At 53.4% G+C, this 115,343-nt stretch carries 113 protein-coding genes and 1 tRNA gene; 100 read left to right on the top strand and 14 right to left on the bottom strand.

Annotation, left to right across the window (positions count from 1 at the left end):
• Positions 1 to 74 precede the first annotated feature (74 nt).
• Complete coding sequence (locus K6V98_RS07655) at positions 75 to 524, bottom strand: LytTR family DNA-binding domain-containing protein (protein WP_222199934.1); 450 nt, start codon at positions 522 to 524, stop codon at positions 75 to 77.
• 235 nt (positions 525 to 759) lie between these two features.
• Here K6V98_RS07655 and K6V98_RS07650 point away from each other — a divergent pair, with 235 nt between their 5' ends.
• The 3 genes from K6V98_RS07650 (at position 760) to K6V98_RS07640 (ending at position 2,290) form a co-directional block, all read left to right on the top strand.
• Positions 760 to 1,395 (top strand): GNAT family N-acetyltransferase, encoded by a 636-nt coding sequence (locus tag K6V98_RS07650; protein WP_222199933.1) that lies wholly within the window; start codon positions 760 to 762, stop codon positions 1,393 to 1,395.
• Between the two features lie 211 nt (positions 1,396 to 1,606).
• Positions 1,607 to 2,077, top strand: coding sequence for a deoxycytidylate deaminase (locus K6V98_RS07645; RefSeq protein ID WP_222199932.1), 471 nt, complete (start codon positions 1,607 to 1,609; stop codon positions 2,075 to 2,077).
• Positions 2,078 to 2,086: 9 nt separating this feature from the next.
• Entirely contained in the window at positions 2,087 to 2,290 is a 204-nt protein-coding gene (locus K6V98_RS07640; protein WP_222199931.1) for a hypothetical protein, read from the top strand.
• A gap of 3 nt (positions 2,291 to 2,293) precedes the next feature.
• Here the strand turns inward: K6V98_RS07640 and K6V98_RS07635 are convergent, their stop codons facing one another.
• A complete protein-coding gene (locus K6V98_RS07635) occupies positions 2,294 to 3,280 on the bottom strand; it encodes a diacylglycerol/lipid kinase family protein (protein ID WP_222199930.1) in 987 nt (328 codons plus the stop codon).
• A gap of 552 nt (positions 3,281 to 3,832) precedes the next feature.
• On the opposite strand from K6V98_RS07635, the gene K6V98_RS07630 reads away from it, so the two are divergent.
• From K6V98_RS07630 to rpsJ, 38 genes are all read left to right on the top strand, one after another.
• Positions 3,833 to 4,687, top strand: a complete 855-nt coding sequence (locus tag K6V98_RS07630; protein ID WP_222199929.1) for a DegV family protein — start codon at positions 3,833 to 3,835, stop codon at positions 4,685 to 4,687.
• Between the two features lie 9 nt (positions 4,688 to 4,696).
• Positions 4,697 to 5,266 (top strand): HD domain-containing protein, encoded by a 570-nt coding sequence (locus tag K6V98_RS07625; protein WP_222199928.1) that lies wholly within the window; start codon positions 4,697 to 4,699, stop codon positions 5,264 to 5,266.
• Positions 5,263 to 6,246, top strand: coding sequence for a putative ABC transporter permease (locus K6V98_RS07620; protein ID WP_306792837.1), 984 nt, complete (start codon positions 5,263 to 5,265; stop codon positions 6,244 to 6,246). The genes K6V98_RS07625 and K6V98_RS07620 overlap by 4 nt, the downstream gene beginning before the upstream one ends.
• A 411-nt stretch (positions 6,247 to 6,657) precedes the next feature.
• The gene (locus tag K6V98_RS07615) at positions 6,658 to 7,569 is read left to right on the top strand and encodes a TetR-like C-terminal domain-containing protein (protein WP_306792836.1); all 912 of its coding nucleotides are present in this window, start codon (positions 6,658 to 6,660) and stop codon (positions 7,567 to 7,569) included.
• Positions 7,569 to 12,179, top strand: coding sequence for a 2-hydroxyacyl-CoA dehydratase (locus tag K6V98_RS07610; RefSeq protein WP_222199927.1), 4,611 nt, complete (start codon positions 7,569 to 7,571; stop codon positions 12,177 to 12,179). The genes K6V98_RS07615 and K6V98_RS07610 overlap by 1 nt, the downstream gene beginning before the upstream one ends.
• 85 nt (positions 12,180 to 12,264) lie before the next feature.
• Positions 12,265 to 12,540 (top strand): NifU family protein, encoded by a 276-nt coding sequence (locus K6V98_RS07605; RefSeq protein WP_222199926.1) that lies wholly within the window; start codon positions 12,265 to 12,267, stop codon positions 12,538 to 12,540.
• A 45-nt stretch (positions 12,541 to 12,585) separates the two neighbouring features.
• On the top strand, positions 12,586 to 13,413 hold the full coding sequence (gene lgt, locus K6V98_RS07600) for a prolipoprotein diacylglyceryl transferase (RefSeq protein ID WP_222199925.1): 828 nt from the start codon (positions 12,586 to 12,588) through the stop codon (positions 13,411 to 13,413).
• 248 nt (positions 13,414 to 13,661) lie between these two features.
• Positions 13,662 to 14,468, top strand: a complete 807-nt coding sequence (locus K6V98_RS07595; protein ID WP_222199924.1) for a YebC/PmpR family DNA-binding transcriptional regulator — start codon at positions 13,662 to 13,664, stop codon at positions 14,466 to 14,468.
• Between the two features lie 109 nt (positions 14,469 to 14,577).
• On the top strand, positions 14,578 to 15,123 hold the full coding sequence (locus K6V98_RS07590; protein ID WP_222199923.1) for an Asp23/Gls24 family envelope stress response protein: 546 nt from the start codon (positions 14,578 to 14,580) through the stop codon (positions 15,121 to 15,123).
• Positions 15,116 to 15,487 carry a DUF2273 domain-containing protein gene (locus tag K6V98_RS07585; protein WP_371734545.1) on the top strand — a complete coding sequence of 124 codons (372 nt, stop codon included), beginning with the start codon at positions 15,116 to 15,118 and terminating at the stop codon, positions 15,485 to 15,487. Before K6V98_RS07590 ends, K6V98_RS07585 begins: the two co-directional genes overlap by 8 nt.
• A gap of 112 nt (positions 15,488 to 15,599) precedes the next feature.
• Positions 15,600 to 16,001, top strand: a complete 402-nt coding sequence (locus K6V98_RS07580) for an Asp23/Gls24 family envelope stress response protein (RefSeq protein ID WP_371734546.1) — start codon at positions 15,600 to 15,602, stop codon at positions 15,999 to 16,001.
• Between the two features lie 268 nt (positions 16,002 to 16,269).
• Positions 16,270 to 17,034 (top strand): methionine ABC transporter ATP-binding protein, encoded by a 765-nt coding sequence (locus tag K6V98_RS07575; protein WP_222199921.1) that lies wholly within the window; start codon positions 16,270 to 16,272, stop codon positions 17,032 to 17,034.
• On the top strand, positions 17,027 to 17,698 hold the full coding sequence (locus K6V98_RS07570; RefSeq protein ID WP_222199920.1) for a methionine ABC transporter permease: 672 nt from the start codon (positions 17,027 to 17,029) through the stop codon (positions 17,696 to 17,698). Before K6V98_RS07575 ends, K6V98_RS07570 begins: the two co-directional genes overlap by 8 nt.
• Positions 17,699 to 17,832: 134 nt before the next feature.
• On the top strand, positions 17,833 to 18,699 hold the full coding sequence (locus tag K6V98_RS07565; protein WP_222199919.1) for a MetQ/NlpA family ABC transporter substrate-binding protein: 867 nt from the start codon (positions 17,833 to 17,835) through the stop codon (positions 18,697 to 18,699).
• 386 nt (positions 18,700 to 19,085) lie between these two features.
• Entirely contained in the window at positions 19,086 to 19,643 is a 558-nt protein-coding gene (rplE, locus tag K6V98_RS07560; protein ID WP_306792835.1) for a 50S ribosomal protein L5, read from the top strand.
• Positions 19,644 to 19,728: 85 nt separating this feature from the next.
• Positions 19,729 to 19,914 (top strand): type Z 30S ribosomal protein S14, encoded by a 186-nt coding sequence (locus tag K6V98_RS07555; RefSeq protein WP_222199918.1) that lies wholly within the window; start codon positions 19,729 to 19,731, stop codon positions 19,912 to 19,914.
• Positions 19,915 to 20,042: 128 nt separating this feature from the next.
• Positions 20,043 to 20,441 carry a 30S ribosomal protein S8 gene (gene rpsH, locus K6V98_RS07550; protein WP_222199917.1) on the top strand — a complete coding sequence of 133 codons (399 nt, stop codon included), beginning with the start codon at positions 20,043 to 20,045 and terminating at the stop codon, positions 20,439 to 20,441.
• A 33-nt stretch (positions 20,442 to 20,474) separates the two neighbouring features.
• Entirely contained in the window at positions 20,475 to 21,011 is a 537-nt protein-coding gene (gene rplF, locus K6V98_RS07545) for a 50S ribosomal protein L6 (RefSeq protein WP_222199916.1), read from the top strand.
• A gap of 70 nt (positions 21,012 to 21,081) precedes the next feature.
• On the top strand, positions 21,082 to 21,444 hold the full coding sequence (gene rplR / locus K6V98_RS07540; protein ID WP_222199915.1) for a 50S ribosomal protein L18: 363 nt from the start codon (positions 21,082 to 21,084) through the stop codon (positions 21,442 to 21,444).
• 13 nt (positions 21,445 to 21,457) lie between these two features.
• Positions 21,458 to 21,982 (top strand): 30S ribosomal protein S5, encoded by a 525-nt coding sequence (rpsE, locus tag K6V98_RS07535; protein ID WP_222199914.1) that lies wholly within the window; start codon positions 21,458 to 21,460, stop codon positions 21,980 to 21,982.
• 6 nt (positions 21,983 to 21,988) lie between these two features.
• A complete protein-coding gene (gene rpmD, locus K6V98_RS07530) occupies positions 21,989 to 22,171 on the top strand; it encodes a 50S ribosomal protein L30 (RefSeq protein WP_222199913.1) in 183 nt (60 codons plus the stop codon).
• A 2-nt stretch (positions 22,172 to 22,173) separates the two neighbouring features.
• Positions 22,174 to 22,623 (top strand): 50S ribosomal protein L15, encoded by a 450-nt coding sequence (gene rplO / locus K6V98_RS07525; protein ID WP_222199912.1) that lies wholly within the window; start codon positions 22,174 to 22,176, stop codon positions 22,621 to 22,623.
• The gene (gene secY, locus K6V98_RS07520) at positions 22,617 to 23,903 is read left to right on the top strand and encodes a preprotein translocase subunit SecY (RefSeq protein WP_222199911.1); all 1,287 of its coding nucleotides are present in this window, start codon (positions 22,617 to 22,619) and stop codon (positions 23,901 to 23,903) included. Before rplO ends, secY begins: the two co-directional genes overlap by 7 nt.
• 51 nt (positions 23,904 to 23,954) lie before the next feature.
• On the top strand, positions 23,955 to 24,581 hold the full coding sequence (locus K6V98_RS07515) for an adenylate kinase (protein WP_222199910.1): 627 nt from the start codon (positions 23,955 to 23,957) through the stop codon (positions 24,579 to 24,581).
• A complete protein-coding gene (gene map / locus K6V98_RS07510) occupies positions 24,578 to 25,366 on the top strand; it encodes a type I methionyl aminopeptidase (RefSeq protein WP_222199909.1) in 789 nt (262 codons plus the stop codon). Before K6V98_RS07515 ends, map begins: the two co-directional genes overlap by 4 nt.
• Positions 25,367 to 25,612: 246 nt before the next feature.
• Entirely contained in the window at positions 25,613 to 25,831 is a 219-nt protein-coding gene (infA, locus tag K6V98_RS07505) for a translation initiation factor IF-1 (protein ID WP_041738678.1), read from the top strand.
• A 152-nt stretch (positions 25,832 to 25,983) separates the two neighbouring features.
• Positions 25,984 to 26,097 carry a 50S ribosomal protein L36 gene (gene rpmJ / locus K6V98_RS07500; RefSeq protein WP_006363204.1) on the top strand — a complete coding sequence of 38 codons (114 nt, stop codon included), beginning with the start codon at positions 25,984 to 25,986 and terminating at the stop codon, positions 26,095 to 26,097.
• Between the two features lie 15 nt (positions 26,098 to 26,112).
• Positions 26,113 to 26,487 (top strand): 30S ribosomal protein S13, encoded by a 375-nt coding sequence (gene rpsM / locus K6V98_RS07495; protein ID WP_222199908.1) that lies wholly within the window; start codon positions 26,113 to 26,115, stop codon positions 26,485 to 26,487.
• 12 nt (positions 26,488 to 26,499) lie between these two features.
• Positions 26,500 to 26,904 (top strand): 30S ribosomal protein S11, encoded by a 405-nt coding sequence (rpsK, locus tag K6V98_RS07490; protein WP_222199907.1) that lies wholly within the window; start codon positions 26,500 to 26,502, stop codon positions 26,902 to 26,904.
• 17 nt (positions 26,905 to 26,921) lie between these two features.
• Positions 26,922 to 27,518, top strand: a complete 597-nt coding sequence (gene rpsD, locus K6V98_RS07485; protein WP_222199906.1) for a 30S ribosomal protein S4 — start codon at positions 26,922 to 26,924, stop codon at positions 27,516 to 27,518.
• Positions 27,519 to 27,551: 33 nt separating this feature from the next.
• Positions 27,552 to 28,493: a DNA-directed RNA polymerase subunit alpha gene (locus K6V98_RS07480; protein ID WP_222199905.1), complete on the top strand. Its 942-nt coding sequence runs from the start codon at positions 27,552 to 27,554 to the stop codon at positions 28,491 to 28,493.
• A 25-nt stretch (positions 28,494 to 28,518) separates the two neighbouring features.
• Complete coding sequence (rplQ, locus tag K6V98_RS07475; protein WP_222199904.1) at positions 28,519 to 29,085, top strand: 50S ribosomal protein L17; 567 nt, start codon at positions 28,519 to 28,521, stop codon at positions 29,083 to 29,085.
• Positions 29,086 to 29,807: 722 nt separating this feature from the next.
• Positions 29,808 to 30,560: a family 20 glycosylhydrolase gene (locus K6V98_RS07470; protein WP_222199903.1), complete on the top strand. Its 753-nt coding sequence runs from the start codon at positions 29,808 to 29,810 to the stop codon at positions 30,558 to 30,560.
• A 163-nt stretch (positions 30,561 to 30,723) separates the two neighbouring features.
• The gene (locus K6V98_RS07465) at positions 30,724 to 31,548 is read left to right on the top strand and encodes a glycoside hydrolase family 20 protein (protein WP_222199902.1); all 825 of its coding nucleotides are present in this window, start codon (positions 30,724 to 30,726) and stop codon (positions 31,546 to 31,548) included.
• Positions 31,549 to 31,959: 411 nt separating this feature from the next.
• On the top strand, positions 31,960 to 32,331 hold the full coding sequence (rpsL, locus tag K6V98_RS07460) for a 30S ribosomal protein S12 (protein WP_222199901.1): 372 nt from the start codon (positions 31,960 to 31,962) through the stop codon (positions 32,329 to 32,331).
• A 44-nt stretch (positions 32,332 to 32,375) separates the two neighbouring features.
• A complete protein-coding gene (gene rpsG / locus K6V98_RS07455) occupies positions 32,376 to 32,846 on the top strand; it encodes a 30S ribosomal protein S7 (protein WP_222199900.1) in 471 nt (156 codons plus the stop codon).
• A gap of 18 nt (positions 32,847 to 32,864) precedes the next feature.
• Positions 32,865 to 34,973, top strand: a complete 2,109-nt coding sequence (gene fusA, locus K6V98_RS07450; protein ID WP_222199899.1) for an elongation factor G — start codon at positions 32,865 to 32,867, stop codon at positions 34,971 to 34,973.
• A gap of 43 nt (positions 34,974 to 35,016) precedes the next feature.
• Positions 35,017 to 35,325 (top strand): 30S ribosomal protein S10, encoded by a 309-nt coding sequence (rpsJ, locus tag K6V98_RS07445; RefSeq protein WP_222199898.1) that lies wholly within the window; start codon positions 35,017 to 35,019, stop codon positions 35,323 to 35,325.
• A 243-nt stretch (positions 35,326 to 35,568) separates the two neighbouring features.
• On the opposite strand, the gene K6V98_RS07440 is transcribed toward rpsJ, so the two are convergent.
• Positions 35,569 to 36,015 (bottom strand): helix-turn-helix transcriptional regulator, encoded by a 447-nt coding sequence (locus tag K6V98_RS07440; protein ID WP_222199897.1) that lies wholly within the window; start codon positions 36,013 to 36,015, stop codon positions 35,569 to 35,571.
• 14 nt (positions 36,016 to 36,029) lie between these two features.
• The gene (locus K6V98_RS07435) at positions 36,030 to 36,566 is read right to left on the bottom strand and encodes a hypothetical protein (protein WP_222199896.1); all 537 of its coding nucleotides are present in this window, start codon (positions 36,564 to 36,566) and stop codon (positions 36,030 to 36,032) included.
• 229 nt (positions 36,567 to 36,795) lie between these two features.
• Between K6V98_RS07435 and K6V98_RS07430 the strand changes: the two genes are divergently transcribed.
• From K6V98_RS07430 to K6V98_RS07350, 17 genes are all read left to right on the top strand, one after another.
• The gene (locus tag K6V98_RS07430) at positions 36,796 to 38,628 is read left to right on the top strand and encodes an ABC transporter ATP-binding protein (RefSeq protein WP_222199895.1); all 1,833 of its coding nucleotides are present in this window, start codon (positions 36,796 to 36,798) and stop codon (positions 38,626 to 38,628) included.
• Positions 38,629 to 40,452: an ABC transporter ATP-binding protein gene (locus K6V98_RS07425; protein WP_222199894.1), complete on the top strand. Its 1,824-nt coding sequence runs from the start codon at positions 38,629 to 38,631 to the stop codon at positions 40,450 to 40,452. It begins immediately after the preceding gene.
• A 143-nt stretch (positions 40,453 to 40,595) separates the two neighbouring features.
• Entirely contained in the window at positions 40,596 to 40,856 is a 261-nt protein-coding gene (locus K6V98_RS07420) for a DUF1490 domain-containing protein (RefSeq protein WP_222199893.1), read from the top strand.
• Between the two features lie 102 nt (positions 40,857 to 40,958).
• Positions 40,959 to 43,079 carry a heavy metal translocating P-type ATPase gene (locus K6V98_RS07415; protein ID WP_222199892.1) on the top strand — a complete coding sequence of 707 codons (2,121 nt, stop codon included), beginning with the start codon at positions 40,959 to 40,961 and terminating at the stop codon, positions 43,077 to 43,079.
• Positions 43,080 to 43,353: 274 nt separating this feature from the next.
• Positions 43,354 to 43,974, top strand: a complete 621-nt coding sequence (gene rplC, locus K6V98_RS07410) for a 50S ribosomal protein L3 (RefSeq protein ID WP_222199891.1) — start codon at positions 43,354 to 43,356, stop codon at positions 43,972 to 43,974.
• A 20-nt stretch (positions 43,975 to 43,994) separates the two neighbouring features.
• A complete protein-coding gene (rplD, locus tag K6V98_RS07405) occupies positions 43,995 to 44,621 on the top strand; it encodes a 50S ribosomal protein L4 (RefSeq protein WP_222199890.1) in 627 nt (208 codons plus the stop codon).
• Entirely contained in the window at positions 44,621 to 44,908 is a 288-nt protein-coding gene (gene rplW, locus K6V98_RS07400; protein WP_222199889.1) for a 50S ribosomal protein L23, read from the top strand. The genes rplD and rplW overlap by 1 nt, the downstream gene beginning before the upstream one ends.
• 147 nt (positions 44,909 to 45,055) lie before the next feature.
• A complete protein-coding gene (gene rplB, locus K6V98_RS07395) occupies positions 45,056 to 45,889 on the top strand; it encodes a 50S ribosomal protein L2 (RefSeq protein ID WP_222199888.1) in 834 nt (277 codons plus the stop codon).
• 24 nt (positions 45,890 to 45,913) lie between these two features.
• Positions 45,914 to 46,174, top strand: a complete 261-nt coding sequence (rpsS, locus tag K6V98_RS07390; protein ID WP_222199887.1) for a 30S ribosomal protein S19 — start codon at positions 45,914 to 45,916, stop codon at positions 46,172 to 46,174.
• A 14-nt stretch (positions 46,175 to 46,188) separates the two neighbouring features.
• Positions 46,189 to 46,560: a 50S ribosomal protein L22 gene (rplV, locus tag K6V98_RS07385; protein ID WP_222199886.1), complete on the top strand. Its 372-nt coding sequence runs from the start codon at positions 46,189 to 46,191 to the stop codon at positions 46,558 to 46,560.
• A gap of 7 nt (positions 46,561 to 46,567) precedes the next feature.
• Positions 46,568 to 47,278, top strand: coding sequence for a 30S ribosomal protein S3 (gene rpsC, locus K6V98_RS07380; RefSeq protein ID WP_222199885.1), 711 nt, complete (start codon positions 46,568 to 46,570; stop codon positions 47,276 to 47,278).
• Entirely contained in the window at positions 47,278 to 47,709 is a 432-nt protein-coding gene (rplP, locus tag K6V98_RS07375) for a 50S ribosomal protein L16 (RefSeq protein WP_222199884.1), read from the top strand. Before rpsC ends, rplP begins: the two co-directional genes overlap by 1 nt.
• The gene (gene rpmC, locus K6V98_RS07370; RefSeq protein WP_222199883.1) at positions 47,709 to 47,924 is read left to right on the top strand and encodes a 50S ribosomal protein L29; all 216 of its coding nucleotides are present in this window, start codon (positions 47,709 to 47,711) and stop codon (positions 47,922 to 47,924) included. Before rplP ends, rpmC begins: the two co-directional genes overlap by 1 nt.
• A gap of 18 nt (positions 47,925 to 47,942) precedes the next feature.
• Positions 47,943 to 48,215: a 30S ribosomal protein S17 gene (gene rpsQ, locus K6V98_RS07365; RefSeq protein WP_222199882.1), complete on the top strand. Its 273-nt coding sequence runs from the start codon at positions 47,943 to 47,945 to the stop codon at positions 48,213 to 48,215.
• A gap of 82 nt (positions 48,216 to 48,297) precedes the next feature.
• On the top strand, positions 48,298 to 48,666 hold the full coding sequence (gene rplN / locus K6V98_RS07360; protein WP_222199881.1) for a 50S ribosomal protein L14: 369 nt from the start codon (positions 48,298 to 48,300) through the stop codon (positions 48,664 to 48,666).
• A gap of 16 nt (positions 48,667 to 48,682) precedes the next feature.
• Positions 48,683 to 48,994 carry a 50S ribosomal protein L24 gene (gene rplX, locus K6V98_RS07355; RefSeq protein ID WP_222199880.1) on the top strand — a complete coding sequence of 104 codons (312 nt, stop codon included), beginning with the start codon at positions 48,683 to 48,685 and terminating at the stop codon, positions 48,992 to 48,994.
• A 409-nt stretch (positions 48,995 to 49,403) separates the two neighbouring features.
• A complete protein-coding gene (locus K6V98_RS07350) occupies positions 49,404 to 50,198 on the top strand; it encodes a class I SAM-dependent methyltransferase (protein ID WP_222199879.1) in 795 nt (264 codons plus the stop codon).
• A gap of 83 nt (positions 50,199 to 50,281) precedes the next feature.
• Here K6V98_RS07350 and K6V98_RS07345 read toward each other — a convergent pair whose 3' ends face one another.
• Positions 50,282 to 50,647, bottom strand: a complete 366-nt coding sequence (locus K6V98_RS07345; protein WP_222199878.1) for a phage holin family protein — start codon at positions 50,645 to 50,647, stop codon at positions 50,282 to 50,284.
• 302 nt (positions 50,648 to 50,949) lie between these two features.
• Between K6V98_RS07345 and K6V98_RS07340 the strand changes: the two genes are divergently transcribed.
• The 9 genes from K6V98_RS07340 (at position 50,950) to dltD (ending at position 64,685) form a co-directional block, all read left to right on the top strand.
• Positions 50,950 to 52,029 carry an FAD:protein FMN transferase gene (locus tag K6V98_RS07340; protein ID WP_222199877.1) on the top strand — a complete coding sequence of 360 codons (1,080 nt, stop codon included), beginning with the start codon at positions 50,950 to 50,952 and terminating at the stop codon, positions 52,027 to 52,029.
• Between the two features lie 199 nt (positions 52,030 to 52,228).
• Complete coding sequence (locus K6V98_RS07335; protein WP_222199876.1) at positions 52,229 to 52,531, top strand: YerC/YecD family TrpR-related protein; 303 nt, start codon at positions 52,229 to 52,231, stop codon at positions 52,529 to 52,531.
• A 569-nt stretch (positions 52,532 to 53,100) separates the two neighbouring features.
• A complete protein-coding gene (locus tag K6V98_RS07330) occupies positions 53,101 to 56,091 on the top strand; it encodes a PD-(D/E)XK nuclease family protein (protein WP_222199875.1) in 2,991 nt (996 codons plus the stop codon).
• Entirely contained in the window at positions 56,088 to 59,933 is a 3,846-nt protein-coding gene (locus tag K6V98_RS07325) for a UvrD-helicase domain-containing protein (RefSeq protein WP_306792834.1), read from the top strand. The genes K6V98_RS07330 and K6V98_RS07325 overlap by 4 nt, the downstream gene beginning before the upstream one ends.
• A gap of 285 nt (positions 59,934 to 60,218) precedes the next feature.
• Positions 60,219 to 61,757 (top strand): D-alanine--poly(phosphoribitol) ligase subunit DltA, encoded by a 1,539-nt coding sequence (gene dltA / locus K6V98_RS07315; RefSeq protein WP_222199874.1) that lies wholly within the window; start codon positions 60,219 to 60,221, stop codon positions 61,755 to 61,757.
• Positions 61,758 to 61,760: 3 nt separating this feature from the next.
• Positions 61,761 to 62,975 (top strand): D-alanyl-lipoteichoic acid biosynthesis protein DltB, encoded by a 1,215-nt coding sequence (dltB, locus tag K6V98_RS07310; RefSeq protein WP_222199873.1) that lies wholly within the window; start codon positions 61,761 to 61,763, stop codon positions 62,973 to 62,975.
• Positions 62,968 to 63,213, top strand: coding sequence for a D-alanine--poly(phosphoribitol) ligase subunit DltC (gene dltC / locus K6V98_RS07305; RefSeq protein ID WP_222199872.1), 246 nt, complete (start codon positions 62,968 to 62,970; stop codon positions 63,211 to 63,213). Before dltB ends, dltC begins: the two co-directional genes overlap by 8 nt.
• On the top strand, positions 63,210 to 63,410 hold the full coding sequence (locus K6V98_RS07300) for a hypothetical protein (protein WP_222199871.1): 201 nt from the start codon (positions 63,210 to 63,212) through the stop codon (positions 63,408 to 63,410). The genes dltC and K6V98_RS07300 overlap by 4 nt, the downstream gene beginning before the upstream one ends.
• Before the next feature lie 9 nt (positions 63,411 to 63,419).
• On the top strand, positions 63,420 to 64,685 hold the full coding sequence (dltD, locus tag K6V98_RS07295) for a D-alanyl-lipoteichoic acid biosynthesis protein DltD (RefSeq protein ID WP_222199870.1): 1,266 nt from the start codon (positions 63,420 to 63,422) through the stop codon (positions 64,683 to 64,685).
• Here the strand turns inward: dltD and K6V98_RS07290 are convergent.
• From K6V98_RS07290 to K6V98_RS07270, 5 genes are all read right to left on the bottom strand, one after another.
• Positions 64,634 to 66,709, bottom strand: coding sequence for a hypothetical protein (locus tag K6V98_RS07290; RefSeq protein ID WP_222199869.1), 2,076 nt, complete (start codon positions 66,707 to 66,709; stop codon positions 64,634 to 64,636). The two genes, dltD and K6V98_RS07290, sit on opposite strands and share 52 nt — an antisense overlap.
• Positions 66,710 to 66,736: 27 nt before the next feature.
• Positions 66,737 to 67,531 (bottom strand): metal ABC transporter permease, encoded by a 795-nt coding sequence (locus tag K6V98_RS07285; protein WP_222199868.1) that lies wholly within the window; start codon positions 67,529 to 67,531, stop codon positions 66,737 to 66,739.
• Positions 67,532 to 68,254: a metal ABC transporter ATP-binding protein gene (locus tag K6V98_RS07280; RefSeq protein WP_222199867.1), complete on the bottom strand. Its 723-nt coding sequence runs from the start codon at positions 68,252 to 68,254 to the stop codon at positions 67,532 to 67,534. It abuts the gene before it with no gap.
• Entirely contained in the window at positions 68,244 to 69,269 is a 1,026-nt protein-coding gene (locus K6V98_RS07275; RefSeq protein WP_222199866.1) for a metal ABC transporter solute-binding protein, Zn/Mn family, read from the bottom strand. The genes K6V98_RS07280 and K6V98_RS07275 overlap by 11 nt, the downstream gene beginning before the upstream one ends.
• Before the next feature lie 274 nt (positions 69,270 to 69,543).
• On the bottom strand, positions 69,544 to 70,881 hold the full coding sequence (locus K6V98_RS07270; protein WP_222199865.1) for a homoserine dehydrogenase: 1,338 nt from the start codon (positions 70,879 to 70,881) through the stop codon (positions 69,544 to 69,546).
• A gap of 329 nt (positions 70,882 to 71,210) precedes the next feature.
• Here K6V98_RS07270 and K6V98_RS07265 point away from each other — a divergent pair, with 329 nt between their 5' ends.
• The 6 genes from K6V98_RS07265 (at position 71,211) to K6V98_RS07240 (ending at position 76,582) form a co-directional block, all read left to right on the top strand.
• A complete protein-coding gene (locus K6V98_RS07265) occupies positions 71,211 to 72,404 on the top strand; it encodes an ABC transporter substrate-binding protein (protein WP_222199864.1) in 1,194 nt (397 codons plus the stop codon).
• 103 nt (positions 72,405 to 72,507) lie between these two features.
• Positions 72,508 to 73,389 carry a branched-chain amino acid ABC transporter permease gene (locus tag K6V98_RS07260; protein WP_222199863.1) on the top strand — a complete coding sequence of 294 codons (882 nt, stop codon included), beginning with the start codon at positions 72,508 to 72,510 and terminating at the stop codon, positions 73,387 to 73,389.
• Between the two features lie 9 nt (positions 73,390 to 73,398).
• Positions 73,399 to 74,469: a branched-chain amino acid ABC transporter permease gene (locus K6V98_RS07255; protein WP_222199862.1), complete on the top strand. Its 1,071-nt coding sequence runs from the start codon at positions 73,399 to 73,401 to the stop codon at positions 74,467 to 74,469.
• Entirely contained in the window at positions 74,459 to 75,325 is an 867-nt protein-coding gene (locus K6V98_RS07250) for an ABC transporter ATP-binding protein (protein WP_222199861.1), read from the top strand. The genes K6V98_RS07255 and K6V98_RS07250 overlap by 11 nt, the downstream gene beginning before the upstream one ends.
• Positions 75,315 to 76,037, top strand: a complete 723-nt coding sequence (locus K6V98_RS07245; protein ID WP_371734544.1) for an ABC transporter ATP-binding protein — start codon at positions 75,315 to 75,317, stop codon at positions 76,035 to 76,037. Before K6V98_RS07250 ends, K6V98_RS07245 begins: the two co-directional genes overlap by 11 nt.
• Positions 76,038 to 76,330: 293 nt before the next feature.
• Entirely contained in the window at positions 76,331 to 76,582 is a 252-nt protein-coding gene (locus tag K6V98_RS07240) for a hypothetical protein (RefSeq protein ID WP_222199860.1), read from the top strand.
• A gap of 90 nt (positions 76,583 to 76,672) precedes the next feature.
• On the opposite strand, the gene K6V98_RS07235 is transcribed toward K6V98_RS07240, so the two are convergent.
• Both K6V98_RS07235 and K6V98_RS07230 read right to left on the bottom strand, forming a co-directional pair.
• Entirely contained in the window at positions 76,673 to 77,407 is a 735-nt protein-coding gene (locus tag K6V98_RS07235; protein ID WP_222199859.1) for a response regulator, read from the bottom strand.
• A gap of 93 nt (positions 77,408 to 77,500) precedes the next feature.
• Positions 77,501 to 80,248 (bottom strand): ATP-binding protein, encoded by a 2,748-nt coding sequence (locus tag K6V98_RS07230; protein WP_222199858.1) that lies wholly within the window; start codon positions 80,246 to 80,248, stop codon positions 77,501 to 77,503.
• A 325-nt stretch (positions 80,249 to 80,573) separates the two neighbouring features.
• On the opposite strand from K6V98_RS07230, the gene kdpA reads away from it, so the two are divergent.
• Genes kdpA through K6V98_RS07215 form a run of 3 tightly spaced genes read left to right on the top strand, consistent with a single transcriptional unit; the run spans position 80,574 to position 85,141 of the window.
• Positions 80,574 to 82,400, top strand: a complete 1,827-nt coding sequence (gene kdpA / locus K6V98_RS07225; protein ID WP_222199857.1) for a potassium-transporting ATPase subunit KdpA — start codon at positions 80,574 to 80,576, stop codon at positions 82,398 to 82,400.
• 8 nt (positions 82,401 to 82,408) lie between these two features.
• Positions 82,409 to 84,496 (top strand): potassium-transporting ATPase subunit KdpB, encoded by a 2,088-nt coding sequence (gene kdpB / locus K6V98_RS07220; protein ID WP_222199856.1) that lies wholly within the window; start codon positions 82,409 to 82,411, stop codon positions 84,494 to 84,496.
• 12 nt (positions 84,497 to 84,508) lie between these two features.
• Positions 84,509 to 85,141, top strand: coding sequence for a potassium-transporting ATPase subunit C (locus K6V98_RS07215; RefSeq protein WP_222199855.1), 633 nt, complete (start codon positions 84,509 to 84,511; stop codon positions 85,139 to 85,141).
• 10 nt (positions 85,142 to 85,151) lie between these two features.
• On the opposite strand, the gene K6V98_RS07210 is transcribed toward K6V98_RS07215, so the two are convergent.
• Positions 85,152 to 86,198, bottom strand: coding sequence for a bile acid:sodium symporter family protein (locus K6V98_RS07210; RefSeq protein ID WP_306792833.1), 1,047 nt, complete (start codon positions 86,196 to 86,198; stop codon positions 85,152 to 85,154).
• Between the two features lie 163 nt (positions 86,199 to 86,361).
• On the opposite strand from K6V98_RS07210, the gene recJ reads away from it, so the two are divergent.
• The 14 genes from recJ to fba all read left to right on the top strand — a co-directional run bounded on the left by recJ (position 86,362) and on the right by fba (position 106,833).
• Entirely contained in the window at positions 86,362 to 89,643 is a 3,282-nt protein-coding gene (gene recJ, locus K6V98_RS07205) for a single-stranded-DNA-specific exonuclease RecJ (protein ID WP_222199854.1), read from the top strand.
• A gap of 80 nt (positions 89,644 to 89,723) precedes the next feature.
• Positions 89,724 to 92,018 (top strand): RelA/SpoT family protein, encoded by a 2,295-nt coding sequence (locus tag K6V98_RS07200; RefSeq protein WP_222199962.1) that lies wholly within the window; start codon positions 89,724 to 89,726, stop codon positions 92,016 to 92,018.
• A 225-nt stretch (positions 92,019 to 92,243) separates the two neighbouring features.
• Positions 92,244 to 93,716, top strand: a complete 1,473-nt coding sequence (locus K6V98_RS07195; protein WP_222199853.1) for an APC family permease — start codon at positions 92,244 to 92,246, stop codon at positions 93,714 to 93,716.
• A 121-nt stretch (positions 93,717 to 93,837) separates the two neighbouring features.
• Positions 93,838 to 95,124 carry a metal-dependent hydrolase family protein gene (locus tag K6V98_RS07190; protein WP_222199852.1) on the top strand — a complete coding sequence of 429 codons (1,287 nt, stop codon included), beginning with the start codon at positions 93,838 to 93,840 and terminating at the stop codon, positions 95,122 to 95,124.
• 474 nt (positions 95,125 to 95,598) lie between these two features.
• Positions 95,599 to 96,858 (top strand): metal-dependent hydrolase family protein, encoded by a 1,260-nt coding sequence (locus tag K6V98_RS07185; RefSeq protein ID WP_222199851.1) that lies wholly within the window; start codon positions 95,599 to 95,601, stop codon positions 96,856 to 96,858.
• Between the two features lie 163 nt (positions 96,859 to 97,021).
• Entirely contained in the window at positions 97,022 to 98,158 is a 1,137-nt protein-coding gene (locus tag K6V98_RS07180) for a CobW family GTP-binding protein (protein WP_222199850.1), read from the top strand.
• A gap of 125 nt (positions 98,159 to 98,283) precedes the next feature.
• Complete coding sequence (locus K6V98_RS07175; RefSeq protein ID WP_222199849.1) at positions 98,284 to 99,693, top strand: GAF domain-containing sensor histidine kinase; 1,410 nt, start codon at positions 98,284 to 98,286, stop codon at positions 99,691 to 99,693.
• 82 nt (positions 99,694 to 99,775) lie between these two features.
• Positions 99,776 to 100,513: a LytR/AlgR family response regulator transcription factor gene (locus K6V98_RS07170; protein WP_222199848.1), complete on the top strand. Its 738-nt coding sequence runs from the start codon at positions 99,776 to 99,778 to the stop codon at positions 100,511 to 100,513.
• 145 nt (positions 100,514 to 100,658) lie between these two features.
• Positions 100,659 to 101,207 (top strand): hypothetical protein, encoded by a 549-nt coding sequence (locus K6V98_RS07165; protein WP_222199847.1) that lies wholly within the window; start codon positions 100,659 to 100,661, stop codon positions 101,205 to 101,207.
• Positions 101,208 to 101,303: 96 nt separating this feature from the next.
• Complete coding sequence (locus K6V98_RS07160) at positions 101,304 to 102,107, top strand: hypothetical protein (RefSeq protein WP_222199846.1); 804 nt, start codon at positions 101,304 to 101,306, stop codon at positions 102,105 to 102,107.
• A complete protein-coding gene (locus tag K6V98_RS07155; protein ID WP_222199845.1) occupies positions 102,035 to 103,321 on the top strand; it encodes a hypothetical protein in 1,287 nt (428 codons plus the stop codon). The genes K6V98_RS07160 and K6V98_RS07155 overlap by 73 nt, the downstream gene beginning before the upstream one ends.
• A 36-nt stretch (positions 103,322 to 103,357) precedes the next feature.
• A complete protein-coding gene (locus tag K6V98_RS07150; protein ID WP_222199844.1) occupies positions 103,358 to 104,809 on the top strand; it encodes a Cna B-type domain-containing protein in 1,452 nt (483 codons plus the stop codon).
• 119 nt (positions 104,810 to 104,928) lie between these two features.
• A complete protein-coding gene (locus K6V98_RS07145; RefSeq protein ID WP_222199843.1) occupies positions 104,929 to 105,621 on the top strand; it encodes an MBL fold metallo-hydrolase in 693 nt (230 codons plus the stop codon).
• Positions 105,622 to 105,966: 345 nt separating this feature from the next.
• Entirely contained in the window at positions 105,967 to 106,833 is an 867-nt protein-coding gene (gene fba / locus K6V98_RS07140) for a class II fructose-1,6-bisphosphate aldolase (RefSeq protein WP_222199842.1), read from the top strand.
• Positions 106,834 to 106,933: 100 nt separating this feature from the next.
• Here fba and K6V98_RS07135 read toward each other — a convergent pair.
• Positions 106,934 to 107,019: transfer RNA gene (locus K6V98_RS07135), tRNA-Leu, on the bottom strand.
• A 288-nt stretch (positions 107,020 to 107,307) separates the two neighbouring features.
• Here K6V98_RS07135 and infC point away from each other — a divergent pair.
• From infC to K6V98_RS07085, 10 genes are all read left to right on the top strand, one after another.
• Positions 107,308 to 107,874, top strand: a complete 567-nt coding sequence (gene infC, locus K6V98_RS07130) for a translation initiation factor IF-3 (protein WP_222199841.1) — start codon at positions 107,308 to 107,310, stop codon at positions 107,872 to 107,874.
• 25 nt (positions 107,875 to 107,899) lie between these two features.
• Positions 107,900 to 108,097 carry a 50S ribosomal protein L35 gene (rpmI, locus tag K6V98_RS07125; protein WP_222199840.1) on the top strand — a complete coding sequence of 66 codons (198 nt, stop codon included), beginning with the start codon at positions 107,900 to 107,902 and terminating at the stop codon, positions 108,095 to 108,097.
• Positions 108,098 to 108,143: 46 nt separating this feature from the next.
• Positions 108,144 to 108,503: a 50S ribosomal protein L20 gene (gene rplT, locus K6V98_RS07120; protein WP_222199839.1), complete on the top strand. Its 360-nt coding sequence runs from the start codon at positions 108,144 to 108,146 to the stop codon at positions 108,501 to 108,503.
• Between the two features lie 262 nt (positions 108,504 to 108,765).
• Positions 108,766 to 109,557: a GntR family transcriptional regulator gene (locus tag K6V98_RS07115; protein WP_085830658.1), complete on the top strand. Its 792-nt coding sequence runs from the start codon at positions 108,766 to 108,768 to the stop codon at positions 109,555 to 109,557.
• 30 nt (positions 109,558 to 109,587) lie between these two features.
• Positions 109,588 to 110,289, top strand: a complete 702-nt coding sequence (locus K6V98_RS07110) for a GntR family transcriptional regulator (RefSeq protein ID WP_222199838.1) — start codon at positions 109,588 to 109,590, stop codon at positions 110,287 to 110,289.
• A gap of 192 nt (positions 110,290 to 110,481) precedes the next feature.
• Positions 110,482 to 110,898 (top strand): PTS sugar transporter subunit IIA, encoded by a 417-nt coding sequence (locus K6V98_RS07105; RefSeq protein WP_222199837.1) that lies wholly within the window; start codon positions 110,482 to 110,484, stop codon positions 110,896 to 110,898.
• 67 nt (positions 110,899 to 110,965) lie between these two features.
• Positions 110,966 to 111,439 (top strand): PTS sugar transporter subunit IIB, encoded by a 474-nt coding sequence (locus K6V98_RS07100; RefSeq protein WP_222199836.1) that lies wholly within the window; start codon positions 110,966 to 110,968, stop codon positions 111,437 to 111,439.
• A 342-nt stretch (positions 111,440 to 111,781) separates the two neighbouring features.
• Positions 111,782 to 112,816 (top strand): SIS domain-containing protein, encoded by a 1,035-nt coding sequence (locus tag K6V98_RS07095; RefSeq protein ID WP_222199835.1) that lies wholly within the window; start codon positions 111,782 to 111,784, stop codon positions 112,814 to 112,816.
• 75 nt (positions 112,817 to 112,891) lie between these two features.
• Positions 112,892 to 113,662, top strand: coding sequence for a PTS mannose/fructose/sorbose/N-acetylgalactosamine transporter subunit IIC (locus K6V98_RS07090; RefSeq protein WP_085830663.1), 771 nt, complete (start codon positions 112,892 to 112,894; stop codon positions 113,660 to 113,662).
• Complete coding sequence (locus tag K6V98_RS07085; RefSeq protein WP_222199834.1) at positions 113,662 to 114,525, top strand: PTS system mannose/fructose/sorbose family transporter subunit IID; 864 nt, start codon at positions 113,662 to 113,664, stop codon at positions 114,523 to 114,525. Before K6V98_RS07090 ends, K6V98_RS07085 begins: the two co-directional genes overlap by 1 nt.
• Positions 114,526 to 115,343: the final 818 nt, after the last annotated feature.

The following is a 115,343-nucleotide window of genomic DNA, read 5'->3' as shown; positions in this document are numbered from 1 at the left end:
TTTATCTAAAACCTTGAGATATACCGTGAGAAACACGCTCGATTTGAGGTGCTTTGGGCGCTTTGTGGTGCGCCTTACAGGGAGAGTGCTTGCCGGAAGGCTCCAAGCGAGCGGCGAGATACAAAGCAATCGGTGCCATCGGCAAGGCGCAGACGGATCGTTCCTGATAAGGAGAGATCCATCTTGGATACGTAGTTCAAGTTCACAATTTCGCCTTGGTTGATCTGTACAAAGTCTGCCGGATCAAGAGAGCTTGCAAGATCTTTTATGCGTGTTCGCACGCGCCATGATCCCGAGCGCGTTTGGGCAATAACGGCACGCCCTTCTGTATGAAAGCGCATGATGGTATCAACATCGAGGATCCGTGCTTCAGATTCCGCCTCGCCAACAATGCGCTTGAGCACATCATTTGCCGCGAGAGACACCAAGCGGTGAATGCGCTCAACTTCCTCATCAATTTCGCGCGCATGTATGGTGACGCTAGTTTCGGTCACGCTCGGATCGGTTTTGATGGTGATCTTCATCCCTCCTCCTTTCGCTCATCTTTGGCTATACCTATTGAACGGCATGGCAAGAATCGGAGCAATAGATTTGGAATATCCGGTAGAGAAGCGTGCCTATGCGGTTATGGCTGGCCATGTGAGGTGCGTTCATAGCTCGTATGCGCCGCCTTCCCTGCGATCACAGGGGCTGCATACCCGTATTCTTTGCATGAGGTAGGCTAGAAGCTCAGAATAGATGCAAGGAGTGAGGAAATATATGCGCAGTGGTAGCACAGTTGTGTATCGGACATTTCAGGACACGGATTTTCATGCGATTGCCCTCATTATGGAGCGGCTCTGGCATGCAGATAGTCCCAATCCTGACTTTAATCGGCTTGAGAGCCACCACGATTGTGCCTATATGCTTGCAAAAGCTACCTATTCTCAAGTTGCAGTTCTTAGAGGTGAGCCAGTCGGCATTGTGCTTGCTCGTGCTGGTGCGCCGAATGACGCCTGGAGCGCTCGGTGGAACAAGGTAGAAGAGCAAGCTTTGAGGCAGATGAAAGCCTTCGATGATGAGCTGATGAGCAGCTACGATGCCTTTATGGAAGGGGAACGCAGGGTAAATCGCCAGCTTGCGCGCGAAGCAGAGGTAACAAAAGACGCAGGTGAGCTTGTGTTGTTAGCGGTCGACGCTGCTGCTCGCGGCCATGGGGTTGGCAAGCATTTGTTGGCATACGGAAAAAGCTATTTGGCAGAGCGCCAAGCACTTCCGGGTTATCTGTTTACTGATACCAGTTGTGATTGGCGGTTCTACGAATACCTTGGCCTAACGCGCGTTGCTCAGCATAGTGCTGAGCCTCATGAGGTAGCTATTCCGCCTGAGATGTATCTATATCGCTTGGATGCGTAGCAACCCAGTGCAGCATGCGACTCTGGGGGCGCAAGATGTGCGAGGGAAGTAGCGTACATCGTAGGGGGCTGTAGGGTTCGGCGTGTGATACGCACGATGACATAAGTGTCGCAAAAGACGGACTCACGAAGAATTAACGCCTCGCAGAAACGAGGCTGCCCTAGGGGGCGTTTGCCGATACAATGAGCCAAGTGAGACCCAAGGAGGCCCAATGTCGAGCAAGCGCACAGACGTTATTAGCTGGGACGAGTTTTTTATGCGAGTAGCTATTGCCGCCCAGCTTCGTAGTAAAGATCCAAATACGCAGGTGGGAGCCTGTATTGCAAGTACCAATAACCGTATTCTTTCGGTAGGGTATAACGGTACGCCTTCCGCCCTTGATGATGATGATTTTCCCTGGGGAACCTCAGAGGATCCGCTTGAAGACAAGCACAATTATGTGGTGCATGCCGAAGCAAATGCAGTGCTCAACTATCGTGGTTCCTTAAATGATCTAGCAGATGCCACAGTCTATGTAACTCTGTTCCCCTGCCATGATTGCGCCAAGATCTTGGCACAGGTGGGCATTGGCTCAGTCGTCTATTTAGATGATAAGTACGCCGATACCGATGACGGGCGTATCTCTCGCCGCATTTTGGATTCATGCGGGATCAATTATCGTCAGGTATCACTTGAGGTCTAAGAGGTTGTTATGAGCTTAGGTACCTTGGTTCTGGCCTTGCTGGCTGTTGTCATTATCGGGTCGATCATCTTAAAAATTATTGGCTTTGCTCTTGCCTTTATTGTCAAGATGGTCATTTTGGTAGGCATCGTAGGCGTTGCCGCCATCTTTATTCAGAAGCAGTTGAAGCGCTTGCAACATCCAAGCGATGACCACCATCGCTTGGATTCGTAAAAGCTACTCTTTTGCGTGTGGCGCATCCCAGGTAACACGGTTGGTTCGTGTGGCTGGCGTGGGGCAGATGACCCGAAGCGCCTGAGGAATTACCTGTATGTCAAAGTGCTGACCCTCGAGTTCTTCCCCATCAACTTGAGCAGGCACAGGAGTTTCAAAGGCAAGCTCAATGGTTTTGGCTTGGCGAAGGCGGAGTACTCGAGAGCGAGTATGGGTTCCAGCACGTACCATGCCTAATAATGCGGCCAAGTGAGGCAAGGCTGGCCGTGAGATGTTGTAGCAAAGATCAAAGACTCCGTCACACGGGTTGGCAGCTGGGCATACCTGAAAACCCCCGCCATAGGTGGGGCCAATCTGTACCGTAAAGATAATTGTTGGCAAAATGAGTTCGTGCCCACCATCAATATGCGCTCGGCATGGCCAGCCACGCCGTGCATGAGGGAAGAGCTTTAAGGCAGAGGTGACATAGAGGCTTTCTCCACGCAAGGAGGTATTCTTTTCACGTCGGCGAATTGTGTCGATCGCCACGGCAGCGTCAAGTCCAAATGAAAGCGTCTGCATAAAGTAGACGTCGTTGACCTGCCCGACTTCAAAATTCACGATTTGGCCTTGTACGAGTTGAGCTAGGGCATCCTCGGCATGGTTTTTTGCCATACCAATGGTGCGGGCATAGTCGTTGCCCGATCCCATGGGAATGATCCCCAAAGCTGGCCTTATGGACTGACGTAGCGCCATAAGGCCATTGACGACCTCGTGAATAACTCCGTCTCCGCCTAAGGCAATAACGCTTGAAAAGCCTGCTTCTCCGGCCATTCGCGCAAGCCCGCGTGCGTCTCCTGGTCCTTCGGTAGAAAGAATTTCATAACCTTCAGTAGCTGAGCTAAAACTTGCAAGAAAGCGTTCGGCAAAGACCCGCGCTCGCTCACCTTCTCCGCAGCCAGCGGCAGGGTTTGCAATGACGAGGGTGCGTCCAAGTGGAGAGTTGGTCATAAGGCACCTTTCCAAGGTAGCAGACGGGTGCAACATACTGATATGTGCCCATCGTGTACTACGCAGGCTTTGCTTCAGCATATTGTAGAGCAAGGGCGTATAGCGTGATGGGTACGTGTATTGCTTGGTGCGGGTAGACGTTGCGTGCGTAAGGGGCTGACCGCCGCTTGGTGCTCTTGATCGCTCCTGCGTGTGATATGGGCGCTGATGGGGGAGTGGGTGCTGCTTGGTGGGGCAAGCGCTGTTTGTTGCTGGCGGACGTTGCGCGCGTAGGGAGGGCTGACCGCTGCTTGGCTAGGGGGCAAGCGCTGCTTGGTACTGCGAGTGCACGGGTTTGACGCGTCTCAATGCCCAGCATTAAGTTCTTAGCCTCTCCAGTGCACAGGGGAGCGCCCAGGCGTGAGGCGCGCAAATGCCCGACGGATCAAGGTTTTCATACGGATTGCTCGTTTTATCCCCTCAACGCGTCGGTTCTGTTCTAGGCTAGTTCTATCGGTGTTGCTTGAACGCCACTTCCCTCAAACGCCGTCCCCTCGAGCGAATGGAGACCTCATGGCGCGGATTATTATCACGGCAGAGACAGGCTGCGACCTCCCTTTGGATGTTGCGCGCGAGCTTGGCGTTGAGCTGGTACCGATGCACGTGTCTATCGGAGAAAAAACCGTTGATGACGGTGAGATTTCTGCCGCTGAGATGCTTGAGGAGTGTCGTGGCTTAGGGGTGCTGCCGCGCACCAGTGGATGCACGCCGAGAGATTTTGCCAAGGTCTTCTCGCGTATTCGTGAGCGCGAGCCCGAGGCTTCGATCCTCCATCTTGCTTATTCTGCCGTAACAACGTGCTCCTATGAGTCTGCCTGTGTGGCTGCTGAAGGCTTGGATAACATTGAGCTTTTTGATACCGAGCAGGTTACGATCGGCCAGGGTTTTGTGGTGAGCGGTGTTGCTGCGTGGCTTCGCGAGCACCCTGAGGCTCGTTTAAGCGAGGCGCTGAGCTTTGCCCGCGATTTGGCAAGGCGCACCAAGATGTCCTTTATCCCCGGAGATCTTGGCTACTTGCGCGCTGGTGGCAGGCTTTCAAATGCTGCTTTTGTGGGTGCTACTCTGTTGCGCATTAAGCCGGTGGTCGAGATTGTTGACGGTCGGCTGGTTGCTACGAAAAAGCTGCGTGGCAAAATGGACAAGGCTGCTATCAATCTGGTGGATATGATGCTTGCGGGTGAGGATCCCGATTATTCGCGAGCCTTTCTCGTGCGTGCAACCGGTTTGCCTGATCCCGTTCAGCGTGTGGCAGAAGCGCGGGTACGCGAGCATGGTTTTCAAGAGGTGACATGGTACAACACAGGCAACGTCATTACCGCCCATGGAGGTCCGGGAGCCTTTGGTTTGGCCTTTGCTCGGAAAGCCTAGGATGCTCATATGCAGAATACCTCGCTCAAACACCCAAAAGCCCGCTGTCGAATAGATGCTCGTCGCCAATCAGCGCATGCACGTGCTCGAGAGGTGCACGTAGCTGCGGCAGAGCTTGAGCGCACCGGCAGATTTGGGCTGACGCGCACCTTTATTCAGCATGGCACGGTAAGCGTTTATGCACATGTCTGTGCGGTGGCTCAGGCCTCGCTTGCTGTTGCCGATGCGTTAGCGCGTATAGGAATTCAGGTAGATAGATCATCGCTTCTTCGAGGTGCTCTGTTGCACGATTATTTCTTGTATGACTGGCATGATCCCGATCCAGCTCACCGTCTGCATGGCTTTACTCATCCATTTACCGCCCGCGCTCGGGCAGAAGAGGATTATGAATTGACGGCTTGCGAGCGCATCATTATTGAGCGGCATATGTTTCCCTTGGTGCCTATTCCGCCAACTTGTCGGGAGGCGTGGATTGTGTGCTTGGCAGATAAGGCGTGTGCGCTTAGTGAGACGCTCCGAGGCATGGTTGCGAAGTGGCAGCGCAAGAGGTGCTCGCGCCGTAAGGGAGCGTGCGCATGAGTGAGCTTGGTGCACTCCTTGGCATGGAGGCAATCCGAGAAGCTCCGGTTTCAGCCTTTGTCCTCTCGTTTTTTGTACTTTCCTTTGCTGGATGGCTCTGGGAGTCTACGGTGTGTGCCCTGGCACACCGAGGCTCGTTTGCAAATAGCGGCTTTCTTTTAGGTCCAATTTGTCCCATCTATGGTGTGGGCTCGTTGGCGTGCTGGCTGCTCTTGCGAAATATTGAGGGCAATCTTGCGCTCTTTTTAGCCTCAGCTGTGCTTTGCTGCTCAATTGAGTATGCGGTGGGTGTTGTTCTGGAGCGGGCAACACATGCGCGCTTTTGGGACTATTCTGGCTTTCCACTCAATATCAACGGTCGCGTCTGCCTCTATGGAGCTCTTTTATTTGGTGCCGCCTCATGGCTTATCTGTCGGTTGATCGAACCGGCACTCCTGTCTGGATTGAGTTCTTTGCCTACGGGTGCCATTCGTGTTCTTGCAGTCGTGCTTACCGGCATTGCCATCTGTGACGCAGCAGCTTCGCTTGCAAGCTGGAGGAGGCTTTCTGCGAGTCTTGAGCGGTTGCGTACCGATGTTGCTGAGCGCATTGATGCAGAGCTACAAGAGGTATCCCATGGCATTATTGGGCGTATTCCCGATTCGGTGCGTGATCGCGCGGCAACTGCGAGTGTGCGCGGACGCGCGGTGAATGGCTGGCTGCTCACACTGACCGATGCGGTGATGGATGCCTTGCGTGAGCGCATCTCGCTTCCTGCTTTTGTAGCCGATGGCACCTTTGGCCTGCGTACGGCTGCGAAAAAGCTTACCGGGAATGCTCAGTCTGTACCGGCAACTTCCGCGGTCCCAAAGCTCAGTCTCAATAAACGAGAGCTTCGTTTCTTCAATGCCTTTACCCATCTCAAAATGTTGCCCTATGAGGGCGTGATTCGCCTCACTGGCCTTAAAGATCGTGCACTTGAACTCTTTGGTCGCCGATAGCGATTGCTCGTTTGAGGCAAGTGATGTGAACGCACGTGTGACACGTGCGCTCAGTGGTTGGTGCTAGCGACGCTGTGTGCGTGAGCGCGTGATGGCTGTGGCAGCAGCAAGCAGCGTAAGCGCTGATCCAAGCGTGGCAATCGTGAACACAGGTGCATGAGTACTTCGTTTCTAGAGAGGACGCATGTGCACTTGCGATTTTTATTTTTACAAGAGGACTATATCCCGGAGTGAACACGATGCAGCTCAAGTGTGCTTGATAACGGATGGTACAGAGAGGGAGATCTGTGAATCTCCCTTGTGTGTATAGGTTTTTACACAGAGTGTGTAACAATACTCATGCTGTACAAGATATGAGTACGGTTCAAGGACTGCTTCGAGCCCAACCGGCTTGAGCTTCAACTCCAGTCGTTGGCGTTTGCCTTCGGTGTTGCGGCTACAGCTCTGGTTCCGGCAGCAGCTTCTGCTCCGGCTTCTCAGCTCTGGCTAGAGCCTTTGGCTTCGGCTCCGGTCGCAGCTTCTGCTTCAGTCTTTCGGCTGCAGCCTGTTGCCTGGGTATTTGAAGCCTCGTCATCTGACCGTATGACCTTGCGGCGCTTTCAAAACGCCGCGAAAGAGAGTGAGCTTGGTATGCGTGAGACCGACTTTTCCTGCCGTGATCGTAGGTCGCGCCGCTCGCAGTGCGCCCTGGCAGATGCATTGGCGGACTTGCTTGCTGAGGGCAAGGAGCTCTCTCGTTTAACGGTGAGCGATCTAACAAATTGTGCAGACCTGACACGCCGTACCTTCTATAGCCACTATCGCGATATCCCCGATTTTGTTGACGCAGTAGAGACCATCTTGGCTGAAGAAATTGGCCAGCTCATTCACGCAATTTCAGAAGCTAGTTTGCCTCAGGTTTATAGCGCCATTAAGATGCTTGAGCCAGCGCCAGGATCGGTTGAGCTCGTGGAGTATCTGGCGAAAAACAAAAGGCTCGTGGGAGGCTTATTAGGTCCTGGTGGGGATCCTGGGTTTATCAAACGCTTAACTGATATGGCTTGCCTTGCGGTTTCTGAGCGTATGCAGACTGGCATACCTGAGGAGGCTCGGGGTGTCTTTTTTGATTACTACCTGTCCTATGTGGTTGCTGCAGAGGCTGGTGTGGTGCAGCGCTGGTTTGAGACTGGCCTTGCTGAAACTCCGGAGACGATCGCTCGCATTATGACGGTCATCGCCTTTGTGCGTCCGGGAGATTTGTATGGAATGCCCATCGACATTGACGTTCCTGCATATGGCATGAGGCTTATGGGTCTTGCCACTGCAGGGAAGGGGGATCTCTGATGGCAGAAAATAATCTTCACGTTCCTGCAGGAGCACTGTGGTTTGCTGAGCGTGCAATAGGGCCGCTTCAGTTGGGAATTGATGTTGGCTCCACAACCGTTAAGCTTGCCGTGCTCAATGAGGCGCACGAGATCGTGTATGCCATGTATCAGCGTCATCATACCGATGTTCGCGCCTGTGCTCGGGATCTTTTTGAAGGCGCTGCTGCCGTGCTGCCTGATGCCAAGATGACCTGTGCCATTACCGGCTCCGGTGGCATGCTGCTTTCTCAGTGGTTAGGTCTTGAGTTTGTGCAAGAGGTTATTGCCTCAAAACGCGCGGTCGAGACCATGATTCCCAAAACCGATGTTGCCATAGAGCTTGGTGGCGAAGATGCCAAGATCATCTACTTTGACTCCGGCATTGAACAGCGCATGAATGGCACCTGTGCCGGGGGTACCGGCGCTTTTATTGACCAAATGGCAGTTCTGCTGAAAACCGATGCTGCTGGCCTCAATGAGCTCGCCCGGGGTGCCTCAACGATTTATCCCATTGCAAGCCGCTGTGGCGTTTTTGCTAAAACCGACGTGCAACCCCTCTTGAACGAGGGCGCTCATCCAGAAGATATTGCGGCAAGCATCTTTCAGGCGGTAGTAACGCAGACCATTTCAGGGCTTGCATGCGGCCGACCCATTCGAGGTCACATCGCATTTTTGGGAGGGCCGCTCCAATATCTTTCTGAGTTGCGTCGTCGCTTTTATCTCACACTTGAGCTGGATGAAGAGCACCGGATCGTTCCAGAGAACGCCCATCTCTTCGTAGCTTCAGGCGCTGCGATGGCTCATGAGTCAGAAGCAACAACCACCTTTGCTGGTCTCATTGCAGCTATTGATGAGCTGGGAGATACCCAGGGCTCAGAAGTGGCTCGTCTGGAGCCGCTCTTTGAGCATGAAGAGGCATACCGGCGTTTTAAGGATCGCCATGACCGGGAAGTGGTGCCAACCGAGGCCTTGAGTGCATATACCGGCAGCCGAGTGTTTATTGGTCTTGATGCAGGATCGACCACCATGAAAGCCGCCATGGTGGGCGAGGATGGCCAGCTTTTGCATACCTGGTATGGCAGTAACCACGGGGATATTTTAGGAACTGCCAAGACCATCATGGCTGATTTTTATGAGCACCTGCCCCAGGGTGCTACTATCGGGCACGTCACTACAACAGGCTATGGAGAGGCACTCTTAATTGAGGCGCTTAAAGCAGACTCAGGAGAAATTGAAACCGTAGCGCACCTGCGAGGAGCGAAGGCGTTTTTGCCCGGCGTTGAGTTCATCTTGGATATTGGCGGCCAAGATATGAAATGCTTGCGCGTCCGCGATGGCGTGATCGAGCACATCATGCTAAACGAAGCATGTTCGTCGGGTTGCGGCAGCTTTATTGAGAGCTTTGCCGTCTCAATGAATATGGATGTTGAAGCCTTTGCAGAGGCAGCAATTGGCGCAGAAGCTCCGGTGGATTTGGGCAGTCGCTGCACCGTTTTTATGAACTCCCGCGTTAAACAGGCGCAAAAAGAGGGCGCTACGGTGGGAGATATTGCTGCCGGTCTTTCGTATTCGGTCATTAAAAACGCCTTATTCAAGGTGATTAAGCTCCGTGATCCCAAAGAAATTGGTACGCAGGTCATTGTGCAAGGCGGAACCTTTATGAGTGATGCCACTCTGCGCGCCTTTGAGCTTCTTACGGGTGTTGATGCAGTGCGGCCAGATATTGCGGGATGCATGGGTGCATATGGTGCGGCTTTGTTGGCGCGTGATCGCGCGGGCAAAGATGGTATATCGGGTGTGCTTGCGGCTGAAGAAATTGCTGAGTTAACGGTGAGGCAGCGCCATGCTCGCTGTGGACTGTGCTCAAATAACTGTCAGCTCACCATTAATGACTTTGGTGGAGGTCGGCGCTTTATTACGGGGAACCGCTGTGAGCGCGGAGCGGGTGGTAAAAGAAAGAAAACAGCGGCTCCAAACCTCTTTTCTCAGAAGAACCGCCTGCTTTTTGATCGGCCTTCACTTACGCAAGAAGAGGCCATTCGTGGCTCGGTGGGTATTCCACGCGCCCTCAATATCTATGAGAACTATCCGTTTTGGCATACCTTCTTCACGCGTCTGGGCTTTCGGGTGATTCTGTCAGACGATTCAAATAAGAAGATCTACAATGCTGGCATTGAATCGATGCCCAGCGAATCGGCGTGTTATCCGGCGAAGCTCTCGCATGGCCACATCATGAACCTCATCGAAAAGGATCCCGATTTTATTTGGATGCCGTGCGTGCGCTGGGAGCGCAAAGAAGATGAGACGGCGGGTAACTGCTATAACTGCCCGATTGTGATGAGCTATCCCACAGCTCTTGCCTTAAATATTGATGAGCTTGCAGAAGATGGCGTGGAGTTCCTCTATCCCTTTATTCCGTATCACGACAAGATTGCTTTGAAGCGCCGCCTCTATGAGATCCTCGTGCTTGATCGTGAACGCGATGCAGAGGCTGGTCGAGGTCGTGTTGCAGGACCTCGCATTACGCGCTCTGAGATCGATGCCGCTGTGAATGCCGCATATGAGGAGGATGCGGCATTTCATGCGCGCGTTCAGATCATGGGCGAGCAAGCAATGACCTGGATCGAAGATAATGGTGGGCATGGGATTGTTTTAGCAGGCAGACCCTATCATAACGACCCTGAGATCAACCACGCCTTGCCAGAGCTCATCAGCTCGTTTGGCTTTGCGGTATTAACCGAAGACTCGGTGGCTCATTTGGTCAAGCCTGAGCGGCCAATTCGAGTGGTAGATCAGTGGATGTATCACTCGCGGCTCTATGCAGCTGCGCGCCTGGTTACGATGCGCAACGATCTGGATCTGATTCAGATGAATTCTTTTGGCTGTGGCCTTGATGCACTCACCACCGATCAGGTGCAAGAGATTCTCGAGGTTTCGGGCAAGATTTATACGGTCTTAAAGATTGATGAAGTGTCAAATTTAGGTGCGGCTCGTATTCGTGTGCGCTCCTTAATGGCAGCCTTGCAAGACCGTGAAGCTGAGCGCGCCCGTGAGGCAGCAAAGCGCGGAGAGACCTATGCTTCTGGAGCCGCCTTGCCGGTTGAGGCCTCTGCCGATGCCCCTGCCTTTTCTACGCGTGTCTTTAATTTGGAGCCGCAACGTGCAGGAAAAAGCGCTGAGTGGCCTAAGGTGCCCTTTACTGAGAAGATGCGTGACGAGGGCTATACCATTCTCTGTCCGCAGATGGCACCCATTCATTTTGACCTCATCAAAGAGGTGATGATTGCCGCTGGATACAATTTTGAGCTGCTGCCCTCAACCGATCGTGGCGCGGTCGAGGCGGGGCTGCGCTATGTGAACAACGATATTTGCTATCCCTCGATTTTGGTTACTGGCCAGATCATGGAGGCGATTGAGAGTGGCCGCTACGATCTTTCGCGCACGGCAGTTATCATTTCTCAAACAGGCGGTGGATGCCGTGCAACCAACTATATTGCCCTCATCCGCAAAGCGCTACGCGAAGCAGGACACCCCGAGATTCCAGTCATATCGCTTGCGGCAGTCAAGCTCGATGAAGAAAATCCTGGCTTTAAGCTCAAGCCTTCTATGCTAAAAGCAGCCGTGTATTGTGTGATCTTTGGCGATCTCATGATGCAGATGCTCTATCGTTGCCGCCCCTATGAAAAAACGCCAGGTGCGGCCAACGCCTTGTTCGAATCGTTTATGGCACGTGCTCGCGCACTGGCTCCACAGTTTACGCGGAGGAGTTTTACCAAGCTTGCTCGTGAGGCGATCGCGGCGTTTGACACCATGCCTTTGGTTGGCGAGGGCACAAAGCCCCGGGTCGGCGTGGTTGGCGAGATCTTGGTGAAGTTCCACCCTACGGCTAATAACCATGTGGTTGAGGTCATTGAAGATGAGGGTTGCGAGGCTGTGGTTCCAGGCTTGCTTGACTTCTTCTTGTACTCAATGAGCAATGCTCGCCTTCAGCAAGATGAGCTTGGATCTTCAGCGGTTTCAAGAACGCTTATGGATGGCGTGATTGGGTTGGTGGATTGGATGCGCCGCCCGGTTGATGAGCTCCTAGAGAAAAGCGCTCGTTTTGAGCGACCAAAGCCCATTTCGGTTCTGGCAGAAAAGGCTTCCCAGGTGCTTTCGCTTTGCAACAATATGGGTGAGGGCTGGCTCTTAACAGCAGAAATGCTTGATCTGATTGATCATGGGGCTCCAAATATTATCTGTACACAACCCTTTGCCTGTCTTCCGAATCATGTGGTTGGAAAAGCTGTGATCAAGCAACTGCGCCGTATGCATCCTGAGAGCAATATTGTTGCAGTTGACTATGATCCGGGCGCTTCTGAGGCCAATCAGCTCAATCGCATCAAGCTTATGATTTCGGTTGCAAAAGAAAACTTGCGTGCTGGGAAGGGCTTTCATATGGAGGGAATCCGCCCCCTTGCTCTCGATGAGGTGGATGCTCATTTTCGTCCCGATACTGGATCCGGCGGCTGTGGGGGAGGCTGTGCTGCCTTTAGTGAGGAGGCAATAGCGGCTACTGCTCAGCGCTTATCGCGCGGTATAAAGCGATAGATGAGCAATGCAAGATAGCGGTCTCGATCTGTCTTGAGCCGGCATGTAGTACCATGCACGGAGATCCAAGTGGAAAGGAGCCTTGGTGGCTGTAAATGAGAAACTGTTGGTAGAAGTTCTTGACGAGATTCGTCCTAATCTGCAGGCAGATGGCGGCGATATGACCTATATCGGCGTAGATGATGAGGGTGTGGTCCAGCTTGAGCTCACAGGAGCCTGCGCTGGCTGCCCCATGAGCTCACTCACGTTGTCGATGGGTATTGAGCGCATCTTGAAAGAGCATGTCCCTGGCGTTACGCGGGTTGAGGCAGTCAATGACGAGGGATCGTCTGATCTCTATGATGAATACGCGCCGTTCTAAGCATGTCTACTCGTTTGCGAAAGCTCGCTGAGCCAAGGAGATAGCATGCTCAATGACTTGTATCATGCCTTAGATCCAGTTGCTTTTTCTGCAGGTCCCATCACGATCTATTGGTACGGCTTAGCCTATATTGTTGGTGCGGTACTTACCGGTATCGTTATGTATCGTACGCAGCGCCGTTGGGGTCTTGGCCTTACGATTGATGATATCTGGACTGTGGTAAGTGCGGTGGTCTTTGGTCTGATCATCGGTGCCCGCCTGTTCTACGTAGTCTTTTACGGGGAAGGGCTCGATTTTTATCTGCAGCATCCGCTTGAGATTATTGCGGTAAACCACGGTGGTATGAGCTTTCATGGCGGCCTGGTGGGAGGCGTTCTAGCGGGTATAGTGGCCTGCCGGTCTTTAGGTATTGCTCCAGGAACCATGGCAGACTTGACCGTGATCGGCGTTCCGATTGCCCTCATGCTTGGCCGTTGCGCTAACTTTGTTAATGGTGAGCTCTGGGGTAAACCAACCGATCTGCCCTGGGGCGTCGTCTTTGGTGGGGCGGCAGGCTCTATGCCTCGCCATCCGAGCCAGCTCTATGAGGCGTTTCTAGAGGGGCTTGTACTCTTTTTACTTCTGCAGGTATTAAGCCGTCGCCGTCCACTTCCGCCACAGGGAACCTTTATGGGTACCTTTGTGTTGGGCTATGGCATTGCTCGCATACTGGTTGAGTTTGTGCGGGTGCCCGATGCTCAGCTGGGCTACCTCATAGGCGGCGTTATAACGATGGGTCAGATCTTGAGTCTGCCCTTGGTGATTGTAGGGATCGTGCTGATTGTCGTTGCTGCTCGTGCAAAGCGGCCGCAAGTAGGCAGTGTGGCTGGCTAATCGTTCTGGCGTGGTACGTATTGTGCCTATTCGCGTCTGAGTGTAGGCCAGCTCCAGTGTTTTGGCGGCAGGTTGGCATCAGTCTTGGATGATATGTGCACACAATGCCTGCGTTGACCTGTGAGATCACGGGCGCGCCGTTGCACAGTTAAGACGATCGGTATAATATTTGCGAACGTATGTTTATCAGAAGCGGGGAAGCATCCCGGGTTGTAAGGGTACCTCGTGTATGTGAGAAGGAGCATTGCATGTCTGGACACTCAAAATGGGCAACAACCAAGCACCGCAAGGGTGCACAAGACGCCAAGCGCTCCGCCCTCTTTTCTAAGCTGAGCCGCAATATTACGGTTGCAGCTCGTTTGGGTAATGACCCCAGCCCTGAGAATAATGCAAGCCTTGCTGCTGCGGTTGCTAAAGCCAAGGCTCAGTCTATGCCAAAAGACAAGATTGATTCTGCAATTAAGAAGGCCTTTGGTGCTGGTGCAGATGCGGCTGCTTACGAGAATATTGTGTATGAGGGCTACGGTCCTGCTGGCGTTGCTGTGTATTGCGAGTGCTTAACCGATAACCGCAATCGTACTGCCGCAGATGTGCGCTCGGCTTTCTCCCATGCGGGCGGCAATCTCGGCACGGCTGGTTCGGTTTCGTTCCAGTTTGAGCGCAAGGGTCAGGTCGTGGTAGCGAAAGAGATTGTTGACCCAAACGATAAGAAAGAAAACCTGATGGCCAACGGTGCTGCTGGCGATGAGGAAGAGTTTATGATGGCCGTGGCAGAGGCTGGCGGAGAAGATTATGAGGACGGCGAGGATGAGTGGATTGTTTGGACCAATCCGTCTGAGCTTATGGCCGTTTCTAAGGGTCTTGAAAGCCAGGGCATTGAGGTAAAGGGTGCCGAGCTCATTATGGTTCCTACCACACCAACTGAGGTTTCTGTTGCAGATGCCAAAAAGGTGCAGCGCTTGATTGACCGCCTTGAGGATCTTGATGATGTTCAGGATGTGTATCACACGATGGAAATGACCGAGGAGATCGCAGCTGCCTTAGATGAGGATTAAGCTGGGCTTTGTCTACCTGCGTGTCTGAGTGATGCTTGCCGGGTCCGTTTCTTGCGGATCCGGCTTTTCTTAATTGGGTAGGATGGTGGCGGTATATGAGAGGAGTGGCATGAGGCCGATCGCAAAAATTGCAGCAGTGATCTACGTACTTGCAGCCGCTGCAGTTATAGGGCTTGCAGTGGCTCAGCTCGACACTGATCTCTCACGGCGTGCTGCTATTTTGCTCCTGCAGCTCCCGGTGCGTATTTCTTTGATGGTGTGTGGAGCCATCGTTGGCATCCATGCTCTTTATATGCTCTTGCGTGTATGTTTTGATCACCCTGAACCGGCGGCGATACGCCTTGCAGAAGCTCCAGAGATTGAGGTCTCACTCGCTGCCCTTGAAGGTGTATCACGCCTTGCAGCAGAAGATGAGTCGGGAATTCTTGTTGATCGAGTGCTCGTGAGTGTGCGTGGCCGCGCTCGTGATCGAGTATGTGTGCGCCTTGACGCAATCTCACTCGTTGGATCTAACCTTGCAGCTCAGGGCAAGCGTATGGAAGAGCGGGTCACAAAAGCTGTGGCTCGTATGCTTGGCACATCGGTTGCAGAGGTGCACGTCCGTTTCTTGCCCACCAAGACCACAATTCAGACCAAGGAGGTCTCCGGTGCGTGATACCGCAGACAACATGCCACGTCAGGTAATTGAGACAAGCCCCGAGAAAGGGCTTGAAGACCAGAATGCACGCTGGATGCCAGAGGCTCAAGACTTAGGTGAGCATGCGGATATTCCACATGGTACCTGGGGCTTTATTGAAGGTATGGGCAAGCGCGCCTGGATCTATGCAGATCGGCATCCGCATACGGTGGTCTACGGTCTGCTCGGTCTTCTGGCAGCTGTGTTGATTTTAACCCTCGGACTTTGGCGTACCATCGTCATAGCTGTCTTCGCGCTGGTAGGAGCCGCAATCGGCCAGGTTCGAGATGGGCGCGGGGGCATGTACGAGTTCTTTAATCGGCTGTTCAGTGGCCGTCGCTAGAAAGGAGGCCGTCATGGTCGAGGAAAAGATGGATGTCCACACTGAGGAGCCGAACAGCGAGCTTGGCAGGGCAGCGCTCGATCACGGAGCAGACGCTGAGTCTTCACATGAGATGCCAGAGACAGCTGAGGTTGTTCAGGATCGCGAGACGGATGATACTCTTACCTATTCCAATGGCGTGATTGAAAAGATTGTAGCCATGGCTACCCTGGAGGCAGAGCATGTCTTGGGTATGAAGGGCAATCTCATGCACTTCGTTCAAGAGCAGTTCGGCGCAGAGAGCCTCGGTAAGGGTGTATCGGTTGAAGTGGCCGATGATAACGGCGTGATCGTGAATATCTCAATCATTATTGAGTACGGTTCGTTTGCGCCCGATATTTTTGAAGATGTAAAGACGCGCGTAACTGAGCGCTTAGCTGCTATGACCGGGCTTGAGGTAACAGGCATCAACCTCAGAATCGAAGACGTGCTTACTCCTGAAGAGTTTGCTGCCCATCGTAAGCGCGACGAATAGGAATAATCTGCGTACGAAAAAATGTTTCCCGAGTATTTCTCGTAAGATCTCCTCTTGCACCTGCCGGGTAGCCAAGGTATCTTCAACTCCATGAAGACACACGCCGCACATATTACGATGATGATGGTCATGGAGATGCCCTCGCCCGGGCACTTTGCCATGCCGCGACAGGTTCGCGGCCAGGTAGAGACCGGGCGCCCTCTGTAGGCTTTTCTCCGGCGGGAGTAAAGCCCGCCTTCTCTGACATCGCATCGAGCGGAGTAAACCTGTGATCACGATTAACCATGTTTCCAAGGTCTTTGGAGATTCGAAACAGAGCTCAGCCTCTTCAGAGGTACATGCTCTGAGCGATATTAATCTCACGATTGCTGATGGCGATCGTTTTGGCATCATCGGTATGAGTGGTGCAGGTAAGTCCACCTTAGTGAGAATCATTAATCTGCTTGAGCGTCCCACATCCGGAAAGATTTTTGCAGACGGAAAAGATGTGACGGATCTTCAAGGTGCAAAGCTTCGAGCGTATCGGCGTCGCACTGCCATGATCTTTCAGAATTTTGGGCTCTTGGCTCAAAAGACCGTCCTCGATAATGTTTGTTTTCCTTTTCTTGCAGCAACGGGCAAGGTGAGCGATCAGGATCGCGAGCGCGCACTGAATTTGCTCAAGCGCGTGGGGCTTTCCGAGAAGGCACATGCATATCCAGCACAGCTCTCTGGAGGCCAGCAGCAGCGTGTTGCTATTGCGCGCGCTCTTGCTTGTGAGCCTGAGGTCATCTTATGTGATGAGGCCACCTCGGCGCTCGACCCTAAGAGCACGAATACGATTTTGAAACTTTTGCGCGACATCAATGAAGAAACGGGTGTAACGCTTGTGGTCATTACGCACTCCATGGATGTCGTAGAAAAGATTTGCACGCAGGTTGCTGTTCTCGACGCTGGCCGCGTGGTTGAACAAGGACCGGTTGAGCATGTGTTTGCTCAACCTCAAGCTGAGCCAACCCGTGTCTTATTGGGAAAGGTGGACTGGGATGCCTGAGATCCAGAGCTTCTTTGATGAGTTTGGTGCCCTGCTTTTTCAAGGGTCGCTCGATACGTGCATCATGGTCTTTGGGTCATGTGCCATCGCGTATGTACTCGGCATTGCGCTTGGTGTGATCTTGCACCTCACAGCTCCCGGTGGGCTTCGGCCAGCAACGCTTGTTCATGCAGTGTTGGGCTGGATTGTAAATATTGGCCGATCTATGCCATTCATCATTTTGATGATCGCTTTGATACCGGTAACGACTCGTCTCGTAGGAACCTCAACGGGCGTGCGCGGTGTTGTGCCTCCTTTGGTAGTAGCCTGTGCTCCTTTTGTTGCTCGCATGGTTGAGCAGTCTTTAGCTGAGATTCCGCGCGATGTGGTTGAGGCGGCAGAGTCTTGCGGTGCCTCGGTGCCTCGCATTGTGTTTTCGGCCCTGTTGCCCGAGGCTGCTCCGTCAATTGTGCGTGGCGTTGCCGTTACCCTCATTGCAGTTTTGGGCTATACCGCAATTGCGGGAGCCTTAGGTGCTGGTGGCTTAGGCGATATTGCAGTTCGCTATGGCTACTATCGCTTCGAAAACGGTGTAATGATTGCCACCATTATTTTGCTTATTGTCTTTGTTCAGCTTATTCAGAGTATCTGTAACCTCATTGCACGTGCAGTTGATCATCGTTAGGCGCTTGCTTGGCCACCGTTAACTACTGGCCTTGCTTGGCTGGGAACATGCGATGTGGCTGAGCAGACGGTTCTTTGCTTGCTTCGTTTTGCATGCTCGTTGATGCTCACTCGTGCACCTTGAAAGGACATATCATGAACTTCTCTCAGACTTCTTTTTCTCGCCGCTCCTTTGTTCGCGCTGCTCTGGCAGGGTTGGGCGTAGTTGGTACGGCCTCGCTCGTAGGATGTGGTGGCTCCGGGGCTTCTGCAGGATCTCAAAAGGCGGCGTCCAAGACGCTGACCGTTGCAGCAAGCCCGGCACCTCATGCCAGCATTCTGAGTGATTTTGCTGCTCCTAAGCTCAAAGAGAAGGGGATTGAGCTTAAGGTGCGCGAGTATACCGACTATATCCAGCCGAATAAAGACACAAGCTCAGGTGAGGTAGATGCAAACTACTTCCAGCACATTAATTACCTGAATAACTATAACGAGAAGAACGGAACCGATCTGGTCTCAGTAGGGGCAATTCACTTTGAGCCAATGGCTCTCTTTGCCGGAAAATCGAAGAGCCTTGACCGGATTGAATACGGATCGGTAATTGCAATTCCAAATGATCCAACCAACGAAGGTCGTGCCTTACTGCTTTTGGCGGATCAGGGATTTATTACACTCAAGGATCCAAAGAATCTTGAGGCAACGCCGAAAGATGTTGCCGATAACCCGCATAATTTTACATTCCAAGAGATTGAAGCTGCAGCTCTGCCACGTACTTTGGATTCGGTAGACTTTGCCGTCATTAATGGCAACTATGCCATTGAGGCGGGCTACCACGTAAAGGATGCGCTCTTGCATGAAGAGGCCGGTTCGGTTGCTGTTGAGCAGTATGCCAATATCATCTGCACCACGCCTGCTCATGAGCATGATGAGGCAATTACTGCTTTGGTTTCAGTCCTTCAGTCGGAGGATTTTAAGACCTATCTTTCTCAGCAGTTTGGCCAAGATGTCTTGCCGGCCTTTTAAAGCTATTGCGTAAGGTCAGCTCCGCTGCGTGAAGGGTCAGCTCAGTTGCATGTAAGGCCTTTTGAGCTGATCTTGAAAGCGGCAGGGGCAAGTGCTCGGTATGATCTTTGGCGAAACCTTGGATTCACGCGGGCTCAAGCGGGCTGCGGAATTCTCTGAATTGTGGAGTTCCGCAGCTGAGCGGGGAGTGTGGATAGATTTTCCTAGCAATCCTTTCGGCTCGCGCGTATCATAGCGACGTATTGCCCGGCTCCTGTCGGTCAATCGTCCTGCCGGTATAAGCCATTCCGACAGGTCGCGACAGGAGGTGCGAGGACAGCCAGAGCTCAAGGATATCCCAGCTCATACGGCCACTGCCCCGCACTTAAAACCCCAAAGGAGTGTATATGGCTGACGAGAAGTACATCCCCCGCCTCAAGACCAAGTATCAAGACGAGGTCAAAAAGGCTATGCAGGAGAAGTTTGGCTATAAGAACGTCATGCAGGTTCCCAAGATCGAGAAGATCGTGGTGAACATGGGCGTTGGCGAGGCCGCAACTGATTCCAAGGCAATCGATGGCGCTGTTCGCGATCTTCGCACCATTACTGGTCAGCAGCCCATGGTCACTCGTGCCCGTAAGTCAATTGCATCCTTCCGTCTGCGTGCTGGTATGCCCATTGGTGCTAAGGTCACCTTGCGCGGCAACCGCATGTGGGAGTTCTTCGACCGCCTGACCTCCATTGCAATCCCTCGTATTCGTGACTTCCGGGGCATTTCGCCCAAGAGCTTTGACGGGCGCGGTAACTTCTCCATGGGCGTTACCGAGCAGCTCATCTTCCCCGAGGTTGATTTCGATTCCGTGGATCACACACGCGGTATGGATATCACCATCGTGACCACCGCTCATACCGACGATGAGGCTCGTGCTTTGCTCGACTTCTTCGGTTTCCCGTTCAAGAAATAGGTTCCTAGCCCCGGTGCCGTCGGCTTGTACGAAGGTGTATAAGCCGACTCGGGGTGCATATATACAGCATGTGAGGAGGAAATACGTGGCTAAGACATCGATGATCGTCAAGTGCTCTCGCAAGCCGAAGTTCTCGACCCGCAAGTATTCGCGCTGCCAGCGCTGTGGGCGTCCGCATTCGGTTTATCGCAAATTCGGCCTGTGCCGAGTCTGCTTCCGTGAGCTGGCACTCAAAGGCGAGCTTCCCGGCATTAAGAAGGCCAGCTGGTAAGTCACTGCCAGCGCGTCGGTAAGGATCGCATCCACCGATGCATGGAAGTACGTGCCTGGCTCTGGCTTTCTCGCCATGGGTGAGAAAGAACCGGGGCACGTGTTCATCAAGAACGAAGGAGAATCCGCATGAATCTCACAGACCCGATCGCGGACATGCTCACGCGTATCCGCAACGGTAACTCTGCGAACAAGACGGAGGTCTCGATGCCGAGCAGCAAAAAGCTCGTCGAGATCGCTCGCGTCATCTTTGAGGAGGGCTATATTGAGGGCTATTCCGTAGAGGATACCGCCCCTGCCAAGACCCTTCACATTACGCTTAAGTACGGACCGAAGAAGACCAAGGTCATCAATGGTATTAAGCGCATTTCTAAGCCAGGTTTGCGCAAGTACTCGGGTGCCAAGAACCTCCCGCGTGTTCGCGGTGGCTTGGGTACCGCAATTGTTTCCACGAGCCAAGGTGTTATGGCCGACCGCGATGCCCGTAGCCGTGGCATCGGCGGCGAGGTCGTCGCCTTTGTTTGGTAATCGATTCGGCGAGTAGAAGGAAGGGAGATCACCGTGTCTCGTATCGGTAAGAAGCCTGTCCAGATTCCCGCCGGGGTCGAGGTGACAGTCAAGGGTTCTACGGTCACTGTGAAAGGACCGAAGGGCACCCTTGAACAGGATATTTATGAGAAGCTTTCCGTTTCAGTTGAGGACGGCGTACTGACCGTAAGCCGTTCTGACGAGGAGCGTGAAACCCGCGCCCGCCACGGACTGAACCGTTCACTCATTCAAAACATGGTGACTGGTGTGTCTGAGGGCTATGTCAAGCGTCTTGAGCTTGCCGGCGTTGGCTATCGTGTGCAGCAAAAGGGCAAGAACCTCGAGTTCTCTCTTGGCTTTTCACACCCAGTTATTATTGAGCAGCCCGAAGGCATTACCTTTGAGGTGCCTGATAACACGCACGTAAACATTATGGGTATCAACAAGCAGCAGGTCGGGCAGGTTGCCGCTGAAATTCGCGCCAAGCGTCCGCCTGAGCCTTATAAGGGCAAGGGTATCCACTACGTCGGTGAGTACATCCGTCGTAAGCTTGGTAAGGCTGCCAAGTAAGGTTTCCTTACACACCCATACGTAAGACCGGTACCCCGTTAGGTGCCGGCGGAACTCAAAGGAGTTTGTAATGAACAAGCATAAGGCGAAGCAGGCGGGTCTGAAGCGTCGCCAGCGTCGCGTTCGCGGCAAGATCTTCGGTACCCCCGAGCGTCCGCGTTTGCGTGTTGTCCGCTCTAACGCCAATATCTATGCCATGATCGTGGACGATACGGATGGGAAAACCCTCGTATCTGCCTCTACCTTGGAGTCCGATCTTAAGTCTGAAAACGGTGGCAACCAAGAGGCTGCCCGCAAGATCGGTGAGCTCGTTGGTAAGCGCGCCATCGAGGCTGGCATCAAGGCTGTTCGCTTTGATCGTGGCGGACGTATCTACCATGGTCGCGTTAAGGCACTTGCTGAGGGTGCCCGCGCTGCCGGTCTCGAATTCTAGGAGGTATTGACCAATGGCTCGTAATCAGCGTCAGCAGCGCGAGGCCTCCGAGTTCGAGGAGCGCGTCGTCTTTATTAACCGCGTAGCCAAGACTGTTAAGGGTGGACGTCGCATGTCCCTCGTCGCCCTGGTAGTTGTTGGCGATGGCAAGGGAAGGGTCGGCATCGGCATGGGTAAGTCCGCCGAGGTGCCCACCGCCATTTCCAAGGCCAGTATCGATGCGAAAAAGCATCTCTTCCGCGTGCCGCTAACTGAGGACGGCTCTTTGCCGCACGAGGTTCTTGGCCGCTTTGGTGCTGCCCGCATCCTCATTAAGCCCGCTGTAGAGGGTACCGGCGTGATCGCCGGCGGTGCGGTGCGCCCCCTCTTTGAGCTTGCGGGTGTTAAGAATGTTCTTGCTAAGTCACTCGGTTCAGATAATGGCTTGAATATCATCAAGGCCGCTGCCGAGGGCTTAAAAGAGCTCACCAGCCCCGAGGACATCGCTGAGCGTCGCGGTCTGACCGTGGCTCAGATGCTCATCGGTAAGGAGGAGTAGCGAATCATGGCTAAGACCATCACGATTAAGCAGGTCAGGAGCACCATTGGGTGCAAAGAAGATCAGGTGCGCACCGTTGCTGCTCTTGGTCTTCGCAAGATCAACCACACCCGCGAGATCGCCGATAACGAGGGCGTCCGTGGCATGATCTTCAAGGTCAAGCACCTTGTCGAGATTGTAGAGGAGTAAGTATGCAGCTTCACGATCTCACCCCCGCATTGGGGTCCAATAAGCGCCGCAAGCGCGTTGGTCGCGGCAATTCCTCGGGTAAGGGAACTTATTCGGGTCGCGGCATGAATGGTCAGGGTTCTCGCTCTGGTGGCACCAAGGGTGCTGGCTTTGAGGGTGGCCAGACGCCTTTGGCTATGCGCCTGCCCAAGCTTCCTGGCTTTAGGAGCCCCCGCCGCATTGAGTACACGCCCATTAACGTCTCAGATCTTGAGGCTCGTTTTGAGGCAGATGCCGTTGTAGACGGTGCTGCTCTCAAGGCTTGCCGCCTCATTAAAAATGAGCATGAGCCGGTAAAGATCCTCGGTGGTGGCGAGCTTTCTAAGAAGCTTACCGTTAAGGCCGATAAGGTCTCGGCGAGCGCCAAGGCCAAGATCGAGGCTCAGGGCGGGACGGTTGAGTTACCGTGCTAACCGGGCTCAAAAACACCTTCCGTATTGAGGAGCTGCGCGGGAAGATTCTCTTCACCGTTGCCATGCTTTTGCTCTACCGTTTAGGTGCTCACGTGCCAGTGCCTGGCATCCCCTTCCAAGGGATGCTCGGCCTGTCCTTGAACTCGGGAAATGCCGTCGCTGGCGGGGCAATGGCTCTCTTGAATCTCTTTTCTGGTGGAGCCCTGTCCTATGTCTCAGTCTTTTCACTTGGCATCATGCCCTATATTACGAGCTCGATTATTCTCCAGCTCTTCCAGGGCATTATTCCAAGCCTGCATGAGCTTGCTCGCGAAGGCGAGGTTGGCCAAACCAAGATCACCCAGTACACGCGCTATTTAACGCTTGCTCTGGCAATTCTTAATTCGGTGGGCTACCTCTTCTTGTTCAAGAGCTTTGGGATCAACTTTAACGGAGCCGGCGCTCCTGAGTGGATCTTCGACATCATGATCGTCGGCACCCTTGTTGCAGGTGCCATGCTCATTATGTGGATCGGTGAGCTCATTACTCAGCGCGGTATTGGCAATGGCATGAGTCTTATCATCTTTGCCAATATTATGGCGGGTCTGCCCAAGGCAATCTTCCGCTCCTCTGAGGGTGGTACCACCGATCTCATTATGACGGTAGTGGTCTTTGCGGTAATTCTTTGCGTGATTCCGCTCATTGTTTTTCTTGAGCGTGGCCAGCGCAGGATCCCGGTTCAGTATGCCAAGCGTGTTGTTGGCCGCCGCATTATGGGAGGCCAGTCTACCTACCTGCCTATTAAGGTAAACACGGCCGGCGTTATCCCCATCATCTTTGCGAGTGCGCTTCTGTACTTCCCGGCTCAAATTGCAGTCTTTTTCCCCAATGTGGGATGGGTGCAGGCTATGGCGGGAGCCCTTTCGGGCGGCTGGATCAACTGGGTCTTAAACGTCGTGCTCATCGTGTTTTTCGCCTACTTCTACACCTCCATGGTGTTCAATCCAGATGATACAGCGGATAACCTGAAGAAGCAGGGCGGCTTTATTCCGGGCGTGCGTCCGGGTAAGGCCACGGCGACCTATATTAAGAATGCGCTGAACAAGATTACGCTGCCCTCAGCAATCTTTTTGGCACTGATCGCCATTGTTCCATCCATTGTGTTCTCCTTTACGGGCAACCAGCTCATTCAGGCCTTTGGTGGCACTTCGGTGCTTATTATGGTCGGCGTGGTGTTGGACACCCTTGCCAAGGTTGAGAGCCAGCTCAAGATGTACGATTACGACGGGTTCTTTAAGTAACAATCAGGATCGCACTCATGGGTGAGATCCGAAAGGGGAGAGGAGCCGCTTATGAACATCGTGCTGCTTGGAGCTCCAGGTGCCGGTAAGGGTACCCAAGCTCAGCGTCTGGTACGCGATTTTGGCCTGGCGCATATTTCTACTGGAGACTTACTGCGCGCTGCTGTAAAAGGTGGTACGGAGTTAGGCATTCAGGCAAAGCAGTATATGGATGCTGGCGAGCTTGTCCCCGATCAGTTGGTAATTGACTTGGTAAAAGAGCGTCTCTCCTTGGATGATGCGGCATCTGGCTTTATGCTTGATGGCTTTCCGCGCAATACCATCCAGGCAGTGACGCTCGATTCCGAGCTGTCTGAGCTTGGTCGTGAGCTTGACTGTGCACTTCTGGTCGATGTGCCCTTTGATGTGATTGTTCAGCGCCTCTCTTCACGTCGTACCTGCCGCGATTGCGGGCATACGGGTACTGCCACTGAAGAGACGTGCCCTAACTGTGGTGGAGAGATGTATCAGCGCGATGATGATCGCCCTGAGACGATTCAAAATCGCTTGGACGTGTACGAGAAATCAACGAGTCCGCTTGTTGAGTACTATCGTGGCCAGTCCATCTTGAAAACCATTGATGGCAACCGTGATCCGGATGCTGTCTATGAGGATGTTAAGAAGGCTCTCGGTTTATGATCAAGATCAAGTCTTCAGACGAGATTGAGCAGATGAAGGTTGCTGGAGCGCTGTCTAAGACGGCGCTCCGCCGCGTTGGAGCCTTGGTGCGCCCGGGCGTTTCTACCTTTGAGCTCGATCAGCTGGCTGAGCAGATCATTCGCCGCCATGGGGGAATTCCTGCCTTTAAGGGCTACGGAGGCTTTCCGGGTACGGTTTGCGCCTCAGTAAACGATGAGGTTGTGCACGGCATTCCCAACCCAGAGACCATTTTGCGCGATGGAGACATCATATCAATCGATACCGGTGCCATTGTGGATGGCTGGGTAGGGGATAACGCTTGGACGTTTTATTGTGGCAGGCCTTCGGCGGAGCGTCGTGCACTTTGTGAGGTAACGCGTGATTGCTTAAAGGCTGGTATTGCGCAGGCTCTGCCGGGAAACCGGATCGGAGATATTGGGCATGCTGTTCAAAGTCTTGCTGAAAGCCATGGGTACGGTGTGCTTCGAGACTATGTTGGCCACGGAATTGGCCGAGCCATGCACGAGGATCCCAATGTTCCCAACTATGGCAAGCCGGGTCGGGGTGTTAAGCTCGAGGTTGGCATGGTTATCGCTATCGAGCCTATGATTACGCTTGCCAGTCCGCGCACCCTTGTTGGCTCTGATGGTTGGGTTGTTCGTACGCGCGATGGCAAGGCTGCTGCTCACTATGAGAACACCGTCGCCATTACTGCCGACGGGCCGGTCATCCTCACCGCAGATGACCAAGGTTCATGGTGTTCTATGGAAGGTGGCGTCCTGTAACGGGTGCCGCTTCAGAGGGTGTCTGTCCTGTAGCTTTGGGATGACCGCTCAGTGTTTGATTGCATGAGGTTGGGTGAGGCGCACATGCGCAGTAGCTGGATTGGCCTTTCCCATTGTTGATACCTCGCCTTGTATCGGGTGCGCATGCGCAGCAGATATGGAGGCTCGGGGGCGATTTGCTCCAACCGGGTCGATGAGGTATCATTCCGCGATGCTGTCGTTTCATCAAGAGAAAGATGATTGCCTGTGAAGAAGGAAGATGCTATCGAGCTCGAGGGTACGGTAACTGAGCCGCTGCCCAACGCTATGTTTCGCGTAGAACTCGAGAACGGTCATACGGTACTCTGCTCCATTTCGGGCAAGATTCGTATGAACTATATCCGCATCCTCCCCGGAGATAAGGTTGTAGTGGAGCTTTCGCCCTACGATCTTACCCGTGGGCGCATCACCTATCGCTATAAGTAAGCGTCAGCTTTTTAGTATGCACGTCGACTGCGGGGACCGCTCATCCCTTCGGTCGTATTTGCATGCATATACTCGTACGGGTATTCACGCCTGCGGCTGGGCGAGTAGATATTCATTCCATTGTCGTTTGAGCACTATCGAGAGGAAGAGCGATGAAGGTACGTCCTTCTGTCAAAAAGATGTGCGACAAGTGCAAGATCATCCGGCGTCATGGCAAGGTTCTTGTAATTTGTGAGAACCCGCGCCATAAGCAGCGCCAGGGCTAAGAGAGGAGATCCACGTTGGCCCGTATCAATGGTGTCGACCTTCCGCGTGAGAAGCGCGTTGAGATTGGTCTGACCTACATCTACGGCATCGGCCGCACTACCGCCTCCAAGATTTGTGAAGAGGCCGGTATTAATCCTGATACTCGTGTGAAGGATCTCACCGAGGACGAGGTAAATGCCATCCGCGCCAGCATCGACCGCAACGAGATTATGGTCGAGGGCGATCTGCGCCGCGAGCGCAATCAAAACGTCAAGCGCCTTATGGACATCGGCTGCAATCGTGGCCTGCGTCACCGCAAGGGTCTTCCTGTTCGCGGTCAGCGCACGCATACCAACGCTCGTACCCGCAAAGGTCCGAAGCGCCAGATCGGTGCCAAGAAGAAGAAATAAGGAGAGCGCTCGATGGCTACTGCTAAGAAGAACGTCCGCGCCAGCCGACTGAAGCGCGCGGATCGCAAGAACATTTCTGTGGGTCAGGCTCATATTCGGTCCACCTTTAACAACACGATCGTTTCGATCACCGATGCCCGTGGCAACGTCTTGGCATGGAAGTCTGCCGGTACCGTTGGTTTTAAGGGATCGCGTAAGTCCACCCCCTTCGCTGCGCAGATGGCTGCTGAGGCCTGTGCCAAGATTGCGATGGAGCATGGCATGCACAAGGTTTCCGTTTTCGTGAAAGGCCCTGGTTCGGGTCGCGAGACGGCCATCCGCTCCCTCCAGGCTGCTGGTCTTGAGGTTGCAAGCATCCAGGACAAAACTCCCATCCCGCACAACGGCTGCCGCCCCAAGAAGCGTCGCCGCGTGTAACTGAAAGGATCGAAACAATGGCAATCGACAGGACTCCTGTTCTTAAGCGCTGCCGCCAGCTCGGGATCGATCCCGCAGAGCTTGGGTATAGCAGCAAAAAGGAATCTATCCGCCAGCCTCGCCGCCGCCGTAAGGAATCTGAGTACGGCCTGCAGCTTCGCGAGAAGCAGAAGGTCAAGTTCATCTACGGCGTATTAGAGAAGCAGTTCCATGGCTACTTCCTGCGTGCCCGTAAGATGAAGGGCATTACGGGTGAGAATTTGCTCACCATTTTGGAGAGCCGTCTGGATAACGTTGTATTCCGCCTCGGCTTTGCCCGCACCCGCAAGGAGGCACGTCAGTCTGTACGTCACGGTCACTTCACCGTGAACGGCAAGCGTGTAGATATTCCCTCTTACCAGGTGCGCGCCGGAGACGTCATCGCTGTAGGCGAGAAGTTCCGCGACCTTTTGCCCATCAAGGAGGCTCTCATCTCCTCTGAGCGCTTTGAGGTGCCCGGTTGGCTTGAGGTCGATATCGAGAAGCTCTCCGGTAACGTTATCTCGCTCCCAACGCGTGAGCAGATTAGCGGTGACATCAAGGAGCAGCTCATCGTCGAGCTCTACTCTAAGTAGTCTATCCCGGACTGCTGAGGCTGGAGGTAATACATGTCAGAATTCATTAGGCCCCAGGTCCAGGTCGAGGAGATCAATGACACCTGCTCTCGTGTCTCCGTCGAGCCGCTTGAGCGCGGCTACGGCGATACGCTGGGTAACTCATTGCGCCGCGTCCTGCTGAGCTCTCTTGAGGGTGCAGCAGTTGAGGCCATCCAGATTGATGGTGCGCAGCACGAGTTCATGGCCATCGATAATATGGTCGAGGATGTTACCGATATCGTCCTGAACGTTAAGGGTCTGGTGTTCCGTTCGCTCGGTACTGCCAATGAGGCTACCGCAACCATCTCGGTTGATGGTCCTTGTGAGGTTACCGGCGCGGACTTCTTTATTCCCGCAGAGTTTGAGCTCGTCAATCCCGAGCAGCATATTGCTACCCTCACCGAGGGTGGCCATCTTACGATGAGCATGCGTATCGGCTATGGTCGCGGTTATGTCTCGGCTGAGGCTAACAAGCATGACAGCGATCCTATCGGGCTCATCCACGTTGACTCCCTCTACTCGCCGGTGCATCGTTGCGCCAAGCTCGTTGAGGCAACTCGCGTGGGCCAGCATACGGACTATGACCGTCTGGTCCTTGAGATTGAAACGAATGGCGCTGTGACTCCTCGTGAGGCTGTTGTTCAGGCTGCCAATATTGTGAACCAGCACATGGCTGCTTTCATGAACCTCGCCGACGATCCTGAGGAAGAGGAAGAGGTCTCAATTTTTGCTCCCGAGCAGACGAGCGATAACGCTGAGCTCGATAAGCAGATTGAGGATCTTGATCTCTCGGTTCGCTCCTATAACTGCTTAAAGCGCGCAAGCATCCACTCTGTGCGTCAGTTGGTGGAGTTCTCTGAGAACGATCTGCTCAACATCCGCAACTTCGGGGTGAAGTCGATCGAGGAAGTCAAGGACAAGCTTGAATCCATGGGTCTTGGGCTTAAGGCCTAGATTCGTGTTCTAGAGGAGATAGACCATGCGTCATAACAAGAAGAAAGGCCTGAAGCTCGGGGTGTCCTCCGCGCACACCAAGGCCATTAAGAGGGGTCTTGCTAAGGCTCTCTTTGAGAACGATCGCATTAAGACGACCGTCACGCGTGCAAAGGCATTGCGCGGTTTTGCTGAGCCGATTATCACCTGGGCAAAGAAGGGCGACCTGCATTCTCGTCGTCTTGCCATTGCTCGCCTGGGCGATAAGCATCTCGTTGCTGAGATCTTTGATAAGGCTGCTCAGGGTATGTGGGCAGACCGCAATGGTGGCTATACCCGCATCATGCGCTTAGGAACGCGCAAGGGCGATAACGCTGAGATGGTTATCATCGAGCTTGTGACCGAGCCGGTACAGAAGAAGGTTAAGAAGGCTACTTCTGTAAAGAAGGTTGACGCCCCGAGGAAGGCTCTTGAGGTCGAGGAGGCCCCCGAGGTAAAATCCGTTACGGAGTCCGAGACTTCTGCGGAGGCCGCTGAGGCTGAGGTTGCTGAGACTGAAGCTTCCGAGGTTGAGGCTCCCGCAGCTGAGTCTGCTGAGGAGTCTGCCGAGTAGCTCGTGCTGTATACGACACTCTTAGATGTTGGGCGACCGGCTCTGTGAGTTTTCGTATCTCGCGTGCTCGCTTTGCACTGAGGCAGTTTTGCACCTGCTCAACTTCATGCTTTATTGCTGTGATAAACCCCGTAGTGCGTAGGCGCTACGGGGTTTTGCTTTGCTCTCTGCCCTCTACCCCCAACAATGAATACACGATTGAGTTATGCGCTGCGGAGTTAGCTTTGCTCTCAGCCCGCCTTTGGATGTCTACACCAACATTTGTAACACTGCCTTCAGTCCGAGTAAAAATGAGTTATGCAAGGGAGTAGGGGGTTACTGTTAGTACATTTATTGCCCTCGAGGCAACGATTTGACGCTAAGTGCGGGCAAAAATGGTCGCAACGACACCAAAATGCATGCCTGCCCTGTTTAGAGAATCAGCGAGAAAGAGATTTGCGGCATCAATCCCCCTCGTGCGACCCACCTTGTGAGTTTTAACCGGGTATGTGACTTCGACCTACCTTGCGAGTTCCGCCAGGGTAGGCGGCATCCATCCATCTAGCTCGTTTCACTCTCTTGTGCTGTTGGCGCAATCCGCCTTGTTTCATTTTTACGTGAACCATGCCGTCAAGCGGCTCCAAATGACCGTTTCCCGATCGATAGCCCTTGCGCGTGTTAGGAATCTCCCAAACATTTATCATCGAGCAGTCCGGTTAATATATTGAGTTGAAGGTTCTTGTATGACATGTAGCTTGCTTCGATCGCGCTATGCATTTGCAATCACATGGATGATCGCCTTACTTGCCTGCTTTTGTCTGGGTGTACCATCTGCTCGAGCAGCAGAGGTGCAACCAAAAAGCGTCTTTTCTATTGATGCAGGCCGCAAGTTTTTCTCGGCAGATCAGTTGTTTGAAATCATTGATCATGCGGCTGATCGCGGATATACCGATATTCAGCTTATCTTGGGAAATGATGGCCTTCGTTTTGTGCTTGATGATATGACGGTGAGCCTTGAGGGAGGTAGGTCGTGGACGAGCGATGCGGTGAAGGCGGCAATTCAAGCAGGTAATAAAAGCTACTATGATGATCCAAATGACAATGTGCTCACTCAAGCTGAGATGGATCGCGTGCTTGCTCGGGCAATCAAGCGAGGCCTCCATGTTACTCCCCTCATAAATAGTCCGGGGCATATGGACGCTCTGCTCGTTGCCATGAAAGAGCTGGGCATTCAAAACCCTGCGTTTTCAGATCGAAATAAGACGTCAGTGCGTACCGTGGATTTGGATAATGCTGAGGCCCTCAGTTTTACAAAGGCATTAATTCAGAAATACGCAACCTATTTTGGTGCTTCTGGAGCCTCTGAGATCTTTAATTTTGGAGCAGGTGGATACGCGAACGATGTTTTCCGCGATCCAGGCTGGAGTGCTATTCAGCGCAATGGTAAGTACTCCCACTTCGTACGCTATGCAAATGATCTATCAGGCATCATTTGAAAGCTGGCATGAAGCCGATGTGCTTCAACGATGGTGTGTATTACGATGAGCGCACCGATATGGCACGTTTAGACCGGAGCTCATTGTTTCGTATTGGACGAATGGCTGGTGGGGCTTTTTTGTTGCAAAGCCCAATTTCATTGCCGCTCAGGGGCACGCCATCTTGAACACCAATGATGCTTGGTATTGGGTACTTGGACGCACTACAGGTGGATACGGCTATGACAAGGCGCTCGCCAATCCGGCCAAGCGAGCCTTTACAGATGTTCCGGGTGCGCAAGGCAGTGTTGCATCAATTAGCAGCATGCAATGCGTATGGTGTGATGAGTCAGCTGCTGTGTATGATCAAGGTGCGACCTTTAAGCTCATGGACACATTCTCTGATGCCTATGCCCAGGTGATGCCTCGACCGGCAGACTACATGGCCGTGGACGCCGCTTTGGCAACCGTGCCTGCCGAGCTCGGGGTCTACACCGACGCCAGCGTCCAGGCACTCAAGGACGCCCAGGCCACCGTCGTGCGCAATCTTCGCGCCTCGGAGCAGGCAAAGGTGGATGCGATGGCCGCTGCCATCAAAGACGCTGTTGCGAACCTCAAGGTGAAGCCAGCTGACTATGCTGCTGTGGATGCTGCCTTGGCCAAGGTACCGGCTGATCTTACTCGCTACGAGGCATCTGGGGTGGCTGCCCTTGAGCGTGCTCGTGCAGCTGTTGTTCGCGACCTGGATATCACGCACCAGACTGAACTTGATAAGATGGCTGCTGCCATCAAAGACGCTGTTGCGAGTCTGAAACCCCGGCCGCAGCACCGCCAAGGGTTCGAAACCGAGGACTTGCGGAAGCGGAGTGAAGACACGAGCTGCACGCGCGAATGCATGCTGCCGCGTACGGGGGACAGTGCCCGTGTGGCAGTCGCGTTCGCGGCGGTTGCCGGTGCCCTTGTGATCGGGGCTGCGTCGTTTCTGCGACGGGTACACCGCCGCAACTGATCTCGTTAACTGAACCGTCTACGTAGGTGGGATAGAGAGCCCCTTTGCTGATCTTCGGAGTCACGGTGAAGGGGTTCTCTCCGTCTGTAGGCTGCTTACTGCCTTTTTTTGCCAGGGATGGGGATTGGACGACGGGATGCCATTGAGGATCCACCGTGCTTTTGCCGTCGCGTTGTCAGCACCGGTACTATCTCATGGTGCCTTCGGTTCGTCCTTATTCGCCGTCCTCATTATGGAAATTCCGTGCTATCGCATAAAATATAGGATACGCCCGGGTGCGTGGTCTGTTGACACCGCAGGCTCGCGGGCGTACAGTTGCAAACCGCATGATCCGAGGACGGATGCTGACGTTCTCCTATCAGGCCGTTGCACACAAGTATCAGGCTGGAGCAAATCGAAAAGGAGAACGCTTTGCCTACTATTAACCAGCTCGTCCGTCAGGGCCGCAAGTCGTCCGCTAAAAAGTCCAAGAACGCGGCACTGCAGCACAACTCTCAGAAGCGCGGCGTGTGCACCCGTGTGTTCACCACCTCTCCCAAGAAGCCGAACTCGGCTCTGCGCAAGGTTGCCCGTGTGCGCCTCGTAAATGGCATTGAGGTTACCGCTTACATCCCCGGTGAGGGTCACAACCTGCAGGAGCACTCCATTGTGCTCGTACGTGGTGGCCGTGTGCGCGACCTTCCTGGTGTGCGCTACAAGATCGTTCGTGGTGCGTATGACTGCGCTCCGGTTAACAACCGCATGCAGGCTCGTTCCCGCTACGGTGTAAAGCGCCCTAAGTAATTAGGCAGATAAACCGCACACCTGTTATATAGAGGAGATATTCCATGCCGCGTCGTGCATCAGCAAATCGTCGCGAGGTCCAGCCGGACTCCGTCTACAACAACCGCCTCGTGACTCAACTCATTAACAAGATCCTGCTTGACGGCAAGAAGGCCACTGCTGAGCGCGTGGTCTACGGTGCGTTTGACATCGTTGCTGCCAAGTCCGAGGGCGATGCCTTAGCCGTCTTCAAGAAGGCTATGGACAACGTCCGCCCCACCCTTGAGGTTAAGCCCAAGCGTGTTGGTGGTGCCACCTATCAGGTGCCGATGGAGGTTAACTCGCATCGCGCCACCCAGCTGGCTCTCCGCTGGATCGTTACCTACAGCCGTTCTCGCAAGGAGAACACGATGGCCGAGCGTCTGGCCAATGAGATCCTCGACGCCTCCAATGGCGTTGGTGCTTCTGTTAAGAAGCGCGAGGATGTCTTCAAAATGGCCGAGGCTAACCGCGCCTTCTCGCACTACCGCTGGTAAGCCAGGAAGGATCACACCATGGCCAAAAGCAAGTACAATTTGAAGGACACTCGCAATATCGGCATTATGGCTCACATCGATGCCGGTAAAACCACCACAACCGAGCGTATCCTGTACTACACAGGTAAGACGCACAAGATCGGTGAGGTGCACGAGGGTGCCGCCACCATGGACTTCATGGTGCAGGAGCAGGAGCGCGGCGTTACCATTCAGTCCGCTGCTACCACCTGCTTCTGGAATAAGGACAATCGTTCGTACCGCATCCAGATCATCGATACCCCGGGTCACGTAGACTTTACGGCCGAGGTTGAGCGTTCCTTGCGCGTCCTCGACGGTGCTGTGGCAGTCTTTGATGCCGTTGCTGGCGTGCAGCCTCAGTCTGAGACGGTCTGGCGTCAGGCGCGCAACTTTGGCGTACCTCGCATTGCCTTCATCAATAAGTTTGACCGCGTAGGCGCAGACTTCTTCCATGCGATCGATACCATGAAGGAGCGTCTGAACGCCAAGGCAGTTGCTATCCAGGTGCCCATGGGTGCTGAGGATAACTTCTGGGGCATTGTTGACTTGGTCACCATGGAGGCATGGGACTTCAAGGCAGACGACAAGGGCATGACCTACCCCGAGCGTATGGATGAGATTCCGGCCGAGTTTGCCGAGATCGTTGAAGAGAAGCGTGCCGAGCTGCTCGACGCTGCTGCTGAGTTTGACGATGAGCTCATGATGATGGTTCTCGAGGACGAAGAGGTCACTGAGGACGTCTTGAAGGCAGCGATTCGCAAGGGTGTTTTGGCAAACGAGCTGAACCCAGTGCTTGTAGGTTCTGCCTACAAGAACAAGGGTGTTCAGGAGCTGCTCGACGCCGTTGTTGACTACCTTCCAAGCCCGCTTGACGTGACCGCCATTGAGGGTACCGATCCCAAGACCGGCGAGCCTGCTCAGCGCGAGCCGTCCAACGACGAGCCGTTCTCTGCGCTGGCATTCAAGGTTTCTACGGATCCCTTCGTCGGTAAGCTCACCTTCTTCCGTGTCTATTCGGGCAAGGCAGAGGCTGGTTCTTATGTGGTAAACGCCACGACGGGTCAGCGTGAGCGCTTGGGTCGAATTCTTGAGATGAACGCAAGCGAGCGTATTGACCAGGATACCTGCGAGACGGGCGACATCTTGGCAGCCGTTGGTTTCAAGAACACCACCACGGGCGATACCCTTTGCGCTGAGGGCGAAGAGATCATTCTGGAGTCCATGGACTTCCCTGATCCGGTTATCGACATTGCCATTGAGCCCAAGACCAAGGCCGAGCAGGACAAGATGAGCCTCGCGCTCACCAAGCTCGCCGAGGAGGATCCCACCTTCCAGGTGTCCACCAACCATGAGACCGGCCAGACCATCATCGCTGGCATGGGTGAGCTGCACCTCGAGATCATTGTTGACCGTCTCCTGCGCGAGTTTAAGGTTGACGCCAACGTTGGTAAACCCCAGGTTGCCTATCGTGAGGCCCCGGGCCACGATGTCGAGAAGGCTGAGGGCAAGTTCGTGCGCCAGTCTGGTGGTCGCGGCCAGTATGGTCATGCGGTCATCAAGCTCGAGAAGATGGAAGAGGGCTTTGGCTACGAGTTTGTCAACGGCATCGTGGGTGGTGTGGTTCCCAAGGAGTACATCCCCTCGATCGATAAGGGCATTCAAGAGGCGCTCAACTCCGGCGTTATCGCTGGCTATCCGGTGATCGACGTCAAGGTGACGCTGTACGACGGCTCCTACCACGAGGTTGACTCCTCAGAGGCAGCCTTCAAGATCGCTGGCTCTATGGCCATTAAGGACGCACTGAAGAAGTCCGATCCTATTCTGCTTGAGCCGGTTATGGCTGTCGAGGTTGAAACGCCTGAGCAGTACATGGGCGACGTGATGGGCAACCTCTCAGGGCGTCGCGGCAAGATTGAGGGTATGGATGACCGCTCCGGCAACAAGGTCATTCGTGCCAAGGTGCCCCTGGGCGAGATGTTCGGCTACGCAACCGACCTTCGCTCGCAGACGCAGGGTCGCGCATCTTACACCATGCAGTTTGATGCGTATGAGCCCGCGCCGAAGTCGGTGACCGAAGAGGTTACCAGCAAGGCCGGCGGTAACGCTTAGAGCCTCTGATACATGCCACGTCTCTTCTTCATGGAGGTAGAAGTTGTCTAGCCAAAAGATTCGCATTCGCCTGAAGGGCTACGATCACGAGGTCGTTGATCAGTCCGCTAAGCTTATCGTCGAGACCGCCCAGAAAACCGGTGCCCGCGTCTCTGGTCCCATTCCGCTGCCCACCGAGCGCAACCTCTATACGGTTATCCGCTCACCGCATATGAACAAGGACTCGCGTGAGCAGTTTGAGATGCGCACGCACAAGCGCCTGATCGACATTCTCGATCCCACCTCTGGTACGGTTGATTCGCTCATGCGTCTTGATCTTCCTGCTGGCGTGGATATTGAGATCAAGCTCTAAAACTGCGTCTTAGGTAGTTTGTAAGCGCAGGGCTTTCTCGGCTTCGTATTGCTTTGAACATGATTGTCCGGGAGCCTTGCGCTTCTTGCTTTTGAGCGGGAAGTGAACGCATCCCTTTCTGCTCAACGTGTATCTGCTTTGCGGTTACGCGGGTAGAACGATTACAGGAGCGGTCACGGCATCTGGTCCGTGGCCGCTTTTACTTTAGCCCTTAGGTAACGCTTCAACCGCTTGCCCAGATGCTTACGCGTGTTGCCTTCTCCAGGCGGTTGGGGAGAGGCCAAACATCTGTGTGAAGGCTTGGGTAAAGGCGGTGGGACTTGGGTACCCGAGGCTCGCTGCAATATCGACTATTCTCAGATTCATATCGAGGAGCAGCTCAGAGCCTCGCTCAAGGCGTTGCTTGCGCATATAGGCTCCAAGGCCTACGCCCATCTCTTCACTAAAGATCGCGCACAGCCGTGTTCTGCTGACATAGAGCATGGTGGCAAGTCTTGCGATAGATACGATCTCCCCCTTGTCTATGAGGCGATCTACCAACTGAATTGCTTCTGCTATCAATCGTTTTTGGTCTGAATCCCCAAGATGCTCCTGAGCTGTTTTTGTTGCATGAAGAGCCTCTGTGAGGTCGGCTATGAGGGCGTTCACGATGCCTTCAGCGCGAAGACCGGCTCCTGGTTTGGAAAGCATAGAAGCTGTGCTGCTTACGAGGGCATTACGTATGGCACGCTCACCCTCTTCTCCCCACCTACCGTGCTGAAACGCGTCAAATATCTCATCAAATTCTTCGCCATAGTTTCGTGTAGGTTCTCAAAAAATGATTGCGTAATAACAATGCTGCGGGAGCAATAGAATTTGCCAGCCTGTAAGGGGCCGCGCTGGGATCCGATTTCCGTTTGTTGAAATGCGTAGGTTGTTCGATTCTGACTCGCCTCGGCTCGGTGTGAAAACTCATGCGTTGAGATGTGAAAACCATCGAGGGCAGTAAGGGACGCTTCACTTGACTCACAAATACACACATACGGTTCCGGAATGAGCTCTGTGAGCTCAAGGTCGTGAAGCGGTGTAAAGCTATGTTCGGTAATACAGCAGTATGGTCCCGCCAGCACCGCTTGCGCCCGCCCGAGTCCAATGGCGGGATCCATTTCACATTGGTGCACAGTATGAGTCGAGGTGATATTACGACCGAGCTGCTCAAACTGAGGCAGATAGATAAGTTGCGTGTTGGATACGTCTCTCATTCCCGCCTCCTTAATGCTCTTCGGTCAAGACCTTCGGATTCGTCCAGAGATACTGCGGGGGCGTACCGATCTTGCGTGTTGAAACCAAGACTCTGTACTCACCATGATAAGTTCGACACGAGTTACTTACAAGCGGATAGGGTGGCAAAGAAGGGATGAGTTTGTGCGCGGAACCTTGCATGCGTCCGCGTCCGCAAGCTGTTCGTACGGATGATCGAAAGGGGATTGTATGAAAGGGAAAAAGGAGCGCGGTTCCATTTCCCAGCTTCTTGATTATGCAGGAGAGCGACGACCCTTCGCCTATCTGGGGTGCGCTCTTTCTGCCATCTCGATGCTGTTAGGCATGGGGCCATATATCTGTATCTGGTTTGTGGCAAAAGAGCTGCTTGCAGTTGCACCGCAGTGGGAGATGGCTGCTGGGTGTACGCAGTATGGCTGGCTCGCATTACTCTTTTCTGCAGCCTCGCTCATCGTCTACCTCATTGCTCTTCTATGTACGCATCTTGCAGCCTTTAAAACGGCTTCGAATATGCGACGGCGATCTGCCGAGCATCTCTTAGAGGTGCCGCTGGGTTATTTTGAATCACATGCTTCAGGAGCGCTTCGCCGCACGATTGATGGATGTGCCGGAGAAACCGAGACGCTTCTGGCGCACAATCTGCCCGATGCAGCGGGTTCGATCACACTCATTTTGGGCATGTTTGTGACCTTTGCCATCTTTGATTGGCGGCTTGGCCTTGCTTGCTTCGTGAGTATCGTCATTTCACTGATTGGCATCTCGATGATGATGGGCGGCACGGGCGCAGCATTCATGCAGCGCTATGAAGATAGCCTGGTTGCTATGAACAAAACCGGTACCGAGTATGTTCGTGGCATCCCGGTGCTCAAAGTGTTTCAGCAAACGGTCTTTTCCTTCCGCGTCTTTCATGAATCGATCAATGCGTATTCTGAGATAGCGCGTGAGTATGCCGTGGACTATTGCCGCGTTCCTCAATCGGTGGCAGTGACGGCAATTAATGGTGTTGTGATCTTTTTGATCCCGACAGTTTTGTTCCTCGCTCCGGATGAACAAGACCTCGGTCTCTTTCTTGCGAACCTGACATTTTATGCAGTCTTTTCTGCCATCATTCCAACAAGCATGCTGCGCCTCATGTTCTTAGGCAAAATGACGCAGATGGCTGGGGTTTCTTTGGAGCGCGTCTCGGCGGTTGTGCATGCTCCTGTATTGTCGCAGGCAGCTCATACAGAGACCATGCAAGACAATGGCATCGTTTTTGACCATGTGAGCTATACCTACGAAGGCGCTACCAATCCTGCCTTGAGCGATTTGAGCTTTGAGATCGAGCCCGCCTCAACCGTGGCGCTCGTAGGGCCTTCTGGTGGAGGAAAAACAACCTGCGCGAGCCTAGTTCCAAGATTTTGGGATCCCGACGAAGGCAGGGTATTGGTTGGAGGTGCGGATGTGCGCAATCTCGACCAGTCACAGCTTATGGATAGCGTGGCCTTTGTCTTTCAAGGTAATCGACTATTTCGCACGAGCTTGCTTGAGAACGTGCGCGCAGCAAAACCGGGAGCAACTCGCGAAGAGGTTGTTCAGGCTTTGTCAGCGGCGCGCTGTGAGGATATCGTAGCGAAGTTGCCCGATGGCCTTGATACACCGCTGGGAGCAGGGGGAGCTCATTTATCTGGTGGTGAGATTCAGCGTGTGTTGCTGGCTCGTGCCATCCTAAAAGATGCACCTATCGTGGTGCTTGATGAGGCAACTGCCTTTGCCGATCCAGAAAATGAACTCTTAATTCAAGAGGCTATGAGCAAGTTGGCGGCTGGTCGTACCGTGCTCATGATTGCACATCGCCTCTCTACGGTGGTTCGAGCAGACAAGATTATTGTCATTGATCAGGGTCGCGTGCGAGAGTCGGGCTCACACCATGAACTGCTTGCTCAAGATGGTCTCTATGCCCGGATGTGGGCTGATTACGAGCGTGCGGCTACCTGGAGAATTGCCCGTAGCTCAAAGCAAGCAACTACGCAGCCCGTACAACCTGCAGGAGGTGTAGCGTAGATGATTGGCGCACATCTGAAAAAGACCTATGCCATGACGGATCATGGCGTGAAAAATGTCATGATGGGAACACTGACGACGACCATCACCAATTTGGTCATTATGGCGGGCATGTCACTGGTATACCTGCTTATGCAAGGCTTTATTGCCCACCTGACACAAGGGGAGAGTCTCCCTGCTCCGACTCAATTCTTGATCGCGCTCGTCGTGTTTGCGCTTGCTCTGTTTGTTGCTCAGCTTTTTGCCTATACCTATACCTATGGCGTGGTCTATGAAGAGTCGGGCGCGCAACGCATTCATCTGGCTGAGCGCCTGCGTAAGCTCCCCTTGTCGTTTTTTGGCCATCGCGATTTGGCAGATCTTACCGAGACGATTATGGGCGATGTTGCCATTATGGAGCATGCGTATAGCCATGTACTCGGTCAGCTCTTTGGTGCCCTCATTGCAAGTGCGGTCGTAGCGGTAGGGCTTGCGTTTTATAACTTCGAGCTCATGGTTGCGGCCTTGTGGAGTATTCCAATCGCACTTGGCATCTTATTTGGCCTGCGCAAGCTCTTGGCACCCGCTCAAAATCGTGCACGGGCAATGAAGGTGGCAGCTGCTGAAGAGATTCAAGAGACAATTGATTGCATACGTGAAATTCGAGCAACAAACCAGGGCGCTCGGTATATGAAGGCTCTGTCTCAAACCATTGACACTTCCGAGCGTGAAGGCTTTGCACTTGAGGTGATCAGCGGCATTGTGGTGACATCGGCCATGATTATTCTGCGCCTAAGTCTTCCGACAACCATTCTGGTAGCCTTGAGCCTCATCGCAGAGGGCAAGATTGATTTCATGGTGCTCTTTGGATTTCTGCTCGTGGTTTCTCGTATCTATGCCCCCTTTGATCAGTGTCTCATGCTTATTACTGAGCTCTTTGCATCACGAAGCTCTGCTGCGCGTATGCTGGCAATTCAAGAGGAGCCGCTGGCAGGTGGAGCTTTGAGCTTCACTCCTCAAAACCATGATGTGTGCTTTGAGCATGTTTCTTTCTCCTATGGCGAAACTGGGTCTGGAATTGCCGATAGCCAGATGCTTGAGCGGAGCACTCAGCTGGAGCCCGCCGGTGCATCTGTGGCGGCAGCTGGCCAGCAGGTGCTCAAAGATATTTCCTTTACTGCAAAAGAAGGTGAGGTTACTGCGCTTGTTGGACCTTCTGGTTCAGGTAAGTCAACGTGCGCTCGCTTAGCGGCGCGTTTCTGGGATCCCGAGGACGGTCGAGTGCTTGTGGGCGGTGTAGATATCGCTCAGGTAGATCCAGAGGTTTTGCTTGGCCACTATGCCGTGGTCTTCCAAGACGTTGTGCTCTTTGACGATACCGTGATGGGCAATATTCGCCTGGGCAGACGCGATGCAACTGATGAAGAGGTGCGAGCTGCAGCAGCTGCAGCCAACTGCGATGAGTTTGTTGAGCGCTTGCCCGAAGGATATGACACCTTCATTGGTGAGAATGGATCGAAGCTCTCAGGAGGTGAGCGTCAGCGTATCTCAATCGCTCGAGCCTTGCTCAAAGATGCCCCCATTGTGCTTTTGGATGAGGCGACTGCCAGCTTGGACGTTGAGAGTGAGACTAAGGTACAAGAGGCGTTATCGTGCTTGCTCGCAAACAAGACGGTGATTGTTATTGCACATCGCATGCGCACGGTGGCCGATGCTGATCATGTGGTGGTACTTGATGGCGGTCGCGTGCTTGAAGAGGGGAGTCCCTGCGAGCTGCGCGCGCAAGGCGGGCTCTTTGCTCGTATGGTTGAGCTGCAGCGCGAAAGTGCAACCTGGACACTCTAAGGGTCGCTGTATTCGTTTGTGTGAACTGAGGATTTTGTGCAGGGTGTGCTAAAAATGTTGGGTCGCCCGTAGCATTCCGGTGAGAAGAGGTATGTTCGAATAGGGATACAAACGGGCGCGAGCCCTTCGAGAAAGGCGCGATCATGAATCCATTCACCAAGGTACATCTTTCCCTCGTGGGTGTTGGTGTGTTGCTGGGAACCCTTGGTGCTCAGGCACTCAAGACCGATGCAGCCAAGGAGCTTGCGGTAAAGGCCGTTGTATCTGGCATGCGTGCCAAGAAGCAGTACGAAAAGATTGTTGAGCAAGCCAAGGCTGAGCTTGATGATGTAGTGGCAGAGGCAGGGTATCTCGCTGCTGAGGAAGAAGCTATTTCGGTTGTCGATGGTGGCAAGGCCGAGTAGGCACACCCTTCCGTCGCCTGAAGTACTGTGTAGATCTGTGCTCACCTATAGCCGCGACACCGCCCGTGTGGTGTCGCGGTTGTTGTTTAGACGGGGGTTCCCGTGTTTTACTCCATCATTCATGAGGTTCCAGGGCGCATTCGCGTCAAGCTTGCCGGTTCGGTACCGGAGGGCGATATCGATGCGCTTGAGCGTGTGCTTATGGCAGATCCGCTCATTGAGCAGGTGCAGGTGTATCCGCGCACTGCCTCACTTGCGGTTTGCTATCGGTCTGAACAGGCCTTCGCTGATCGCGAGTGCGTGCTTGCATGCATCGCAGCGGTGGATGCTGCATCCATTGAGGCAGCTCGTGCAGACTTTTCGGTTGCTCTTGCCCCGCGTACGAATAATCTCATGATTGATATTGCCAATTTAGTTGGTGGCTATGTGGCACGCCGATGGTTTTTGCCCGCGCCTCTGGGAGTCCTTTTTGCGCTTTGGAACTATCGAGCGTATGTGGCAGAGGCTCTGCGATCACTTGTTGCCGGCAGGCTCGATGTGCCGGTTTTGGACGCAGCAGCGATTGGTATTTCATTCATCAAGGGAGATCCTGCAACTGCTGGTAGCACCATGTTGTTGTTAGGCTTAGGTGAGTTGCTTGAAGACTATGCACGGGCAACTTCAGAACATGAGCTCATCTACTCGCTGCTTGATATTCCAGATTACGCCACGCGTATCCCTGTCGGAGACCCTGATTTGAGAGGTGCAGCAGAAGAGCGTGTTGCTGCCAAAGATTTGGTCCCGGGTGATTTGATTGTCGTGCGCACCGGCATGCCCGTTCCGGTTGACGGGGTGATTGAGCGCGGTCTTGCCATGGTGAACCAGGCATCGCTCACCGGCGAGCCGCTGGCGGTTGAGCGAAGTGTTGGCGATGATGTGTTTGCTGGCACAGCCGTTGAGGATGGCGAGGCCTATGTGCGCGTGCGTTCGGCCGCAGCTGATACGAAGGTGCGCTCGATTGTGAATCTCGTTGAGCGATCTGAAGCGCTAAAGGCCGAGGCGCTGCTGCGCCGCGAAAGCTTGGCAGACCAGATTGTTCCATGGAACTTTTTGTTGGCAGGCGTTGTAGCGCTGACGACCCGCTCACTTGAGCGTACGTCGGCAGCACTGATGGTTGACTACTCATGTGCCCTCAAGCTTGTGGGTGGAATTTCGGTGCTTTCAGCTATGAGTCAGAGTGCGCGCGAGGGCTTTACGGTTAAGGGATCTAAGCATTTTGAGGCGATGGCTACGGCGGATACCATTGTATTTGATAAGACCGGTACCTTAACGGAGGCCACACCAAAGGTGGTTGAGGTCTTAGCGTTTGGCGGTTGGACGCGCACAGAGGTTTTGCGCTTTGCCGCCTGTCTTGAGGAGCACTTCCCTCATCCTGCAGCTCGTGCAGTTGTGAATGCTGCTGCTCGTGCAGGCTTAAAGCACCGGGAGCGCCATGCTGAGGTGGAATACCTGGTCGCACACGGCATTGCGAGCTCGCTCGATGGTAAGCGCGCCGTTATTGGGTCTGAGCACTTTGTTATCGAAGACGAAGCGGTCGTGATCCCTCAAGAGGCACGCACGGCTATTGCTCGAGATTTGCACGGCCTTTCGGTACTGTACCTTGCAGTTGATGGTGAGCTCTGCGGTGCCATTGGTATTGATGACCCGATTAAGGCAGGTGCTGCCCAGGCTCTGCGTGAGCTGAGAGATGCTGGCATCGAGCACATTGTTATGCTCACCGGGGATAGTGAGCAGGCGGCCGCGCGCGTCGCAGCGGCGGTTGGTATTGATGACTGCCGGGCAGATCTCATGCCCGAGGATAAGCACGAGATTGTTGAGCGGCTGTGCGCAGCGGGACGCCGCGTCATCATGGTGGGCGATGGTATTAACGATTCCCCCGCGCTTTCAGCCGCCCACGTTGGCATCGCGATGGGGTCGGGTACGGCTATTGCCAAAGAGGTTGCCGATATTACGCTTACCGGGGGAGATCTGGAGTCTCTCGTGCGCCTGAGAAAGCTCTCTTCTGAGCTTACTCGCCGCATGGATGCCTCATTTGTTCAGGTCATTGCCTTAAACTCAGCGCTTTTAGCCGGAGGTGTCACAGGAGTGCTCTCTCCTCAGGCAAGCTCGATTATTCATAACGGGTCAACGGTGGCCTTCTCGCTCAGAAATGCTCGTCCGTATACGCTTCGAGCTGAGGCGTAATCGCCCGGCATCGTCGTTTGCTTGCTCGAGCAGCCATCCCTTGCATGGTGGGATTGTGGAGATGGAGCTAAACGCCCGGCTGCGTGTATACTTGTCAGGCTGTGCCTCGATTGGGGAGGATTCTTCCTGTAGCTCGCGTGTGCTCAAGGGTTGCGCCGCGCACAATTCAGGTTATCTTTCGCCTACGGGCACGCACGTCAACAGTGGTCCGCTGGGGGCGAGCGCTAAGGGGCGCTCACATTGTCCTAAGACCACCGAAGGTTAGGATCAGCGCATGATCAGCATGATTCTCGGCCGCAAGATCGGTATGACCCAGGTTTGGGATGAGAACGACAATATCGTTCCCGTCACGGTCATCCAGGCTGGCCCCTGCACCGTCTCGCAGGTTAAAACTGAGGCAACGGACGGTTATGACGCCGTTCAGATTGGTTTTGGTGGCATGAAGCCCAAGCATGTGAACAAGCCTATGGCCGGTCACTTTGCAAAGGCTGGCACCGAGCCCGTTCGCTATCTCCGTGAGGTTCGTGTGGCCTCCGGCGAGGAGCACAAGGTAGGCGATGTCGTCACCGTTGCGGACTTCCAAGATACCGCCAAGGTAGATGTTATCGGCACCTCCAAGGGTAAGGGCTTCCAGGGTCGCATTAAGCGCTGGGGTCAGCGTCGCGGTCCTATGACCCACGGCTCTCACTTCAAGCGTCACTCCGGCTCCATTGGTCAGTGCGCCTATCCTGCTCGCGTTCTTAAGGGCGTGAAGATGGCTGGCCACATGGGTAATGAGCGCGTGACCGTGAAGAACCTTTCCGTTGTCCGCATCGATACCGAGCAGAACCTCATCCTTGTTAAGGGTGCGGTCCCCGGTGCCAAGAACGGCCTTGTTGCCGTCCGTATGGCCTAAGGGCAAAGGAGATACACCACATGTCTAAGTTCGAAGTAAAGAACAGCGAGGGCAAGAAGGCCTCTGAGGTCGAGCTCGCTGAGGGCGTCTTTGGTATTAAGCCGAATGCCCAGATCATGCACCATATCGTTACCCTGCAGCAGGCTTGCTGGCGTCAGGGTACGCAGTCTGCCAAGACCCGGGGCGAGGTCTCCGGTGGTGGCAAGAAGCCGTGGCGGCAGAAGGGAACCGGTCGTGCTCGCCAGGGCTCGATTCGCTCTCCGCAGTGGCGCCATGGTGGTGTGGTCTTCGCTCCGAAGCCCCGCTCCTATGCCAAGCAGATGAACAATAAGGAGGTCAAGCTTGCTATGCGCTCCGCCCTTTCTGCAAAGGTGCGCGACGCTGAGCTTGTACTCGTGGATGATTATGGCTTTGAGAAGCCTTCCACAAAGGCAGCCGTTGCCCTGCTCAAGGCTCTTGGTCTTGAGGGCAAGCGCCTCACCATTATTGTGCGTGAGGACGATATGAACGCCTATCTCTCCTTCCGCAATATCCCCCGTACGTTCATCATTACGCCGGATGAGGCAAACACCTACGACCTCGTGAACAATGCAGCTCTTCTGATGCCTGCAGACGTCGCGATGCACTTCGGGGAGGTGCTTGCATAATGAACGCACACAACGTGATCATTCGTCCGATTATTTCTGAGAACACCTACGCTTTGATGGAGAACAATCGCTACACCTTTGAGGTGGCTAAGGATGCGAACAAGTTCCAGATCAAAGATGCCGTTGAGGAGATCTTCAACGTCAAGGTCGTACGTGTTAACACGCTGCGTGTTAAGCCCAAGATTAAGCGCGTGCGCTATGTTGCTGGCAAAACCCGCTCCTGGAAGAAGGCCATTGTCACCCTCCGTGAGGGCGACACGATTGAGATCTTTGGTACGCAGGCCTAAGGCGTACCGCTAACCGGTTTCGGCGTATGTCCGAAGCCGGTTTCCCGGGCGATTCTGATAGAGCCGCCCGGTACCGTGGTAGTTCGGTGTCATTGCATCCGCATCCCAGCTTGCAATGGCCAACGAACAGAGATGAAGGGATAAGGAATGGCTGTAAAGCACCTTAAGCCGACCAGCGCGGGCAGGCGCTGGCAGACGATCTCGGATTTTGCTGAGATTACCTGCACGACGCCCGAGAAGAGCCTTCTCGAGCCGCTGCCCAAGAAGGCTGGCCGCAACAACACTGGTCGCATCACCGTTCGCCATCAGGGCGGCGGCGTGAAGCGTCAGTATCGTCGCATCGATTTCAAGCGCAACAAAGACGGCGTGCCCGCCAAGGTTGCAACCATTGAGTACGATCCAAACCGTTCTGCTCGTATTGCCTTGCTTCACTATGCAGACGGTGAGAAGTGCTACATCTTGGCTCCTCGTGGCCTGTCTGTGGGAGACACGGTGGTCTCTGGTGCCGGCGCTGACATTAAGCCGGGCAACGCCATGCCGCTCTCGGAGATTCCCGTTGGTACCTTGATCCACGCGATCGAGTTCCAGCCTGCTAAGGGTGCAGCCATTGCTCGCTCTGCCGGAACCGCCTGCCAGCTCATGGGTAAGGAGGGTAAGTACGCCATCGTGCGTATGCCGAGCTCTGAGATGCGCCGCATTCTGCTTACCTGCCGCGCCACCATTGGTGAGGTTGGAAATGCCGAGCACGCCAATATCGTGATTGGCAAGGCTGGCCGGAGCCGTAAGCTCAATGTTCGTCCTACCGTACGTGGTACCGTCATGAACCCAGTTGACCACCCACACGGCGGTGGTGAGGGCAAGAACCACACCTCTGGTCGTCCTTCGGTCTCGCCTTGGGGTAAGCCGACCAAGGGCTATCGTACGCGTAAGAAGAACAAGGTCTCGAATGACCTCATCATCCGTCGTCGTAAGACCAAGTAACGATACCGAGTTAGGAGTTAGCAGATGAGCAGAAGTCTCAAAAAGGGACCCTATGTGGAGACGCGCCTCCTCTCGCGTATCACCGCGATGAATGAGGCCGGCAAGAAAGATGTCGTCAAGACCTGGTCGCGTGCCAGCACCATCTTCCCCGAGATGGTTGGGCACACGATCGCTGTGCATGACGGTCGCAAGCATGTCCCCGTTTATGTCACCGAGTCAATGGTCGGTCACAAGCTCGGCGAGTTTGCGCCGACCCGTACGTTCCGTGGCCACAAGGCCAAGTAGGGGGTATCTCGTAAATGGCAACTCAGTCAACTGACACCCAGACCCGCGAGGTGCGCGCCACGGCTAAGTTTGTGCGTGTTTCTCCACGCAAGGCTCGCTTGGTGGTCGACCTTATTCGCGGCAAGTCTGTGGAGCAAGCTTTTGAAATTCTTCAGTTCTGCGAGCGCGCTGTCGCTGTCGATGTTGAGAAGGTGTTGCGCTCTGCCGTTGCAAACGCAGAGAACAACCATCTCATGCGCGCTGGTGATCTGATCGTTAAGTATGCCTTTGTAGATGAGGGCCCGTCGCTTAAGCGCATTCGCCCTCGTGCCAAGGGCTCGGCTTCGCGCATCTTAAAGCGCACCAGCCACATCTCCGTCATCGTTGCTCCCCGAAAGGAGGCGTAAGCGCAGCATGGGTCAGAAAGTTTATCCCACAGGTTTTCGCCTTGGCATCACTGAGGACTGGCGCTCCCGCTGGTTCGCTGAGAAGGATTACGCCAAAACTTTAGGTAACGACCTGAAGGTTCGTGCCTTCTTAAAGAAGCGCCTTGCTCGCGCTGCCCTCTCTCGTGTTGAGATCGAGCGCGCTGGCGATAAGGTAAAGATCATTATCTACACCGCTCGTCCGGGCATTGTTATCGGCCGCAAGGGCGCTGAGATCGATCAGCTTCGCACCGAGCTCGAGCGCGTCGTTGGAGTCTCAAAGGGCGAGCTTTCCGTAGACGTCATTGAGATCAAGCGTCCTGAGCTTGACGCTACCTTGGTAGCTAAGTCCATCGCCGAGCAGCTCGAGGGTCGTGTGGCCTTTCGTCGTGCCATGCGCAAGGCTGTTCAGTCTGCTCGTAAGGCCGGTGCGAAGGGTATTCGTATCCAGTGCTCTGGTCGTTTGGGTGGAGCCGAGATGGGTCGTCGCGAGTGGTATCGCGAGGGTCGTGTACCTTTGCATACGCTCCGCGCTAAGATCGACTATGGCACCGCTGTAGCACGCACCACCATGGGTTCTTGTGGCGTGAAGGTTTGGATTTACGTGGGCGAGAAGCTCCCGGGTCAGCCTCTGCCGAACCCCGCGCTCGAGGGCCCCAGCCGTCCTCGTCGCCGCAATAATGAGAGGAGGGGTCAGTAGTGCTTGCTCCTAAGCGCGTATTACACCGTAAGGTGCAGCGTGGCTCTATGAAGGGTCAGGCAAAGGGTCATACCGAGCTTCACTTTGGTGAGTACGGCCTGAAGGCTCTCGATCGTCACTGGATCACCAACCGTCAGATCGAGGCAGCTCGTATTGCCATGACCCGCTATATGAAGCGTGGTGGCCGCGTATTCATCACCATCTTCCCGGATAAGCCCATCACGAAGAAGCCGGCGGAGACCCGCATGGGTTCTGGTAAGGGTAATCCCGAGGAGTGGGTAGCTGTAGTCAAGCCGGGTCGCATCATGTTTGAGATCTCCGGCGTTTCTGAGTCGGTTGCCCGTGAGGCACTGCGTCTGGCTCAGCACAAGCTGCCCATCAAGACCAAGATCGTGACCCGTGCCGATAACAAGAACGGGGAGGATAAGTAATGAAGCCCGCAGAGATTCGTGAGCTCTCCGACGAGGCTCTTGCCCAGAAGCTAAAGGACGGCCGTGCTGAGCTGTTTAACCTTCGCTTTCAGATGGCTACGAGCCAGCTGGACAATACCGCCCGCGTTAAGACCGTAAAAAAAGACATTGCCCGCGTCCTTACGGAGCAGCGCGCCCGTCAGATCGCAGCGGATCAGACCGCTGCGACCGAGTAGAGTAGTCAGGAGTGAAACATGCCTGAGGCAACTACAACTGAGCGCCATGCGCGCAAGGTACGTCAGGGCGTTGTCGTCTCCCTTTCCGGGGATAAGTCCATCGTCGTCCTGGTTTCCCAGCGCAAGCGCCATCCCAAGTACGGCAAGATGATGACTCGGTCAAAGAAGCTGCACGTCCATGACGAGCAGAACACGGCCGGTCTTGGCGACACCGTAAAGGTCATGGAGTGCCGCCCCTTGTCTGCCACGAAGCGCTGGCGCCTCGTGGACATCATCGAGCGCGCCAAGTAGCTCGGAGGAACGTTTCCTCCGGTGATGTGCGCCGCTTTGTGCGTTGCACCTCTCACCGGGCAGTCAGTTCGGAGGAACTACCATGATTCAAATGCAAACCATGCTGAATGTCGCCGACAACTCCGGCGCACGCAAGGTTCGCTGCATCAAGGTGCTTGGTGGCTCCAAGCGCCGGTATGCGGGGATCGGCGATGTTATCGTCGCCGCTGTGCAGGAGGCTACGCCGGGTGCTGGTGTCAAGAAGAAAGACGTTGTGCGCTGCGTGGTCGTGCGCACCGTCAAGGAGGTTCGTCGTCGCGATGGCTCCTATATCCGCTTCGACGACAACGCTGCCGTTGTTATCAACAATGACGGCTCTCCGGTTGGCACGCGTATCTTTGGGCCTGTTGCCCGTGAGTTGCGCGACAAGAAGTATATGAAGATCGTCTCGCTCGCACCCGAGACCCTCTAAGTAAGGGAGAGACCATATGTCTATGTCCATCAAAAAGGGCGACAAGGTCGAGGTGCTCTCCGGTAAGGATCGCGGTAAGCAGGGAACCGTCCTGCGTGCGCTTCCTAAGGAGGGCAAGGTTGTCGTCGAGGGTGTGGCCGTCGTTAAGAAGGCCGTTAAGCCCAACCAGACTAATCAGCAGGGCGGCATTGTGTCACAAGAGGCTGCTATTGATGCCTCAAACGTGAACCATGTCTGCCCCGAGTGTGGCAAGCGCACCCGCGTAGGCCACCAGAAGGACGGCAAGAACAAACTTCGTGTCTGCAAGAAGTGCGGCCACACGTTTTAAGCTTGGTCTTACCTGATCACACATCGATCGTTTTCTGATCGTGCACGGACCCCGCTCGTTGTTGGTATCCTTCCAACAGCGGGTGGGGTTTTTGCTACTTAGGGTTTTGCGCTGCTTTAGGTTTTCATTACCTCAGGTTTTTGCACCCTACGGTTTCGATATGTACGGCTTTGTACCCTCTGGTTTGCTACCTGCAGTTTTCGCGCTGCTGTTTTGGGTTGCGAGCGCCTCGATGCAGTCGGAGTGGTACTACCTCTGGTTTTTATATCTCTGGCTTTGCGCTACAGTTTTGTCTCGAGACAACCTCCATGCAGCCGGTGCAGTTCTGCTAAACGGTACGATGCTGCTAGACGGTGTGGCACTGCCCATGTCTTCATGAGAAGCAAGAGGAGCATTCAATGAGAGTGAGGTGGAGAAGTTGGTAGAAGCTCGAGATCACTCGCGTGCTCCAGTTCTGTATGCAGAGGCTGAGCTGATGGATGCTGCTCAGGCACTCGCTTCTCGCTTGCAGCTTCCTCTCGCTAATAGCGCCTCACGTCCGTTGGATGTACTGGCCACGCAGACCCGATCAGATACGCTTTTCTTACATCTTGGAGCGGCAGGGCTTTCTATCATGGGAAGTTCTATGCTGCTGCTTCCAGACTTTTCTCTTTTCAAGCCGCGCATTCGCCCCGATCGTCTTGGTCGCGAGTTGGTGGTTCGCGCTGTGCGCATTCGAGGAGCAGAAACGCCCGTGCGCGTGGTGGATGCTACCGCAGGTTTGGGTGAGGATGCATTCTTGTTGGCAGCTGCTGGTTTTGAGGTCTGCATGTGCGAGCAAAATCCCATCATTGCTGCTCTTCTGGAGGATGCTTTACGGCGTGCCCAGCAAGACCTTGAGCTTGCACCAATTGCGGCTCGTATGCGTCTGATTGCAGGTGATGCTCGAGAGATTTTATTACAGCTCGATGCGGCACCTGATGTGGTCTATCTGGACCCTATGTTTCCTGAGCGCAAGAAGCGCTCAGCGGTTAAGAAAAAGCTCCAGCTTTTGCAGCAGCTTGAGGAGCCGTGTGATGTTGCTGCTGAGCTTTTGGATGCGGCGATCGGAGCTCATCCGCGAAAGATCGTAATTAAGCGCCCTGCAAAAGGGCCTCATCTTGGTCAGCTCAAGCCAGCGTATTCGGTTGCTGGCAAGGCCATTCGATTTGACGTTATTCCGTGAGCGGATTACGTGCATGCTTCACGTGTCTCGGGTGAGCAGGACGCATGAGCGGATGGTGAGTTGGTTGCTTAAGCGCGCCCTGCTTACATGCGCTTAGAGGCAACGCCCAAAAGCGATGAGATTATGCTCACGAGTATGGCTCCAATAAAGGCTGAGGCACTACTTGCAATTACAATGCCAGACCCAAAGATGCCCACCGAAAGCTCGCTTGCCAGAATAAACATGCCGGTATTGATGACGAGTTGAAAAATACCTAAGGTGATGAAGGTAATTGGCAGTGAGAGCAAGCTGATGATCGGTTTAACAAGCGAGTTGACAAAGCCTAAGCAGAGTGCAACAAAGATAAATGCTGTGGTGGAGTTTGATCCAACGAGCTCAATGCCAGGTACCAGATACGTGGCGACTGCCACCGCAATGGCGGTAAGCAAGGTGTTAATGATAAAGCGCATGTAGATTCCTCCAAAGATGCACTCAGAATGTTTCGCTATCGGTATCCTGAGCTCACAGCTCACAGCTCACAGCTCACAGCTCACAGCTCACAGCTCACAGCTCACAGCTCACAGCTCACAGCTCACAGCTCACAGCTCACAGCTCACAGCTCACAGCTCACAGCTTGCGAACCCAACTGCGTACCTACACGAAGTTTACTGTGAGATGCGCGGTGAGCTGCCTATCGTGAGCTGGGGAGTGCATGATAGCTCATCATGTACGTGTGGCTCGAGACAAAGAGCCCTGAAAGAGGGGGTACGAGATGGATACAGTACAAGAAGAAACCTTTGGCCTCGTACAAACTCTCTCAGTTTTTGACACCAACATTTCCTTGCATCTTATGGTATCAGACAGAGAAGATCTGTCTGATCAAACCGTATACACGCGCCTCAAAACTGCCCTTGCTAGCTGTGTGGAGCGCTGCCAGTTTTTTGAGGAGCGGCTTTCTCGTACGCGCCCAATCTCAGATCTTTCCCGTGCGCACCGGGAAGCTCCTAAGCCGGTTGAGGTGAGTCACGAGACGGCAGAACTGATAGAAGCAGCACTCGTGTACGGGCAAAAGAGCCGTGGTTGTTTTGATATTACGATGGGTACGGTCTCCGCACTTTGGGATTTTCATACGGGGAAAATACCAACATCGCGCATGCTTGCTCGCGCCCTTGAGCATGTAGGTGCTGAGCGTGTGCGCATCGAGCGAGGGGAGGGTAGTGCGTCTTCATTTCTGGCTATTTCAGATCCAGAGACCATGCTCGACCTTGGGGGTATTGCAAAAGGCTATATTGCTGATGATCTGGCACGACTGCTTGAAGCGGCAGGTGTCGGTCGTTTCGTGCTTGATCTTGGAGGAAATATTCTCGTGCGTGGCGGCAGGCCAGCTCATGATCCTGCAAGCGATGCAGTCCATACGCCATCGAGCAACTCAAAAGCTCTATCGGGAGAAGCTTCTTCACACTCGCTTCCATGGAAGATTGGGATTGTGAATCCGCGTGATCCAGCGCGCTCTCGTGCAATTGTTGAGATCACGGAAGGCTCAGTTGTTACGAGCGGTATTCATGAACGGCGTTGCATCCGAGGTGGCAAGATCTACCATCACATCCTTGATCCGCGAACAGGGATGCCTGCGAGCTCTGACGTAGCGAGTGCCACGATTATTGCTCAGCGCTCACTTGACGCCGATGGATTTTCAACTACCGCACTCATGCTCGGATCTGAAGAGGCGCGCGATTATATTGAGGCAATGCCCGGTATTGAAGCCGTGTTCATTACAAAAAACGATACGGTCATCTGGACTTCAGGAATTGCTGGGGCGCTTTCACTCATCCCCACCCTGCCAACACGATAGGTTTTGTGATTCGGCGCGCACAATAGCGCTTCCTCAGACGCTGCACCTGCTTGACCTTTTATATACGGAGTATTCCGCGCTGTATATTGAGGTCTGCAGCCTACTTTAGCCAGGTGGTGTGCTACACTTTTCAGCAAGAGCCACCACGTTTGACGTGGTTGTTGAGTCTATATTTCTCATGAGAGTTTGGCGGCTTTGTATGAACATCGATTCGATGTATGAGCGCGTCGACGTCCAGCAACTCGTTGACGCCTTTTTATTGCTGAAGACAAAAGATGACATTCAGGCGTTTCTTACCGACCTTTGCACACCGCGCGAGATCTGTGATTTTGCTCAGCGCCTCCAGGTAGCGAGATGCTTAGATGAGGGCGAGTCCTATGTAGAGGTTCAAACTGAGACTGGAGCCTCATCCACTACCGTAAGCCGGGTATCTAAGGCCTTAAACGGTTCTTGGGGCGGCTATCGGCGTGTTCTTGTTGAGTTGGAACAAGACCATCGGTAAGCCTAAACGCCAGCCTGCTTTGTAAAACGATAATTTCATTCGAGGCAAGGCCTTCGCTTTGCGTACGTTTTCAGCCGAAGCAAGGCTCTCGCTTTGCAAGGCAAGCCGTTCTAGAAAAAGTAATTTCATTCGAGGCAGGGTTCTTGCTTTGCAAGGCAAACCGCTCTAGAAAAAGGTAATTACAGCTGAGCCAAGGCCTTCGCTTGGTGTACGTTGCGTACGTTTCGGTGTCGTTAGGAGCATTTTTGCCCGCACTTCGCGCCAAATCGTTGTCTAGAGGACAATAAATGTACTAAATTAAACCCCCTCCGTTCTATTTTACGTGGCTGAAATGAGTGAGACAACATCTGTACACCGCCGCTCTTGCCTGGTGAGTCCCTTCCCTCATGTGGCCGAGATGCATGGGACACCATCTGCGCACCGCCGCCCTCGTCTGGTGAGCCCCCTTCCTAACCCGGTTGAAATGAGTGGGGTGATGTCAGTCGTAGTAAGGGTTGCGTGAGCATTTCCGCTTGGATGTCCACACGTCCGTGTAGGATAGTGAGCAGGCAGAACTTCAGGAGGAGCAGATGGCACATGTGATACGCCTTATCGAAGGGGGCGCAGAGCTTTCCGATCAAGAGCTTGAACTGGTCTCGAGTCATATTCAAGAGACTGGTCGTTGCAGTATGTTGCTGCCTACCTCAGCTGCGCGCGATTGCATACGTCGCTCTCTTGCCAAGGCTCGCGTTGGGCTTGGGGTTGAGGTGCTCGTGGCGAGCGCCTGGATTGATGCCGCATGGTCGCTTTTTGGAGATGGGCGCGTGCTCGTGGCTCCGATTGAGCGCCAGCTGCTCATGGACGAGGTGGCTTACGCACCTCGCCCGGGTGGCATCGAGCCGCTTCACGCCGACTTGGGCACGGTGCGTTTGCTGGGACGTATGGCAGCAAATCTTTTGCCCTACAGCTTGACGTCTGGGGGTACAAGCGGAGCCTATGGCGTGGTGAAGCGTCTCTTTCAGGATTACCAGACTGCACTTTCTGAGTGCGGGCTTATTGAAGAATCTGAGGCAGCGCATATCCTGGCCGAGCGCTTCAAGCATGAAGGCTTGCCCCCTTCGTTTAAGCGGGTCATTGTTCGCGACCCTGAGTCGATTCCTGCGTATCTCTTTGAACTCTTGATGGCTATTGCGCGTGAGGGAGAGCTCGTCTGGCTGCTCGATGCAGACCGAGCCGCTGCGCGAGAGGCGCTTATCCACGCCTCGACTGTAGCGGGGGTTCCTGCTCAGGTACAGGGCGAGTCCGCGTCTCACGCTACGCTTGCTCAAGCGGTTCGATCGTGCCCGCCTGAGTTTATAGAAATTGAAGGGCCGCATGCCGAGGCTCGTGTTTTGAGCGAGGAGATTGACAAGCTTGCTGCAAGCGGTGTGAGAGAGATTGTTGTAGTAGCTCCGGCTCCCGCAGAGCTCATGGAGGCGATGTCTGACCGTTTGGCGGTGCGCTCGATTGCGAGTTCTGCTAAAAAATCGATGCGCTTTGAGTGTACAGAGTGCGGGCGTATGCTTGCCGCCCTCGTTAACCTGGCAACTCGCTTAGATGCAGTTGAGACAGGAGAGGCTGAACCCGCAACGATTTGGCCAACTCCTGAGCTTGCCGATTGGGCTGCTTCACCACTTTCGGGAGCTTCAATACGTGCTGCTCGCCAGCTCGATAAGACGCTTCGCTCCAAGCGATCGCTGCAACCGGCTGCCCTGATGAGTCTGTTGCAAAGCACGCAGAGCCGCCTTGAGAATGAGCGTAAGCGAGGGCAATGCCCGCACTACCTGGCTGAGGTACCCGTTGTTGTATCAGATGTTTTTGCGCTCATTCGCTCTAGGCGATTGGTGGCGGCTTTGCGCCTGATGTTGCAGGTTGCTCAGGCTCTGCCAGCCTCAGCATTTGGAACCCAAGATGGCTCTTGTCGCAAACTCATAGAGATCACCGCAATCACGCGTGCCCTTGAGGTGCTCGGAGATATTGCTCCCCAGATTGGAGCGAGCCAGCAGGCTGCGGTTCGATCCCTCAATGGGCTTGGTATCAGTTCGGAAGGCGAGGTGTGCCCGAGTGACGCCCGCGCTCATGTGCGCTTCATGCGCATGAGCGAGGCTGCAGCCCTGCCAGTCGGATCGGTCGACGCTCTCATATCTGCTGATATGAATATCGATTCCTACTCGCTTGCGCGTGATGAAAGTCCATGTACAACCTATGCTCAGATGCTTGGCGTCCCTACGCTTGAGTTTGAGCGGATTGCCTGCATGAGAAGTCAAATGGCACGTGTGGTAGCAGCGCCTACACGGCCTGCCATGCTGGTACGAGTTACCCATACGGGACAGGCGCGCCCTGCCTATCCTGCAGCAATTTGGACAGAGATTGTTAGTGCTGCAGAGGCATCTGCTTTGGAAATCAAAACCAAATCAGTGGGTGAAGGCGAGTTGGTTTGCGATTTTGATCCCGCAGGTGGAGCCAAGCTCCGTACCGCTGACGTTGCCTGTGAGGCTCCACTTCATCTCAGTGCTTCAGCTATTCCATATCTGGTAGTAAAAAAGGCAGGAGTCGGGGGATCACCAGGTCCTGCGCGGCCACTTTCAGCTTCTCAAATCGAGTCATATGTGTCTTGCCCGCTTTGCTGGTTTGTGTCAAACCGCATCCGCCCGGCAGGAATTGATGCGGGCTTTGGTGCCATGGAAAAGGGCAATTTTGTTCATGATGTGCTCTATCACTTCCAAGTGGCAGTGTCTGAGTGGCCGCAAAAACGGGTGACTCAGGCAAATCTCGATGAAGCCTTGAAGCTTTTGAGAGAAACCTTTCATCAGGTGAGGCTTGAGCATGAGCGAGGTAAGACCGCTTCAAGCGCGGCACTCATTCCTCTCTCTACGGCTGAGCGACTTGAGGTCGATGCGATCTTACCTGAGCTTGAGCGCGTGGTGCGCTATGAGTCGGCGGCACTGGCTCCGTTTATCCCGCGCTATCTTGAGTTTTCTTTTAATGATCTCTCCATCACCTATGCTGGCAGGTCGCTTGGCGGCAGGATTGACCGGGTTGATGTTGATCCGTCAGGTAGGGCAGTTGTTATTGATTACAAGCATCGAGCGCATCCCGCCCAATTTAAGCTGCTCGATCCCACAGTTGCTCGAGGAAGAGGCAAGGTTGTTGCTGCAGATGATCCCAACTGGCTACCCGAGCATACCCAAACGCTGATTTATGCCCAAGCGCTTCGCCGAGCAGGGCTTGGGCTTACTCCTCGCGGCGCGCTGTATCTGACAACTAAGGGGGCACGTCCGGGCTTTGCGGGAGCCGTCGATGCTGTCCTGGTTGAGCAAGAGCCTAATGACGGGCATGTGCCGGGTGTGACCTCTGGTTTTCCTGACGAGGCGGCGGGTGGCACCTTGACCTTTGAGGATCTACTTGACCGGGTAGAGGCAGGTATTGCACAAAGATTGGATGAGCTTGAAGCGGGTGTCATTGAACCGGCACCTGAGCCGCGTCCCTTCTGTGTACACATGCATCCCTTTGGCTTTACCAGAAGAAATGAGCTTTCATGAATCTCGCCTCGCTGATGGAACAGCAAAAAGAAATTGTCACCACCCTCGATCGACCACTCTTTGTTGCAGCTGGTGCAGGTTCTGGTAAGACATTTACACTTACGCGCAGGATCTTATGGGCGCTTTCCGCTGAGTCTGGCCCGTTCGCCACCAGCCTCGATGAGATCTTGGCTATTACCTTTACGCGCGATGCAGCAGAAGAGATTCGCGAGCGCGTGCGAGCTGCGCTCATTGCAGAGGGCATGACAGAGGCCGCACTCGCGGTTGATGATGCGTGGATTTCTACCATACATGGCATGTGCGCGCGGATTTTGCGCGCTCACGCCCTCGAGCTTGGCCTTGATCCTGAGTTTCAGGTGCTGACCGAAGATGGAGACCTGCGAAATCAAGCGGTTGATCTGGTGCTCGCGCAAAAGAAGGAAACCATTTCTGAGCTTCTCTCCTGGATGCCTCTTGCGTCAGAAGGCCCCTCGCGAAGTACGACGGTGAAAGATCTTGTGGCGCGTTTGCTTGATCTTGAGAGTAGTGCTCGTGATGGGTTTGCTGGGCTTGAGGTCGTACCTGGCTCAATTGATTTTTCGCATGTTATTGCGAGCCTGCGCGATCTAGCAGCTCATGGAGCTGCGGCTGGTGTAAAAATTGCGGATCGCTCGCTTCAGGCAATCGATGCCTTTTTATCAAGCGATCAAACGCCAGCAGATCTTGCAGCTTGTCTTGTGGCCTGCGCTACGCTCCCACGCGCATCAAAGGGATTTCCGACCGAAGAGATTCATCGGTTGCGCGCTGAGCTAGCAGATGCCTTTGTAAATGCAGAGCTCGCTGTTGGTGGACCTGCCATAGCTGAGCTTTTAGATCTCGCTCAAGAGGCTCTTAAGACCTATCGCAGGCTCAAGCAAGATGAATCCTACCTTGATAACGATGATCTCTTGCGTCTTACCTATCAAGCACTGAGAGACAGGCCAGAAATTCGGCGTGTCTATGAGGGCCGATTCAAGCTCGTTATGATTGACGAGTTTCAGGACACCGATCAACAACAGGTTGATCTCATCTCCTGTTTGGCGGGAGCCGATGGGCGAGCGCTGTGTACGGTTGGTGATGCTCAGCAGTCAATTTATCGCTTCCGAGGTGCTGAGGTTGAGGTGTTTCGCCGCCAACTGAGCCAGATCCAAGCTGCAAGTACGGCGAGCGAGGCCTCGGTGGTGCAGCTTGTAAAAAACTTCAGAAGCCACGCAGAGATTCTCGAATTCGTAGCCCAGGTCTTTGGAGGAAAGACTGGTCTGATGCCAGGCTTTTTAGATCTTGAGCCTCATCAAGATCGTCATGATGGCTTGGTTGCCCAAGGTACATCTCGTCGTAAGGCCTTTTTGGTTGCTGGCGGTACCGGTGAGGAGCGTACCGCCATGGTTGCCGTGAGAATTGCAAAGCACTTTCGAGATCTCGCCGATGCAGGACAAGATGTTGGCGGCATGGTGGTGCTTCTGGGGCGTATGAGCAAAGCGGATATTTACGCAGATGCTATTCGCGCTCAAGACCTTCCCTGTGTGATCTCAGGAGGCTCAGTATTTGCTTCTCGCCCTGAAGTCAAAGCAATTCGAGCGCTTTTGCAAACCTTAGCGAATCCGGCAGATGCGGCTGAGGGCTTATCTGTCGTACTTCCTTCACCACTCTTTTCTTTGGGAGCTCAAGAGCTATTAGCGCTTGCGACGCGGGTAGATACTGAAACCGGTGAGATCGCCCGCAGAAATCTTGACGCGGGTCTGTTCTCTGATGAGGATGGCTCGGGCTTTGGCGAGCTTCCGCTGCTGGTTCGAGCGCGTGAGATCTTGCGGCGAGCGTTGAGCCGTGTTGGCCGCGATCCGCTATCGGTGATTGTTCGTGATGTGGTCAATGAGTCTGGCTGGTTTGAGCGGCTCGCACGTACCGGCGCGGAGGGTAGCGCTGTTGCGGCCAATATTTTGAAAGCCATCGATCAGATGGAAGAGGCAGAGCGCGAGTGCGGGCGCTCACCTCGAGCGCTAGCTCGTGCGTTTGATCTGCTCTTGCAAGGCAAGCAAGCTCCTGGTGCCCTAAATGAGCAGGGGAGTGCAGCGGTGAGAATTATGACGGTTCATGCCAGCAAGGGCTTGGAGTTTCCAGTTGTTGCGGTAGCTGAGTGCTTTAGCATCCGTTCGTCGTCGAGCCGTATGCAAACGCAGCGCACATCACGCGGTGCCCGCATTGCCCTTATCCCACAGCGTTTTGATGATGTGGTAGCCCCCGATGGCAGCTGGATTGGGGGAGATGAGATCAAGCGGAGGTTCGACAAGCTCATCTCAAGTTCGGACGCGTGGTTAAGCCCTGAGCTTGCAGAAGAGGTATGCGCGAGCGATTCTGCTGCTGGTGCGTGGGTAGCAATGCGTGAGCACGATCGCGTTTTGGAGCTCGAAGAGCGTGCACGCCTGCTCTACGTAGCTATGACGCGAGCCCGTGAGGTTTGTATTCTTGCAATGGAAGCTCAGGTGAGTTGCTCTGCTCAGCGCAAGCTCAAGCTTGATGCAGCTTCTGATCTTACTCAGGCGGTGCTTGAGCAAATCCTGCCAAAGACACCAACGGGGGTAGACCTTGGTGCCGATCGGTTGGTTTTTGACAATTCGGTCTCGGGTGACTTTGAGCTTTTAGCTTTTAGCGACTTTTCATATGGGGGTCAGCAGATTCAGGCCAATGTGATTCCAATCTCGCTCGAAGATCTGAGAGAGGTTACCGATGCGCTACCAGCTCAGTCTCTCTCATCTTCTCAAGCAGGAGAGACGAGCTTGAGCGCCGAGCCGTTCGTAGCGAAAAGATGTGATAGCGCGCCTGATAGTTTCTTGCTTGCATGGCCATGTGATGCTGCCCATCCCCGGATACCTGCTAAAAGAGTGCGTGAATCGTATAGCTATTCGTCAATTTCTAAGGCGTTAGGAGCCGCCCTTGAAGATCGAGAGCTCGGTGCGCTGGACATGAGCGTGCCAGACGCTGAGTCCGTTGACGGTCGAGCTTCGAGTGAGTCTAACCCGGCACTCATTGATCTTGTAGAGGTGTGGCCTCAAGAGCGTGAGTCTCAGGGCATGTCTGCCTCATCGGTGGGCACCTCTCATAGCTCTCTCGGCATGTCTGCCTCATCGGTGGGTACCTCTCATATCCCGGGAGGCTTGTTTGGTGATTTTGCTCAGAGCCAAGGCCTACCTGGGCAACCGGCAGGCTCGAGTTCATCCAAGCACCTTACCGCTCCATCTAAGCACGTGCAGGATATGAACCGTGTCCCGAGCAGCTCAGGAGCACAAGACCTTGGCGCGCGCCAGGGAAATCCAGTTGCTCTGGGTTCAGCCTTTCATGCGGCGGCTCAATGGATGCTTGAGATGGAATGTGATCAGGTGCCAGCTGACCGCCTGGACGCTCTTTCTCGTCTCTGGCGTATCACGCCCGAGCAACGGGAGCGCTTAGAGCATGCCCTTGTACTTTGGAGCGGCTCTTCTGTGCGAGCTGAAGCCCTGGCATGGCCATGTGTTCGCGCCGAGGTGCCCTTCTTTAGCCTTGGAGCCACTGAGCTTGCAGCGTATGGAACTTGGGCAGAAGGAGCCATCGATCTGTTGGCTACCGATCCTGATGATCCGCGCCGCGCTCTGGTGATTGACTATAAAACCGGAGGCTCGCTTGAAGAAACGCCTGATGAGTTGCAGCAGAAGCACCTTTTGCAGGCAAAGGTCTATGCCGATGTGCTGAAACGTGCGGGTTGGAACCAGATTGATCTCAAGTTTGTTCGCGTAGAGCTGGAAGATCCTGATCTCCCGGGTGAGCCGCAGGTCGTTTCCTATCGGATGTGACATTCCCAGCCTTGCCAAAGACAGTGCTACGCCTGCTGATGTGGCGTTGCGCAGCGCGCGGAGGCACCGGAGCCCATCTTCTTTTTGATGTTCACGCGAGCGAAGGCGGGGGAGGGTTGATCGTGTGCGCCTTTCTTGTTTGTTGCGGCGGTAAGCATTGAGGATGGAGGGGCATTTGTGTGGGTGATCTTACGCTTACGTAATCAATGAGATTGCCCTTTTTTTCCTGCAGAAGAATGCTAGAGTTCTCTCCCAGTAATCTTCGTTTGGCGAGGAGGAAGGCATATGCATCTTCTCGATCTTATTTGCGCTCGTGCAACCGATGCGCCCGAGGCGTGCGTTCATCGCGGTCCAGCGGGTGAGGAGATGAGCTATGGTGAGCTCTGGGCTCGTTCTGGCTCGCTTGCCGCGTGGCTACAGGCGGAAGATCGCACCGGCGATCCGGTCATGGCGTATGGCCATAAGTCTTCCTCAATGCTCGTTTCATTTGTTGCTTGCATGCGTGCGGGCAGACCCTATGTCCCGATTGATCTCTATTCCGTTCCCCATGGAAGAACAGCCGCCATTGCCGCCCAGCTTGGCATGCCTACTGTGCTCGCCTGTACTCCATTTCCGCACTCAGCACGCAAATCGGTAGGTACAGTGGCAGATGCTCAGATGATCGAAGAGCTCGCGTCGTCGGGTCAAACGCCCGATCCTCAGCTTGCCATTGCTGGAGAGGATCTCTGCTATATCCTTTTCACCTCAGGCTCAACTGGAGCACCAAAAGGCGTTGAGGTAACGGCTCAGTGCGTCGATAATTTTGCTGCTTGGGACATTGAGTTGGCAGATGCGAAGGGAACCCCTCCAACCTATCTTGATCAGCCACCCTTCTCCTTTGATCTTTCGGTTTTTGAGCTTGCGGGTGCGCTTGCACAAGGCGGCACCTTGGTCAGTATTGATCATGAGACGCAAGCCGATATGGCACGCCTTATGGCTGCTCTTGCAGCATCTGAGATTGATATTTGGGTCTCAACGCCTTCATTTGCAGATTTTTGCCTCTCTGCTGAAGAGTTTTCTGACACCTTGTTGCCCAAGCTCAAGTTGTTCTTGTTCTGCGGAGAGACGCTTCCCAGAAGAACGGTATTGCGCTTACAGGAGCGCTTTGGCTCTGCGCGCATTGTGAATACCTATGGCCCTACCGAGTCGACCGTGGCGGTTAGTGCCGTCGAGATTACCGAGGAAATGGCTTCCTTAGATAAGCCCTTGCCGGTTGGCCTGCCACGAGCTGGTACGCGCCTTCGCATTGTGGATGAGGATGGAAACGACCTGGATGCTGGTACCTGCGGCGAGGTCATCATTGAAGGCGATACCGTAGCTCGGGGGTATCGTGGTCGACCGGATGTAACAAGGCGCTCCTTTGGTGTGGCGCTCATGGACGGAAAGCAGGTGCGTACCTATCGTACGGGAGACGAGGGCTTTTTAGACGAGGCCGGTATGCTTCACTATCGCGGTCGGCTTGATTTGCAAGTCAAGCTCAATGGTTTTCGAATCGAACTTGGCGAGATTGAAGAGGCACTGCGCAGGCTTTCTGGAGTAGATGCCGCAGCTGTTGTGGCTCCCATGCGCGAGGGCAAGGTAAGCCACCTTGTGGCTCATGTGGTGTATACGGGAGATCGCGTGCCAAACGAGTCAGATTTTCGCCTTGGCTTGAGACTCAAAGAGGCTCTTAAGGCTTCGCTTCCGCATTATATGATCCCGCGAAGAATTGTGATCTGCCCGGCGCTGCCCATGACCGGCAATGGCAAGGTTGATCGGCGTGCCCTTTTGGAAGCTGCGCGGTAGGCCATGGGTTTTTATACCGCTCCATCGTTTTTTCTGGCGCTTGCCATCATCATTGTTGGCGCTGCGATCCTCGGGCTTGCTCAAAAGAGCTTGAAAGTCTATCGAGTTGTTGCATCCCTTGTTATGCTGGCTTGCCTGTATTCAAGCTCGCTCCAAGCACTCGGAGCCTTCTGTCTCTTTCTTATGATTTCATGCGCCTGCTTTATTGTCGTTCGCTCATCGTGGGTTCACGGAAAAAAGAGTTTGGCGCTGTATCGCGTGTGTTTGGCAGCAACAATTGCCCCTCTGGTGATCTATAAGATAAGCGTGGTCACAGGCCCTGGCATCTTAGGGTTTATTGGTATTTCGTACCTCACCTTCCGCGCTGTTCAAGCGCTCATTGAGATCCGAGATGGCCTTATTACAGAAGAGTTTGACCTTGTTTCCTATCTTTCGTACATGATCTTTTTCCCCACGATTACCTCAGGTCCTATTGATCGCTCACGCCGGTTTTTTGAAGATGATCAGGCGCGTACATCTCGGCGTGACTATCTAGATCTTTTAACCAAAGGCATTCTGCTGCTGCTCATAGGAGCGGTCATGCAGCTGGTCATTGCCACCGTACTAACTAATCTCAACCGTGTGGCTCCCGATGCAGGTCTTCCGAATATGGGAACCTTCGATCTGCCTCATGGACTTCGGGGCATCTTGCGAGCCTATGTGTATGCCCTTTATCTCTTCTTTGATTTTGCAGGCTATTCGTATATGGCAATGGGCGCGAGTTATTGCTTAGGTATACGAACGCCTCAGAATTTTCGCGCCCCCTTCATCGCAGTTGATATCAAAGACTTTTGGAATCGCTGGCATATTACGCTTTCAACCTGGTTGCGCGATTTTGTATTCATGCGCTTTGTGCGCTTCTCCACCAAGCGTCACCTCTTTAAGAGCCGCCTTGCGTGTGCTTGTTCGGGCTATGTGGTCAATATGACACTTATGGGAGCCTGGCATGGTCTTACGCTCAGCTACCTTGCCTATGGCATCTATCACGGCATCTTGCTTGCGGTATGCGAGATCTACCAAAAGCGCTCTCAGTTCCACAAGCGCCACCGCCGCAAGCGTTGGTACACCGTACTTTCATGGTTTATCACCTTAAACTTGGTGGTCTTTGGGTTTGCCCTGTTTTCTGGTCAGGTGCAAACAATCATGGTCAACCTTATGAAGGGAGCAGTACATGGATGAGCAAGAACTTGAGGAGCAGGTACTCGATATGCTCGAGAGCATCTGTGATGACGAGGCGGTTCGCGAAGAGCGCGACATCGACCTGTTTGATGCCGGCCTGCTTGACTCGATGGCAGCCATTGAGGTGCTCGTAGAGATCGAGGAGCGCTTTGGTGTCGATATTGCGCCTACGGCTGTTGAGCGTGAAGAGATGAATACGGTGAATCGAATCATTCACCAGATTGCGATTCGTCTATGACCACGTCTGAGCAAAAAGGCCCGGCTCAAGGCATTGCAGAGGCTCAGCAGCTGATGCGCTCCTGGTTTTTTGGCGGGAGTTGGTCTGCTGCCCTTGCGTGGGCAGTCCTCGTGGTGAGCCTCATTACAGTGCTGGCGTGGTTCTTTATTGCTTCTCCGTACGGAGCTCCAGCGGCTCCGGTGTACGCGGAATTCTAGGAGGCAGGTGTGGATCGGACAGAAGCATTAGCGCCGATGTATCGGCGTGCTGCTCTTGTTGGTTTGGCGCTGGTACTTGGCGCAAGCGGCATTGCTGCTTTTGGAGCTCACGCGAAGGCTGAGGCCTCAGAGCCAGCGCCGGTCATCGTTACCTATCCGGTGGCCACACAGCTCACGAATTTTGATTTCATCACTCAGAGCTTAGCGAACCGACGTGCGCGTGGTGAGCATCCCAAGCTACTCTTTGGATCCTCTGAGCTCGCTCCCGATCTGGCAGGTCCTGCACACCCTGCACGCCTGTTCACCAATGGACGCTATGACATTGACGTTGCCGTTATGGGGCGTGCGGGTACGGCAGATCTCTGGAGCGCTATCGAAATGGGAGCCTTAGCTCCACAGCTCGACGATAAGCGCCTCGTTTTTGTGGTGAGCCTGCAGTGGTTTATGTCGTATCGAAATCCCAAGTCTGAGTTCCCTGGTCTGTTTTCTGAGGGAGCCTATCATGCGTTTATGGATAACCCCGATATTTCCCAGAGCTTAAAAGAGCGAATTACCAGCCGTATGGCTGAGTATGGAGTGGATCGGCGAGCAGGTTCAACTCCTGTGGGGGCGTGGGTTGAGCGCATAGATGGAAACGCCAGCAATTTGCTGGCAGATTTGAGACAGGCGACGGATACCAATTTAGCTACGGCACCTGGAGCGCAGACGCTGCCTGTACAAGCAAGCGGCGCTGAGGCAAGCCCAGAGAGCCTTGAGGCACAGCCAATAACGCAAACTGGAGACCCGGATTGGCCAGCAATCTTTGATCGAGCTGAGGCAGATGCTAAGGCTCGGTCAGCAAATAATAGCCTGGGTTTTTATGACACCTGGTATCAGAAGAAGTTCAAGACCTGGGAGCGGGGAGCTAAGGACAGCTGGCAAAAATTTGGAGATGGATCGTATCTGAGTGAGCAGGAATTTGAAGACTTTGGCATGCTGCTCGAGGTCTGCCGCGAAGCTCATATCAAGCCGTTAATTCTGATCCAGCCGGTTAAGGGTGCTGCCTACGACCAGACAATCTATACCGCTCAGGTGCGCAAAGAGTACTACGACCGGATCCGCGCCATGTGTGGACAGGCGCAGGTTCCGGTCGCAGACTTTTCTGATCACGAATATGATCGCTTCTTTTTACGCGATTATTCGCATCCTTCAGACTTAGGCGGAGCCTATTATGCTCACGCGATTTACGCGTGGTTCACCACAGGAGAGGCAGATACCTCACGTCCAGGTGCTTGAGGGGTAGCTGCTTGATCTGAGCCTTGAGGGCTGCTTGCGGGGGCTTCAGGCGCGCTCGTAGAGCCTGTCTGACCTGCTTGCGTGGAAGCATTCGTTTCTGCCTGCGTGCCCGTTTGAGCGCTCGTGGTTCCCGATTCGCTCTGGTTCGTTGGCGTGGACGTGTTCACGCTTCCAGTATGTTGCGATTGCGTGCCGTGGTTCTGGTGCTCGCTTTCGGCCTTGTCCGCTTCATCCTCTGGAGCATCGTCGTCATCGGTTTGCTCAGGCATGCGGAAGGGCAGGGTCTCTCCGTTGATGACCACGGTGCGATCCTCACGGAATACGATGGTATTTAACGGAGCAGCAGGAAGTTCAAGCAAGATCTCCTCAAACTCATCGGTCGTGATTCCATATTTTTTGCTCCAGGTGGCAATGATCTCATCATCGGTCATAGTGGGATTCACGATAGAGCCTGTGGTCAGCACCGTGACACCCGGGAAGTTGCTTGAAGGATCAGTGCGGCTGATGCGCGTGCTGCCATCGCTAAAGTAAATCGTCCAGGTTTCCTGCTTGGTATCGTGGATGATGCGGAGTGCTTTGCGGGTCTCGCTTGGAGCCTCTTCAAACTCACCAAGGTCTTTCTGGTCACCTTGGGCATCGTGGCCCCAACCCTCTTTTTTAGGACGCGCCTCGGGATGGCGAACAAGGTATTTGAGAGTTGCCACAATCTCTCGGGCAGAGTGGTTACCGAAGGACTCGGGGAAGAGCTTGCAGGCCTGAATGAGGGACTCAATCGAGATATTGTGATAGTGATCAAGGTGGGGCACGATGAACTTGTTGGCTGTCTTGTTAAAGCCAATGGTGTAAATCACGCCACCATAGGTAATCTGGTCGAGCGGTACCACCAGGCCTTCTTTGATCTCATCATAGGTAAAGAGCTCATCGGCACCGGGGCGCTCAAGATGTTTACCTGCCAGAGGATCGTACTCTCCGATAGGAATACCGGGATAGAGCGTGCTCGGATTGGTATGGGTAACAAGCTCAGTACCATCGGCCAAAATGAGGTGCCAGTGATCCTCATGGTGCAAGATTTTCACCACACGCTTGGGATCGTTGGGATTTTGGCTCGGCGTGGGATTGGTGTTCGGCTTGGACTCAGAACCAGGCGTGGGTGCAGCATCAGGCTTGGCATCAGAGCCAGGTTTTCCGGGTTGTGGATCAGGTGCGGGAGGACGCGGTGTGGAGTGATCACCCGTATAGGTACCAATGGTAATGTTGGGAAATGCGCTCGAAGGATCATCATAGGTAATGTACTCGGTGCCATCAGAGGTATAGGCGTGGTAGTGATCGGCGTGCTGTAAGATGCGCACAATGGCCAGGTTTTTGAGGTCTGCGAGGCGAACTACCTTTACAAATGAGAGACCAGGAAGTGCTGGTGCAGGCTCATCTGAGGGTGTGGCTGGATGTTCGTGCCAAGAGCTTCCCGGTTGAGCAGGAGCAGGAGCGCTCTCTGGTTCTGTCCAGGATGCAGTCGATACCGTCGTTTTGTGTGATCCCGTATAGGTGCCGATGGCAATGCCGGGAAATGCTGCCGAAGGGTCTGAGTAGGTAATGAACTCCCGTCCATCGGCAGTGTAGACATGGTAGTGGTCTCCGTGTTTTAAGATGCGCACGACATCGGTGCCACGCATATGCTTGAGGGAGTCTGCAGAAACAACCTTAGCGGTATGCTTCAGATCGGTAGCATTGGACGCTAACGAGGGATCGCTGTAGGTAATGATCTCGCGGCCATCTTTGGTAAAGACATGCCAGTGATCGCCATGCTTTACGACCTTTACAATCTCATCGGAGTTTACTTCCGCATCAAGTAAGACATCGGTTGTGTCGTCCTGTTTGTACGAGACCTTTTTGCTCTCGGTGCGGGCGGCTTCAGTCCGAGCAATCTCGGGTGCAGGACCTTGGCCAAAGGTGCGAACAACAGCAACCGATCCGGCTGCAATACCAATAACAAGAGCACCAACAATGATGGTCTTTTGTGATTTCATACGAGATTCCTTTCTAACTATGAGGTTTTATGAGCGAGCCTTGTGGCGAATAAGCAGGGTGGCTAAAAGGACTGCAACAGAGATCAGCACAATGACTGAGCCTGGCTTTAAGTTGCAGTAGTACGAGATCGTAAGACCGCTATACATGCAGGCAAGAGAAATTCCAATTGAGCAGGCAAGCGTGCCCTTATAGGTTCGTGCAAGCTGCATGGCGGTGATAGAGGGAATTACCAACAGGGAAGAGACAATGAGCGATCCGATGGTCTTGGCGGCAACCGAGACGGCAATCGCTACCAGGAGCGAGAACACAAGACTCAAGGTTTTGGTATTGATACCGAGCAGGGGTGCCGCTGCTGGATCAAAGACGCTCAAATACAGACGGGTATAGATGAGGCGATAGATCACAATGACTACAGCTGCCACGCCAAGGACGAGTTTGAACTCAAGGTCGGAGATGGTAACCACCGAGCCAAAGAGATAGCCTGAGATGGAGCTGCCGCCTCCGGTAAAGCTGGTAAAAATGCCAGCGAGGCCAATTGCTGCTGCAAGCACAATGACCGTTGAGATTTCTTGGTAGGCGCGAAGACGTGAGCTTACCACCTCAACTGATAGGCCAGCCACCACGCATGCCACCACTGAGCCAATGAGTGGATTGAAGCCAAAGCAGAGCCCGATTGCCACACCTGCGAGGGAGGCATGTGCCAAGGTGTCGCCAAGCATGGAGAGGCGCTTGAGCAAGACCGGTAACCCAATGCAGGGGAGGATGATGCCAAGTACGGTGCTTACCGCAAAGGCGCGCTGCATGAACTCATATGCAAACACTTAGCTCCTCCCAACTGGCTGAGGATGCAAACAGTGACAACCAGCACCACCTGTTCCGTGATCGTCGAGTGTGGCGCATTCAATATGGCAGGTGCCATCTTCGAGCCTGATTACCCGGTCAACGAAGGCGCGAGCATCATGGAGGTGATGAGTGATCACGACGATGGCGGTGCCGCTTACGGCAAGGTCGCGCAAGATACGATAAAACTCAGCTGAAAACGTTCGGTCGATGGCTGAGGTAGGCTCATCGAGCAAAATGAGCCGAGCATCTTTGATCAGGGCAAGCAAGAGGCCAACACGTTGGAGTTGCCCGCCAGACAGCTCGCTTAAGCGCTTACTTTTATGCTCGCTGAGCTGAACGGTTGCAAGCAGTTCATCAATCTGTGCCTTCGCGTTGAGATAGCGCACATGAATTCCAATGAGCTCTTCAATCGTGGTAGGAAAGTTGCGATAGCCTCGAATGGAGTCCTGAGAAACATAGGCGATATCCTCAAAGTGAGGGTTTGAAAAAGCATCATCACCAAAGAGGGTGATTGTGCCTGTACCCGGTTTGAGCTGGCCTAAGATGAGCTTCATGAGAGTTGATTTGCCTGCACCATTATCTCCGACAAGGGCGATAAGCTCACCGGCATAAATCGAGAGATTTACGCCGCCAAGCAGCGGCCGCTCATCGTAGGCAAAGCTGAGATTCTGAATTGAGAGCACCTCTGGCTTAGATTCCATCGAACGATCCCATAAGCGCATCGAGGTTTCGCTCCATGAGGGTGAGATAGCCCAAGTTTGCCTCATCCTCGGTCAGGCTTTCCATGGTGTAGAGGGTTGAGGTCTTGGCACCGGCGCTTGCCGCAAGGGTTTCTGCAACCTTAGGCGTGGCCTTACCCTCAAAGAAAATAGTATTGATACCATGGGTTTTAATGAAATCAGAGATGGTTGCGAGCTGGGCTGCTGTTGGCTCATCTTCAGGTGAGATTCCCGTGACTGCTACCTGTTTGAGACCATAGTCATGCGCAAGATAGTTAAAGGCAGCGTGGGAGACGACAAACATGCGTTTCTCAGCAGGAACTTGAGAGAGCTTGGCTTCAAACTTCTCGTCGAGGGCTTTGAATTCGCGCTCTGCTGTTTCCAGATTCTTCTTGTAGTAGTCAGCGTTTGCTGGGTCGATTTCTGCAACTTTGTGATAGATCGTATCAAGCTCAATCACGGCGTTTTTGATGCTGAGCCAGGTATGCGGATTCACTGATCCGTGGTCGTGATCATGCGCATCGTGGTCGTGATTCTTATCGGCATGGTCGGCATCGTGGTCGTGATCATCAGCATCGTGATCATCGGCATCGTGGTCATGATCATGGTGGCTATGAGCACCGCCTTCGAGCAGGGTCAAGCCAGCAGAAAGATCAAGAAATTTTGAGTCATCTTGGGCGCTCTCTTTGAGCGAGTCAATGAAGGACTCCATGCCCGAGCCGTTATAGATGACCAGATCAGCCTCGGTAATCTTGGCCATATCTTGGGTCTTGAGCTCAAAGTCGTGAGGCTCTTGGTCTCCGGTAATGATGGTTTTGACATCCATCTTGTCACCGACGATCCGTGACGTGAGGTCGTGCACGGGGAAAAACGTGGTATAGATTACTTTCTTCTGCGATCCACCCTCGCGGCTTGTCGGGGAGGTACAGCCGCTCAAAGCGAGGGCAATGATGAAGGCCGAAAAGACGACCGTTAACAATCTGAGATGCTTCCTCATGGATGCTCCACTCTCGGATAGGGGATAGGCTGAAATCGAAATTGAAACTCAGTTCCATTTTCGACAGAAAAAGCCTACCACGTTCGAGTGCATCTGCGCATGAAAAAGTTGACCTCATCGATCTTCTATTGATAAACGGCGCTCTACATAACAAGCGGCCGCCATCAAGCGTGAGATAGCAGCCGCATGAACTGCACTTTGGTGCTTCTGTTACATGCGCGAATCGTTACACGCACAGAGGCATCCAAGCATTCTGAACATGGTTGCCGTGCGTTTATGCGAGATCGGTTCCTTGCGTCCAGGCGTCCACATCTTCGATGCGGATTACATTGGCAACCTCTCGTACGCATGAAAGCTGAGCGAGTTCATCAAGAGCTGCTGCAACATCAGCTTCACGCGCCTCATGAGTCAGCAAGACAACCGTGCAGGCACCACCGGTTCCGTCGCCATCAAGCTGGCGGATAGAAGAGATAGAAATTGCTCGCCGCGCGAGTACCTCTGAGGTGGCAGCAAGGGCTCCGGCTCGATCTTCTACCAAAAGCCGCAGATAGAACCGGTTCGTGAGCTCATGCATGCTTAAGATGGGCAGCACGCGATCGTATGGTTCAATTTCTGCCAAGGGTTCCTCTCCTCGAGACATGGGCTCTGCCAAGGCAAGGATATCGCCCACAACTGCGCTTGCTGTGGGGAACGAACCAGCTCCTGCACCGTAAAACATGGTTTCTCCAACGGCATCTCCCACAATATAGACCGCGTTCATAGGCCCTGACACTGCTGCGAGCTGGTGATCAGCAGGGATCATGGCAGGGTGTACGCGAGCCTCTACGCCGTGCTCACTGGCGCGAGCAATGCCTAAGAGTTTGATTGCATAACCAAGCTCGGAAGCCACGGCTATATCTTCTGCGCTTATGCGCTCAATGCCTTCTACAAAAACATCGGCAGCAGTGACGCGGGTATGAAAACCAATGCTTGCAAGGATGGCGGTTTTACTTGCCGCATCAAAGCCTCCCACGTCGGCGGTGGGATCTGCTTCGGCAAAGCCTAAGCGCTGGGCATCTGCTAATACATCGGCATAGTCTGCACCCTCACGCTCCATGCGAGACAAAATATAGTTAGTTGTTCCATTTAAAATGCCTGCAATGGTAAGGATTCGATTGGCAACTAAGGCATGCTCGAGCGCATTGACTACCGGAATACCGCCAGCAGCTGCAGCCTCGCATTTTATTTGGACGCCGGCCTTTGCAGCAAGGGTGCCGAGGTGCTCAACGTGGACGCCAAGCAGAGCCTTATTTGCGGTAACGATATGCTTGCCAGCTGCAATTGCCGCCTCGTGGATCTCCAACGCGGGGTGCTCTCCACCAATAAGTTCAACCACAATATCAACTGCTTGATCTGAGATCAGCTCGCGCCAGTTATCGGTAAAGCGCTCTCGTGGAAGCCCGCAGGCATCAGCTGCCTCAGGAACAAGCGCACAGCCCCGCACAACTTCCAGGTGAATGCCATAGCCTGAAACATAGGACTCGCGGTGAGAATTGATGAGCTTCACCACACCGCCCCCGACAGTTCCAAGCCCAATCACTCCAATACCAATGCACCGGTCTGCCTTTGGCATGCGACCCTCCAATCTCGATGCTGATCATCTCGGCCATTGTACCGAAGGCCGACTCAATAAGGTGTAACAGACTCGAAACACGCACGTAAACGGGGTAATTGGGGAGCGTTCAATAGCTCTCAGCAGGGGAAAGATGCAAACGGTGCACGTAGCTGATCTAAAAAGAAACAATTCCTCAAGAAACTTTATTGCTGAGTACTCGCTTCAAGCGCGCAAAGCAGGTAATCTGATTCGAACGTTTACGGTGTAAATCCTGCGAGTATGTAGGTTGACACCGGCGTTTTCTATTGGTGCCGTCACTGCCGGCTTGCATTCGGAAGGAGATCCGCATGTCATTCAAATTGAACCCTGCCATGAACCGCAGGAGCCTGATCGCAGGCGCCGCTGGTCTGGGGGCTGCGAGCATTCTAGCCGGATGCTCCAAAAACCCCTCTGCAAAGTCAGGTTCTACGGCCGCCTCTGCTGCAGGTGGTAGCGGCACGGGCTTTAAGATCGGAAGCATCGGCCCTTTAACTGGCGCTACGGCTTCATATGGCGTATCGGTCACAAACGGTACCGAGCTGGGTTGCAAGCACTTTTCTCAAGATGGGCTGAGCTTTCAGTTTAAGAAAGAGGATTCAACTGGTAGTGCCGAGGTTGCAGTGAACGCCTATAACACCCTGATGGACTGGGGTATGCAGGCGCTCGTTGGTCCCACGCTTACCGGCCCTTCTGTATCGGTTGCTGCTGAGTGCAATGCCGATCGCACCTTTATGATTACCCCTTCTGCTACCTCAGAAGATGTAACTGCTGATAAAGATTGCGTTTTCCAGGTCTGCTTTACCGACCCGAATCAGGGCATCAATGCCGCCCGCTTCTTGTCTGAAAACTACCCGGATGAGAAAATCGGCGTGATCTATAACTCGGGCGATGCGTATTCAGAAGGCATCTATAACACTTTTAAGGCAAAGGCAGCAGAGTTGAAGCTCGAGATCGTGAGCGAGGAGGCCTTTAAGGACGAGTCGCAGTCGAGCTTTAACAACCAGCTCACCAAGGCTCAAGCCAAGGGTGCGACCTTGATCTTTGCTCCCATCTATTACACGCCTGCTTCGGTGTTGCTCACCAATGCACATGACATGGGCTATCAGGTGAAGATGATGGGCTGCGATGGTATGGACGGCATCTTAGGCGTTGAGGGCTTCGATACTGCCTACGCTGAAGGCTTGCTCTTGATGACCCCCTTCTCTGCTGATGATGAGAAGAGTGCAGAGTTTGTAAAGGCCTATCAGGATGCGTATGGCGAGATTCCTGATCAGTTTGCTGCTGATGCCTACGACGGCGTTCACGCGGTAGCAGAGGCAATTAAGAAATCCGGCGTTGCTTTGGATGCCGCTCCAGCTGAGGTCTGCGAGGCGCTCTCAAAGGCAATGCTTGAGATTACAGTTGAGGGTATCACCGGTACGCTGCGTTGGAACAATAAGGGTCAGGTTGAAAAGGATCCTACGGCCTACGTAATTAAGGATGGTAAGTACGTTCGAGCCTAAGGTGTAATCCATCGACTCTGACGTACTCAGGTGGCAGGGGCGGTTCTTTCCGTCCCTGCCTCTATGCATTTATTCCCAACAGGTTTGAAAGCGAGGTGCACCGGTGGCCGTCTTTTTGCAGTATTTGGTCAATGGCCTTTCCATGGGAAGCGTCTATGCCATCATCGCCTTGGGTTATACCATGGTGTATGGCATTGCTAAGATGCTGAATTTCGCCCATGGCGATGTCATCATGGTTGGTGCCTATGTATCGTATTGCGCTATCAGCTATCTTGGCTTGCCGCCGTGGCTTTCTGTTTTGCTCTCAATTCTTGCCTGCACGGTTTTAGGTGTCGTGATTGAGGGCTTGGCCTATCGTCCACTGCGCCAGGCAGGGCCTTTGGCTGTTCTCATCACCGCCATCGGTGTCTCCTATCTCTTGCAAAACGCTGCCCAGCTCATCTGGGGTGCCACGCCCAAGAACTTTTCTTCCATTGTTGACTTTGAGGTTCCAAGCGTCCTTGCCGCTTTCAACGTGAGTGCGGTGAGCCTCACCACCATCGTTGCCTGCCTCATTATCATGGTGCTGCTTACCTGGTTTACCGGAAAAACCAAGATGGGTAAGGCCATGCGCGCGGTGTCTGCAGACAAGGATGCAGCTCAGCTCATGGGCATTAATGTAAACAAGACTATTTCGATGACCTTTGCCATTGGATCTGCCCTGGCAGCCATCGCAGGCGTGCTCATGTGCAGCTATGCTCCGGTGCTTCAGCCAACAACGGGATCCATGCCAGGCATTAAGGCCTTTACGGCTGCCGTCTTTGGTGGCATTGGCTCGATTCCGGGCGCCTTTGTTGGTGGCATTTTATTGGGCATTATTGAGGCTATGGCTCAGGCGTATATTTCTTCAAGCCTCGCCAACTCCATTGTCTTTGCCGTATTAATTGTTATCTTGCTCGTGAAGCCTGCTGGGCTTCTTGGCAAGATCGTTCCAGAGAAGGTGTAGGTGAGCGCTATGGAATTCATCAAAAACAAGAACCTGCGCTCAGAGCTCATCACCTATGGCATGGTGATTGCAGCCTTTGCACTCGTCTCGGTACTGCTCGCCCAAAACCTCATACCTCGTTCCTTGGCAGGCCAGCTCGTTCCAGTTACCTGCTATATCGTTATGGCACTTTCGCTGAACTTGGTTGTCGGTATTGCAGGAGATCTTTCGCTGGGGCATGCAGGCTTTATGTCAGTTGGTGCTTTTAGCGGCGTTGTTACGGCCATGAGCCTTTCTGAAGCAATTCCCGATGATGGTATTCGCTTGGCACTTTCTATGTTGGTAGGAGCCTTCGCTGCGGCCTTATCTGGCGTGCTCATCGGTATTCCGGTTCTGCGCCTGCGTGGCGATTATCTGGCTATTGTTACCCTGGCATTCGGTGAGATCATCAAAGAAGTGGTGAACTGCCTCATTGTGGGCTTTGATGCCGAAGGCTTACATGTGATCTTTAATATCGCGGGTGACCGTACGGTTGAAGACTTGCATCTTTTGGAAGGCGGCGTCGCCATTATTAAGGGTGCCCAAGGAGCTTCGGGTACTGCAAAGATTGCAAGCTTTGTTGCAGGCTTTATTCTCGTGCTCATTGCCCTAGCGGTCGTTTCCAATCTCGTTCGTAGCCGCGCTGGCCGTGCCATTATGGCGGTTCGCGATAATCGCATTGCCGCAGAAAGTGTTGGGCTTTCGGTCACCAAATACCGCCTCATTGCCTTTGCTGTTTCTGCTGCTTTGGCAGGGGCTGCCGGAGCCTTGTATGCTGCGAATTTCTCTCAGCTCTCACCTACAAAGTTTGACTTCAATACCTCCATTTTGGTGCTGGTCTTTGTGGTGCTGGGCGGCCTGGGTAATATGCGCGGATCAATTATTGCCGCCACGCTCTTAACGGTTTTGCCTGAGGCGCTTCGAGGCTTTTCGGACTACCGCATGCTGGTCTATGCCGTTGTGCTGATCTTGGTCATGCTCTTTACGAATAGCCCACGCTTACAGGCGCTTCTTGAGCGTTTACGTCCAGGCAGAAAGGAGGCGATGGTTGATGGAGACTAAGTTTTCCTTTCAGAAGGGTCGGATGGTTCCGGTTCCTTCACGTGCCATTGTGCCAGACCGTGACCTTGATCAGGCACCTGCCCTCGAGTGTATTCACTTAGGTATTGATTTTGGTGGCCTCAAAGCGGTTGATGACTTCAACCTCACGATCGGAAGAACCGAGATCGCTGGTCTTATCGGGCCAAATGGCGCTGGAAAGACCACGGTCTTTAATCTCTTAACCAAGGTGTATGAGCCAACGCGCGGTACGGTTTTGGTGAATGGCCAAGATACGCACGGCAAGAGCGTGGCTCAGGTGAACCGTATGGGTGTTGCTCGAACCTTCCAAAACATTCGCCTCTTTGACACCATGAGTGTTTTGGATAACGTGAAGGTCGGCCTGCACAATAGCCACCCCTATACTGCACTTGAGGGCGTTGTGCGCGCACCTCGTTTTTGGATTCGCGAAAAAGAGTTTGACGATCGAGCACGCGAGCTGTTGGACATTTTTGATATGGGCAAGCTTGCAGGTGAGCGCGCTGGCTCACTTCCGTATGGAGCTCAGCGCCGTCTCGAGATCGTTCGAGCTCTTGCCACTGACCCGAAGCTCTTGCTCTTAGATGAGCCTGCAGCAGGTATGAACCCTTCTGAGACCGCAGAGCTCATGGAGAATATCGTTAAGATTCGCGACACCTTCGATATTGCCATCATGTTGATTGAGCACGATATGAGCCTTGTTATGAATATCTGCGAGGGCATTTGCGTCCTGAGCTTTGGCAAAGTAATCGCCAAGGGTACTGCAGAAGAGATTCAAAACAACGAGACCGTCATCGAGGCCTATCTTGGCAGGCAAAAGGAGGGCTCAGATGGACGCTAAAGATGAGGCAATGCTTTCGGTCTATAACATTAACGTTTGGTATGGAGCGATCCATGCCATTAAGAACATCTCTTTTGACGTGCATGAAGGAGAGATTGTTGCCCTCATTGGAGCCAATGGTGCCGGCAAGTCGACAACCTTAAAAACAGTCTCAGGTCTTTTGCGCAGCCAAACCGGATCGATCCGCTTTATGGGCGAAGACATCATGCATACCCCTGCCGACAAGCTCGTAGGCAGAGGGCTTGCGCAGGTGCCTGAAGGACGTCGCGTCTTTTTGGATATGTCGGTAGAGGAAAATCTTGAGATGGGTGCCTATACGCGCCCGGCCGCAACGCTCGCTCCTGAGTTTGCTCGTGTCTATGATGCCTTCCCGCGCTTAAAGGAGCGTCGCCGCCAAGTTGCTGGCACCTTATCTGGTGGTGAGCAGCAGATGCTTGCCATGGGTCGTGCGCTCATGAGCTCTCCCAAGCTCTTAATGCTCGATGAACCATCCATGGGTTTAGCCCCGATTTTGATCGAACAGATCTTTGATATCATCCGCGAGCTCCATCGCGAGGGTTCAACGATTCTGCTCGTGGAGCAAAACGCCCAGATGGCGCTCTCCTGTGCTACCCGTGCGTATGTGCTCGAAACTGGCCGGGTGACACTGACGGGCACCGGTGCTGAGCTGCTGGTGAACGATGACGTTCGCCGCGCGTACTTGGGCGGCTAGAGCTCTCTAGCTCATGTGAGGCTCGGTATGTGTTCGGGTGCTGATGGCACAGTTTGCCTCACGAGACAGGCGTACACGTGCTTCGAAGCATCAAAGACAGATTGGTTTACAAACAGAGGCGGGCCGTGCGGGCTCGCCTCTTTGCATGGTGCATTCGCTGCGTGTGAGCGCTGGCATCTTCACGCCTTCTTAATGTTTCACAGTCAAGCCTTTACCCGCTTTTGATACCAAGACTGCTTAGATAGTAGTGAGCGAGGAGCACATCGAGGCTCGCTCAAAGGAGCAGAAAGGTTGTGAGGGGTATGTCGTTTGCAGCATTGCATCAAAGCGCTCATGAGGCTGATACACTCGGTGCAAAAAAGAGCCAATCGAGCAAACCCTTGTCTATGAATCCCGATACCTATCCCGACTTACGACGTGGCGATACTGCCTCAGACTTTGATGCATCTCTCGATGATGTATTTCGCGGTCCGATTCTTTTGAGTGTGGTTGCAATCTTTGCTTCGGCAGTAGCTATTTTTGCCATTATGTCGTGGTTGGGCTAAAGGCTGAGCCTCGTCTGCAGCTTCAATACACATTCCACCGCTCGTGCCCTCAATGGGGAGGACGAGCTTAATGGATGGCGGGCTTTTGCCCTAGTCTTCAGATTCAATGCGTACCATGCGGTAGCCTACGCCCACGTGCGTTTGGATCAGTTTTTGGTTGGCCTCATCTGCGCGTTCAATCTTTTTGCGGAGTGCTGCCATATAAACCCTCAAACTTGCAACATCGCCTTCCCACGACGTGCCCCAAATCTCACGAGTAATATAGGCATGCGTCAGTACGCGCCCGCAGTTTTTGGCGAGCAGTACTAAGAGGCGATATTCGGTCGGAGTGAGATGGAGTTCTGCCCCCTTCACCGAGGCAATTCCTGCTCCATAATCTAAGCGCAACGGTCCATTTGAAAAAATAGCATCGCCACCGCCGCTCTCGGAGCCTTCCAGGGCAGTTTTGGTTCTTCGCAAGGCTACACGAACACGAGCAAGCATCTCATCAACCGAGAAGGGCTTGGTAAGATAGTCATCCGCTCCTGCATCTAAAGCACCAATCTTGTCGGTATCTTCCACCCGGGCGCTGATGACAATAATGGGCACGCTTGACCAGCCACGCACACGATCAATGAGCTCGAGTCCATCAATATCAGGAAGACCTAGGTCGAGCAAGATCAAATCTGGCTGATTCGAAACAGCCTCCATGATGCCTGCTTGTCCGGTTTTGGCGCATAGTATTCGATAGTTATTGAGTTCGAGCGCGCAGGTAATAAGGCGGCGGACAGCATCGTCATCCTCAACGAGCAGAATCAGAGCTTTGTCGTTATGTGCACTTGTCATAGAAAGGCCTCCAGAGCTGAGTGGCTAAGCTGCGCGGTCAGGCGTTGTGTATGAAGGATAGGGTGTCTCGTGCGTATACAAGACGCACGTTTGCTACTCACGAAGCGTGACCTCCTCGGCTGGTAGGGTAAAGGAGAAGATGGCTCCATGGGGATGATTATCATGGATTTCAATGGTGCCTCCATGAGCCTCAGCGATTGAACGGCAGAGTGCCAGTCCCAGCCCCAGGCTTCGATGAGCATCTGCAGGCTTGCCGGCGCTTGCGGTATGGAACCGCTCAAAGATCCGCTCCTTTTCTGAATCGGGGATACCAGGACCGGTATCGGCGACAAATACACGAACCCATGTTTGCTCGCGCTTGGCAGAAAGCTCAATGGTGGTGCCAGCAGGTGTGTATTTAATGGCATTGCTGATGAGATTTGAGAGCAGCTGCATCACGAGGTCAACATCCATCCGGGCCATAACAATGCCCTCAGTTGGAATGACTCGAATATGATGGTTCTGAGCTTGATGAGCGAGGTGGAAAGCAGCTTCGGGCAAGACATCATCTAACAGCTCAGAAGTCAGGTTTAAATGCGCACTGCCATCTTCAATACGGGTGACGGTGAGCAGATTTTCTACAATATCGATGAGCCAGAGAGCGTCAGATGAAATGGCGTCAACAAGCTCGGCTGCACGCTCAGGCGCGAGCTGCTCACCATTTTCTCTCAAAATCGCTGCCGCTCCAGAAATGGTGGTGAGCGGCGTGCGCAGATCATGTCCTATGGAGCGTAAAAGATCGGCTCGCAGTTGTTCGTTTTTGGCAAGAATGCGCGCCTCTTCGCGCTTTTTAGCCTGGCGATCACGGTCAAGCGCCAAGGCAGCCTCACCAATGATGGAAAGCATGATGGAGTTTTCAAAGGCATCAAGTGATGTACCCTCCATAAGAATGCCTACAACACCAAAGATGGCAAATTCACGCCGAATGGCCAAATACAAGCAGCGTGCCTGTGGCAGGGTATCGGTGCTCGCGCCTGCATGCTTATTGTTTGCAAGTACCCAGGTGGCAACGGTGCGCTCATAGTCTGAAAGCGCCTCGAGTGCCAAGCTTTCTCCATCAGGGGTTACATAGCTCGGTTCTCCTAAGGTGTGCCCGTGCGTGGGATAAAAAATTACCGAGCGGCCAAGCAGGCGGCAGAGCTGTTCTAAGGCAATCGTTGCTACTGCTTCTGCACCCTCTGCTTGCTGCATGAGTTTATTGGTCTCAAAGAGCAGACGAGTGCGATAGGCAATACGAGCAGACTGGCGAGCGCTTCGGCTAATTCTTCCGGTGAGCTCAGAGGAGATCAAAGCCGTCAAAAACATAATGCCAAAGGTAACAAGATACGACTGGTCAATGGCTAAAAAGGTTCCAACAGGCACCACAAAAAAGAAGTTATAGAGCACAACTGAGATCACAGAGGATACAAGCGGCCAGATGCGCCCAGAGGTCGTAATAGCACAGACGAGAGACGAAAGAATATAGAGAGAAATAATACTTGCATCTGCAAAGCCGAGTGAGCGAAATCCAATGCCTACGCCGGTGGAGAGTGCGAGCAAAACCACCGTTACCATAAGCTGCTTGACCAGGTCATGGCTGCTTTCTGCAACTGCGCCCCGAGCTTGAGCTCGTGTGTGCTGACGCCCATGTGCTCGCTCACGAGTCGCTTGATCTGGAATGATGTGAATATCAAGATCGGGAGCCTCACTGAGCAGACGATCTACGACCAGGCGGCGGCCTGGTAAGAGCCAGCCTGGGCCTCTGATCTCACCGCTTCTTCCCATTACGATCTCGGTAACACCGGCAACCCGGGCAAACATGGCAATCTGGTAGGCAATATCTTCGCCAGCAACTTGCTGAACGGTGGCGCCCATCTGCTCTGCCAAACGAATGTTTTTGCGCAAATGCTCGCGGTCGCTCTCACTCATATCATGGTCTGAAGGGGTTTCTATATAGAGTGCCGAGAGCGGCCCGTGCAGCGCTGCTGCCATACGTGCAGCGCTTCTGATGATGCGCGGGCAGGTAGGGGAGGCTGAGATGCAAACAAGAATATGTTCACCAACCCTGCCGGAATGCTTGGTGAGCACCCGAGCAGCTTGTACAACCTTGCCAGCACGGTCGGCAGTTCTGCGCAAGGCAAGCTCGCGCAAGGCAGTGAGGTTTTCTGGCGTAAAGAAGTTATCGATGGCGCGCTGAGCTTGATCTTTGCGATACACGCTCCCCGCTTGCAATCGCTCAATGAGCTCTTCAGGCTCTATATCTACCAGTTCAACCTGGTCTGCCTCATCAAAGATGTGATCGGGAATGCGCTCACGGACGGTAACGCCGGTAATGCTTGCAACAACATCGTTGACACCCTCAATATGCTGAACATTGACAGTGGTATAGACATCAATGCCTGCATGAAGCAGCTCTTCAATATCTTGGTAGCGCTTAGCGTGCCGGCTCCCTGGGGCATTGGTGTGAGCAAGCTCGTCTACGGCGATGAGTGTTGGGGCTCTCGTAATTGCGGCATCAAGATCAAACTCTTCAAGGACGATCCCGGCATGAGCAATTTGAAGCCGAGGAATCGACTCCAAACCCTGAGCCAAGCGCTCGGTCTCTGGACGAGCATGGGGCTCAACATAGCCAATAACCGCGTCTACACCCCGAGCGACCTGTTCGTGCATGGCACGAAGCATCGAATACGTTTTGCCAACACCGGCAGCATAGCCAAAAAAGATCTTGAGATGCCCGCGACGTTGAGCTTCGTCTTCCTGAGCCTGTATAGCGTGCAGGATGGCTTCGGGGTCACCGCGATCATCTTTGGATTCTCGAACCACCCCAAAGCCTCCTTTATGCACGAGCGGTATATGAAACGCCGCATGAGAACGTGTTTCATGATAGTCCTCATTCTTGTTTTTACTAGCAGTGCATACAGGCTTTACCTGCGTTTTTATTTCGTCTTAATGCGGGGGCGTCTGATCGTTATGCCGCATTAAGCTCATCTGCCGTTCAATGTATGGGCTCAAAGATACGCAAGCGCCTTATGCCTGCTGTCTTTGCACGAAAGGGGAGCACCATGGATCTATGGGTTGGCCTGACCGGTCTGATAGGAATTTCGGTCTTGGCGTACTTCATCTATCTACTTATGAAGAGGGAGGCATAATGAATGCTGCTCTCTATACTGCAATCATCATTGCGATAACGGTTGCATTAGCAATTCCGATGGCGCATCTCATTGCTCAGGTTTGTGCTGGCAAGCAACCCCGCTTGCTTGCGGTGGTGGCAGGGCCGGTTGAGCGCGGAATTTATCGCCTCGTGCGAACAGATCCTTCAGAAGAGATGAGCTGGAAGCGCTACCTGGCATCCGTACTTGCTTTTTCGCTTGCAGGCGTGGTGGCACTCATGGCGATTTTGATGCTTCAAGGATTTCTGCCAGCAAATCCTTCACATCTTCCAGGTTTAGGTTTTGACCTTGCCTTTAATACTGCCATTTCATTTGTTACCAACACAAATTGGCAAAGCTATATTGCAGAGACAACGCTGAGCAGATTTTCTCAGGTAGCTGGTCTGTGTGTGTGGAATTTTGCCTCAGCAGCAACGGGTATCGGCGTCATGTTTGCGCTCATACGAGCCTTTCGGCGCGAAGGTGTGGCCGGGCTCGGTTCCTTTTGGGCAGACCTCGTGCGTATCATGCTCTATATCCTCATGCCCTTAAATCTTGTTGTCGCTCTGGCTCTTGCCGCAGGTGGCGTGGTGGAGAACTTCGGTCCAGATCGGTATGCCGATCTGCTTGAGCCGGTAGCTGCACTATCTGATGGCCAGGGTGGCTATACAGTTCTTGAGCGAGCAAGCATCCAGGGAGATCGTGTCGAGCTTGATGGCAAGCCGGTGCCCCAGGCAGTTATCATTTCTCGCGAGCTTTTAGCCCAAGGGCCAGCCGCATCTCAGGTGGCAATTAAGCAAACCGGCACCAATGGCGGTGGCTATTTTGGCGCAAACGCGGCTCATCCGTATGAGAATCCAAATGCGTTTACGAATCTGGTGGAAACCGTCTCAATTCTGCTAGTGCCCATGGCTTGTACCTTGGCCTTTGGTATCGGGGTCAAAAACTCAAAGCAAGGAAGAGCTTTTTTTGCTGCCATGCTGATTTTGCTTATTTGTGCACTTGGCACGGTATGTGTCAGTGAGCAGGCAGCAACACCGGCGCTCAGCGCATCAAATCAGGTGAATAGCATGGCTTCGGAACTTGCGGCAGGCGGAAATATGGAAGGCAAAGAGGCGCGCTTTGGCATTGCTGCTTCAAGTGTTTGGACAGTATCTACTACGGCTGCCTCAAGTGGCTCGGTGAATGCTTCACACGACTCACTCACACCGGTAGCAGCACTTGTGGCCATGGTGCAGATGGCCTTAGGTGAGGTGATCTTTGGAGGAGTTGGATCGGGACTTTACGGCATGGTGGGCTTTGCGATTCTCACTGTCTTTATTGCTGGCTTGATGGTTGGGCGTACTCCTGAGTTTTTGGGCAAAAAGATTGAGCCTGAGCAGATGCGCTGGGCAGTGGTTTTATGTCTTGCAAGCCCCTTTGTTATCCTTGCGGGCTCTTCGATTGCAGCCCTCATGCCGAGCGTCACATCGTGGTTGTCTACCCAAGGCGCTCATGGCTTCTCAGAGTTTTTATATGCCTTTATGTCAACAGGGGCAAATAATGGATCTGCTTTTGGAGGCATCAGCCCTGATCCTTGGCTCAATATCTGTCTTGGCTTGGTTATGTTTGGTGCTCGTTTCATGCCCATTGGCGCTGCCTTGGCACTTGCTGGTTCGCTTGCTCGCCACTCTCGCGTCGCAACGTCTGCAGGAACCCTATCAACCACCAATGCCCTGTTTGTCTTTTTGTTAATCCTCATCATCATCTTGATTGGTGCCTTGAGCTTCTATCCAGTCTTTGCGCTGGGTCCTGTGGCTGAGCAGATTCAGATGATTTTTGGTTAGGAGCTACGATGGTTCGTCATGCACAACAAGCTGCGGTCAGTGCGTTTGAGTGGCAAAAGTTCGTATTGCTTCTGTGGGATGCAGTTCTCAAACTTGACCCACGTATCCAGGTAGAAAACCCGATCATGTTTCTCGTGTGGCTCTCAGCAGCGCTGACCAGCGTGCTTGCAGGCGCTGTTGCGTTGGGACTGCACGCATCAACGCTTGACTTGGGATATACCGTCTGCGTGGCGATTATTTTGTGGCTGACTGTTTTGTTTGCCAATGCCGCTGAGGCAATTGCAGAAGGCCGAGGCAAGGCTCAGGCTGCAGCCTTGCGGAGCGCCAAACGAGATGTAGTTGCTCATAGCATTAAGGATCCTCAAGACCACGAGCATTTTGTTGATATTCCAGGATCTGAGCTGCGTGTGGGTGATCTGGTTGTTGTTCGCGCAGGGGAGCAGATTCCCGGTGATGGCGATGTCGTGCTGGGGGCTGCCTCGGTTGATGAGTCTGCTATTACCGGAGAATCTGCCCCGGTTGTTCGTGAGGCGGGTGGAGATCGCTCGGCCGTAACCGGAGGAACGACCGTTTTGTCTGACTGGATTGTGGTATCGGTTACCAGCAATCCAGGTGAGAGTTTTCTCGATAAGATGATCGCCATGGTTGAGGGTGCAGCTCGCCGAAAAACTCCTAACGAGATTGCCTTAGAGATCCTGCTCGTTGCGCTGTCGATCATCTTTATCCTTGTGACGCTTGCATTTTATTGCCATGCGCATCTCGCTTCTGAGCTGGCGAAGGTACAGAACCCCACAGAAATTACCACCTTGGTGGCGCTGTTGGTGTGCTTGGTTCCCACGACAATCGGCGCCTTGCTTTCTGCCATTGGTATTGCAGGTATGAGTCGGCTCAATGAGGCAAATGTCTTGGCGGTTTCTGGTCGAGCGATTGAAGCGGCAGGTGATGTAGACATTCTCATGCTCGATAAAACGGGCACCATTACCTTAGGAAATCGCGAAGCTGCCGAGTTTATTCCGGTGGATGCTACCGCGCCGGGAGAGCTTGCCGACGCCGCTCAGCTCTCGTCTCTTGCAGATGAAACGCCTGAAGGTCGCTCGATTGTTGTGTTGGCAAAAGAGCGCTTTGGCCTGCGTGGTCGCGCGATTGCTGAGAGCGAAATGACCTTCATGCCCTTCACGGCTCACACCCGTATGTCTGGTGTTGATATACGAGGCACCGAGATTAGAAAGGGTGCTGCGGATGCGGTGCGCGCCTGGGTGGAGGCAGGCGGCGGTACCTATTCTGAGGAGTGCGATCAGGTGGTGCAAGAGATTGCCAATGCCGGAGGAACGCCGCTTGTGGTTGCCCGCGATCACAAGGTATTAGGCGTGATTCATCTCAAAGACATCGTAAAGCATGGAGTGCGTGAGCGCTTTGCTGATCTGAGGCGCATGGGTATTCGAACCATTATGGTGACGGGGGACAATCCGTTAACAGCTGCTGCCATTGCCGCCGAGGCCGGTGTTGATGATTTCTTGGCAGAGGCCACACCTGAGGGCAAGTTGGAAAAGATTCGTGCATTTCAATCAGAAGGCCATCTTGTTGCCATGACGGGAGATGGCACAAACGATGCCCCAGCCCTTGCTCAGGCAGATGTTGCGGTTGCAATGAATACGGGTACGCAGGCAGCAAAAGAGGCCGGCAATATGGTGGATTTTGACTCGAGTCCCACCAAGCTGATTGATGTGGTTCATATTGGCAAGCAACTGCTCATGACCAGAGGTGCGCTTACCACGTTTTCGGTTGCGAATGATGTGGCAAAGTATTTTGCTATTATTCCAGCGCTCATTGCTCCTATCTATCCTCAGCTTGCTGCCTTGAATATCTTAGGTTTGGCTACGCCAGCTTCGGCGGTGCTTGCAGCTCTGATCTATAACGCCTTGATCATCGTGGCACTCATACCTGCAGCGTTAAAGGGAGTTTCATACAAAGAGCTGCCGGCTGCGAAATTGCTTTCACATAACCTTATGGTCTGGGGCTTAGGCGGCTTTGTTGCTCCCTTTATCTGCATCAAGCTCATCGATCTTGCCTTAGTAGCCACCGGTCTTCTTTCTTAAAAAGGAGTTACGATGCATCGTTTTGCTGCAACGCTTCGTTTAGCTGTTCGTGCCTTTGCTATGGTTGGCATCTTCACGCTCATCTGTGGCGGAGCTTATACCTTTGTTGTATACGGCATTGCTCAAGCGGTGTTTCCCTATCAGGCGGCCGGTTCGATCATTGAGGATGCAGGCAAGGTCTCAGGCTCAGACCTTATTGGTCAGCCCTTTTCTGGTGCAGGCCATCTCTGGGGTCGGGTACCTTCGTTTACGGTGATTACAAGCTCGGACAATCAGCTTGCCATTATGGGGGTGCCTTCATATGCATCACCGGTGAGCCAGGCGCTGGACCCACGTTCACACATGCCATATGTCGAGCTCATTGCAAAACGGGTGCGCTCTATACAAGCAGCTCATCCTGAGCGTGCAGGTGAGGCGGTACCAGTTGATTTGGTCACTGCTTCTGCTTCAGGCATCGATCCTCATATTTCGGTAGCAGCGGCAAAGTATCAGATTCCGCGCTTGGTGCGAGAGACAGGAAAGAGCGAGCGTGAGATTGCCGACATTATTGCCGGTGCCACCCAACACAAGCTCTTAGGCGGGATAGGCGAAGAGGTTGTGAACGTCTTGGCGGTCAACCGGGCACTCGATGGGTTGCAGGGCTGAGCTAAGATAGCTAGCGCGTCCGTGATGTTCTGATTCGCCTCCAGGCAGCCCGGCCTGCCTCAAAGACGCGATTTTGGCGTTCGCGCTCTTCGTTACCGAGGCGCTGCAATATGCGGCCGGCAACCGATGCCAAAATCTGCTGAAAGATCGTGCCACACATAACCGGAAATACAGCCTCACCAGGAAAGTGGCTCACGGCAATTACGGCACCGGCAGAGATATTGCGCAGCCCGCAATCAAAGCTCATCGTGACCAAGACGGGAAGCGATCTGCCCATGATGCGAGCGGCTAGGGCACCCCAGAAAAAGCCTGATGCAGAAAAGCTCAGGATAAAGAGGGCGACCTGGACGCGCTCCCAGGTCATGTGAACCACATAGTCGCTCATAGAAGTTGAGTTCGCACAAATTACGAGGAGCATAAAGATGCGGCTGGCAGGGCCTAAGATCGGGGAGAGACGTTCGTGGCCCCATCCTCGGCTGAGGTCGTTTACGAGGGTGCCTGCAATGGCCGGAAGAGCAATCATGGGAACCATCTCACCTACCATCGAGAGGGCGTCAATTTGCACCGCTTCTCCCAAAAGAAGGCTGAGGGAAAAAGGAATCGTGAAGGGTGCGATGAGGGTTGAAGCGAGGACGGCTGCGAGCGCCAATGAGGTTCTGCCGTGAAAGATGTCGACCCACATGAAGCTCACAATGCCAACAGGTACACAGTAGGCCAAGACCATACCTGTGATGAGATGCGGATGATTGGCAAAGAAGAGCTTTGCCAACAGTGAGGCTCCTGTTGGCATAAGCACGAGTGAGATCGTTACGATGACGATGAGCTCAGCCGGGTCGCGCAGAGTCTCTACGAGTTGGTGAGAGGTATTGCTGAGCGAGCCTTGGAAGGTCATAAACGCAAACAGCCCAGGAACAAATGGGATGAGCTTGCTAAAGACATGTGGCATGAGCACGCCGGTGGCTACGCACCCAAAGACGAGGATGGGCATGAGTTCGCCCATACGTTTTCCGAAGCGTATCCAAGTATTCACAGCCACCTCAACTACGTGCATAGTCATACGTCTGCTCAAAGAGTATATGGGCTTTTTTGGCGCGAGGCTCACCTGGCCGCTTGCCTGAAACCTGCTTGCAACGGCCGAATCTGTCTGGGCTTGCGGCTATACTGAGATCCGTACAACTCGATGCTCGCCGCAGCGAGCCCATCTATAGGATCTGATTGTTATGCCCAGCCTTCGTACTTCGCGCCGCTGGTCGGTTGCCTCGTCCAATCCACAGCTTGAGCGCGAGCTATCCCGTGGTCTCAATATTGCGCCCTTGGTAGCTCGCGTTATGGTGTCTCGGGGCATTGGTTCGGTTGAAGAAGGCCGTCTGTTTTTGAGCCCTTCGCTTGAGCGCGACTGGGCAGATCCTCTCATCATTCCTGGTATGGGCGAGGTCGCTGACCGGGTTGAGCGCGCAGTTCGGTCTGGTGAGTCCATTGTTGTGTTTGGCGACTTTGATGTGGACGGCATTACATCAACCTGTTTGCTCACTGAGGCCTTGCGCGAGCTCGGGGCAGAGGCACGTCCCTTTATTCCTCGCCGCTTTGATGAGGGCTATGGCATTTCGCACGAGGCGTTGGAGCGCTTGGTACAAGAGGGCGCACCTGGGCTCGTGGTAACGGTGGATAACGGGATTGCTGCTCGTCATGAGGCGCAATACCTTGCCGATCGTGGTATTGATTTGGTGGTAACTGACCATCATGAGCCGGGAGCTTTGGTGCCCGAGCATATCCCGCTCACCGATCCCAAGCTTGATGCAACAGGCCCTTCTCGTGAGCTTGCCGGTGCAGGCGTTGCCTTAAAGCTTGTTCATGTTTTGGGAGAGCGTCTGGGAAGGCCAGGGCTTTGGCGGCGCTATACCGAAGTCGCTGCCTTAGGCACCGTCTCAGACATGATGCCGCTTACGCCAGAAAACCGAGCCTTAGTGGCAGATGGCCTTGCGCGTATGCGTACAACAACGCGGCCGGGATACATTGCCCTTGCTGCTATGACGCGCACCGATCTTGCAACCGTTACCACAGAAGGTCTCTCGTTTTCACTGATTCCGCGCTTAAACGCTGCGGGTCGTATGGCCGATCCAATCCTTGCCTTACAGCTTTTGATGGCTGCCGATCCTATTGAGGCTGGGCGATTGGCTGCAGAGCTTGAAGAGATTAATCAAGAGCGCCGCGCAATTGAGGCTGATCTTACTGAGCAGGCGGTGGCGCGGGTTGAGGCCATGCCTCATCGCGGTCGCGCCTTAGTCGTTGCCGGTGAAGGTTGGCATGAGGGCGTGAAAGGGATTGTGGCAAGTCGCTTGGTGAATCGCTATCGGATTCCTGCCTTGCTCTTTTCAATTGAAGATGGTGAGGCTCGGGGCTCCGGAAGATCCGTTGGAAGCATCAATTTATTTGAGGCGCTTGAGCGCTGTTCAGATTTGCTCATTCGCTTTGGTGGGCATGCAGCTGCCGTAGGCGTTACCTGTGCGGCCGATAAGCTCGATGCCTTGCAGACACGCTTGAACGAGGTACTTTGCGAATATCCAGCAGAGGCGTTTGAAGAGGTGGGTGAGGTTGCCGCCACGGTGAGCCTCTCTGAGCTGGAGATAGAAACGATCAGTGAGCTTTCGGTACTGGAGCCCTTTGGTCAGGGAAATCGCGCCCCGCTTTTTGCAGCAACTGGTGTGACCATGATCGATCGAGCCTGTGTTGGGCGCACCGGAGATCATGTGCGCTTTGTTGCAACGGATGGGTCTCGAAGGGTGGGAGCCATTATGTTTCGGGCGCCCAACCCCTCTGAGCTCGTTGCCTGTGATACAGCGGTTGATGTGGTATTTCAGGCAATTGCTGAGACCTGGCAGGGATATACCAAGACCAAGCTCATGGTGAAAGATATCTTGCTGCCCGATCAAGCACCAACATCAGATGCAAGCGAGCCGCTCGCTTGCTTGGTGAGGCGCACAGACGCTCTGCTTGCGTCAGAGAATCAACGTATCTGCCGCTCAGAGTTGGCATGCTTAGACTCTGCTGAGCTTACCTCTGCACTCACCCATGCCCTTATTGGAGCTAACAAACCCCATCCCGCACAAGCACAGGCGCTCGACGCGCTTCAAGCGGGAAAAGACGTCTTGGCCATTATGGGAACCGGTCGTGGAAAATCCTTTATCTTCCAGGTACATGCTGCGCGGGAAGCAATTTTGAAGAAGCACTCAAGCATTTTCGTCTACCCCTTGCGCGCACTGGTTGCAGATCAGGCAGTGCATATGCGTAGTGCCCTGTCTGAGCTTGGTCTTAAGATTGCAGTACTGACGGGAGAGACCGAGGGCTCACGCCGTGAAGAGATCTATCGCGATCTTGCTCAATCCCAGGTAGATATTGTTCTTACAACTCCAGAGTTTTTAGCTATTCATAAAGATCGCCTTGCTCGCGTGATGAGCTGTGGCTTTTTGGTCATAGACGAGGCTCACCATATTGCTGGAGCAAAAGCTGGCGACCGGAGTGCCTATCTTGAGCTGCCGTGCATTCGAAAAGCCTTGCATGATCCGGTGGTGCTTGCCTGTACCGCTACTGCCCCTGCTGCGACGTTTGCAGAAATTACTGCAGTCTTGCCCACGCTTGAGCTCATCTCCGATGAAGCATCGCGCCCAAATCTGTCTATCGAAGATGATCGAGACCTTGCATCTCGAGAAAACCGGCTTGTATCTATTGTGGCTGGGGGAGAAAAATGCGTCATCTACGTTAACTCACGTGATCAGTCGGCGATTTTGGCATCAACGCTGCGCCGCCGTGTTCCGGAGCTTGCTCAAGGGATTGCCTTTTATCATGGCGGCCTCACGCGCCAAGAGCGTGCGCTGATAGAATCGGCGTTTCGATCAGATGATCTGTGCTGTATTGTTTCTACCTCAGCCTTTGGTGAGGGAGTGAACCTCCCCGATATTCGTCATGTAGTTTTGTACCACATGCCATTTTCGTCCACTGAGTTTAACCAATTGAGTGGGCGGGCTGGCCGCGATGGAAAGCCAGCTGGAATTCATCTGCTGTACTCCGCTCGCGATGCCCGAATCAACGAGCGCCTCTTAAAAGACGCCGCTCCTCCGCGCCCAGTTTTGGTGACGATCTACCGAGCCCTCTTGAGCCTTTGGCGCTCGCGCCAAAGCGCAGAGCCTGCCATGCCCGTTGATGCTCGCGCCTTGGTTGCTACCTGCTCAGCGCTTGACCGAGCCTTTTCGCTTGACGTTCGAGCAATACCTGGGGCGCTCGGTATCTTTTGCGAGCTGGGCTTAATTCGTTTACATACCTCGCATACCGCTCAGCTCATTGAGGTAATTGAGGAGCCTGAACGCGTAGATCTTTTTGAGAGCATCCGCTATCTCGAAGGACTGCGGGCAAAGATGGCTTTTGACTCCTTTAGAGATTGGGCACTTGAAGCCGCTCCCCGTGATATGCTTGCACGCATAATACGGCCTATTACGCCACAGGCTTGATGAGAGGAGTACTCGTGAGTGACGCAGACGCTGCTACAGGTTCGCGCCGAAGCGAGTACACCGCCGATGATGCTGGCCTGATGCCAACTGAGCGGATGGTTCACTATACGCATGCAGAAGACCTCCCGGCAGAGATTTCTGCTGAGCGCTGGAGCCGCCTCAAGGGCATCTGTGCTTCGTATATGGGTGCAGAAGATGCCGCAAAAGCTGAGCTGGCGTACTGCTTTGCTGCAGAGAAGCACACCGACCAGCGTCGGCGCTCTGGCGAGCCCTATATTAACCATCCTGTTGAGGTCGCCATTATTTTGGCAGAGCTCAAGATGGACTGCGATGTTGTCTGTGCTGCTTTATTGCACGATACGGTTGAAGATACCGAGACGCCGCTTTCTGATGTAGGCGAGCTGTTTGGCGCGACGGTGACTGAGCTGGTTGATGGAGTGACCAAGCTCACCAATATTGAGATTGACAGCATGGATGCCAAGCAAGCGCTCAATCTTCGCAAGATGTTTTTGGCGATGAGTCGCGATATCCGCGTGGTCATCGTGAAGCTGGCAGATCGTCTTCACAACATGAGAACCTTAGGCGCGCTTGCAGAAGATCGCCGCTTGTTCAAGGCACGCGAGACCATGGATGTCTATGCCCCGCTTGCTGATCGCTTGGGTATCTCATCGATGAAGTGGGAGCTCGAAGATCTCTCCTTCTTTTATCTTGAACCCTTGGCCTACCAGCGCATTGCACGCATGGTGTCTGAAAGTAGATCGGCCAGGGAGCGCTATCTCAAAGAGGCTATTGAGGTCTTGCAAACCGAGCTTACAAACTCCGGTCTGACCGGTTTTCAGATCTATGGGCGCTCAAAGCATTATTGGTCCATTTATCAAAAGATGCGCCGCAAGGGCAAAGAGTTTTCTGAGATCTACGACCTAGTTGCTCTGAGGGTTATTACCGAGACGGTGGGGGACTGCTATTCAGCGCTCGGAGCGGTACACTCGCTGTGGCATCCCATGCCGGGGCGGTTTAAAGACTATATCGCTATGCCAAAGTTTAATAACTACCAAAGTCTGCATACAACGGTTATTGGCCCGACTGCTCGCCCGCTTGAGATTCAAATCAGAACCTATTCCATGCATGAGCAGGCAGAATATGGTATTGCGGCTCACTGGCTCTATAAGCGCGCTGGATCCTCTTCAGCAAAATCTGGCGATGCCCAGCGCTTGGACGATCAGATCAACCTCTTGAAGCGATCGCTTGACTGGGCAGCTTCTGATGATATTGATGATCCCAAAGAATTTATGCACTCCTTAAAGATCGACCTGTTTGATCAGGAGATCTTTGTGTTTACACCTAAAGGTGAGGTGCTTTCGCTCCGAGCCGGTTCCACGCCGTTGGATTTTGCCTATGCCATCCACACTGAGGTGGGTAATCATTGCGTGGGAGCCATGGTAAACGGGGCAGTAGCGCCTCTGTCCCATGAGCTTGCTATGGGGGATCGGGTGGAAATCCTTACCAATAAGGCCGCGAAACCCTCGCGTGACTGGCTGGGGATCGTACGAACCCCGTCGGCACGTTCCAAGATTCGGCGGTATTTTGCTGCCGCTGCAAAAGATGACGATGCTCTCTCAGGGCGTGATGCCTTAGCGCGCGATCTTCGTCGTCGCGGATACGGCATTTCAACACAGAGAACGGCCAAGGCGCTTGCCGCCATTGCAGAGCAGCTCAACTATCGCCACACCGAAGATCTCTTTGCGGCCTTAGGCGCGGGCAATGTTGCTGTGCGCTCCATTGGCAATAAGGTTGAGGCGATCTTAGATCCCAAGCCAGAAGAGCCGCAAACCGAAGAGACGGCAGCTGAGGTTATCGCCGAGGCTCGCCGCCAGGCGCGCGGCTCAAATCGCAAACCACGTGGTAAGCGCCGTCCTGGAAGTGCTGGCGTTGTGGTAAAGGGAGGAGACGCCGATCTTCTCGTTCGCCTTGCGCATTGCTGCAATCCCGTGGCGGGAGACGACATTGTTGGCTTTATTACCCGTGGCCGTGGTGTGTCGGTTCATCGTGCGACCTGCCCGAACGTAAAAGGCTTACAAGAACAACCCGGGCGCATGATTGAGGTTGCCTGGGACGGTGGGGCAGATGCGCTCTTCCAGGTAGGCATTGTTATCGAGGGCATTGACCGCATTGGTATGCTCAAAGACGTAACCGTGGCTATAGGAGATGCAGGCGGCAATATTATCTCTGCTGCTACTTCTACGAATCGTGAAGGCATCGCAACGCTGCGTTTCTTGGTTGAGATTTCAGACGCAAGTGGGCTTGATCCTTTGCTCGCTGCCATTAGCCGCGTAGATTCAGTCTTTGATGCCCGCCGCTCCATGCCTGGCGAGTAGCGCCTTCGCTCATCCCCTCCGTTCGTCGACAAAATAGCTCCGGTCATTCATTTTAGGCGGCCTGCGGTCGATTCCAATCGGCTTTGGCCGCCTGAGATCGATAGGGTGAAAACCGTGGAAGACCGCGTAAGCCTTCCAAAAGCTGGCAGGCGAGTACGCGGTGAGGAGCGCAGGCACGGTATGTGTGTGCGTGGACGGTAGGAACGAAAGGAAAGGAGGGGTAGTATGGCGGATACACAGACTGCAACGGTCGCACAAGACCAAGGCGGTATGAAAAAGACGCTCTCGCTGTGGAACTTCTTTACCATCGGTTTTGGAGCCATCATCGGCACCGGCTGGGTGCTGCAGGTGGGTGACTGGATGGTCGTGGGTGGAGGCCCGGTTCCGGCGATGATCGCGTTCCTTCTGGGTGCCATCTTCTTGGTTCCCATCGGAGCGGTGTTCGGTGAGCTCACAGCTGCCATTCCCATCTCAGGAGGCATTGTTGAGTACGTCGATCGAACCTTTGGCCGCGTGGCGTCCTATATCACCGGTTGGTTCTTGGCGCTTGGCAATGGTATCCTGTGCCCTTGGGAGGCAATCGCTATCTCTACGCTGCTCTCCGATATGTTCGGAACCATTCCGGGCATGGAGTGGCTGCGCGCGGTTGAGCTCTACGAGATTTTGGGAGCAAAGGTCTATCTGTTCCCAACCATCATCTCGCTCGGTTTTGCTCTCTACGTTATTTTCTTGAACTTCCGTGGTGCATCTTCTGCAGCTAAGCTCCAGGCATTTTTGACCAAGGCGCTGCTCTGCGGCATGTTGCTTGCCATGGGCATCTCGATCTTTACGGGCTCTCCTGCCAATGCCTTGCATGACGGCAATGTCTTTTCTCAGGTCTCAGGTGCTGGTGGCGGCGTTGCTGCAACTGGTGCAGGCGAGATTTTTGGCGGCATCATGTCAGTCCTTTTGCTGACGCCGTTTTTCTATGCAGGCTTCGATACGATTCCGCAGCAGGCAGAGGAGGCCGCTGAGGGTCTGAATTGGAATAAGTTTGGCAAGATCATTACCTTAGCTCTCTTGGCTTCTGGTGGTTTCTATATCGTTTGCATCTATTCGTTTGGCTCAATTGTTGGCTGGCAAGACTTTGTACAAAAGCCCGTGCCCGCACTTGCATGCTTAAAAGAAATCAACTTCATCTTCTATATCATCATGCTTTCGATCGCCACCTTAGGCCCCATGGGTCCGATGAACTCCTTCTATGGAGCGACGAGCCGTATTATGCTCGCCATGGGTCGCAAAGGTCAGCTTCCTGAGTCATTTGCTGAGGTTGATGCAAAGTCTGGCGCGCCAAAGCTCGCCTGCACCGTACTTGCTGTGATTACGGTTATCGGGCCTTTTATGGGCAAGAACATGCTGATTCCGCTGACCAAGGTCTCAGCGCTCGCGTTCATCTTTGCCTGCACGATGGTGTCGCTTTCCTGCTTGAAGATGCGCTTCACCGAGCCTGATCTTCCCAGACCGTATAAGGTTCCTGGTGGCAAGCTCGGAATCGTGCTCGCCATTGCAGCAGGTCTCATCATTATTGCCCTGATTGTATTCCCCATCACCGCTGAGTCGCTTGACGTTACCGGATGGGCAATCGTGCTCGGCTGGCTGGCAGTTGGTCTCATCTTGATGTTTGCAAGTAAGGCTGTAAATAAGTCCAAGGCCTCGTAGCACCCCCCAAGCAGGCGGGTGCCAAACGGGAGGTGCTCGCCTGTTTGTTTGTGTAGTTGCGCGTCTGTTGCAGTCGCCGTTGCACCAGACGCGTTTAAAAAATGGTCCTAAGGGAGGAACCATGGGAAAGAAGTATGCAATTGTTGGCGGTAAGCTCGTCGATGGCACCGGCGTCGAGCCTCTTGAGAACTCACTGGTCTTAATTGGTGAGGATGGAAAGATTGAGTATGCCGGCGCGCATCAAGAAGTTCCGGCCGATGGTGGCTATGAGGTCATTGATGCTGCTGGCAAGACCGTCATGCCTGGCCTCATTGATACCCACCTTCACTTCTCCGGCAATTTAACTGATGATGACACCGATTGGGTGATGCAGCCGCTCCTTGAGAAGCAGGCCGTTGCCGTCAAGCAGTCCTATGATTGCTTAACTCACGGACTTACGACGGTATGTGAGATTGGCCGCTTTGGTATCCACGTCCGCGACTGCATTAATAATGGTGTCTTCAAAGGCCCTCGTGTCTATGCCACTGGTCTGGGCTTTTGCCGCGTAGCCGGGCACGGTGACTCGCATCATTGCACGCAGGATGAGAATAAGAACTCGCACCCGTGGGGCGATCAGGTAGACGGTCCTTGGGATCTGCGCAAGGCCGTGCGCCGTCGTCTGCGCGAGAATCCTGATGCAATTAAGATCTGGGCAACGGGTGGTGGTATCTGGCGCTGGGACTCTGGTCGCGATCAGCACTATTGCGCTGAGGAGATTCAGGCCGTGTGTGATGAGGCCGCGATGGTAGGGATTCCCGTGTGGAGCCACTCGTATAACTCCCACTCAGCCGCCTATGACTCTGTTCGTTTTGGCTGCGAGCAGCTCATCCATGGTTTTGATATTGACGAGCGCACGATGGATTTAATGGCTGAGCAAGGAACCTTCTTTACTCCGACGATCGGCTTTTTGCCCACGTGGTATTCAACCTATCCTCCGGTTTATGTGCCTGAGATTCACGATAAGTTTGACGGCGATACCTTGGTTGAGAAGGAGCTGCAGCGCAACTATGCGTGCCTGCGCGAGGCTAAGAAGCGTGGCGTGATCTTCACGATTGGCTCGGACTCCTTCTCCTTTGTGACTCCATATGGCTATGTCACGATTGATGAGATGTATGACTTCGTGGATAAGGTAGGCATCTCACCGCTTGAGACCATCACCTGCGCAACCTTAAACGGTGCCAAGATGGCTCACTGCGACGATGAAACCGGCTCGCTTGAGGCTGGCAAATTTGCCGATCTCTTGGTGGTAAACGGTGATCCGGCCAAGAATATCCACGATCTAACTCCTGAGAACATGGATGTGATCATGAAGGACGGTGAGATTGTTATCGCTGGTACCTTTGGTGCTCGCAATAAGTATTCTGCATAAGCTTCGGCGATAACAGCTGAACACCCTTCCTCTTCACCCCTTGCTTCGGTCATCGGAGCAGGGGGTGCTCCTTATAAACACGCAGTCGCGAGCTGGGTTTGCACGTGTTTCCGAGCGAGCGTTCGTGCGGCGCAGGTTTGCTGCAGCAGCTACTCTGCAGGTGCTGACCTGTAAGACGTGCGCCATAGCATGCGTGTTTCATGCTACTAACGCGTGACGCAGCATCAGGTGTCCGATTGAGATCTTCAGCCGCTCACCGACGTTTTTCTACCGTTGGCGAGGGGCGGTTCATTCGTATCAGCTCCGCTTATCGGTAAAAATACGCCATCCGTCTTTAGCTCATGCCTTCGATCGACCGCTCGTAAGTTCTACTCCGTTAACTTATAAGGTGAGGGTGTAAGGCCATCTGAGCACCTCTGAGTGATCTCGGAGGCACTCGGCAACGCAAGGCTACGGCTCCAAAGGAGGAACCACATGAGTAAGAGGTATGCAATCGTCGGCGGAAAGCTTATTGATGGTACCGGTGCTGCTCCCGTTGAGAACTCCCTCGTTTTAACTGATGAGAACGGCAAGATTTCATACGCCGGACCTCACCAGGAGCTTCCAAGCGAGGGTGGCTATGAGGTAATCGATGCGGTTGGCAAGACCGTGATGCCCGGCATCGTCGACACCCATCTGCACTTCTCGGGCAACCGTACTGACAATGATAACGACTGGGTTATTGAGTCCAACGGTCAAAAGCAAGCCTTGGCTGTTAAGCAGGCCTATGATGCCTTGACCCACGGCCTTACGACCGTCGGCGAGATTGGCCGCAACGGCATCGCCATTCGCGATCTGGTCAATATGGGCGAGATGAAAGGCCCCCGTATTTTTGCAACTGGCTTAGGTTTTTGCCGCGTAGCCGGACATGGTGACTCCCACCATCTGCCGCTGCAGATCTCGAAAGATTCGCATCCTTGGGGCTATCAGGCAGACGGTCCTTGGGAGCTGCGCCGCGCCATTCGTATGCGTCTGCGCGAAGAGCCTGATGCAATCAAGATTTGGGCTACCGGTGGCGGAATTTGGCGCTGGGACTCCGATCGTTTGCAGCTTTTCTGCAGCGAAGAGATCCAGGCCATTGCCGAAGAGTGCAAGATGGTTGGCATTCCGCTTTGGGCTCACTCATACAACAATTTTGATGCCGCCTATGACTGCGTACGTTTCGGCTGCACCCAGCTCATCCATGGTTTTGAGCTTGACGATCGCACCATGGATCTCATGGCCGAGAAGGGTACCTATTTCACACCAACTATTGGATTCTTGCCCACGTGGTACGGAACCTATCCGCCTGAGTGGACACCTGAGCTTGATAAGTTTGAGGGCGAGACGGTTGTTGAGAAGGGCCTGAACCGCACCTATCAAAACCTCCGTCGTGCACATGAGCTCGGCGTTACGCTCACCATCGGTTCTGACTCCTTTGCGCTGGTAACCCCGTATGGATATGTGACCTGCGACGAAATGATTTCCTTCGTAGAAAATGCCGGTATCCCCGTTATGGATACGATTGTTGCGGGTACCTTGAACGGTGCCAAGATGCTCGGGCATGAGGATGAGTTTGGCTCACTTGAAGCTGGTAAGTTTGCAGATATCTTGGTCATCAACGGTGACGTCATCAACAATATCCGCGACCTCAATCCGGATAAGATGGATGTCATCATGAAGGAAGGCGAGATCGTCATTAAAAACGCCCTCTAAGGTGTGTGACGCTTTCGTGCGGGTTCGGGCTCTGAGGCTTCGGCGTCAGGGCCCTGCCCTTATTGACAGCTTTTGCCGCTCACCGTTTTATCGTCGACGCGGTGTTGTTTCTACCCTACACTTGATCAGGGATGAAGAATGCCGCATGCAGTTAGGAGCTCGCATGACTGAACCGAACCAGGTGAAGATTACTCTCATTACTGGATACCTCGGCGCCGGCAAGACCACGATCTTAAATCACATTCTCACAAATACCGAGGGCATTCGCGCTGCGGTTATTGTGAACGATATTGGCGAGATCAATGTGGATGCAAGCCTGATTAAAGATGGTGGCCTCAATCGAGGCGATGAGGTGATTCCGCTCACGAATGGGTGCGCCTGTTGCAGTCTTGCCGACGATTTGAGCATACAATTGGCCGATCTGTCAGATTCGGGCAATTTTGACTACATCTTTATTGAGGCTTCTGGTATCTGTGAGCCCATTCCCATTACGTACAATATTTCGGCGCTTTGCAATACGAGCAGTCACTCAGGCACCCACGCCCATCTGCATCTTGACAATATTGTGGCCATGGTGGACTGCGCCCGTATGTATGACGAGTTCCATGGCGGCAAAGACCTGCTTCGTGAGAATCTTGAGGAAGAAGATATTGAAAACCTTCTCATACAGCAGATTGAATTTTGCTCCACCCTTGTCCTGAATAAGACTGATCTGGTGAGCGCTCAGCAACTTGCTGAGCTCAAGGCCATGGTACGTGGCTTGCAGCGTGAGGCAGTCATTGTTGAAGCAGAGCATGCACAGATTCCTATGAGCGAGCTCGTGGATACTGGCCGTTTTGATTTTGATCGGGCATACCGGTCTGCTGCTTGGATTGATGCGATGGAGCACCCTGAGGAGCACGAGGATCCAGAGGTTTTGGAATACGGTATTTCCACCTTTGTATATGAGCGTCGCCAGCCCTTTGATGCTGAGCGCTTCCAGGCCTTTGTAGCAAGCTGGCCTCAAAGCATTATTCGGGTAAAGGGCAAGATTTGGCTCGACCATGATCCGGATATGGGTTACGTCTTTGAGCAGGCCGGCAAGCAAGTACAACTCTATGAGAACGGCATGTTCTCCCATGCCTTCCCCAAAGATGTTCATGAGCGTCTCTTGGACGAAAACCCAGAGATTGCAGCGTCTTGGGATCCGGTTGTCGGAGACCGTATAACCCAACTCTGCTTTATTGGCCGGGGCATGGAGCGCTCTAGTCTTGAGGAGGCCTTAAACGCTTGCTTAACAAGCTGGGAGGATGATCGCTAAGTCCGCTTACGACACCTGCCTCAAGGCTTCGTCTGCGCGTGTGGGCAAGCCTTGAGGCATAGGTGCAGGCAGACTCATCTGCCTGTTGTATGGAAGTGGAGTCGTATTCATCTCGAGGAGCATCGATGTCCGATCTGCCAAATCCTATTCGCTTTCCTAAGCGCTTAAATCCCACAAAGGTATTGGGATCGGCTCAGTTTGTGATGACGGTCTTGCTCGGGCTTTGTGTACCCATGCTCTTCGTGTTGTTGGTTTGGGATATTGTGGCCGAGGTTCCCAATCCTGTTCCTGCGGTACTGACCATTGCAGGTTTGGTGCTGCTCTGCTTCTTTTTCTCTTATGTCTTTGTGATTCCGGATGACCTCACCTCAAGCGCAACGGATCGAACCTTGGCAATCGCGTCCAAGATCTTTATGTATACGCGCCACGGCTTGACGCCCGAAACCGCTCTTGATACCTGCCAAATTATTTTGCCTGAGACCATGGCGTCTGCCATGTGTATCACCGATGGGCATCGAGTGCTTGCAAGCTGGGGTGAAGATTCTGATCGTTGCCCCATAGGACAGCGCGTCATTTTGCAAAATACCCTTGAGGTCATTGAAAGTCAGCGGGTGAGTGCCTTCTCCCGTGATATTGGCAGTGAGGATCGTCAGTTTTTTCCCCATCTCGGTGCCGGTATTGCAGCTCCTCTGATTGTGGGCGGTACCTGCATGGGAACCATGGAGTTTTACTATCCGCGCTTCAACAATATTGATATGCGCCAAACGGCGCTCGCAACTGGATTTGCAGACCTCATCTCAGCCCAGTTGGCAAGTTTTGAGCTCGAGCGTCAGTCTGAGGCATCAGCCCGTGTTGAGTTGCGAGCTCTACAGTCCCAGGTTGACCCTCATTTTCTCTTTAATACCATCGGTACCATCGTTTCGCTCGTGCGTACCGAGCCAGAAAAAGCCCGCTCTCTGCTCATCGACTTTTCAAATTACTACCGCCAGACCTTGTCTGATTCTGAACAGCTCACCAGCTTGGAGCACGAGATTGAGCAGGGTGTTCGCTACATTAATCTCATGCGAGCGCGCTATGGGGATGCCCGTTTGAAGGTGCGCGCCAATATTGATGAGGAGGCCATGGATCGTATTGTGCCTCCCTTTATTTTGCAGCCGCTCTTGGAAAACTGCATTAAGCATGCCATGCGCGAGACCGAGCCTTTGACCATTGCAATTGAGGCTCGCATCATGGAATGGGGCGTCGAGATTACGGTGTCTGATGATGGCATTGGCATGAGCGAAGAAGTTCTTGCTCACCTCTTTGATCCCCGCTCCCGTGCGGTTGATGAGCCGCCAACGGTTACCGCAGACGGCTCAGTAAAGCATGGGTGTGGCCTGGCGCTTTCAAATGTTTTGATGCGGATTCATCTCTTCTTTGGCGAGGAGTCAGGTATTCGTGTGGAGTCTCGGGAAGGGATTGGAACCCGTGTAACGGTTGAGTTGGTGGGCGCGCCACAAGAGCCCGGCCGATCGATGCGCCAATCTGGAGCTTGATGAGGTGTAGCGCACTTCTTTTCCTGGTGAGGAAGTGCCAAGAAGGTAAGCCAGGACACTGCCACGAAAGGGGAGAACCACTTTGACCAGCAAATTGCTGAGCGTCTTGATCGTTGATGATGAGCCTCCCATTAGAGCTGAGTTGCGCTATCTGCTTGAGCAGGATAGCCGGATCGGCGAGGTTGCAGAGGCGGGAAATGGAACCGAGGCAGTGGAGCATGTCTTGGCACATCGACCCGACGTGTTGTTCCTCGATATACAAATGCCAGGTATGAGCGGAATCAAGCTTGCCGAGGCCTTAAAGAACCTACGGGTACCACCTGCGGTTGTGTTTGTTACGGCATTTTCTGAACATGCAGTTGATGCCTTTGAACTCGATGCGGTGGACTATATTTTGAAGCCAGTTGAGTCGAGCCGTTTGGCAAAGGCGCTCGATCGCGTAGCGATTGAGGTCTCTGCGCGCCGAGTTCCGGCTTCTGAGGATCGCCCACGTCGGTTGGCGGTGGAGCGCGGTGCAACACGGGCGTTTATTCCGGTGAGCGATATTTGCTATGTAGAGGCTCGAACTGATTATTCGGCAGTCATGTGCCCGGGCGGGGAATATCTGGTTAATGAATCAATTTCTGGCTTGGAGCGTCGGCTCGCCCCGGACGGATTCTTGCGGGTGCATCGGAGCTATTTGGTCAACGTTGATGATATTCACGACATCGAGGTTGTGCGCGGTGGCCTTATGGAGCTTCGGCTTGATCGGATTGACGCCAAGGTGCCCGTTTCTCGCCGTCGTGCTCCTGAGGTGAAGGCACGTTTAGGTATTCAATAAGCGGCTCAAAAGCCCGTATTTCCCAATAATCCAGCTCTTTATCCAGGCGCCTTATACAAGACAGGTGTGTTGCTTTATACCAGTGCCAATTGTGGTAAGTCTGTGTATATCAGAAGTTGCGCATCTTAGTGAGTAAAGGAGCATCATGGGTTCACGGTTGCGGGGAAGCGTTGCGAGCATTACGCCTGTTCTCGTTTTGTTATTGGGATTGATCGGAGTGCTACTCCCTGGTCGCGCGAGCTTTGCTCGAGCTCAAGACGCAGGAGCCGATCGCTCATCGGTGATCAAGATCGTAGAGAGCAAGGTTACCCAAAACGGTAATCCTGTTACTGAGGTCATTGATCCAGACAAGAGCTTTGAGGTTGAGGTGAGCTTCACCTTCCCGATCATCAAAAATAACTTGATCGGAACTCCGGTTGCCAATGGTATCGCTGACGTGTCCCAGCAGGTCGACGATGGAGACTATGCCTTCTTTGATCTGGGCAAGAACTTCTTGGCACAAGATGCTTCGGGCAGAAGTCTCCCGGTCTATGTGAGCGCTCCTGGCCAGCCCGAGCATGGCATGAGAATCGGCACCATTGAACTTCTGCAAAAGGATGGGGAGCCCATTCGTGCCAAGATGCTATTTCATGACCCGAATGGCGAGTTTTCCTACGAAACTGACGGCCGCAAAGACATTGTAGTTCACCTTTAAAGGGTATTTTAAAGCCGCAGCTGATGCTGGTTCAGTCCCGGGAGATCAGACGCTCGTCTGATTACGATTTTTGATAAGACCTATCACTTCCCTACGGTGGAAGAGAGGCTCTCGTATTTCATCAACAAGCGTGGTCGCGTTGCAGACCCTGCCAAGCGAGATCAAATTGATTGGGAAGTGACCATCAATAAACGAAACGATAAAAATAAGGGCGTAGCGCTCGCAAAAGAAACGTTCAAAGACGATCTCTCAAACGTAGGTGCTTTTATCCCAGAGTCGTTTAAGCTGAACGATCAAGCGCTCACCGATGATGAGGTTGTTGATCCAGCTACACAAGGGCTTCGGTATGCCTTCCCGAAAGATTTTGGTAAGACCCAGGCTAAGATTTCATTTTCTACACGGGTGGCAGAGCCTGATGTTACGCAAAAGGTGAGCAATACTGCCCGCCTTGAGGTTGAAAACCAAGATGCACAAGAGGCAAAAGCCACAGTTCAAGTGAACCGGCCGCTGAGCATTTCTAAGTCACTCACCGCTGCTCGTGTTGACGCGGGCTCTGGTGAGCAGTCTCTCATGTGGACGATTGCTGCGGGCGCTCCCTATCAAAGTTTTGGTCCAACGTGGATTGGAGACATCTTAAGCGCAGAGCGCGTGGGACAAACAGCGCCTAAGCGCATTGAGCTGGTTGCCGAGCAGAGCATAAGTGGCGAGAAGGATAGCTGGCAGGTCGTAGCTGTAGAGACGCTCGATCCGGCAGCTGCTCGCTCGTTCCCGAGTTTCCCGGCTGATAAGACGGTACCTGTCCCGATCTTTCTGCCTATACCAAGCCCGTGTATGACCTCGGCGATGCGTGGCATGATGGCACGGCTCCCGCCAAGCCTGGCGATACCTATACGGCTTTGAATAATCACTGGTTCTTCGTACGTGACCTGCGCGGTATCTATCGTTTCACCGTGAAGCTCGTCTTTGATAAAGATACCGAAATTGGTCCGTTGAAAAATACCTGTGAGGCTCATACCTGCTCATCAGTTATCTATCCATCTACGATTTCCACCTATGATGGCGTGGGCTCAATTTCTAAAAAGGCGCTTAAGGCCTATGGTGTTGGTTCTTTGAACCAAGGCAAGCTGCCCTGGCAGGTGGAGGTGCGGCTGAATGCTGCGCTTCCTTCAGAGAATCGATTTGTATATGAGTTTTTCTATTACGGAGACCGTGATGCTCTCAAGGCTGAGCAGGGCTTGCATGTAGCGAGTGACCTGCCTGAGGGAACCTTTGATGAGCTCATGAAAAGTGAGCAGGTAGGGCCTCGTGCGAACCTCTGTCAATCGTGGGTGCCCGGTTCGCTGAAAGCTCGGACGACTGGCGATGGGGCACATGATGTAATGCTCGATACGCAGGTGATGCCGGTTTTAAATGCTGCGGGCAACCAGGTGGGTGAGCTCGTGCAGAAGGGTGGCTTTACCGAATCTGCCACCTATGTGCTTGAGTTCCAAACACGCATCCGTGACCTTTTTGATCAGGTGAAGGCCTCGCCAACAGGTGAGTATGACGGGCGCTATATCAATACAGAGATTTTGACGATCGGCTCAGGCAAAACGCTTAAGGCAATACCTGCATCGGGAGTAGTCGATACCGAAGGCAGGATCTTGTCTAAGTATGCCATGGAGTTTGACACCGATCTTTCCAAACTAGATCAGGTGAGCAGAAGCGGATGGGAAAGTCCGTATCGAGACTTTGTTACGAATAAGCCGTTGGGAGATAAAAACCGCACCTTTAACTATCGCGATCACACGGCGTATTTCAGAATTGATGTGAATCCAGATGGAATCGATCTTGCAGATTATGCGCAAGCAACCGGCAAGGATCCAGCAACGTTTGATCAGCTTACGATCAAAGATAGTTTGTCAGAAGGATGCAGCTTAGTTCCGCTTGCCGAGGGTGGCTCAGAGTTCTTTGCTCTGTATGAGGCTCAGCCCTCCAGTTTCGCCCATATCGACAAAAGTATTTCGTCTCCGGATTCCCCTGCCTTTGCAACACTTTCAGGTTCTGGAGATGCGCGGCGGCGCGTTCAGCCTGCAGATGCTCGCGTTAGCTTTAATAAAGATGATCTCACCTGAAGCTTTAACGGCTATGATGGCAAGCCATACTTTATTGTGATCAAGGTCAAACTTTCTGATGAGGCTTTCCGATCGCTGTATGAAGCAACTCCTCAGGATAAAAAGATTGAGCTGATCAATAAGGTTTCACTCTCGGCAGCAGGGGAGCATCTTGCTGATTCTTCTGGTAAGGCAGAGCTTGCTCATCATTTGATGACCAAGGACAAGCCAATTGTTAAGAGTTCAAACCTGGGTTGGATGTTCTTGTATACCCCCGTTGAAGAGGTGTTTAGCGACGTCGTTATTAAGGACGTCTTGGATGAGAATATAACGATTTCGCTGAATGCTCAGGGGGAGGTTGATCTTTCAAACTTTAAGATCACCGCCTATACTACCATGCGCGATGATGGCACATACGAAATGATGGAGGAGAATACCTCCTTTGTAGCCAAGCCGGTTGCTGGAAAGCCTGGACAAGATGAAGTGGGTGTGAGGTACGATCCAGCTGATTACTGCATATACTTCACCTTGCCCGATACGCCTGCAGGTAAAAAGCCGCTCAAGTATCGCGTGATGTACGATACCGGCATTCTCTTGGTAAACCCTCAAGCTACCTCAATCACCAATCATGTTGAGGTTTGGGCGGGCGCAACGCGCCCCGGAGCCGCAGGTGAGGGAAGCTTGCGGATTGCCGACTATGCTGCCTTTGCTCAGATTAGTGGAAGACCGTATGTGGTAATCAAGAAGGTTGATACCGAGGGCACGCCTTTAGCTGGAGCTGTTTTTAGCTGCAACGATGCCGATGGTACGGTGATACACGCCGTAAGCGATAGCAAGGGCATAGTCTACTTCAGCAACCTGGCTCCTGATGTGGTTGAAATCAAGGAAGTGAAGGCTCCCGATGCCTGCATTCAGCTGACTGAAGCGATTCGAATAGATGTAAGCGATGCGGCTCATAGCGTCTTGGCCGCTCCTGAGGGTACGTCGGGCACAGGATCGTTTACCGACCCGCTTGTGGTTCCCAATGCCGCAGTAAAGAAGACGGATATTCAGGTTGTGAAGCGCTGGGTTGACAAAGACAACCGTTTCAACAAGCGTCCAGATTCGGTAGTGGTGCGCCTGCTGGCCAACGGAGAGCCAACTGATCATTCCCTTGTTCTTTCTGAAGAGCATGGCTGGACAGACGTCTTTTCAGATCTTCCCTTGGTTGATGCTGCGGGCAAAGACCTTGTTTACACCGTGAGCGAAGAGGTACCGGCTGGCTATACCAGTGCCGTGGAAGGGGATATGGCCACAGGCTTTACGCTGACAAACACGCTTAAGCCCATTCCTGGCAAGCCCGGCGAGCCTGAGAAGACAAAGAAGAAGCGCAAGAAGCATACCAACCGCCTTGCGGCTACCGGAGATGCCAATCGCTCTTTGATCCAAGGCATGCTTGCAGCAGGAGCGCTTACCATGGCTGCTGGAGCTGTATTGGTCGTTCGGCGTCGCAGCGGAGCTGAGTTGTAGACTTTTCATCTCCGCCTATCACTCGGCCAGCTCGAGGAGCGACAAAGTTGTTGATTCCGCGTCTGAAACACTCAGGCGCGGTATCTTTGTATGGAGATAGCAACCTGAAAGGAGCGACTGTGTCAAACGATGACGTTGTGCTTGATCTTCACCCCCAGGGGTCTCTTGAAATTGACTGTGTAGAAAATGGTCCGATTCGCACCAACACATACTTTGTTGTATCTGGTGATGAAGCAGTGGTGATCGATCCTGCCCACGATGGGGTAGAGCTGGCTCGTCATTTTGCCCAAGCACATCCTCACGTACATATTCGAGCGCTGATCGCAACGCATGCTCATGCAGACCATATTGGCGGAGTCGCTGGCATGCGACGCGTGTTGGGAGCGGATGTCCCGTTTTGCATCTCTGAAAAAGACGCTGCTTTTATACCGGCTGCTTTGGAATCTATGCGCGAGCTTTGGGGCATTCACACCGAGGATCCAGGGGCACCTGATCGATTGCTTCGGGAAGGAGATGAGCTTTGTGTTGGCACTGCGCGTCTGCAAGTCATAGAGACACCAGGCCATACCAAAGGCGGCATTGTCTTGTTTTCTGCAGCTCAGGCTGGCAATGTAGCCTTTGTTGGAGACACCTTGTTTCCCGGCAGCCACGGCAGAACAGATCTAGAGGGCGGAGATGAGGCAGAGATTCAAAAATCACTGGCAAAGATGGCACGCGTGCTTCCTCAAGATACCGTTTGCCTGATTGGGCACGGGCCGATCACGACTATTGCAGATGAGTTGGTATCGAATCCTTTTATGTGCCACATCTAGACCGTGTTCGACAGACATGCAAAGCAAGTCATGGCCTCATGCTTGCCGCACGGCCTCGTGTATTCGGCACCTGTGGTCGAAGACGCAGCGGCGGCATCCGCACGATCGCCTCGATGTGATGTCCGGTCTTCCCCTTGATGGGGGAGCTCAGGGGTTCAGCTGTTGTAAGAACACGTTGGGGCACGTCATGCAAACAGCGAGCAGTAGATCTGAAATCCTCTCCACCAAGCGAACATCTCCGATATCTACGCGTCATGCCTAGATGTTCATCTGATCTCTGTATCTCGATGTGTACAAGGTGGTAAACTGAGGGTGTTCCAATCAACTTCCGCACGGGAGGTCGCTATGCTGGTTAACGCCGCAGAGATGCTCAAGAAGGCAGAGGCAGGCAAGTATGCTCTGGGAGCCTTCAACACTAACAATCTGGAGTGGACCCTTGCAATCTTTCAGGCAGCGGAGGAGGCAAAGTCTCCGCTGATCATCCAGTGCACGGGTGGCGCTGCAAAGTGGATGGGTGGCTTTCAGGTCTGTGCCTCTATGGTAAAGGCCGCTGCTGAGGCTCTTGAGCTTACCGTTCCTGTGGCACTTCACCTCGATCATGGTAATTTTGATGACTGCCATGCATGCATCAAGGCTGGCTTCACGTCGGTCATGTATGACGGCTCACATGAGGAGACCTTTGAGCTCAATCTTTCTCGCACGGCAGAGATCGTTGAGCTGGCTCATTCTAAGGGAATCTCAGTTGAGGCTGAGGTTGGCGGCATTGGTGGCACAGAGGATGGTATTACCTCCAACGGTGAGCTTGCCGATCCTGAGGAGTGCCGCAAGATTGCCGAGCTGGGCGTAGACTTCCTCGCTTGCGGTATTGGCAATATTCATGGCGTTTATCCTGAGAACTGGGCTGGCCTGTCCTTTGATCGCTTGAGCGAGATTAAGGCGCTCGTGGGCGATCTTCCCATTGTTTTGCATGGTGGATCTGGCATCCCTGCTGATCAAATTCAGAAGGCCATTAGCTTGGGCGTTGCTAAAATCAACGTGAACACCGATCTGCAGATCGCCTTTGCGAATGCAACCTGCGAGTATGTTGAGGCGGGCAAGGCACGTCAGGGCAAGGGCTTCGATCCGCGCAAGCTCTTGAAGCCGGGTCGCGATGCCATTGTTGCTCGCACCAAAGAGCTTATGGCTGAGTTTGGTTCGGTAGATAAGGCCTAAGACGTATCGAGAGTCTATCGAGGCTGTTTTGCACGTGGGCTACCCAAGCAAGAATGCGCCGGGTAGCCCACGTTTTACTATTCATATGTAAGTAAAGAGGTGGTGCCCGAGGTGAGATTTGAACTCACACGATGTCGCCATCGGAGGATTTTGAGTCCCCTGCGTCTGCCGTTCCGCCACTCGGGCATGAGCGGGATTATACACGAGTCAAGCGCTATGGGAAGCCTCAGTATCATGGTGAAACGGTGAAAGATGGGCAAGGGCTCGCTGAACCTATGGTACTATTCATCAGTGCCGCGCAAGCGGTAGCTAAAGCGGGGCTTCGCGCCCCCACCTTTCGGCGCTGTTCAGTAGCTGTCTGGTCTCATACAAATTGATTTGTGTATATCACCTTATGTGTGTGCACCGTTGCTTGAGACCCGGATGCCTGAATGGCTCCGGGTTTTGTTGTATACGCAGGTTTTGAACGGAGGTATGGACATAGCTAAGTCTGATGGCACCCGCATTAATGATGAGATCACCGCGAACAGCTGTCGTCTGATCGGGGTAGATGGCTCCCAGCTTGGTCTTTTTGGTATCCGTGATGCCCAGCGCATCGCAGATGATCAAGGACTTGACCTGGTTGAGATTGCACCCAATGCGGATCCCCCGGTATGCAGGGTCATGGATTACGGCAAGTTCAAGTACCAGCAGGCCATGAAGGCCAAGGCTGCGCGCAAGAACCAGTCCCGCGTTGAGGTCAAGGAGATGAAGTTTCGTCCCAAGATCGACGTTGGTGACTATGAGACCAAAAAGGGTCATGTGCTGCGCTTCCTCAAGCGGGGGGCACGCGTTAAGATCACCATCATGTTCCGTGGTCGTGAGATGGCCCATCCCGAGCAGGGCTTAAACGTACTTGAGCGTCTTGCCCAAGACCTCAAAGACGTAGCCACGGTGGAGAGCGCGCCTAAGCTTGAAGGTCGTAACATGCTCATGCTGCTCGCTCCAATTAAGGGCGCATTTGATGCAGAGCCCCAAAAGGACAGCGAGAGCAATAACTAGGTAGTGGAAGCTAAAAGGAGAGATCATGCCCAAGATGAAGTCGCATAGCGGCACCAAAAAGCGTTTTCGCCGCACCGGCACTGGCAAGCTCATGCGCGGCAAGGCGTTCAAGAGCCATATCCTCACTAAGAAGAGCACTAAGCGCAAGCGCGGCTTCAGGCAGGAGACCGTGATCTCCAATGCCGATAAGAGAGTCGTAAGCACGCGCCTTGCTGGCCGCTAGGCCACATCGTCCGTCGTCTATTTCTTCCAACAGGAGTTGATCTGATATGGCACGAGTTAAGCGCGCTGTGAGCGCCAAAAAGAAGCGTCGCACCGTTCTTTCGCGGGCGAAGGGCTACTACGGTGCAGCGTCTCGCACCTATAAGTATGCAAAGGAGCAGGTACAGCACTCGCTCCAGTACCAGTATCGCGATCGTCGCAACAAGAAGCGTGAGATTCGCAGTCTCTGGATTACCCGCATTAACGCTGCTGCACGTATGAACGGGATGTCATACTCTCAGTTCATGCACGGTCTGCGTCTTTCGGGGATCGAGCTTGACCGCAAGGTACTTGCTCAAATGGCTTATGAGGACATTGAGTCATTCAATGAGCTTGCAGGCATTGTAAAGAAGGCTCTTGAGGGCTAACTCTCGTTCAGCTATTTGCGATGTAGAAAGGGCACTGTATAGTGCCCTTTTCTTTTGCCCCGCGTGTCGGGCTCCCTTTTGTTGGGATCAACCTTGCAGTTTACCGATGCCACACATCTATGTGCAGTTTTGTTACCGCTCCGTATTATGGCGTGCGGTTGTTACCCATATTCCCATTTGGTTCCAATGTGAAAGTGCGTCCACGTGTTTATAAACAATACGAAATAGTATGTTATAAATATACCTTAGTGGATCGAGAATAGTGGAGGGAATTGCTGTGTTGTGTAGGAACAGTTCGTGCCCTCTATATCTCCAGGTTGCGCAAGATCTGCAGACTCGCATCGAATCGGGTGAATTCGCCTCGTCTTCCATGCTTCCGTCTGAACAGGATCTTTGTGTGACATATTGTGTGAGTCGTACGACGGTTAGGCGTGCATTGAGTCTAATGGAGGAATATAACGTAATCTCGCCGCACCAAGGTAAAGGTATATATCTTCAGGAGCCCAAACTGCCCGATAGCCTTGCGTTTCCTCAGGGGTTTACCCAATACTGCATTGAGCATGATATTCCGATAGCCACTCAAATCCTTGTCCTTTGCCGGTCTATTCCAACTCCTTATGTTGCGCGACGGCTCCAACTCGCTCAAGGGGATGCCGCTGTATTCCTCAAGCGCCTCAGAACTCTCAAAAACGTTCCGGTGGCACTCGAACAGACTTGGCTACCGTTTGAGAGGTTCTCGTTTCTCCTGAATACGGGGCTTGAGATTGACTCGCTATATGAGATGATCGAGCAACATACAGACATCCATATTCGGGGTAACATCTCTCCCTCCATTGTCTTGAAGTCGGAGCTTGCGTTGGCAGATGATGCCGAGTTGTTGCAACTTGCCATGCCTGCTGCCGTGTTTGTTGCGGATGAAATCGTCAATTCGACAACGGGATCGCCGATACTCTTCACCCGCCGTATCTTACGAGGTGATTGCTCAAAGTACTATTTTTCGAATCGGGCAAACCAGCTGAGCATCCTGGCCGAACTTGTTCAAGACAAAAACTGATGTGCATTAGTTTGTAAAAGGAGGAATACTGTGAACGCCAATAGCGCAATCCCACTATATAAGCAGATCGTAAGGTACTTGGATACCCAGATAAAAGCAGGTATCTATGGGCCGGGAGATAAACTTCCCACGGAGAATGAGTTAATGGAGAAGTTTGGGGTGAGTCGGATCACAGTTCGATCCGCTGTAAAGGAGCTAGAAGACGCTGGAATTGTTGTTCGAGTTCGAGCAAAGGGTACCTTTGTGTCATCGGATCGGGATATGTATGCCGCGGACGATCGCGAAAGCTTCAGCTGTTCGTGCCGGATGGCGGGAAAAGAGCCTTCCACAAGGCTGCTATCTCTTGAGTGGGTGTATCCAAATCTACGCGACCGTAAGTTTTTTCATATCGAAGAAGACGAGAGTATTCTTAAAAGCAGACGCTTACGTTTCGTTGATGGCGAGCCAACGATGCTGGAGACAAATAGCTACGGGGCTTCTCTCGCATTTTTAGAGCACGAGAACCTAGAGGGGTCAATATTTGAAATCTTGAACGCACGATGCGTTGCATTGGGTAGTAATCTGCGAACCGTTGAGGTCTGCTATGCAACTAAACTTGAGTCGACACATCTTGGAGTCAAGGAGGGCTCAGCGCTATTGCTGTTTGTCGATAGATGGCATGACGAGTACGATGAGCCGCTATTTATATCGAGACAGGTATACTGCACTGAGCGCCTCAAGTTTTACCTGTAAAAGTCAGACTGACGGTTATGCGGCCATAAGGCAGAGAGTGTTGGACGCACAGTCTTCTGGCGACGTGGGCGCCGTTGTCCGCTTATCTTCTACCGTTTGCCGATGGTACAGCGATCTCAGCGCTACATAATGCATTTAATCTGATACTACTTCTAACAATACAAACCATAACATTATGTTAGGAGATAGACAGTGAATAAAATACTGCTTGCGAGCCATGGTCCTCTTGCGACTGCAATGAAAGCGGCGGCAGAGCTTTTTACTGGACCGACAGATAGGATCGAAAGCATATGCGCCTATGTTGATGAGGCGTCTATGGATGTAGGCGTGCTCATTGATGCTTGGTTGGCGTCGCGCCACGTAAACGACCGATGGGTTGTGATCACGGATATTTTTGGTGGATCGGTGAACAATGAATTCATGGTTCGAATGGCGGATGGCGGCTTCATGCTCATCGCCGGTATGAATTTGGGATTGGTCATCGAGTTGGTGTGTGGGCTAGACAGACTTAGCCTCGAAAACGTTGAACAGTCTGTGGAGCAGTCTCGTGCGGGCATCGTATTCTGCAACAACCTTGCCACAGCAGGTGGGGAGGATGAGGAGTTCTGATTGCAGGCTATCCGTTTCTTTCATTTCGCGTAGCAAAACTGGGCAAAGGCGAGGGAAGGCCACTGTCATGATTAAACTTATGAGAATTGACTATCGTCTCATTCACGGCCAGGTTGCAATGGCCTGGACGTCAGCAATTGGCGCCAATTGCCTTTTGGTGGCAAACGATGCGGTTAGCAAGGACAGCATGCGTATAACGACCCTGAAATTGGCGCGCCCAGCTGGCTGTAAGCTTGTGATCAAAAGTGTCGAGGATTCAATTACGGCTCTTAACAGCGGCGTGACTGATCCGTATAACCTATTCATCATTGTTGAGTCTGTTGAAGATGCCTACAGACTCGCGAAGGGATATCGAAACATACGAAGCATCAATTTTGGGGGTGCAAAGCCGCAGAAGGATTGCACGCGCAAACTCTCTGTGACCACCCCTGTTTCCGAGCGTGACATGCAGCTCCTCAAAGAGCTTGTAAATGAGGGAATTGAGATTGAAATTAGACAGGTTCCAGGTGATGAAAAAATCAACGTGAGTAAGCTACTGTAGAGAAGCTGAGTGTCCTCCTGATGTGCACTCGCAGCGTTAGCCGCAGACATTGCTTAGATGCCTGCGGCTTTTCTGTGTCCGTACCTACCCGCTTAGATTTTGAGATGGAAAATGAAGATAGCGCAGAACTCGTTTATATCCATAGTACCGTTCACCGGCCACACCACGTAATCAAAATATCAGGTAAATAGCACTATCGATTGCTAATCTCTACCGTTCACCGGTACGGGAAATCTTTTCTAGACATATAATGTTATATAACATAATATACAAATATGAAATACCTATCAGAATAAATTAGATAGGGATTCAATAAGGGGAACGACCCAAGGAGGAAAGACAATGTTCAATTTCGACGAACCTCGTTACGCAAAGGTTGTCAGCGATGCGCTGGCGCTTCGACCTCAGATTGAGACGGCTGTTGATGAAATTTGTGAGCGGGGCTACTCCAATATCTTCTTCATTGGTTGCGGAGGTACGTGGGCGCACACACTTCCGATGAAGTATTGGGTCGATACGACAACAGCAGCTGTTGATGTCCGTTGCGAAATTGCTTCGGAGTTCCTGGCCTGCCCGCCCAAAGCATTTGGAAAAGAGTCCATCTGCGTGTTTTCCACGCGCACTGGCACAACGCCCGAGATCATCGAAGCGGCAAAATACTGTCAGGCTAGCGGTGCCCGCACTATGATGTATGTTTCCAACGACGGTACCCCTGCCACCGAGTTTGCAGATTACAAATTCTATAGCTTCGCTGAGGATGACGTGCTGTGCGAAGCTATTTACTCTTATCAGATCCCGCTGGTTGCTCGCTTTCTTAAAAACGCTGGCGCGTTTCCCAAGTACGACGTATTCATGGACGAGTTTGGCCAGATTCAGCCGTATCTTCTGAAGGCCAAACAGGATCAGGATGTGCGCTGCGCCGCCATGGCAGAGGATTTCAAGGATTTGGACTACCACATGGTTCTAGGCTCAGGCATGTTGTGGGGCGAGGCCTACGACTACGCCATGTGTATCCTTGAAGAGATGCAGTGGATTAAAGCCAAGTCTATTCACGCTGCCGAGTTCTTTCACGGCACTATCGAGCTGTGTGAGGAAGGTACGAGCCTGATCATGCTTTACGGCGAAGATGACACCCGCAATCTCATGGATCGCGTTGACAACTTCACACATTTGCTTGCTGATGAGAAAGGCATTCAGCTTCGCGTGAACAAGTTTGATACCGCTGAGGTTGAATTGCCCTTCAGCGATCCTGAGTTTCGCAAAATCGTGTCTCCGATGGTGATATACGCCATCACAGAACGTTTGAGCTGCCATCTCGCAAATGTGCGCAATCACCCGCTTACCACACGTCGCTACTATCATCAGATGAACTATTAGGTTCGGACTGTATATACCGGTTGTTCGAGGTGGCTCAGATCGATTTGCTTCGGTTTTAAGAGAAGGTGACCTACCATGGTTGTCCAGTTCATCTTGATTTCATTGGTTGCGTTCATGGCCTCGCTTGACGAACAGCTGCTCGGCATTACCATGCTGGGGCGCCCCCTGTTCACGAGTCTGTTCGTTGGACTCATTCTGGGGGATGTTCAGTCAGCAGTTATGGTTGGCGCCGTCCTTGAGTCCATGTTCATGGGTTCTGTGATGGTTGGGGCTGCAGTTCCGCCCGAGGTATATGCCTCGGGAGTTCTTGGTTGCGCCTTTGCTGTGACAACGGGTGCTGGCGCAGCTGCTGCAGTCGCGCTCGCGCTTCCTGTTTCTGTGTTTCTTCAGGTTTGGCGAAATTTCTGTTACGCCGTACCCGGTGCATATGCGAGCAAGAAGATTGACGTCGCGCTTGCAAGGCATGACCTCGGTAGAGCTAACCTATACCATTTAACCATTGTTCCGCTTGCGATTGGCATTCCATCTGCGCTTTTGGTGTTTTGCTCGCTTTACTTCGGAGCTGATCTCATCAACAACGCCTTATCGATGATTCCTCAGTTTGTGATGGACGGCTTGAACGTTGCCTCAGGTGTGATGGCTTGTGTCGGCTTTGCACTTCTAATTCGTACGATGTCAAACAACAAACTGCTCCCGTACCTGTTTATTGGATTCATCCTTGTGACCTACCTTGGGATGGATGTGATTAGCGTTGCCATCCTTGCTGCATGTGTCGCTGCGCTCAATATGTTCAAGCAAGGTCCGGTCACGGAAACCGCTGAGCTTGTTGAGGAGGATGATTTCTAATGATCGACAACAATAGGAATGTAGTTCAGGGTGTAGATGGTTCGGACGCAAATACAGGCTCAATTATGACGCCTGATATGTATCGAAGTGTATTCCTACGTCAGTTCACGAGTCAATGCTCCCAGTCATACGACAAGATGATGGCGTACGGTTTCATGTATACCCTTGAGAAGCCGTTGCGAAAAATCTATCCGAACGATGATGAGTATTACAGTGCTCTCGATCGCCATACTGAATTCTTCAACATGACTCCTCATATTTTGCCATTTGTGGCGGGTCTGTCAATTTCCATGGAAGAACAGGCATCTAAAGACCCTATGTTCGATGTTTCAACCATTAATGCTGTGAAGGTGGGCTTGATGGGGCCACTATCTGGCATTGGCGATTCGTTTTACTGGGGGACGTTTCGCGTTGTCGCTGCGGGCATCGGCATCGGACTTGCTGCTACCGGAAATCCCCTAGGTCCGGTTGTCTACGCTCTCATCTACTCGGTGATTAATATTGCAACACGCGTGATAACGGCACGGTTTGGCTATGATATGGGGACTAAGTTTCTCGAGAAATCTGCTCAGGATAATCTGATGGGTAGGGTGACGGATGCTGCTGGCGTGTTGGGCATGACAGTTGTTGGCGCCATGATCGCCACCATGGTCGTGCTGAATACATCACTGGTGTTCAATCTTGGCGGAGCCGAGATTTCGATCCAAGGGATCCTCGACGAAATCTTCCAAGGGGCACTTCCTCTGGCGGCGACCTTTATCTGCCTTTGGTTATATAAGAGGGGTGTCAGGACAATCTGGATCATCTTAGGCATATTTGCGGTTTGCATTTTGGGCTGCGCCGTCGGAGTGTTTGCAGCGTAGATCGCGAGGACGCAACGTGTGCGTATGTGTGCAGAAGGAAGCGCTATGTGAAGAAGGAAGCGCTGCAGCAAAGACTAGCATGGGTTAACCGTTAGCAAGCATAAGGGCATTCCTTCCGAAATTGCAGGCCAAGCAGGGCGCATAAAAACTGCTCGGTGTTTACTGTCTGCACCTAAGCGGGGCGTTCGAAAGGACGCTCCGCTTTTCACGCCGCCTTGATGGTGGGCCTCTAGTTTTGACTCACGCGGGGATTTCAGGTGCGGATGGCGGGGGATAGAAAGATGCTGGGACGTTGAAACAGCATAAAGGCGGGCAAAGGTCGGGTCGATTGAGTGATTTAGGACACAGCGGCTCGATCCACCTAGTGATCAACCAATGCCAGCGGTACATCTTGTCGTAGCTGATCGATAGGGCTGTCGGGAAAGTGTAGATAGAGACCCGCGTAGGTGAAACTGCCCCGTAGGCGGGGAAGGGATCAGTTACGCATGAGATATGGCACAGTTCCATTGCATATTGACGCCAATGTCAATCATGGTAATCAAGTCATTCGTCGCAAGTTGTTACAGAAGGTCGCCTAGAGAAATCAAAGGGAGGTAATGCCGCGATTGCAGACGGAGCAGAGTCAGAATCCTCAATTAAACTACCCCCCTTTTGTGTCGGTCCCGTGGAGACCCCGATCCCCGCCCCCCGGCGGGCCCGGAGTCTGTCAGTATATCTCCTTGCCGCGCGGCCGAACCGGCCCGGGCGGGTACCTTGAAAACCGGATACTGCGAGGAGACCGGGGGAGACCCCGGTTCCAAAGACGAAATAAGATGCCA

It is taken from the genome of Collinsella ureilytica (assembly GCF_019795105.1).
Taxonomy (GTDB): Bacteria; Actinomycetota; Coriobacteriia; order Coriobacteriales; family Coriobacteriaceae; genus Collinsella; species Collinsella ureilytica.
Note: the sequence above shows the minus strand (reverse complement) of the source record. Positions and strands in the feature narration are given on the sequence as shown.

What these genes read in the sequence shown, in the direction of transcription:
- rpmC (WP_222199883.1), top strand. Translation starts at nt 47,709, where the DNA reads ATGAAGCCCGCAGAGATTCGTGAGCTCTCCGACGAGGCTCTTGCCCAG.
- rplN (WP_222199881.1), top strand. Translation starts at nt 48,298, where the DNA reads ATGATTCAAATGCAAACCATGCTGAATGTCGCCGACAACTCCGGCGCA.
- rpsK (WP_222199907.1), top strand. Translation starts at nt 26,500, where the DNA reads ATGGCTACTGCTAAGAAGAACGTCCGCGCCAGCCGACTGAAGCGCGCG.
- K6V98_RS07440 (WP_222199897.1), bottom strand. Translation starts at nt 36,015, where the DNA reads ATGCTTTCCAAACCAGGAGCCGGTCTTCGCGCTGAAGGCATCGTGAAC.
- K6V98_RS07290 (WP_222199869.1), bottom strand. Translation starts at nt 66,709, where the DNA reads ATGAAATCACAAAAGACCATCATTGTTGGTGCTCTTGTTATTGGTATT.
- K6V98_RS07180 (WP_222199850.1), top strand. Translation starts at nt 97,022, where the DNA reads ATGACTGAACCGAACCAGGTGAAGATTACTCTCATTACTGGATACCTC.
- rplV (WP_222199886.1), top strand. Translation starts at nt 46,189, where the DNA reads ATGGCAACTCAGTCAACTGACACCCAGACCCGCGAGGTGCGCGCCACG.
- rplW (WP_222199889.1), top strand. Translation starts at nt 44,621, where the DNA reads ATGAACGCACACAACGTGATCATTCGTCCGATTATTTCTGAGAACACC.
- K6V98_RS07650 (WP_222199933.1), top strand. Translation starts at nt 760, where the DNA reads ATGCGCAGTGGTAGCACAGTTGTGTATCGGACATTTCAGGACACGGAT.
- dltA (WP_222199874.1), top strand. Translation starts at nt 60,219, where the DNA reads ATGCATCTTCTCGATCTTATTTGCGCTCGTGCAACCGATGCGCCCGAG.
- rplQ (WP_222199904.1), top strand. Translation starts at nt 28,519, where the DNA reads ATGCGTCATAACAAGAAGAAAGGCCTGAAGCTCGGGGTGTCCTCCGCG.
- infC (WP_222199841.1), top strand. Translation starts at nt 107,308, where the DNA reads ATGGACATAGCTAAGTCTGATGGCACCCGCATTAATGATGAGATCACC.
- K6V98_RS07085 (WP_222199834.1), top strand. Translation starts at nt 113,662, where the DNA reads ATGATCGACAACAATAGGAATGTAGTTCAGGGTGTAGATGGTTCGGAC.
- fba (WP_222199842.1), top strand. Translation starts at nt 105,967, where the DNA reads ATGCTGGTTAACGCCGCAGAGATGCTCAAGAAGGCAGAGGCAGGCAAG.
- K6V98_RS07565 (WP_222199919.1), top strand. Translation starts at nt 17,833, where the DNA reads ATGAACTTCTCTCAGACTTCTTTTTCTCGCCGCTCCTTTGTTCGCGCT.
- K6V98_RS07625 (WP_222199928.1), top strand. Translation starts at nt 4,697, where the DNA reads ATGCAGAATACCTCGCTCAAACACCCAAAAGCCCGCTGTCGAATAGAT.
- K6V98_RS07420 (WP_222199893.1), top strand. Translation starts at nt 40,596, where the DNA reads ATGAATCCATTCACCAAGGTACATCTTTCCCTCGTGGGTGTTGGTGTG.
- K6V98_RS07100 (WP_222199836.1), top strand. Translation starts at nt 110,966, where the DNA reads ATGATTAAACTTATGAGAATTGACTATCGTCTCATTCACGGCCAGGTT.
- K6V98_RS07580 (WP_371734546.1), top strand. Translation starts at nt 15,600, where the DNA reads ATGCCAGAGACAGCTGAGGTTGTTCAGGATCGCGAGACGGATGATACT.
- rplR (WP_222199915.1), top strand. Translation starts at nt 21,082, where the DNA reads ATGAACAAGCATAAGGCGAAGCAGGCGGGTCTGAAGCGTCGCCAGCGT.
- K6V98_RS07200 (WP_222199962.1), top strand. Translation starts at nt 89,724, where the DNA reads ATGCCAACTGAGCGGATGGTTCACTATACGCATGCAGAAGACCTCCCG.
- K6V98_RS07340 (WP_222199877.1), top strand. Translation starts at nt 50,950, where the DNA reads ATGGATACAGTACAAGAAGAAACCTTTGGCCTCGTACAAACTCTCTCA.
- K6V98_RS07095 (WP_222199835.1), top strand. Translation starts at nt 111,782, where the DNA reads ATGTTCAATTTCGACGAACCTCGTTACGCAAAGGTTGTCAGCGATGCG.
- K6V98_RS07595 (WP_222199924.1), top strand. Translation starts at nt 13,662, where the DNA reads ATGTCTGGACACTCAAAATGGGCAACAACCAAGCACCGCAAGGGTGCA.
- rpsG (WP_222199900.1), top strand. Translation starts at nt 32,376, where the DNA reads ATGCCGCGTCGTGCATCAGCAAATCGTCGCGAGGTCCAGCCGGACTCC.
- K6V98_RS07245 (WP_371734544.1), top strand. Translation starts at nt 75,315, where the DNA reads ATGGACGCTAAAGATGAGGCAATGCTTTCGGTCTATAACATTAACGTT.
- K6V98_RS07195 (WP_222199853.1), top strand. Translation starts at nt 92,244, where the DNA reads ATGGCGGATACACAGACTGCAACGGTCGCACAAGACCAAGGCGGTATG.
- K6V98_RS07090 (WP_085830663.1), top strand. Translation starts at nt 112,892, where the DNA reads ATGGTTGTCCAGTTCATCTTGATTTCATTGGTTGCGTTCATGGCCTCG.
- K6V98_RS07325 (WP_306792834.1), top strand. Translation starts at nt 56,088, where the DNA reads ATGAATCTCGCCTCGCTGATGGAACAGCAAAAAGAAATTGTCACCACC.
- K6V98_RS07610 (WP_222199927.1), top strand. Translation starts at nt 7,569, where the DNA reads ATGGCAGAAAATAATCTTCACGTTCCTGCAGGAGCACTGTGGTTTGCT.
- rplO (WP_222199912.1), top strand. Translation starts at nt 22,174, where the DNA reads ATGCAGCTTCACGATCTCACCCCCGCATTGGGGTCCAATAAGCGCCGC.
- dltB (WP_222199873.1), top strand. Translation starts at nt 61,761, where the DNA reads ATGGGTTTTTATACCGCTCCATCGTTTTTTCTGGCGCTTGCCATCATC.
- K6V98_RS07210 (WP_306792833.1), bottom strand. Translation starts at nt 86,198, where the DNA reads ATGACTATGCACGTAGTTGAGGTGGCTGTGAATACTTGGATACGCTTC.
- K6V98_RS07590 (WP_222199923.1), top strand. Translation starts at nt 14,578, where the DNA reads ATGAGGCCGATCGCAAAAATTGCAGCAGTGATCTACGTACTTGCAGCC.
- rpmJ (WP_006363204.1), top strand. Translation starts at nt 25,984, where the DNA reads ATGAAGGTACGTCCTTCTGTCAAAAAGATGTGCGACAAGTGCAAGATC.
- K6V98_RS07235 (WP_222199859.1), bottom strand. Translation starts at nt 77,407, where the DNA reads ATGACAAGTGCACATAACGACAAAGCTCTGATTCTGCTCGTTGAGGAT.
- K6V98_RS07335 (WP_222199876.1), top strand. Translation starts at nt 52,229, where the DNA reads ATGAACATCGATTCGATGTATGAGCGCGTCGACGTCCAGCAACTCGTT.
- rpsS (WP_222199887.1), top strand. Translation starts at nt 45,914, where the DNA reads ATGAGCAGAAGTCTCAAAAAGGGACCCTATGTGGAGACGCGCCTCCTC.
- lgt (WP_222199925.1), top strand. Translation starts at nt 12,586, where the DNA reads ATGCTCAATGACTTGTATCATGCCTTAGATCCAGTTGCTTTTTCTGCA.
- kdpB (WP_222199856.1), top strand. Translation starts at nt 82,409, where the DNA reads ATGGTTCGTCATGCACAACAAGCTGCGGTCAGTGCGTTTGAGTGGCAA.
- rpmD (WP_222199913.1), top strand. Translation starts at nt 21,989, where the DNA reads ATGGCTAAGACCATCACGATTAAGCAGGTCAGGAGCACCATTGGGTGC.
- rpsE (WP_222199914.1), top strand. Translation starts at nt 21,458, where the DNA reads ATGGCTCGTAATCAGCGTCAGCAGCGCGAGGCCTCCGAGTTCGAGGAG.
- K6V98_RS07265 (WP_222199864.1), top strand. Translation starts at nt 71,211, where the DNA reads ATGTCATTCAAATTGAACCCTGCCATGAACCGCAGGAGCCTGATCGCA.
- K6V98_RS07270 (WP_222199865.1), bottom strand. Translation starts at nt 70,881, where the DNA reads ATGCCAAAGGCAGACCGGTGCATTGGTATTGGAGTGATTGGGCTTGGA.
- map (WP_222199909.1), top strand. Translation starts at nt 24,578, where the DNA reads ATGATCAAGATCAAGTCTTCAGACGAGATTGAGCAGATGAAGGTTGCT.
- rpsH (WP_222199917.1), top strand. Translation starts at nt 20,043, where the DNA reads ATGAATCTCACAGACCCGATCGCGGACATGCTCACGCGTATCCGCAAC.
- K6V98_RS07515 (WP_222199910.1), top strand. Translation starts at nt 23,955, where the DNA reads ATGAACATCGTGCTGCTTGGAGCTCCAGGTGCCGGTAAGGGTACCCAA.
- dltC (WP_222199872.1), top strand. Translation starts at nt 62,968, where the DNA reads ATGGATGAGCAAGAACTTGAGGAGCAGGTACTCGATATGCTCGAGAGC.
- K6V98_RS07635 (WP_222199930.1), bottom strand. Translation starts at nt 3,280, where the DNA reads ATGACCAACTCTCCACTTGGACGCACCCTCGTCATTGCAAACCCTGCC.
- K6V98_RS07640 (WP_222199931.1), top strand. Translation starts at nt 2,087, where the DNA reads ATGAGCTTAGGTACCTTGGTTCTGGCCTTGCTGGCTGTTGTCATTATC.
- rplD (WP_222199890.1), top strand. Translation starts at nt 43,995, where the DNA reads ATGTCTAAGTTCGAAGTAAAGAACAGCGAGGGCAAGAAGGCCTCTGAG.
- K6V98_RS07430 (WP_222199895.1), top strand. Translation starts at nt 36,796, where the DNA reads ATGAAAGGGAAAAAGGAGCGCGGTTCCATTTCCCAGCTTCTTGATTAT.
- K6V98_RS07190 (WP_222199852.1), top strand. Translation starts at nt 93,838, where the DNA reads ATGGGAAAGAAGTATGCAATTGTTGGCGGTAAGCTCGTCGATGGCACC.
- K6V98_RS07275 (WP_222199866.1), bottom strand. Translation starts at nt 69,269, where the DNA reads ATGAGGAAGCATCTCAGATTGTTAACGGTCGTCTTTTCGGCCTTCATC.
- K6V98_RS07630 (WP_222199929.1), top strand. Translation starts at nt 3,833, where the DNA reads ATGGCGCGGATTATTATCACGGCAGAGACAGGCTGCGACCTCCCTTTG.
- K6V98_RS07185 (WP_222199851.1), top strand. Translation starts at nt 95,599, where the DNA reads ATGAGTAAGAGGTATGCAATCGTCGGCGGAAAGCTTATTGATGGTACC.
- recJ (WP_222199854.1), top strand. Translation starts at nt 86,362, where the DNA reads ATGCCCAGCCTTCGTACTTCGCGCCGCTGGTCGGTTGCCTCGTCCAAT.
- K6V98_RS07300 (WP_222199871.1), top strand. Translation starts at nt 63,210, where the DNA reads ATGACCACGTCTGAGCAAAAAGGCCCGGCTCAAGGCATTGCAGAGGCT.
- K6V98_RS07480 (WP_222199905.1), top strand. Translation starts at nt 27,552, where the DNA reads ATGTCAGAATTCATTAGGCCCCAGGTCCAGGTCGAGGAGATCAATGAC.
- K6V98_RS07620 (WP_306792837.1), top strand. Translation starts at nt 5,263, where the DNA reads ATGAGTGAGCTTGGTGCACTCCTTGGCATGGAGGCAATCCGAGAAGCT.
- K6V98_RS07425 (WP_222199894.1), top strand. Translation starts at nt 38,629, where the DNA reads ATGATTGGCGCACATCTGAAAAAGACCTATGCCATGACGGATCATGGC.
- rpsQ (WP_222199882.1), top strand. Translation starts at nt 47,943, where the DNA reads ATGCCTGAGGCAACTACAACTGAGCGCCATGCGCGCAAGGTACGTCAG.
- K6V98_RS07645 (WP_222199932.1), top strand. Translation starts at nt 1,607, where the DNA reads ATGTCGAGCAAGCGCACAGACGTTATTAGCTGGGACGAGTTTTTTATG.
- K6V98_RS07470 (WP_222199903.1), top strand. Translation starts at nt 29,808, where the DNA reads ATGACATGTAGCTTGCTTCGATCGCGCTATGCATTTGCAATCACATGG.
- rpsD (WP_222199906.1), top strand. Translation starts at nt 26,922, where the DNA reads ATGGCAATCGACAGGACTCCTGTTCTTAAGCGCTGCCGCCAGCTCGGG.
- K6V98_RS07165 (WP_222199847.1), top strand. Translation starts at nt 100,659, where the DNA reads ATGGGTTCACGGTTGCGGGGAAGCGTTGCGAGCATTACGCCTGTTCTC.
- K6V98_RS07280 (WP_222199867.1), bottom strand. Translation starts at nt 68,254, where the DNA reads ATGGAATCTAAGCCAGAGGTGCTCTCAATTCAGAATCTCAGCTTTGCC.
- K6V98_RS07435 (WP_222199896.1), bottom strand. Translation starts at nt 36,566, where the DNA reads ATGAGAGACGTATCCAACACGCAACTTATCTATCTGCCTCAGTTTGAG.
- rplB (WP_222199888.1), top strand. Translation starts at nt 45,056, where the DNA reads ATGGCTGTAAAGCACCTTAAGCCGACCAGCGCGGGCAGGCGCTGGCAG.
- K6V98_RS07330 (WP_222199875.1), top strand. Translation starts at nt 53,101, where the DNA reads ATGGCACATGTGATACGCCTTATCGAAGGGGGCGCAGAGCTTTCCGAT.
- kdpA (WP_222199857.1), top strand. Translation starts at nt 80,574, where the DNA reads ATGAATGCTGCTCTCTATACTGCAATCATCATTGCGATAACGGTTGCA.
- fusA (WP_222199899.1), top strand. Translation starts at nt 32,865, where the DNA reads ATGGCCAAAAGCAAGTACAATTTGAAGGACACTCGCAATATCGGCATT.
- K6V98_RS07215 (WP_222199855.1), top strand. Translation starts at nt 84,509, where the DNA reads ATGCATCGTTTTGCTGCAACGCTTCGTTTAGCTGTTCGTGCCTTTGCT.
- K6V98_RS07175 (WP_222199849.1), top strand. Translation starts at nt 98,284, where the DNA reads ATGTCCGATCTGCCAAATCCTATTCGCTTTCCTAAGCGCTTAAATCCC.
- K6V98_RS07570 (WP_222199920.1), top strand. Translation starts at nt 17,027, where the DNA reads ATGCCTGAGATCCAGAGCTTCTTTGATGAGTTTGGTGCCCTGCTTTTT.
- K6V98_RS07345 (WP_222199878.1), bottom strand. Translation starts at nt 50,647, where the DNA reads ATGCGCTTTATCATTAACACCTTGCTTACCGCCATTGCGGTGGCAGTC.
- K6V98_RS07655 (WP_222199934.1), bottom strand. Translation starts at nt 524, where the DNA reads ATGAAGATCACCATCAAAACCGATCCGAGCGTGACCGAAACTAGCGTC.
- rpmI (WP_222199840.1), top strand. Translation starts at nt 107,900, where the DNA reads ATGCCCAAGATGAAGTCGCATAGCGGCACCAAAAAGCGTTTTCGCCGC.
- K6V98_RS07255 (WP_222199862.1), top strand. Translation starts at nt 73,399, where the DNA reads ATGGAATTCATCAAAAACAAGAACCTGCGCTCAGAGCTCATCACCTAT.
- rplX (WP_222199880.1), top strand. Translation starts at nt 48,683, where the DNA reads ATGTCTATGTCCATCAAAAAGGGCGACAAGGTCGAGGTGCTCTCCGGT.
- rplC (WP_222199891.1), top strand. Translation starts at nt 43,354, where the DNA reads ATGATCAGCATGATTCTCGGCCGCAAGATCGGTATGACCCAGGTTTGG.
- rpsC (WP_222199885.1), top strand. Translation starts at nt 46,568, where the DNA reads ATGGGTCAGAAAGTTTATCCCACAGGTTTTCGCCTTGGCATCACTGAG.
- rplE (WP_306792835.1), top strand. Translation starts at nt 19,086, where the DNA reads ATGGCTGACGAGAAGTACATCCCCCGCCTCAAGACCAAGTATCAAGAC.
- K6V98_RS07250 (WP_222199861.1), top strand. Translation starts at nt 74,459, where the DNA reads ATGGAGACTAAGTTTTCCTTTCAGAAGGGTCGGATGGTTCCGGTTCCT.
- rplT (WP_222199839.1), top strand. Translation starts at nt 108,144, where the DNA reads ATGGCACGAGTTAAGCGCGCTGTGAGCGCCAAAAAGAAGCGTCGCACC.